The sequence below is a fragment of the Stenotrophomonas sp. CFBP 13724 genome (assembly GCF_014841975.1).
Lineage (GTDB): Bacteria > Pseudomonadota > Gammaproteobacteria > Xanthomonadales > Xanthomonadaceae > Stenotrophomonas > Stenotrophomonas lacuserhaii.
In genome coordinates, this window is sequence record NZ_JACYUW010000003.1 from 284,708 (window position 1) to 371,333 (window position 86,626).

General features: G+C 66.6%; 70 protein-coding genes and 1 pseudogene. 32 read left to right on the forward strand and 39 right to left on the reverse strand.

Annotated features, from left to right (window positions below):
- Nucleotides 1-155: 155 nt before the first annotated feature.
- From IFT63_RS14770 to IFT63_RS14785, 4 genes are all read left to right on the forward strand, one after another.
- Nucleotides 156-1,175 carry a sugar kinase gene (locus tag IFT63_RS14770; RefSeq protein WP_192084900.1) on the forward strand — a complete coding sequence of 340 codons (1,020 nt, stop codon included), beginning with the start codon at nucleotides 156-158 and terminating at the stop codon, nucleotides 1,173-1,175.
- Nucleotides 1,162-1,800, forward strand: coding sequence for a bifunctional 4-hydroxy-2-oxoglutarate aldolase/2-dehydro-3-deoxy-phosphogluconate aldolase (gene eda, locus IFT63_RS14775; RefSeq protein ID WP_192084902.1), 639 nt, complete (start codon nucleotides 1,162-1,164; stop codon nucleotides 1,798-1,800). The genes IFT63_RS14770 and eda overlap by 14 nt, the downstream gene beginning before the upstream one ends.
- Before the next feature lie 187 nt (nucleotides 1,801-1,987).
- On the forward strand, nucleotides 1,988-2,380 hold the full coding sequence (locus tag IFT63_RS14780) for a hypothetical protein (protein WP_192084904.1): 393 nt from the start codon (nucleotides 1,988-1,990) through the stop codon (nucleotides 2,378-2,380).
- A gap of 177 nt (nucleotides 2,381-2,557) precedes the next feature.
- Entirely contained in the window at nucleotides 2,558-5,299 is a 2,742-nt protein-coding gene (locus IFT63_RS14785; protein ID WP_342450502.1) for a TonB-dependent receptor, read from the forward strand.
- A 31-nt stretch (nucleotides 5,300-5,330) separates the two neighbouring features.
- Here the strand turns inward: IFT63_RS14785 and ligD are convergent, their stop codons facing one another.
- From ligD to IFT63_RS14800, 3 genes are all read right to left on the reverse strand, one after another.
- Nucleotides 5,331-7,862 (reverse strand): DNA ligase D, encoded by a 2,532-nt coding sequence (ligD, locus tag IFT63_RS14790; RefSeq protein WP_192084908.1) that lies wholly within the window; start codon nucleotides 7,860-7,862, stop codon nucleotides 5,331-5,333.
- 3 nt (nucleotides 7,863-7,865) lie between these two features.
- On the reverse strand, nucleotides 7,866-8,819 hold the full coding sequence (locus IFT63_RS14795) for a Ku protein (protein ID WP_042612125.1): 954 nt from the start codon (nucleotides 8,817-8,819) through the stop codon (nucleotides 7,866-7,868).
- Between the two features lie 82 nt (nucleotides 8,820-8,901).
- Complete coding sequence (locus tag IFT63_RS14800) at nucleotides 8,902-9,306, reverse strand: hypothetical protein (RefSeq protein ID WP_042612126.1); 405 nt, start codon at nucleotides 9,304-9,306, stop codon at nucleotides 8,902-8,904.
- Between the two features lie 144 nt (nucleotides 9,307-9,450).
- Between IFT63_RS14800 and IFT63_RS14805 the strand changes: the two genes are divergently transcribed.
- Complete coding sequence (locus tag IFT63_RS14805) at nucleotides 9,451-9,807, forward strand: hypothetical protein (RefSeq protein WP_042612127.1); 357 nt, start codon at nucleotides 9,451-9,453, stop codon at nucleotides 9,805-9,807.
- 66 nt (nucleotides 9,808-9,873) lie between these two features.
- Here IFT63_RS14805 and IFT63_RS14810 read toward each other — a convergent pair whose 3' ends face one another.
- Nucleotides 9,874-11,994, reverse strand: coding sequence for a TonB-dependent receptor (locus IFT63_RS14810; RefSeq protein WP_192084911.1), 2,121 nt, complete (start codon nucleotides 11,992-11,994; stop codon nucleotides 9,874-9,876).
- A 162-nt stretch (nucleotides 11,995-12,156) separates the two neighbouring features.
- Here IFT63_RS14810 and IFT63_RS14815 point away from each other — a divergent pair, with 162 nt between their 5' ends.
- The 3 genes from IFT63_RS14815 (at nucleotide 12,157) to IFT63_RS14825 (ending at nucleotide 15,345) form a co-directional block, all read left to right on the forward strand.
- Nucleotides 12,157-13,359, forward strand: coding sequence for an amino acid aminotransferase (locus IFT63_RS14815; RefSeq protein WP_042612128.1), 1,203 nt, complete (start codon nucleotides 12,157-12,159; stop codon nucleotides 13,357-13,359).
- A 136-nt stretch (nucleotides 13,360-13,495) separates the two neighbouring features.
- Nucleotides 13,496-14,512, forward strand: a complete 1,017-nt coding sequence (locus IFT63_RS14820) for a class 1 fructose-bisphosphatase (protein ID WP_042612129.1) — start codon at nucleotides 13,496-13,498, stop codon at nucleotides 14,510-14,512.
- A gap of 125 nt (nucleotides 14,513-14,637) precedes the next feature.
- Nucleotides 14,638-15,345: a 2OG-Fe(II) oxygenase gene (locus tag IFT63_RS14825; RefSeq protein ID WP_042612190.1), complete on the forward strand. Its 708-nt coding sequence runs from the start codon at nucleotides 14,638-14,640 to the stop codon at nucleotides 15,343-15,345.
- 360 nt (nucleotides 15,346-15,705) lie between these two features.
- Here IFT63_RS14825 and IFT63_RS14830 read toward each other — a convergent pair whose 3' ends face one another.
- Nucleotides 15,706-16,008: a hypothetical protein gene (locus tag IFT63_RS14830; protein WP_042612130.1), complete on the reverse strand. Its 303-nt coding sequence runs from the start codon at nucleotides 16,006-16,008 to the stop codon at nucleotides 15,706-15,708.
- Nucleotides 16,009-16,541: 533 nt separating this feature from the next.
- Here IFT63_RS14830 and IFT63_RS14835 point away from each other — a divergent pair.
- Entirely contained in the window at nucleotides 16,542-17,162 is a 621-nt protein-coding gene (locus IFT63_RS14835; RefSeq protein ID WP_249404485.1) for a CPBP family glutamic-type intramembrane protease, read from the forward strand.
- A gap of 64 nt (nucleotides 17,163-17,226) precedes the next feature.
- Here IFT63_RS14835 and IFT63_RS14840 read toward each other — a convergent pair whose 3' ends face one another.
- The 14 genes from IFT63_RS14840 to dnaA form a co-directional block, all read right to left on the reverse strand.
- Entirely contained in the window at nucleotides 17,227-18,339 is a 1,113-nt protein-coding gene (locus IFT63_RS14840; protein WP_042612131.1) for a PA0069 family radical SAM protein, read from the reverse strand.
- A 347-nt stretch (nucleotides 18,340-18,686) separates the two neighbouring features.
- Nucleotides 18,687-19,430: a pyridoxine 5'-phosphate synthase gene (locus tag IFT63_RS14845; RefSeq protein WP_192084915.1), complete on the reverse strand. Its 744-nt coding sequence runs from the start codon at nucleotides 19,428-19,430 to the stop codon at nucleotides 18,687-18,689.
- Between the two features lie 46 nt (nucleotides 19,431-19,476).
- A complete protein-coding gene (gene cls / locus IFT63_RS14850) occupies nucleotides 19,477-20,937 on the reverse strand; it encodes a cardiolipin synthase (protein WP_192084963.1) in 1,461 nt (486 codons plus the stop codon).
- A 107-nt stretch (nucleotides 20,938-21,044) separates the two neighbouring features.
- Nucleotides 21,045-21,458 (reverse strand): biopolymer transporter ExbD, encoded by a 414-nt coding sequence (locus tag IFT63_RS14855; RefSeq protein ID WP_042612134.1) that lies wholly within the window; start codon nucleotides 21,456-21,458, stop codon nucleotides 21,045-21,047.
- Nucleotides 21,459-21,461: 3 nt separating this feature from the next.
- Nucleotides 21,462-21,887 (reverse strand): biopolymer transporter ExbD, encoded by a 426-nt coding sequence (locus IFT63_RS14860; RefSeq protein WP_042612135.1) that lies wholly within the window; start codon nucleotides 21,885-21,887, stop codon nucleotides 21,462-21,464.
- Nucleotides 21,888-21,942: 55 nt separating this feature from the next.
- Complete coding sequence (exbB, locus tag IFT63_RS14865; protein ID WP_042612136.1) at nucleotides 21,943-22,701, reverse strand: TonB-system energizer ExbB; 759 nt, start codon at nucleotides 22,699-22,701, stop codon at nucleotides 21,943-21,945.
- An 87-nt stretch (nucleotides 22,702-22,788) separates the two neighbouring features.
- Nucleotides 22,789-23,346, reverse strand: a complete 558-nt coding sequence (locus IFT63_RS14870) for an energy transducer TonB (RefSeq protein WP_182656635.1) — start codon at nucleotides 23,344-23,346, stop codon at nucleotides 22,789-22,791.
- A 255-nt stretch (nucleotides 23,347-23,601) separates the two neighbouring features.
- Nucleotides 23,602-24,819 (reverse strand): tetratricopeptide repeat protein, encoded by a 1,218-nt coding sequence (locus tag IFT63_RS14875; RefSeq protein WP_192084917.1) that lies wholly within the window; start codon nucleotides 24,817-24,819, stop codon nucleotides 23,602-23,604.
- 133 nt (nucleotides 24,820-24,952) lie between these two features.
- A complete protein-coding gene (locus tag IFT63_RS14880; protein ID WP_101098165.1) occupies nucleotides 24,953-25,759 on the reverse strand; it encodes a M48 family metallopeptidase in 807 nt (268 codons plus the stop codon).
- Nucleotides 25,760-25,865: 106 nt separating this feature from the next.
- Complete coding sequence (locus IFT63_RS14885) at nucleotides 25,866-26,714, reverse strand: CPBP family intramembrane glutamic endopeptidase (protein WP_192084918.1); 849 nt, start codon at nucleotides 26,712-26,714, stop codon at nucleotides 25,866-25,868.
- A gap of 69 nt (nucleotides 26,715-26,783) precedes the next feature.
- Complete coding sequence (gyrB, locus tag IFT63_RS14890; protein ID WP_182656596.1) at nucleotides 26,784-29,243, reverse strand: DNA topoisomerase (ATP-hydrolyzing) subunit B; 2,460 nt, start codon at nucleotides 29,241-29,243, stop codon at nucleotides 26,784-26,786.
- A 109-nt stretch (nucleotides 29,244-29,352) separates the two neighbouring features.
- Complete coding sequence (gene recF / locus IFT63_RS14895) at nucleotides 29,353-30,447, reverse strand: DNA replication/repair protein RecF (RefSeq protein WP_192084919.1); 1,095 nt, start codon at nucleotides 30,445-30,447, stop codon at nucleotides 29,353-29,355.
- A gap of 794 nt (nucleotides 30,448-31,241) precedes the next feature.
- A complete protein-coding gene (gene dnaN / locus IFT63_RS14900) occupies nucleotides 31,242-32,342 on the reverse strand; it encodes a DNA polymerase III subunit beta (RefSeq protein ID WP_192084920.1) in 1,101 nt (366 codons plus the stop codon).
- 275 nt (nucleotides 32,343-32,617) lie between these two features.
- Complete coding sequence (dnaA, locus tag IFT63_RS14905; protein ID WP_192084921.1) at nucleotides 32,618-33,973, reverse strand: chromosomal replication initiator protein DnaA; 1,356 nt, start codon at nucleotides 33,971-33,973, stop codon at nucleotides 32,618-32,620.
- A 254-nt stretch (nucleotides 33,974-34,227) separates the two neighbouring features.
- On the opposite strand from dnaA, the gene rpmH reads away from it, so the two are divergent.
- From rpmH to IFT63_RS14935, 6 genes are all read left to right on the forward strand, one after another.
- The gene (gene rpmH / locus IFT63_RS14910; RefSeq protein ID WP_006404565.1) at nucleotides 34,228-34,368 is read left to right on the forward strand and encodes a 50S ribosomal protein L34; all 141 of its coding nucleotides are present in this window, start codon (nucleotides 34,228-34,230) and stop codon (nucleotides 34,366-34,368) included.
- Nucleotides 34,369-34,373: 5 nt separating this feature from the next.
- Nucleotides 34,374-34,868 carry a ribonuclease P protein component gene (gene rnpA / locus IFT63_RS14915; protein ID WP_192084922.1) on the forward strand — a complete coding sequence of 165 codons (495 nt, stop codon included), beginning with the start codon at nucleotides 34,374-34,376 and terminating at the stop codon, nucleotides 34,866-34,868.
- Entirely contained in the window at nucleotides 34,868-36,565 is a 1,698-nt protein-coding gene (gene yidC, locus IFT63_RS14920; protein ID WP_192084923.1) for a membrane protein insertase YidC, read from the forward strand. Before rnpA ends, yidC begins: the two co-directional genes overlap by 1 nt.
- 75 nt (nucleotides 36,566-36,640) lie before the next feature.
- Nucleotides 36,641-37,993 (forward strand): tRNA uridine-5-carboxymethylaminomethyl(34) synthesis GTPase MnmE, encoded by a 1,353-nt coding sequence (mnmE, locus tag IFT63_RS14925; RefSeq protein WP_192084924.1) that lies wholly within the window; start codon nucleotides 36,641-36,643, stop codon nucleotides 37,991-37,993.
- 185 nt (nucleotides 37,994-38,178) lie between these two features.
- On the forward strand, nucleotides 38,179-39,228 hold the full coding sequence (locus IFT63_RS14930) for a PDDEXK nuclease domain-containing protein (RefSeq protein ID WP_192084925.1): 1,050 nt from the start codon (nucleotides 38,179-38,181) through the stop codon (nucleotides 39,226-39,228).
- 71 nt (nucleotides 39,229-39,299) lie between these two features.
- Complete coding sequence (locus IFT63_RS14935; RefSeq protein ID WP_192084926.1) at nucleotides 39,300-40,391, forward strand: glycerophosphodiester phosphodiesterase; 1,092 nt, start codon at nucleotides 39,300-39,302, stop codon at nucleotides 40,389-40,391.
- 4 nt (nucleotides 40,392-40,395) lie between these two features.
- Here the strand turns inward: IFT63_RS14935 and IFT63_RS14940 are convergent, their stop codons facing one another.
- The 3 genes from IFT63_RS14940 to IFT63_RS14950 form a co-directional block, all read right to left on the reverse strand.
- Nucleotides 40,396-40,578 (reverse strand): hypothetical protein, encoded by a 183-nt coding sequence (locus tag IFT63_RS14940; RefSeq protein WP_042612149.1) that lies wholly within the window; start codon nucleotides 40,576-40,578, stop codon nucleotides 40,396-40,398.
- 264 nt (nucleotides 40,579-40,842) lie between these two features.
- Entirely contained in the window at nucleotides 40,843-41,619 is a 777-nt protein-coding gene (locus IFT63_RS14945; RefSeq protein WP_042612150.1) for a rhomboid family intramembrane serine protease, read from the reverse strand.
- A 136-nt stretch (nucleotides 41,620-41,755) separates the two neighbouring features.
- Nucleotides 41,756-42,712: a TerC family protein gene (locus IFT63_RS14950; RefSeq protein ID WP_042612151.1), complete on the reverse strand. Its 957-nt coding sequence runs from the start codon at nucleotides 42,710-42,712 to the stop codon at nucleotides 41,756-41,758.
- Between the two features lie 373 nt (nucleotides 42,713-43,085).
- On the opposite strand from IFT63_RS14950, the gene IFT63_RS14955 reads away from it, so the two are divergent.
- Both IFT63_RS14955 and IFT63_RS14960 read left to right on the forward strand, forming a co-directional pair.
- Nucleotides 43,086-44,252, forward strand: a complete 1,167-nt coding sequence (locus tag IFT63_RS14955) for a class I SAM-dependent rRNA methyltransferase (protein ID WP_042612152.1) — start codon at nucleotides 43,086-43,088, stop codon at nucleotides 44,250-44,252.
- A gap of 133 nt (nucleotides 44,253-44,385) precedes the next feature.
- A complete protein-coding gene (locus IFT63_RS14960; RefSeq protein ID WP_192084927.1) occupies nucleotides 44,386-45,615 on the forward strand; it encodes a dipeptidase in 1,230 nt (409 codons plus the stop codon).
- Nucleotides 45,616-45,684: 69 nt separating this feature from the next.
- Here IFT63_RS14960 and IFT63_RS14965 read toward each other — a convergent pair whose 3' ends face one another.
- The 3 genes from IFT63_RS14965 to IFT63_RS14975 form a co-directional block, all read right to left on the reverse strand.
- A complete protein-coding gene (locus tag IFT63_RS14965) occupies nucleotides 45,685-47,112 on the reverse strand; it encodes an amino acid permease (protein WP_192084928.1) in 1,428 nt (475 codons plus the stop codon).
- A gap of 137 nt (nucleotides 47,113-47,249) precedes the next feature.
- A complete protein-coding gene (gene leuE / locus IFT63_RS14970; protein ID WP_042612155.1) occupies nucleotides 47,250-47,882 on the reverse strand; it encodes a leucine efflux protein LeuE in 633 nt (210 codons plus the stop codon).
- Nucleotides 47,883-48,056: 174 nt separating this feature from the next.
- The gene (locus IFT63_RS14975; protein WP_192084929.1) at nucleotides 48,057-48,971 is read right to left on the reverse strand and encodes a LysR family transcriptional regulator; all 915 of its coding nucleotides are present in this window, start codon (nucleotides 48,969-48,971) and stop codon (nucleotides 48,057-48,059) included.
- Between the two features lie 98 nt (nucleotides 48,972-49,069).
- Here IFT63_RS14975 and IFT63_RS14980 point away from each other — a divergent pair, with 98 nt between their 5' ends.
- The 4 genes from IFT63_RS14980 (at nucleotide 49,070) to IFT63_RS14995 (ending at nucleotide 52,955) form a co-directional block, all read left to right on the forward strand.
- Nucleotides 49,070-50,077 carry a zinc-binding alcohol dehydrogenase family protein gene (locus tag IFT63_RS14980; RefSeq protein ID WP_192084930.1) on the forward strand — a complete coding sequence of 336 codons (1,008 nt, stop codon included), beginning with the start codon at nucleotides 49,070-49,072 and terminating at the stop codon, nucleotides 50,075-50,077.
- A 271-nt stretch (nucleotides 50,078-50,348) separates the two neighbouring features.
- Entirely contained in the window at nucleotides 50,349-51,911 is a 1,563-nt protein-coding gene (rmuC, locus tag IFT63_RS14985) for a DNA recombination protein RmuC (protein WP_192084931.1), read from the forward strand.
- 54 nt (nucleotides 51,912-51,965) lie between these two features.
- On the forward strand, nucleotides 51,966-52,349 hold the full coding sequence (locus tag IFT63_RS14990; protein ID WP_042612159.1) for a hypothetical protein: 384 nt from the start codon (nucleotides 51,966-51,968) through the stop codon (nucleotides 52,347-52,349).
- Nucleotides 52,350-52,412: 63 nt separating this feature from the next.
- Complete coding sequence (locus IFT63_RS14995; RefSeq protein WP_192084932.1) at nucleotides 52,413-52,955, forward strand: glutathione peroxidase; 543 nt, start codon at nucleotides 52,413-52,415, stop codon at nucleotides 52,953-52,955.
- A 459-nt stretch (nucleotides 52,956-53,414) separates the two neighbouring features.
- Here the strand turns inward: IFT63_RS14995 and IFT63_RS15000 are convergent, their stop codons facing one another.
- The 6 genes from IFT63_RS15000 to IFT63_RS15025 form a co-directional block, all read right to left on the reverse strand.
- On the reverse strand, nucleotides 53,415-54,416 hold the full coding sequence (locus IFT63_RS15000; RefSeq protein ID WP_192084933.1) for a VacJ family lipoprotein: 1,002 nt from the start codon (nucleotides 54,414-54,416) through the stop codon (nucleotides 53,415-53,417).
- Nucleotide 54,417: 1 nt separating this feature from the next.
- On the reverse strand, nucleotides 54,418-54,732 hold the full coding sequence (locus tag IFT63_RS15005; protein ID WP_042612162.1) for an STAS domain-containing protein: 315 nt from the start codon (nucleotides 54,730-54,732) through the stop codon (nucleotides 54,418-54,420).
- Nucleotides 54,722-55,381 carry an ABC transporter substrate-binding protein gene (locus tag IFT63_RS15010; RefSeq protein ID WP_042612163.1) on the reverse strand — a complete coding sequence of 220 codons (660 nt, stop codon included), beginning with the start codon at nucleotides 55,379-55,381 and terminating at the stop codon, nucleotides 54,722-54,724. The genes IFT63_RS15005 and IFT63_RS15010 overlap by 11 nt, the downstream gene beginning before the upstream one ends.
- The gene (gene mlaD, locus IFT63_RS15015; protein ID WP_042612192.1) at nucleotides 55,378-55,911 is read right to left on the reverse strand and encodes an outer membrane lipid asymmetry maintenance protein MlaD; all 534 of its coding nucleotides are present in this window, start codon (nucleotides 55,909-55,911) and stop codon (nucleotides 55,378-55,380) included. Before mlaD ends, IFT63_RS15010 begins: the two co-directional genes overlap by 4 nt.
- Before the next feature lie 99 nt (nucleotides 55,912-56,010).
- Nucleotides 56,011-56,760: an MlaE family lipid ABC transporter permease subunit gene (locus IFT63_RS15020; protein ID WP_042612164.1), complete on the reverse strand. Its 750-nt coding sequence runs from the start codon at nucleotides 56,758-56,760 to the stop codon at nucleotides 56,011-56,013.
- A complete protein-coding gene (locus tag IFT63_RS15025; protein WP_042612193.1) occupies nucleotides 56,760-57,548 on the reverse strand; it encodes an ATP-binding cassette domain-containing protein in 789 nt (262 codons plus the stop codon). Before IFT63_RS15025 ends, IFT63_RS15020 begins: the two co-directional genes overlap by 1 nt.
- 217 nt (nucleotides 57,549-57,765) lie before the next feature.
- On the opposite strand from IFT63_RS15025, the gene recC reads away from it, so the two are divergent.
- From recC to recD, 3 genes are read left to right on the forward strand one after another with little or no spacing between them, the layout of a single operon-like run.
- Nucleotides 57,766-61,113 carry an exodeoxyribonuclease V subunit gamma gene (gene recC / locus IFT63_RS15030; protein ID WP_192084934.1) on the forward strand — a complete coding sequence of 1,116 codons (3,348 nt, stop codon included), beginning with the start codon at nucleotides 57,766-57,768 and terminating at the stop codon, nucleotides 61,111-61,113.
- Nucleotides 61,110-64,760 carry an exodeoxyribonuclease V subunit beta gene (gene recB, locus IFT63_RS15035; RefSeq protein ID WP_192084935.1) on the forward strand — a complete coding sequence of 1,217 codons (3,651 nt, stop codon included), beginning with the start codon at nucleotides 61,110-61,112 and terminating at the stop codon, nucleotides 64,758-64,760. The genes recC and recB overlap by 4 nt, the downstream gene beginning before the upstream one ends.
- Nucleotides 64,757-66,604 carry an exodeoxyribonuclease V subunit alpha gene (gene recD / locus IFT63_RS15040; protein ID WP_192084936.1) on the forward strand — a complete coding sequence of 616 codons (1,848 nt, stop codon included), beginning with the start codon at nucleotides 64,757-64,759 and terminating at the stop codon, nucleotides 66,602-66,604. Before recB ends, recD begins: the two co-directional genes overlap by 4 nt.
- A 47-nt stretch (nucleotides 66,605-66,651) precedes the next feature.
- Here the strand turns inward: recD and IFT63_RS15045 are convergent, their stop codons facing one another.
- The 6 genes from IFT63_RS15045 to IFT63_RS15070 all read right to left on the reverse strand — a co-directional run bounded on the left by IFT63_RS15045 (nucleotide 66,652) and on the right by IFT63_RS15070 (nucleotide 72,548).
- A complete protein-coding gene (locus tag IFT63_RS15045; protein WP_042612168.1) occupies nucleotides 66,652-67,050 on the reverse strand; it encodes a hypothetical protein in 399 nt (132 codons plus the stop codon).
- Nucleotides 67,051-67,380: 330 nt separating this feature from the next.
- Nucleotides 67,381-69,396, reverse strand: a complete 2,016-nt coding sequence (locus IFT63_RS15050; RefSeq protein ID WP_192084937.1) for an FUSC family protein — start codon at nucleotides 69,394-69,396, stop codon at nucleotides 67,381-67,383.
- Between the two features lie 6 nt (nucleotides 69,397-69,402).
- Nucleotides 69,403-70,833, reverse strand: coding sequence for an efflux transporter outer membrane subunit (locus tag IFT63_RS15055; protein ID WP_192084938.1), 1,431 nt, complete (start codon nucleotides 70,831-70,833; stop codon nucleotides 69,403-69,405).
- Between the two features lie 41 nt (nucleotides 70,834-70,874).
- Nucleotides 70,875-71,789 carry an efflux RND transporter periplasmic adaptor subunit gene (locus IFT63_RS15060; protein ID WP_192084939.1) on the reverse strand — a complete coding sequence of 305 codons (915 nt, stop codon included), beginning with the start codon at nucleotides 71,787-71,789 and terminating at the stop codon, nucleotides 70,875-70,877.
- Nucleotides 71,786-71,995 carry a DUF1656 domain-containing protein gene (locus IFT63_RS15065; RefSeq protein WP_191769255.1) on the reverse strand — a complete coding sequence of 70 codons (210 nt, stop codon included), beginning with the start codon at nucleotides 71,993-71,995 and terminating at the stop codon, nucleotides 71,786-71,788. The genes IFT63_RS15060 and IFT63_RS15065 overlap by 4 nt, the downstream gene beginning before the upstream one ends.
- A 97-nt stretch (nucleotides 71,996-72,092) precedes the next feature.
- A complete protein-coding gene (locus tag IFT63_RS15070; protein WP_192084940.1) occupies nucleotides 72,093-72,548 on the reverse strand; it encodes a MarR family transcriptional regulator in 456 nt (151 codons plus the stop codon).
- A gap of 148 nt (nucleotides 72,549-72,696) precedes the next feature.
- On the opposite strand from IFT63_RS15070, the gene folE reads away from it, so the two are divergent.
- The 4 genes and pseudogenes from folE to IFT63_RS15090 all read left to right on the forward strand — a co-directional run bounded on the left by folE (nucleotide 72,697) and on the right by IFT63_RS15090 (nucleotide 78,963).
- Nucleotides 72,697-73,308 carry a GTP cyclohydrolase I FolE gene (gene folE, locus IFT63_RS15075; RefSeq protein WP_042612195.1) on the forward strand — a complete coding sequence of 204 codons (612 nt, stop codon included), beginning with the start codon at nucleotides 72,697-72,699 and terminating at the stop codon, nucleotides 73,306-73,308.
- 94 nt (nucleotides 73,309-73,402) lie between these two features.
- Complete coding sequence (locus tag IFT63_RS15080; RefSeq protein WP_192084941.1) at nucleotides 73,403-74,872, forward strand: DUF3375 domain-containing protein; 1,470 nt, start codon at nucleotides 73,403-73,405, stop codon at nucleotides 74,870-74,872.
- Between the two features lie 97 nt (nucleotides 74,873-74,969).
- Nucleotides 74,970-75,560: pseudogene (locus IFT63_RS15085) on the forward strand (DUF4194 domain-containing protein); the annotation flags it as partial.
- A 16-nt stretch (nucleotides 75,561-75,576) separates the two neighbouring features.
- Complete coding sequence (locus IFT63_RS15090; RefSeq protein ID WP_042612175.1) at nucleotides 75,577-78,963, forward strand: SbcC/MukB-like Walker B domain-containing protein; 3,387 nt, start codon at nucleotides 75,577-75,579, stop codon at nucleotides 78,961-78,963.
- A gap of 167 nt (nucleotides 78,964-79,130) precedes the next feature.
- Here IFT63_RS15090 and IFT63_RS15095 read toward each other — a convergent pair whose 3' ends face one another.
- On the reverse strand, nucleotides 79,131-79,904 hold the full coding sequence (locus IFT63_RS15095; RefSeq protein WP_192084943.1) for a TSUP family transporter: 774 nt from the start codon (nucleotides 79,902-79,904) through the stop codon (nucleotides 79,131-79,133).
- A gap of 90 nt (nucleotides 79,905-79,994) precedes the next feature.
- Between IFT63_RS15095 and IFT63_RS15100 the strand changes: the two genes are divergently transcribed.
- From IFT63_RS15100 to IFT63_RS15115, 4 genes are all read left to right on the forward strand, one after another.
- The gene (locus IFT63_RS15100; protein ID WP_192084944.1) at nucleotides 79,995-80,384 is read left to right on the forward strand and encodes a YchJ family metal-binding protein; all 390 of its coding nucleotides are present in this window, start codon (nucleotides 79,995-79,997) and stop codon (nucleotides 80,382-80,384) included.
- A gap of 111 nt (nucleotides 80,385-80,495) precedes the next feature.
- A complete protein-coding gene (gene egtB / locus IFT63_RS15105; protein WP_249404500.1) occupies nucleotides 80,496-81,725 on the forward strand; it encodes an ergothioneine biosynthesis protein EgtB in 1,230 nt (409 codons plus the stop codon).
- A gap of 13 nt (nucleotides 81,726-81,738) precedes the next feature.
- On the forward strand, nucleotides 81,739-82,719 hold the full coding sequence (egtD, locus tag IFT63_RS15110) for an L-histidine N(alpha)-methyltransferase (RefSeq protein WP_192084946.1): 981 nt from the start codon (nucleotides 81,739-81,741) through the stop codon (nucleotides 82,717-82,719).
- A gap of 44 nt (nucleotides 82,720-82,763) precedes the next feature.
- Nucleotides 82,764-84,938, forward strand: coding sequence for a lytic murein transglycosylase (locus IFT63_RS15115; RefSeq protein WP_192084947.1), 2,175 nt, complete (start codon nucleotides 82,764-82,766; stop codon nucleotides 84,936-84,938).
- Between the two features lie 197 nt (nucleotides 84,939-85,135).
- Here IFT63_RS15115 and IFT63_RS15120 read toward each other — a convergent pair whose 3' ends face one another.
- Entirely contained in the window at nucleotides 85,136-86,323 is a 1,188-nt protein-coding gene (locus IFT63_RS15120) for a benzoate/H(+) symporter BenE family transporter (RefSeq protein ID WP_192084948.1), read from the reverse strand.
- Between the last annotated feature and the right edge of the window lie 303 nt (nucleotides 86,324-86,626).

Consider the following 86,626-nt stretch of genomic DNA (forward strand, 5'->3'; position numbering starts at 1 on the left):
GAGGCTTGCGGGACAATGACTTCGACAGCGGGTGCGGGTAGACGCGGCGGTCCCGAGGGCTAGAATGACACCGATAGCCAAGAGCCACGCGGGGTGCGTGGTTCCCTCCGGCGGGCAGCAACGCGATGCTGCAGTCCGGGCAACGAGGACATCTGATGAGTCGAGTGGTCTGTTTCGGGGAACTGTTGTTGAGGATGGGTGCACCGGGCAACGAGCTGCTGCTGCAGTCGCCGCGCCTGGACGTACACGTAGGTGGCGCCGAGGCCAACGTAGGGGTCTCGCTGGCGCACTTCGGCCATGAAGTGGCGATGGCCAGCACGGTGGCCGACAATCCGCTGGGCGCGCATGCGCTGGGCGAACTGCGCCGCCATGGCGTGGATACCCGTGGGGTGCGCCTGCAGGCGGATGGCCGCATGGGCCTGTACTTCCTCACCACCGGCGCGGTGCAGCGTGCCAGCGAGGTGGTCTATGACCGTGCCGATTCGGCCTTTGCGCTCAGTACCGCCGCCGACTACGACTGGCCGACGCTGCTGCAGGGCGCGGACTGGCTGCACCTGTCCGGGGTCAGCCCGGCACTCGGCGCCGATGTGGCCCAGGCCACGCTGGCGGCCGCACGCGCGGCACGTGCGCAGGGGGTCAAGGTGTCCTTCGATGGCAACTTCCGGCCCAAGCTGTGGCAGCGCTGGGGCGGCGATGCCAAGGCCATCCTGCGCGAGCTGTTCGCCCAGGCCGACATCGTCTTCGCCGATTACCGCGATATCGAAGTGGTGCTCGGCCAGCCCTTCGCGCAGGACGACGTGGTCGCCCGCGTGGAAGCTGCCGCCGCCGCGGCGTTCGCCGCCTTCCCGCAGCTGCAGTGGATGGCCTGCACGCAGCGCCAGGCGCTGAGCGTTGACCACCACGCACTGGGCGCGCTGCTGATCGGCCGCGATGGCACGCGGGCACAGGCACCGGTGCGCCAGCTGCAGGGCATCGTCGACCGCATCGGCGGCGGTGATGCGTTCGCTGCCGGCATCCTGCATGGCATCATGCGCGGCTTCGATGCCGACGCCACCGTGCGCTTCGGCTTGGCCGCCGGTGGCCTCAAGCATTCGATCCCCGGCGATTTCAATCCCGTCAGCGAAGCTGATGTATTGGCCCTGGTGGGCGAGGAGCGTTTTGATGTCAGGCGCTGATCCGCGCGTTCGCGCGGTACTGAAACTTGCACCGGTGATCCCGGTGTTCACCCCCGGTGACGTGGACGATGCGGTGCAGGTCGCCCAGGCCCTGTTCCGCGGTGGCCTGCCGGTGGTGGAAGTCACCCTGCGCACGCCGCGCGCGATGGAAGCGATCAAGGCCATGGCTGAAGCCGTGCCGGATGCGGTGATCGGCGCCGGCACCGTGTTGACCGCCGCGCAGATGCAGGCGGTGAAGGAAGCCGGCGGGCGCTTCGCGGTATCGCCGGGCGCGACCGATCGGCTGTACGCGGCCGCGCGCGACACCGACCTGCCGTTCCTGCCGGGCGTGGCGACCTCGTCCGAACTGATGCACGGGCTGGAGCAGGGCTTGGATACGTTCAAGTTCTTCCCGGCGGTGCAGGCTGGCGGTGCGCCGTTGCTGGCTGCGTGGGCCGGTCCGTTCGCCGATGTGCGCTTCTGCCCCACCGGCGGCATCAGCGTGCAGACCGCGCCGCAGTTCCTGCACCTGCCCAATGTGCTGTGCGTGGGCGGTTCGTGGTTGACCACCGCCGCGCTGCTGCAGAGCCGCGACTGGGCGGCGATCGAAGAACTGGCCCGCCAGGCATCGGTGCTGGCGAGCTGACCTGCCTCGGTAGCGCCGAGCCATGCTCGGCGCGCGCAGCGGGAACAGGGCGAATGCATGACCCTACCCGGTAGTGACGGCCGCTGGCCGTCATGCTTCTGCTTTCCGCTTCGCTCGCCGAGCGTGGCTCGGCGCTACCAGGGCAGCATCCAGAGCAGCCGACTGAAGTCGGCTCTACACTGGCCGCATGGCGATGTTCAAAACCTTCCTGTTTTCCCTGCTTGCGCTGGGCGGTGCGCTGCTTGCGCTGGTGCTGGTCACCACCGTGGCCAGCTGGTTGCCGCCGTTGATCGGTGTGCACCCCGGCGGCGCGGTGCAGCTGGGCTGGGACCTGGCGTTCACCGTGCTCGGCGGCATCGCCGCGGTGGCCTTCGCCAGCTACCACGCGCCATGCTGGCCGCGTTCGCACGGCGTGGCCCTCTGGTTGCTGCTGGCGGTCGCCTCGTTGTGGGCGGCGTGGGACATGGGCAACGAGTTCCCGCGCTGGTTCGTGGTGCTGCTCGTGGTTTCCCTACCGCTGCAGCTCGGCGCCGGCCTGTGGCTGGGCGCACGCCGTTTGCGCACCGCAACAAAGGCTTAACAATTCCCCTCTAGTCTCTATGTCCGCCGGTTACCGGCACGGCCGCGCAGGGGCCTTGTGCGAACCATCGCATGGGCGCGCGGCACGAACTCACAGGGCAATGGGGACCATCCGATGCGCAATACCCTCCGGGAGACGCCGACGCGCGTCCCCCATGCGAAGCTTTTGTCCCGCGCCGTGCGCGCCGTCCTGATCAGTGGCATCGCCACGCTGCCCCTGCAGGCATTGGCAGAGGAAGCTGCGCCCGCCGGCAGTGACGCCGCGATGCAGCAGCTGGATACGGTGGTGGTGACCGGCGGCTACGCAAAGAGCCTGGAGCGCGCGGTTGACCTCAAACGCAGCAACATCGGCTTCTCCGATTCCATCGTCGCCACCGACGTGGCCGACTTCCCGGAACAGAACCTGGCCGAAGCGCTGCAGCGCATGCCGGGCGTGACCATCGAACGCAACAAGGGGCTGGGCAGCAAGGTCAGCGTGCGCGGCCTGCCGTCCGAGTTCACCCACGTCTCGATCAACAACCTCGCTACTGCCTCGGGCAGTGGCGGACGCGATGTGCAGTTCGACATCTTCGCCTCGGACGTGGTGCAGACCGTGACCGTGCAGAAGTCGCCGACCGCGGCCGACGAAGAAGGCGGCATCGCCGGTTCGGTGTACATCGAAACCGCCAAGCCGTTCGACTATGCCGAGCCCAAGTTCAGCGCCTCGGCCGAAGTGGCCAACAATTCGATCAACGGCAAGAACGATCCGAAGATCTCTTTCCTGGCCAGTGATACGTGGGGCGACTGGGGCGGACTGGTGTCGTTCTCCAAGGCCAAGCGCACCAATCGTACCGACTCCAATTCCGGCATCAACTTCCGTCCGATGGGCCGTTTCCTGGAAGCGTCCGGCACCCGCGGTTCGCAGGCGGCCGCGGTGCTGGCGCGCGATGCAGGCATCGTCGTCGGCAACCGCATGGACAAGGACGAGACCAACCGGATCATCTTCCAGGACAAGGTCGGTGATCGCATCTACCTCAACGAGCAGGACCAGTGGGGCGCGACCGCCTCGTTGCAGTTCAAGCCGAGCGAAGCGTTCTCGCTGAGCTTCGATGCGATGCTCGGTGGTTACGACACCCACGAAGACGAATACGATGCGGCGGCCTATTCGGCGTCCAGCCGCAGCACCCTGGACACCATCCACGATTACGACGCCGACACATTGTCGCGCTACGGCATGGTGGTCCTGCGCGATGTGTCCTACACCGCCACCCAGCATGAAATCCTGAGCAAGGAACGCTTCGCCAACACCGACTACCGGCAGTTCAGCACCAAGCTGGACTGGACCGTGGGCGGCTGGGACATCGATGCACTGGTCGGCTACTCCGGCGCGCGCCGTGATTCGGACTACGCCAACCTCAAGCACGTGGCCTACGCACCGTCGCGCACGCGCTGGACCGCCAATGGCGGCGAGACACTGGCCAGCGCGGCGTCCAACGGCTTCGACATGTACAACTCTCCGGAGAAGTACCTGTTCGAAGCCTATGAGACCGAAATCGAGCACGTGAAGGACGACAAGTACGCCGCGCAGCTGGACTTCCGCCGCTCGATGGAACTGGCGTTCTTCCCGGCCCTGACCAGCGTCAAGTTCGGTGCGCGTTACACCGACAAATCCAAGGACCGCGAGTTCGGCAACACCAAGATCCAGGGCCCGACGGCCGGCAGCGCAGCATGGGTGAACACCCGCACGCTGGCCGACAGCAATCCCGGCTGGATCAGCGACATCGTGCCCGGCGGCGGCTACGAGCCGAGCAACCTGGACTGGCAGCAGGTGTCCAACAGCTACGCTCGCAACACGTTCCGCTATGCGGGTTTCACCACCCCGCTGGATAACGGCCAGTTCTACCAGGTCGATGAAAAAACCCTGGCGCTGTATGCCATGACCGACTTCTACTTCGACATCGGCACGGTGCCGGTGTACGCCAACCTGGGCGTGCGTTCGATCGACACGAAGGTCGATTCGGCCGGCTTCCACCCGGTGCAGAACGCCGATGGCAGCAGCGGTTACACGCCCACGCCGATTTCCAGCAGCGGCGACTACAGCGACCTGCTGCCCAGCTTCAACATGACCGCTGAAATCGCCGATGGACTGGTGCTGCGCGCGGCGGCGTCGGAAACGCTGATGCGTCCGTCGCTGACCGACATCGCCTACCGCCGCACCGTCAGCTGGTCCAGCTTCCGCTTCATGGACGGCAACCCGGCGCTGAAGCCGACCACCGCCAGGCAGTGGGAGATCGGCCTGGAGAAGTACCTGGAAAACGGCGGCCTGCTGTCTGCTTCCTACTTCTCCAAGAAGATCGACGGCGTGGTCCGCCAGGAACTGACCGGCATCGTGCCGAACGTGGAGAAGCTCAACGCCAACGGGTCGCTGGATGGCTACTACGACTTCGAGGTCTACCAGCCGGTCAATGCCGATGGGTCCTACAAGGTCACCGGCGTGGAACTGGTCGCGCAGCTGCCGCTGTCGATGCTGCACCCGGCGCTGGAAGGCTGGGGCATCAATGCCAACTACACCCAGCTGGACAACACGCTGACCGGCGCATCGGACCTGGACATCCCCACTCCGCCGGAGGGCCTGGCCGAGAAGGCGTACAACTTCACCCTGTACTACGAGAATGATCGCTTCGACGCGCGCGTGTCCTACAACTACAAGGACAAGTACGTGGAGTACATCCATCTCAACATGTACCCGGTGTACCGCGATGCCTACGGCCAGACCGACGCGTCGATCGGCTTCCGCCTGAACGACACCTGGAAACTGAGCCTGGATGCGATCAACGTGTTCGACGAAGAGACCTCAGGCTTCACGATCGATAAATCGTTCCCGACCCAGTACGAGTTCTCCGGTCGCCGCGTCAGTCTCGGTATCCGCGCCGATTTCTGATCGGCCGTCGGTGGGTGACGACCGTTGGTCGTCACCGCTCCAACGTCGGCAGCACCTGCGCAAGCGTGGTGATCCCTTCCCAGGGGTCACCCTTCAAGCGCTTTGCCCGCGCCAACGCCTTGTCCAGTGGAAACGCATCGGCCGCCGCGACGCGGCCGAGTTCTTCCCAGCGCAGCGGCACCGCCACGCCGGCGCTCTCGCGCGCCCGCAACGACCACGAACACACGCTGGTGGCCCCGCGTGCATTGCGCAGCCAGTCGATGAAGATCACCCCGTTGCGCTTGGCCTTGCTCATGGTGGCCACGTAGCGGTCCGGCGCGTGCTGTGCCAACGCCTGCGCGAAGGACTCGCAGAACGCCTTGGCCTGCTCCCAGTCGGCCTTCGGCTGCAATGGAACCACCACGTGCAGACCCTTCCCACCGGATAACCGCACGAAGCTTTCCAGCCCGGTTTCCTGCAGGCGAGCGCGGATGTCACGGGCCGCCGCCTTGATCTGCGTCCAGTTCACGCCGTCGCCGGGATCCAGGTCGAACACCAGCCGGTCCGGATGCTCGGGATCGGCCACCGTCGCCCCCCAGGGATGCAACTCCAGGGTGTTCATCTGCACCAGCTGCAGCAGCCCTTCCACGTCGTCGATGTAGACGTAATCCTCGGTACCGCTTTTCTGTTCCAGCGGCACTGCACGCACCGCATCGCCCAGGCCCTGGCCGTGGTGTTTCTGGAAGAAGCACGCCTTGCCCACGCCCTGTGGACAACGCAGCAGCGACAGCGGCCGACCGCTGATCTCCGGCAGTATCCATGGCGCCATCGCGCGGTAATAGTCGGCCACGTCGCCTTTGTGGATCTTCTTCTTCGGGTAGACCACGCGCTCGGGGTGGGTGATGTGCACGTGCGATTGGCTCCCTTCCACCGGCGCGGCAGCAGGCTGGGCGCGGTCGGGCTGCAGGTCGGGCGCGGTCTTGTCGGTGCGCAGGCGTTTGAAGCTGGCCTGGCGCAGCAATCCCTCCTTGCCCCAGCCACGGAAGGCGACTTCGGCCACCAGCGTGGGCTTCACCCAGTGCACGCTGGCGGCGCGGAACGGTACGTGTGCCGGCAGCTCGACCGCAGCGCTGGAGGTCGCCATCTTGCCCAGCGAGGCGCTCAACGCGCGCAGCTTCGCATCATCGAAGCCCGTGCCGACGCGGCCCACGTAACGCAGCCCACCCTTGTCCGGCGTAGCCATCAGCAGCGAACCGAAACCTTGCCGTGAGCCCTTGGGCGCGGTGTAGCCGACCACCAGGAACTCATCGGTTTGTTCGTGCTTGATCTTCACCCAGCTGCGCGCGCGGCCGTTCGCGTAGGGCGCATCCACCTGCTTGCTGATGATCCCTTCGAAGCCGGCCTTGCCGCTGGCGGCGAACACCGCCGGGCCATGGTCGAGTACATGGTCGCTGTAGGCGAGCGTGCCCGGCACATCACCGATCAGCGCCTTCAGCAGCGTCTTGCGCTCCAGCAACGGCGCACGGCTGATATCGACCCCGGCCACGCCCGGAAGATCGAACACGACGTAGCGCAAGGGCTGTTTCGCCGTGCCGTCGATCACCCGCTGCAGCGCGCTGAAATCACTGCGCCCCTGGTCATCCAGCACCACCAGTTCGCCGTCCAGCCGCGCATCGTTGACAGGCAGCGCGGCAATGGCCTGGCTCACTTCCGGGAAATCATCGCTCCAGTCCAGGTCGTTGCGCGAACGCAGCGTCACCTTGCCGTCGTGCAGATCGGCCAGCAGGCGGTAGCCATCCCATTTGATCTCATGCAGCCAGCGTTCTCCGTCGGGGGCGTTCTCGCGGTGATCGGTGAGCTGCGGCGCGTATTCGTGCGGATAGGGGGTGTCGCGCGCACCCTGCAGCGCCAGCGCGCGCTTGTGCCAGCGCGCGTCCGCCTTGCGTGCCCGCGGTGCCGCCGCAGGCGTACTTTTCGCGGGCGTTCTTTTCGACGGCGTGCTTTTCGACGGCGCGGCCTTGCGTGATCGGGTGGCGGTGGTCGAGGTCGCAGCCGGGGTCTCCAGCAGGTCGTCGGCCTCTGCATCGGCGGCATGGGCATCGTCGCGCTTGATCAGCAGCCACTGAACTTGGCGCCCTTTCAGATTGGTGCGTACCAGCTTCCAGCCGCCGCGCAGGCGCTCGCCGTGCAGTTCGAAGTCGAGCTTTCCGGCGGCCAGTGCTTCCAGTGGATCGCCATCGATGGCCCACGTGCCATGGTCGTACACATCGACGTGGCCAGCCCCGTAGTGACCCTTCGGGATGTCGCCCTCGAAGGTCGCATAGGACAGCGGGTGGTCTTCCACTTCCACCGCCAGGCGCTTCTCACCGACCCGCAGCGAAGGTCCCTTCGGCACCGCCCAGCTCTTCAACACTCCGTCCATTTCCAAGCGGAAATCGTAATGGCGGCTGCTGGCATGGTGCAGCTGCACGACGAAGATCGGTCGGTGCGCTGACCTGCCGCGCCCGGCTTGGTCATCCGGCTCGGGCGTGCTGCCTTCGGCGGCGCCCAAGCGGCGCTTGCGGCGGTACTGATCCAGGGACATGGCTCAGCCCGCCTTGCGGCGTGGGGCGGCCTTCGACGCAGCCTTCTTGGTCGCCTTGGCCGGTGCCTTCTTCGCCGCTGCCTTGGCCGGTGTCTTGCTGGCCTTCTTGGTCGCCGCTTTCTTCACCGTCTTGCCGGCGGTCTTCTTGGCCGGGGTGCGCTTGTTGGCATCCAGGCTCTTCTGCAACAGCGACATGAAGTCGACCACGTTGGTGCTGGCGTCCTCGCGCGGGGCCGGCTCGTCTTCCACCGTGGTGGTGCCGCCGTCTTCCTTGATGCGCCTGGTCAGCACCCCTTGCAGTCGTTCGCGGAATTCATCGTGGTACTGGGTGGGATCCCACTCGCCGGCCATCGACTCGATCAGCTGTTCGGCCATCGCCGTTTCCTTGCTGCTGATGCGGTAATCGGACAGCTTGCCGTCGGGCAGCTTGAAGTCGGCCGGGTCGACCAGTTCCTGCGGATAACGCAGGATCATCAGCACCAGCGCGTCATCGTTGGGCATCACCGCGCACAGGTATTCGCGGGTGCGCACCACCACCTTGGCGATGCCGACCTTTCCGGTACTGCGCAGTGTCTCGCGGAGCAGCACGTAGCCTTTTTCGGCCTTCTTGCCCGGCACCAGCAGGTACGGTTTCTCGAAATAGCGCGGATCGATCTGCGCAGCGTCGACAAAGCTTTCCACCTCGACGGTCTCATGGCTTTCCGGCGCTGCGGATTTGATGTCGCCCTCTTCCAGCACGACATAGCTGCCCTTGTCGTACTCGAAGGCCTTGACGATATCCTTCCACGGCACCTCCTCGCCGGTATCGGCGTTGACCCGCTCGAACCGGATCGGTTTCTTGTCGCGCGAATCCAGCATGCGGAACTGCAGGTCGGTCCGGCGCTCGCCGGACATCAGCGAGACCGGCACGTTGAGCAGGCCGAAGGAAAGGGTACCGGTCCAGATCGGGCGGGCCATGGGACGCACCGTGCGGGGTCAAGGAAACGCCAGCTTCAGCGCGCGCGCGTGAAACGACCGTGTCCGTTGCCTCAACGGCAAGTCACTGCAGCAGCGGGCGCACGGCCGGGGCAGGCATATGGTCAAGCGCCAGCCAGGCATCTTCGACTACCTCCCGGGCCTTGGGCCAGCGCAGCCGCGACTCGCCGCGCATCAGTTCCCACTGCGCGGCCAGTTCGCCCTCCGTTTCCTCGCCGCCGCCGCGCGGCCAGTTCGCCGCATGGGTGGTCAGCGCGAAGGCGTACGCCGGGCACAGGTCACGCCAGCTGCGGTGGGCCTGCCGGCGCCGGTCGTCGTAATCGTTGAGCATGTACTGCAGGTAATCCTGCGCGACGGCCTGCGGATCTTCGCGCTGCTGGCGGCGGGCGCGGCGCTGGGCAGGGCTGCCGGCCAGCGGGTCGCGCCGGGCGTTGAAGACCGAGGGCGCGGGACGTTCCGGGCGGTTCATGGCGCGGCTCCAGCTTGCAGGGCGGGCGGCCAGATGTAACCACGGCGCCGTTATCCAGTCGTGATCGATGTGTTGATGACGCGGGATTCGCAGTGGCTTTACCTCTGAAGGGCTCTAGTAGGGGCCTCATCGAGGAGAGCCGCCATGAACAGAGACACCTCGCGCGACCCATTGCGCCAAGCCACTGCCCCCGTGCCCGGCGAGCAGCGTGGGAAGCATGACAACATGGACGCTGAAGAGCGCGGCACGGGCGCGCCGTTCGTCGATGCGGATGCCGCGTCCGCCACGGACGACGAGCATTTGCCGGTGCGGCATGTCAGCGACCAGGCTGCACAGGACCGCAAGGACTGCGGTGACCGCCATCGCGGTGGCCAGGAAAGCCCGCTCAAGCGTCGCGAACGCAAGCAGCACGCCAGTGACAACCAGGACGAGGCGCTGGAGGAGACGTTCCCGGCGAGTGATCCGACGTCACCGTTCGTGCCGGCCAAGGCGCCGGATTGAGGGGTGAGGGTCGTGACGACCAACGGTCGTCACCCACCTGGGGCGGCCATCACCCACCGGGGGCAGTCATCGCCAGGACCACTGGACGCCCAGGCTGCCGCGGCGGTCCGGGCCGGGTTCGTAGTAGCGGCCGTTGCCGTCGTTGACGATGACCGAGCCGATATAGGCCTGTTCCAGCAGGTTGTCCACACGGGCGAACACGCGCAGGTCGCCGCCGCGCAGGGTCCAGCGGCGGGCGGCTTCCACGTTCATCACCGCGTAGCCCGGGGCGCGCTCGGTGGCCAGGTCATTGACCACCGTGTCGCTGCTGCCGGTGACTTCAGCCGCCCACAGCCAGTCGCGCGGCTGCCACTCCAGGCGCGCAAAGGCCTGCTGGCGCGGCACGCCGGGCAACCGGCTGCCGGCGGAAACGAGCGTGTCCGGCACCGCGCAGCCGCTGCCGGCGCAGGCCAGGTAGGCACTGCGCACTTCGGCCTGCAGCCAGGTCCAGGCCACCTGCAGGTCCAGGGCCTGTGCCAGCGGCTGGTGCCATGACAGCTCGGCGCCCTGGCGGCGGGTGCGGCCGATGTTGCGGTAGGTACTGCGGCCATTGGTGTTGCTGGCCACGGCCAGTTCGTCGTCGGTATCGGCGCGGAACAGGCTCACCTCCAGCCGGCGACCGTCCTGGGCCTGCCATTTGCTGCCGATTTCCACATTGCGGCTGCGGGCGGCGGACAGGCCCAGCGCCAGCCCGGCCTGGCCATCGGCGCGATAGCCGAGTTCGTTGAAGGTGGGGGTTTCAAAGCCACGGCCGACTGCAGCGTGCAGGCGCCACTGCGGAGTCACTTCGAAGCTGACCCCGGCTACCGGCGTGGTGGCCTGGTAGCGGCGGCTGCCGCTGTCGTCCGGATTGCGGCCGACGATGTAGTGGTCTTCCGAACGGAAGCGGACACTGCTGTGGCGCGCGCCGGCCAGCAACGACCAGCGCGGGCTCCACTGCCACCACGCCTGCACGAACTGGTCCACGTTGGACACCGTATCGCGCTGGTCACGGCGCAGCCGGCCGCGCACGCCCAGTGCGTCGCCGACGAAGTTTTCATGGCCGGTGCGGTGCTGGCGCTGGCGGTCGGCGTTGACGCCGGCGGTGACATCCAGCGCGCGCCCGGCCAGTTCGCCGTTCCAGCCCCAGCGAACATCCAAGCCGCCGAAATCGCCATCCAGTCCGATCACCCCACCGGCATGCAGCGGATTGGCCTGCGGGCCCGGCGGAATGGCCAGGAACTGGGTCACCTCGCGCTGGCCGGCGTAGCCGGTCAGGCGGAAGCGGTGGTCGTCGCGCTGTCCGCTGTAGACCAGCCCGGCCTGCGACTGGCGGACCGATTTACGGGTGTTGTACTGATGCGCCACCGAAGTGGCCTGGCGCGGATCGGCGGCCACTTGGGCGCGGGTCAGGCCGAGCGGATCCTGCGCGTTGGGCGCATCCAGGTAGTTCACCAGCAGCTCCAGCCGGTCTTCGCCCACGGCCGTGCCCAGCCGTGCATTCAGCGATTCTCGGCGTGCCGCGCTGTGGTCGCGCCAGCCATCGGTACGGAAGTGGTTGGCGGCGATGTTGTAGTCCACCGGGCCCTGCACGCCGCGCAGGTGGGCCCCCACGCTCAGCGTATTGTCGGCGCCGGCATTCAGCCGGAGCCGCCACGGATCGCCTTCGCGGCCCTGGGCGGTATGCACCTGCAGCACTCCACCGGAGGAATTGCCATACAGCGCCGAGAACGGCCCACGCAGCACCTCGATGCGCTCGGCACCAAGCAGGCTGGCGTGCGAAAGCTGGCCCTGTCCATCGGGCATGGTGGCCGGTACCCCGTCCACCAGCACGCGCACGCCACGCACGCCGAAGGTGGAGCGCGCACCGAAGCCACGGATGGAGAGCTGGGTGTCCTGCGCCAGGTTCTGGCGATCACGTGCCAGTACGCCCGGAATCCCCCCCAGCGCCTCGGCCAGCTGGGCCTGCGGACCGCTGCGGTCGTCATCGATCCACACTGTGTCCGAGCTGGACGGCAGCGCGAACGGGTCGATGCCGGTCACCCGGGCGGCCTCGACTTCCACCGCAGGCAGGCTGCGCGTGGCCGGGGGTGACTGGGCGAAGGCGAGGCCGGGCAGCAGCAGGGCGCAGGCCATGGACAGACGGCGACGGGCCGGGGGCAGGTTCATCATTCAGGTTCAGCAGCAAGCGTGAACGCGCCATGGTACCGGCCACGGCGTGACGAGGAATGCCGCGCCATCGGCACGCTTTGTTACGATGGCGTGGTCCCCGCCCGGTGGCGGTGGCACTGCTGCGTGCTTTCTTCCTCCCCTTACCGAATGAGTACCGCCGTGTCCTTCTTTGCAAACGTGGAACTGGTCCCCGGTGACCCGATCCTGGGCCTGACCGAGGCGTACAACGCCGACAGCCGTCCGACCAAGGTCAACCTGGGTGTGGGCATCTACTACGACGAAAGCGGCCGCATTCCGCTGCTTCGCGCCGTCAAGCAGATCGAGCAGCAGCTCGCCACCGAAGCCAAACCGCGCGGCTACCTGCCCATCGATGGACTGCCGGCCTACACCCAGGCCACCCGTGAGCTGGTGTTCGGCAAGGATTCGCCGCTGCTGGCCGCAGGCCGCGTCGCCACCACCCAGACCGTGGGCGGCAGCGGTGCGCTGCGCGTCGGCGCCGAGCTGTTGAGGACGCTGCTGCCGCACGCCACCATCGCCATCAGCAACCCGAGCTGGGAAAACCATCGCGCCGTGTTCGGTGCGGCCGGCTTCGACGTGCTGGAATACAGCTACTTCGACGCCCAGACCCACGGCGTGGACTTCCCGGCGATGCTGGCCGACCTGCAGAAGCTGCAGCCGGGCACCGTGGTGCTGCTGCACGCCTGCTGCCACAACCCCACCGGTGCCGACCTGACCGTGGACCAGTGGAAGCAGGTGGCTGAGGTGCTGAAGGAACAGCAGCTGTTCCCGTTCATCGACATGGCCTACCAGGGCTTCGACAAGGGTATCGAGCAGGATGGCGCCGCCGTGCGCATCATCGCCGAGGCCGGGATCGACAGCTTCGTGGTCGCCAATTCGTACTCCAAGTCGTTCTCGCTGTATGGCGAGCGCGTGGGTGCGCTGTCGATCGTCGCCCCCAACGCCACCGAAGCCAAGGCCGTGCAGTCGCAGATCAAGCGGATCATCCGCACGATCTACTCCAGCCCGTCCAACCACGGCGCCGCGCTGGTGGCCGGTGTGTTGAACAGCCCGGAGCTGCGCGCGCTGTGGGAAGCCGAACTGACCGAGATGCGCGAGCGCATCCACGCCCTGCGGCATGGGCTGGTGGACCGCCTGGCCGCCCTGGGCGCGCCGGAATTCGCCTTCATCAACGACCAGGCCGGCATGTTTTCCTACTCCGGCCTGAGCCGGGTGCAGGTGGAAAAGCTGCGCGATGAGTACGGCATCTACGCCGTCGGCACCGGCCGCATCTGCGTGGCCGCGCTGAGCCAGAACAACCTGGACTACGTCGCCCAGGCCGTGGCCAACGTCGCCAAGGCCTGACCCGACAAAAAGGGGACGGGGGGGATTAAGTCGTTATCGGCTCGCACGCGCTGATAACGACTTAATCCCCTCCGTCCCCTTTTTTGCATCCGGGCGGCGACAATAGACGTATCTTTCCGTCGCTCGAGCCCTGTCCATGTCCCGTACGTCGTTGACCCGGTATCTCATCCAGGAACAGCATGCCGGCCGCATCAATGCCGACCTGCGCCAGCTGATCGCCGTGGTCGGGCGTGCCTGCACCAACATCTCCATCGCGGTCAGCAAGGGCGCCCTCGGCGGCGTGCTCGGCGAAGCCGGTACCGGCAACGTGCAGGGTGAAGCGCAGAAGAAGCTGGATGTGATCAGCAACGAGATCCTGCTGGAAGCCAATGCCTGGGGCGGTCACCTCGCCGCCTGCGCGTCCGAGGAAATGGACCATTCGCAGCCGGTGCCGGACATCTATCCGCGCGGTGATTTCCTGTTGCTGTTCGATCCCCTCGATGGCAGCTCCAACATCGACGTGAACGTGTCCGTGGGCACCATTTTCTCCGTGCTGCGCTGCCCGAAAGACGTCGAGTGCCCCAGTGACGAAAGCTTCCTGCAGCCGGGTACGGCGCAGATCGCCGCCGGTTACTGCATCTACGGGCCCAGCACCCAGATGGTGCTGACCGTCGGCCACGGCACCCATGCCTTCACCCTGGACCGCGAAACCGGCGAGTTCGTGCTCACCACCCAGGGCATGCAGATCCCGGCGGCCACCCAGGAGTTCGCCATCAACATGTCCAACCAGCGGCATTGGGAAGCCCCGATGCAGGCCTACGTGGCCGATCTGCTGGAAGGCAAGGAAGGCGCGCGCGGCAAGGATTTCAACATGCGCTGGATCGCCAGCATGGTGGCCGACGTACATCGCATCCTGACCCGCGGTGGCATCTTCATCTACCCGTGGGACAAGAAGGATCCGTCCAAGGCCGGCAAGCTGCGCCTGATGTACGAAGCCAACCCGATGGGCCTGCTGGTGGAGCAGGCTGGCGGCGCCGCCTCGACCGGGCGTGCGCGGATCCTGGACATCCAGCCGGACCAGCTGCACCAGCGCGTGCCGGTGTTCCTCGGTTCGCGCGATGAAGTCGCCGCCGCGGTGCAGTACCACCAGCAGCACGACGCCTCCACAAACTGAGTAGCAGGCGAGCTTGCTCGCCTGGCCGTTGCCTGGCCATCGGGCACGCCAACGCACATGTCCGTGGCGTGACAACCTCCGCGCCAGTGGGCACCATCAAGGGCCCGCTGGCGAAGGATGCAGGCATGCAGACGCAGGACCCGGTCGATTTCATTGAAGTGATCCACAACGCCGTACCTGCCGAAGCATGTGCGGCGATCGTGGCGCGATTGCGCGCAAGTGACCGCCTGCAACCGGGTGCGGTAGGCAGTGGTGTATTCCCTGAACTCAAGCGCAGCAAGGATCTCCGCATCAGCGGGCTGGCCGACTGGGCGGATGTTGAAAACGTCCTGCAGCAGGCCGTTTTCGGCGGGCTTTTGACTTATCTACGCCGTTATCCACAGGCTCTGATCGCGCCGCTGATGTTGCAGATCCAAGACAGCAACGGCCAGCCCAAGCGCCTCACCGCCGAAGATTTCCCCGACATGAGCCCGGCCGCGCTGTCGGATCTTGCACGCACCTGCCTGCGTCCGGGCGCGATCAACCTGCAATGGTACGCAGCAGGCGAGGGCGGTTATCCCTACTGGCATTGCGAGCTGTATCCGAAGGACGAGAAGGCGGAAACCCTGCACCGCCACCTGCTGTGGACGCTGTACCTCAATGATGAATTCGAAGAGGGTGAGACCGAATTTCATTTCCAGCAGCGCAAGGTCACCCCGCGCACCGGCAGCCTGCTGATCGCGCCGACCGCCTTCACCCATACCCATCGCGGCAATCGTCCGCAGGGCGGCGACAAGGTCATTGCCACCAGCTGGATCCTGTTCCAGTCCGCGCAGAAGCTTTACGGCGGCTAAGGTCCCCATTTCCCCGGGCGCTGAACGCACACGTGTCCACCTTTCCCTTGGCCGACATGTGCAGCGACGCCCGGGGAGATGAGGATTCTGGCAGCGAGCATCCTGCTCATGCGGGTGCCTTCCCTGTGGCGGTGCGTCCTCAATTCGATTGATGAAGTCGATATCGATTGGCGTTTCCTCTGCACGACACCTATCTTCCCGGACACGACGCGAGCTGCCTTTCAGAAAACGCTCATCCACGCTGACAGGTCGCACGGTGGGCGGGTGACGACCTGCCTCGGTTGGTGACGACCATTGGTCGTCACGCTCTTGCCGTTCCCTGACAGCCAGACCGCTGCGCTCGCCGAGCGTGGCTCGGCGCTACCCTGCCAGGTCCACGCGCAGCTGCAATCCCAGTGCGCGCAGCGCGCCCATCAACGTGCGCCGGCCGGACAACTGGCGACGCACCACCTCGACAGGCAACCCGCATTCACGCGCGATGGCACGCAGATTTTCCTCACCAGCGAGGTAAGCAATCGCCTCGCCGAGGATCTCTGCATCACCGTGGCTTTCGCCAATGCACGCGTTCAAGTACTCAATCACCGCCTTCGGTGTGCAGGGCCGGTCGAAGTGACCTGCCGCTTCCATTTCCGCATAGGACAACGTAGCGCGACCGGCCTTCATCCGAACGACCTGGTGATCGAGAAGGAGGACGCGTGCATGGGCTGCATGGACATCGAAAGGACCTCGCATGGCATGGGCCACCTGCGCCGAAGCGCGAGGTGGCGGGCGATGCGGGTTGGCGTACCGGACTACCTAAGAGCCAAAACCGGCGGATCGGGATCCCCGCGCACCGCCCGCCGTATGACCGGCAGTACAGTGCATTCTCCGCCGTGCCCGAGGGCTGCAACAGAGGTAATTGCTCTCAAGTGGTAACAGGACGCCAATCCCGGCTGGCACGTTCGGCACCAGCCCGGTCATCGTGCACAGCGGTGTGCACCTGCGTCCATGAGAAAAACTGCGAAGTGCGGTGGGCGTGCAGGTGTCGCCGCTGGCATGACTGTTGGACTGGAAGCACCTTCAGCATCGGCGCGGCCGGCATGATCTCACTGCATCATGTCCAACCAAGCACGGCGTAAGCGCTATGCTTGCCTTGGCCCGAGAGGGCCAAGGCTTCGGTAGTCAGGAACAACGTTGGAACAAGGATGCTCGTCTGCATGTCGTTGCGCTGGAAACCCGCAGAGACGCCTGAGAACTTCATATTCGTCGCGCTCATGTCAACCGTGGCAATTGGGGCCGCGCGTGTTGTTCTGGACGCTTTTGAGGTCTTTGGATCAAAGGCGATGACTGAGGCCCTGGCCTTTGCTGCTTGCATATGGATGTTCCCGCGCGAAGAGCGGGCTCGGTGGTCCGCTAAGCTGGTGATGGCTTTGGTTGCGCTCGGCCTGGTTGGCGGAGCTGCGTGGGTCGCGCTGGTTGCGTATCCAGCACGCAACGAGTCGACGCTGCTCACCTGGGATCAGATCCCTCTAGCGAACTATCTGCTAGGCGTTGTTACGAGCTGCGTTGTCGCGCCACTCTATGAAGAGAAAGTTGTACGGCATCTTCTGCAATCAGGTGCGTCTCATTACCTCGGAAAAATCTTAGGGACGCTTGCGGTATGCGCGCTGTTTGCTGCTGCTCACACCGAGGCAGTCTTCTCGTCGTTCTTGTTCGGGCTCTACGTCACCTTGGGAATCTTCCTCTTCAGGCTTGACACCTATCAGCGAGCCATCATTCACGGCATGGTAAATTTCGTCATCATGCACTGGGTGATTATTTATCCCAACATCCAGTGATGCTCTGGGCAGATCACCGGCAACGCTGGATTTTGTGCCGAGCCTCGCACGAGGTTGACTGCCGCTAGAACAACGACCCCTGCGGCGAATCCGCCTTCGGCGGCGCCGGCCGCTCGAACTTGGTGCAATCCAGCTTCGGCCAGTGGCTGTTCTGCGCATCGAACCCCAGTCGCCTGCGCGCCAGCTTGAAGCGGTTCGACAGCAGGTCCGCATACACGCCCTGGCCGCGCATGCGCGTGCCGAACTGGCTGTCGTAGTCCTTGCCGCCACGCAGCTGGTTGATGGTGCTCATCACGTGCGTGGCGCGGTCCGGGTAATGCGTCTCCAGCCAATCGCGGAACAGCGGCGCCACTTCCAGTGGCAGGCGCAGCAGCACGTAGCCGGCACTGGATGCACCGGCATCGCGCGCGGCTTCCAGCACCGCTTCCAGTTCGGCATCGTTGATCCAAGGAATCACCGGCGCCACCATCACCCCGACCGGGATGCCGGCCTCGTGCAGCCGGCGCATCGCACGCAGCCGTGCATGCGGTGCGGCCGCGCGGGGTTCGAGTTTCGAAGACAGATGCGGGTCGAGCGAGGTCACCGAAAAATGCACGCTCACCAGGTTCTGTTCGGCCAGCGGCGCCAGCAGGTCGATATCGCGCTCGACCAGTGCGTTCTTGGTGATCAACGAGAACGGGTGGCGGGTTTCCAGCATCACTTCGATCAGCTGGCGGGTCAGTTTGAACTTGCGTTCGATCGGCTGGTAGGAATCGGTGTTGATGCCCAGCGCGATCGGCTGCGGCACGTAACTGGGTTTGGAAAGTTCCTTGCGCAGCAGCTGCGCTGCGTTGGTTTTGGCGAACAGCTTGGTCTCGAAATCCAGCCCGGGCGACAGATTCAGATAGGCGTGCGAGGGGCGTGCGAAGCAGTACGAGCAGCCATGTTCGCAGCCGCGATAGGGGTTCACCGATTGGCTGAAGCCGACGTCCGGTGAATTGTTGCGGCTGATGATGCTGCGTGCGGTCTCGGCGCGCACTTCGGTGCGCAGGCGCGGGGCCAGGAACTCTTCGCTTTCTTCGGCTTCCCAGCCATCGTCCACCGCTTCGCTGACCGTGCTTTCGAAGCGGCCGGCGATGTGGGTGGTGCTGCCGCGGCCTTTGATGGCGACGTGGGGGATGGAATCGGGGCGACCCATGGGAATCTTCTGAGGTGAGTGCGATTAGTATTATTGCTAACCACAGGGTATGCAATGCGCTGGAATTCAGGTGGCTGTAGGCGTGGAGGGGGATGGGGGTTTGGCTTGCCCCCATGGTTATCCACAGGACATACGGTCATGCCGGGACAGGGCACAGGACATTGCAAGCCACGATGTGCGCAGCGCAGGGTAGGGGATTGCGGTCTCAGGGGGTGCGACGGCGCGGTAGTGACGGGCGCTGGCCGTCAGCAGTGTCGGGTTCACGGCCAGCGGCCGTCACTACCGGGGGGTCGGATTTCACGGGGCGGATGGTTTCCGCCGACCATGGGTCGGCGCTACCAAGGGAGTTACAGCAGGCTGATGTAGCTGCGGACCGTGGTGTCCAAGCCGTCGTACAGGGCTTCGCTGATCAGGGCGTGGCCGATCGAGACTTCCAGCACGCCGGGTACGCCGGTCAGGAAGGCGCGCAGGTTGGCCTGCGACAGGTCATGGCCGGCGTTGACGCCCAGGCCCACTGCCTGCGCGCGGCGCGCGGCGGTGGCGAACAGTTCCAGCATCGCAGTGGCATCGCCGGCGGCGTGCGCTTGGGCATACGGCCCGGTGTACAGTTCGATGCGGTCGGCACCGACATCGGCCGCGCTTTCCAGCAGTGGGTTTCCGGCGTCCACGAACAGGCTGACCCGGCAGCCCATCGCCTTCAGCGTGGCCACCAGCGGACGCAGGCGCTCGCTGTCGGCGGCGAAGTCGAAGCCATGGTCGGACGTCAGCTGGCCATCGCCATCGGGCACCAGCGTGGCCTGTGCAGGACGGGTGGCCTCGCACAGCGGCAACAGGCCCGGGTAGCCCTCGCGCGGCGGGGCGAACGGGTTGCCTTCGATGTTGAACTCCACGCCGCGCGTGGTGGTCAGCGCGGACAGCGCGTGTACGTCTTCGGTGGTGATGTGGCGGCGGTCAGGACGCGGGTGCACGGTGATGCCATGCGCACCGGCGTCCAGGCAGGCCTGCGCGGCACGCAGTACATCGGGGTCGTGGCCACCACGCGAATTGCGCAGTACGGCGATCTTGTTGACGTTGACGCTGAGGCGGGTCATGACGGCAGGCAGGACGGTGACAGAAGCGCGCAGTGTAGCGCTGCTGTCACAACAGCGGCGAGGCCAGCCGGGCGAAGGCTTCGGGCAGGCGGTGCCGCCACAGGCCGCGGTTGCGTTCGTTGTGGACGCGGGTGGCGCTGTCGAACTCATGGTCCAGGATGCCGGCCAGCTCGGCCACGCGGTCCTTGTCGCGCAGCAGCATGGACAGTTCGAAGTTGAGCCGGAAACTGCGATGGTCGAAGTTCGCCGTGCCGACGATGCAGACCTCGTCGTCGGCGATGAAGGCCTTGGTGTGCAGCATGCGCGGGCCGTATTCGTAGATCTTCACCCCCGCCTGCAGCAGCTCGTCGAAGTAGGAGCGCGCGGCCTGGGTTACGAACCACGAGTCGCTCATCTTCGGCACCAGCAGGCGCACTTCCAGTCCGCCCAATGCGGCCGATGTCAGCGCCATGCGTGCGGCTTCGCCGGGCACGAAGTAGGGCGTCACCAGCCACACGCGGTGCTTGGCTTCGTGGATCGCCGCCACGTGCAGGCGATGGATGGTTTCCCAACCGGAATCCGGGCCAGACACCAGCACCTGCGCATTGATGCTGCCGTCGTCGCGGCTCGGCGTTTCACGTGGCCACAGCCGCGCCTGGTCGAACTGCTGGGCGTCTTGCCCGCTGGCGTACAGCCAGTCTTCCATGAAGACCAGCTGCAGGCTGCGCACCACGTGGCCGCGCAACCGCATGTGCAGGTCGCGGTAGGCATTCGGGTCGCGCTGTTCGTTCTCTTCGTCGGTGATGTTGATGCCGCCGGTGAACGCCAGCAGGCCATCGATGACCACCAGCTTGCGGTGCGTGCGCAGGTTCAACCAGGGCCGCTTGAAGGGCTTGAGGAGCTGCCGTGGATGGAACCACACGGCCTCGCCACCGGCGTCCAGCAGCGGTTTGAGGAAGCGCGCACGGATGTTTCCGGCGCCCACCGCGTCCAGCAGCAGCCGGACCTGCACGCCGCGCTGTGCTGCGGCCACCAGTGCATCGCGCACGGCGGTCCCGGTGTGGTCCGGTTCGAAGATGTAGTACTCCAGATTCACGTGGTCGCGCGCTTCTGCAATCGCCTCCAGCAGGGCGGCATAGGTTGCCGCGCCGTCCACCAGCCATTCCACTTCAGTGGCGCTGCTCGGTGCCAGCCCGGTGGTGGCCTGGCCGATGGCCGCCAGTTCGGTGCAGTCCGCATCGGGTGGGCAGACGCTGCTGTAATGCTCCATGCCGGAACGCGAACGGCCGCGGCGCAGGCGTTGCCGTTTTACTTTCTGCGGGCCCAGCAGGTAGTAAATGAAAAGCCCGATGTACGGCAGCGCCGCCAGCGAAAGTATCCAGCTGAGCGTGGCCACCGGCTCGCGTTTCTGCAGCATGATCCAGCCGGTCAGGCCGATCAGGTACAGCACATAGGCGATCGCCAGGCCCTTGCCGAGGTGGGGAATGGCATCAAGCCAGTGTCGCAGCGCGTCGAAGAAGGCAATCATCGGCGGATGATACGCGAGCATGCGGGGCCGATGGCGCGCATAAAAAAACGCCCCCGTTTCCGAGAGCGTTTTCCAGTCGCGTCATGAGTGCGGACTGCGTGTAGCGTTTACTGCTGTACGAAACCGATCTTCTTCATCTGGGCGTTCTTCGAGGCGGCCAGGATCTTGGCCATCACGTCGTACTCCGAGTCCGGGCTCGCGTCGATCCGCAGTTCCGGCTGGTTCGTCGGGTCACGCTGGACCTCCTGTTCCATCCGCTGCTGCAGTTCGGTCACGGCGACCGGGCTGTTGTTCCAGAACACTTGGTTGCTCGCATCGACGCGCAACTCGACCGGCGGCGGCGGTTCAACCGTCACCGGGGGCGGGTTGAGCACACGCTGCGGCAGATCCACGGCGATCGGGTAGGTCATGATCGGCGCGGTCACGATGAAGATGATCAGCAGGACCAGCATCACGTCCACGAGGGGCGTGACGTTGATATCCGCCATGGGGCCTTTGCCACCACCAGAACTGAATGCCATGGCTTACTGCCCCTTCTCTTTGGTCGCAACGAAGCCGACGTCCAGCATGCCCTGTTCCTGCGCGACCTTGGTCAGCTCGTTGATGACGCGCATCTTGGTCGTGCGGTCACCACGCAGGTTCAACGGCGGCTGCGGGGTCTGCTGGGCCGCGGTGGAAAGGCGGGACTCAAGCGTCCCACGGTCGATTTCCTCATCGTTCCAGAAAATCGAACCGTCTTCCTTCACTGCCAGCGTGATCGGACCCTTACGATCATTGGCATCGTCCGGGTTCTGGATCAGGTTGGCTTCGGGCAGCTCGACCTTGACCTTGTGGGACATCAGAGGCGCCGTGATGATGAAGATGATCAGCAGCACCAGCATCACGTCCACGAGGGGCGTAACGTTGATGTCGGCCATGGGGCCGCCGCTGTTACCACTACTGAAAGCCATAACGGGCTCCGTCTAGATCGGTGTGAACTACCTTCGTGCCGGGTACAGCGCGTCCTTAGCGGACGCGCGAACCGGTAGCGAAGAAGTCGTGCAGGTCGTGCGCGAAGGTATCGAAACGGCTGATGGTCGCGCTGTTGATCTTGCTGAAGAAGTTGAAGGCGAACACGGCCGGGATAGCCACGAACAGGCCGATCGCGGTCATGATCAGCGCTTCACCCACCGGGCCGGCAACGGCGTCGATGGAGGCCGAACCGGTTGCACCGATCTTGATCAGCGCGCCGTAGATGCCCCACACGGTACCCAGCAGACCGACGAACGGAGCGGTTGCACCGACGGTGGCCAGCAGGGTCATGCCCGACTGCAGCTTGTTGCTTTCGCGGGTCACGGCCTGACGCAGGGCGCGATCGACGAACTCCGAACGGCTCAGGGTCTCACCCAGGCCACCGGTTGCGCCGCCTTCGGCACGCTGGTGGTGGGCGGCAGCCTGTGCGGCGTCCAGGGCGATCTTCGAGAAGGGCTCCGAAGCCGGCTGTTCTTCCATCGCACGGATGGCGTCCTGCGCGTTCGGGGTATCCCAGAACAGGCTGGTGACCTTGTCGGCAGCAGCCTTCAGGCGGCTGGCGCGGAAGATGTTGATCACGGTCCAGTACCAGGACATGGCCGACATCACGATCAGGGTGATCAGAACCACCCAGGAGACTGCGAAGTCGCCCGGCTGGCTGGTCATTTCATGGATGAGGTGCTCGAAGCCCATCTGCGACAGGGCGTTGGAGTTGCCCCCGGCAGCAGCGGCGATGAAAATTTCCTGCAGCATGACGCTTACCTTTGTTGTGTGTGGTGTTGAAGGGTGTAGCTAATCATAAGAGCCATCAGCGGGGTGGCCCTGCGGCCACCCGGTGCATCAGCTCAGAGCAAAATTGACCGGTACGCGTACGCGGCCCGCGGCTTTCTTGCCGCCCGACTCGGCTGCGTTGAAGCGCCACTTGCGTGCAGCTTCCATTGCAGCGCGATCCAGGTCGCGGTTACGGCTGGATTTCTCGACCGTGACATTGGTGACGTTGCCTTGGGCATCGACATCGATGATCAGGATCACTTCACCCTGGATACCAGCGCGGAATGCTGCCGGCGGGTAACGCGGGGGATTCATGTTCTTGGACGAGATATCGACGCTGGCCTCGATGGAGGTCGGCGGTGCCGGCGGCGCGGGCGGCGACGGCGGGGTGACGATATCGTTCGGGCGCGGTTCCGGCACGTCGACGATCGGCGCCTGCGGCGGCGGCGGAACCGGCGACGGCTTCGGCGGCGACAGGTTCTTCACCGGCGGCGGCGGCGTCTCATCCGGCGGCGGCGGCGGCGGCGGTGGAGGCGGCGGCGGCGGTGCATCGACGATGGTCACCATCACGTTGCGCTCCTTCTCTGCAGCGGCCTTGGGGGCGACGGCAGGAATGAGGAGCATCATGAAGGCAGCCAGATGCAGTGCGATAACAAACGCGATGCCGAAGATGCGGGGCCAGCTCAGGCCCTTCTCTTCAGTTTCTTCGTAGCGGTGAAAGACTAGTTGTTCCGTCATGCGCCAAGAGCTCGATTGTGGGGCCGGGATACCCGGGGGCGGGATCCCTGATCAGCGGTGCATGACACCGCAGGAACCTCCAAGCTTATACCAATCCTGAGTGCCTGCGCACGCTTCGCGCAGGCATTCAGGCGTTATTCCTACTTACTTCAGGTTGATGATTTTGTCCGCATCCGCGGCGTTCTTCAGGCCACCCTTGGCCTTGGCCTGACGCGCTGCTTCCTTGGCCTGGGGAATCTTGCCCTCACTGTGCAGGACACGTGCCAGATTCAGGTAGGTTTCGCCAGTGGGCGACAGCGGAGCGGCTTTCTGCCACGCCTCGATCGCCTTGTCCACCTGCTGCGGTTCTGAGTAGTAGTAGGACTGTGCCAGTGCCAGGTAAACCTGGTGGTCCGGCTTCAGTATGCCCTTCTCGAGACCTTCGTTGATCACCGAGATTACTTCCTTTTCCTTGTTCTCGGTATTGGCGTAGATCGAATACAACTGCTTGTATTCGCGCTCGTCGGTCAACTGGCCCGAAGCACGCAGCTTGTCCATGACACCGGCGGCCTTGTCCATCTGGTCGGCCTGCATGTACATGTTCGCCAGGTTGAGCTGCGCCTTCTTGTCATTCGGATTCTTGGCGGCGACGGCCTCGGCGGCGCTCACGGCTTCGCCGGTCTGGCCGGCTTCGGCGTAGGCGGCCATCAGCAGCTGGTTCCACTGGTCCTTCGGCTCCGGCGAGGCAGCGATCGCTTCCTTCAGCACCGGAATCGCTTCCTGGTAGCGCTCCAGCTGGTACAGCGCCTGGCCCTTGGAAACCAGTTCCTCGGGCTTCTTCGAACCGCTTTCAGCGAAGTACTTGTCGATCAGGGTCAGGCCCTGGGCCTGCACGGCCTTGTCGTCATCCTGCAGCTGCAGCTGGGCCAGCATCAGCATCGACTGGAAGTGGCCGTTGTTGTCCAGCGCGTTGGCGTCCAGCACCTGCTGCAGGTAACGCTTGGAAGCGGCGACGTCGTCCTGCTGGTAGGCCGCCTGCGAAGCGAGCTGGGCGGCGAGCGCCTTGTCGTATTCGTTGGCGGCGCTGTTACCCAGGATCGCAGTGGCCTCGGTCAGCGTTTCCGGGAACTTCTGCTCGTTGTAGCTGTCTACCAGCTTCTGCAGTTGCTTGCCGAGCTTGGGCGAGGACTTCATGCCCGGCTCTTTACGGGTCGCGTTGGGGAACAGCACTTCGGCCGCAGCGGCCTTGCTGCTGCCACGACGCTCGCGCTGTTCCGTACGGTCGGCCGAACGCGTCTGCGCGGTGGCCTCGGCGATCACGGCACCGCTGACAGTGGTCGCAATCAGCATGGTCAGCAGGGCTTGCTTGGGGTTACGGAGCATATCTTTCACCTCGATCAGACCGCGTAGCGGCAGCAATGACGGACGTCAGAAAAATCTGAGCCGCCAAACGTATCAGAATTATGCGACCTGAGAAATCGTTTCCTGTGCTGCATCACAGCAAATTAACGGATATTCAGCTACAGCGTGGTTTGCGTCCCGCCGCCTGCGCTTGTTGGAACACGCCTTGCAGGCCGGGTGCATCGCGCTGCAGTTCACGGATCCGATTGGCCGGATCCGGATGGGTAGACAACCATTGCGGGCTGCGGCCACCACTGGCGGCCATCATGTTCTGCCACAGGTTCACCGCTTGGGCGGGATCAAATCCGGCCTCGGCCATCAGTTTCTGGCCGACCACGTCAGCTTCGCTTTCCTGGGTACGCGAACCGGGTAGCAGGAACAGCGTCTGTGCGCCCATGCCGCCGAATTGGTTCACCGCGCTGGCCGCCGTTTCACCATAGGCCGCGCCTGCAAGCGCGCCGACCACCGAAAGACCCGTCTGTGCGCCCATCTGGCGAGTGATGCGCTCTTCATGGTGGCGCGCGATGACGTGACCGATTTCATGGCCGATGACGGCCGCCAGCTGGTCCTGGTTCTTGGCCACGGTGAAGATGCCCGAGTTCACCCCGACCTTGCCGCCAGGCAATGCGAAGGCGTTGGGTTCGCTGTCGGCGAACACCGCCGTCTCCCAGCGCACGCCCCGGTACTGCGAGGGCAGTTGTGCGACCAATGCATTGACCACGCATTGCACGTAGGCGATCTGCCTGGCGTCGGTGCTGATTTTTTCCTTCTGCTTGGTTTCAGCAAAGGCTTGCGCGCCCAACTGGTCCAGCTGGGCCTGCGAAACCCCGCCGACGACCTGGCGGCGCCCGGTGGGCGAGGTGGTCGTGGCGCACGCACTCAGCAACGCAGTAATCGTAAAAGCCAGCAGCAGTCGTTTCATGGATCGGATCCCCGTGTTCATACAGGGAGTGTCCACTCAAACGGCTTAAGTTTTCGTCAATCCAGTCAGCGCATGTCACGCATGCGCTGCGGATTGCGGCACGTTTTCAGGTCGCGCCGAAGACCATCAACAACGTCATCGCAACCGCGTTGTTCAACGCATGCGCCCCGATCGGTGCCCAGAGCGTGCCGGTGCGCTGGTACAGCCAGCAGAATGCGGCGCCCATGCCGCCGTAGATCAGCCAGAGTTGGGCGATTTCAGCCGGCCCGTTGCCGCTGGTTCCGGGAATCTCATGGACCAGTGCGAATGCAAGGCTGCTCAACAGCACGCCGAGCCACGGCTTTCCGGCCTGCCATAGACGCCCGAACAACACGCGGCGGAACAACAATTCCTCGTACGCGGGCGCCAGCACCACGGCGAACAACGCCAGGAACACCGGGAATTGCGCTGCAGCGCTGCTCATCAACTCAAGGTTGGTGGGGACCGGCTCGATACCGGCCCGCTTGGCCAGAAAGCCGATGCCGTTGCTGCCGATGATGACCAGTGCCGCCACCCATAGTGTCCAACCCCAGGTGGACGGTCGGCCCAGAGCGCGCTTGGAGGTTTCACGTTCGGCAGGCGTGGCACGACGACGCCAGAAGTACAGGATCAGCGCTGCGCCGCCGGTGGCGAACAAGGCCATCAGGATCTGTGCCAGCGCGCCGGGTTGGCCGAGCTGGGTGGCGATCGAATCCGGACTCGGCGCTGGCGCACCGTTGGCGGCCAGTTCCGCACCGACCCGCATGCCCTGCACCGCGCCCCACAGCAGTCCAGCAAGCAGGCTCAGGCCGAACAGGATGAGCGCCGCCAGTCCCAGGTCGATCAGGAAACCGGCCACCGGTGAGCCGGCGGCACGCGGTTGGGGCGCGGAGGCGCCGGGAAGCGGTGGCGGTGGTACCGGGGTGACTGTCGACATGCGCATCCTGCAGCAGAAGGAGAAACGCCGGCGCCACGTTGATCCGGGCGCCGGCAACCTTCGATTGTGTCAGATATCCAGATTGGCGACTTTCAGCGCGTTGTCTTCAATGAAGTCACGACGCGGTTCAACCACGTCACCCATCAGGGTGCTGAAGATCTGGTCCGCAGCAACCGCATCTTCGATGCGTACCTGCAGCAGGCGACGGGTATCCGGGTTGACCGTGGTGTCCCACAGCTGCTCGGGATTCATTTCGCCCAGACCCTTGAAGCGCTGGATCTGGCGGCCGCGCTTGGCTTCCTCGAGCAACCACGCCTGTGCCTGGGCAAAGCTGGTCACTTCGATCGATTTGGCACCGCGATTGATGGTGGCGCCTTCGCGGACCAGGCCATGCAGCAGGTTGGCCGCCTGGTAAAGCGCGCGCAGTTCGCCGCCGTCGAACGCGGCAAGCGGCAGCACCTGGATGTGCTCTTCGCCCATGTGGCGACGGGTCACCAGCACGGCTGCCGGACGCTGGTCGTTCGGTTCCTGCAGTTCCAGGCTGAAGCGCGCCGAACCCAGGCTGCCCTGGTTGAGGCGGGCAGCCAGTGCATCCAGGCCTTCACCGGCCGGTGCGTTGCGCAGGTGCTCCAGGTCCATCGGAATGAAATCGACGAGCGATTCCAGCAGCTGGCGATCGTAGCGGTGCGCGTTGCGCGAAATCGCTTCGAGTGCGCCGGCATAGCTCAGCAGCAGTTTTTCCAGATGGACGCCGTCGATCGGCGGTTCGCCGGCAGCCGGCACCAGCGCGGCATTTTCCACCGCGCTGCTGGCCAGGTAACTGTCCAGTGCCGGGTCGTCTTTCAGGTACAGCTCGGTCTTGCCCTGCTTGATCTTGTACAGCGGCGGCAAGCCGATATAGACATAGCCGCGTTCGATCAACTCAGGCATCTGACGATAGAAGAACGTCAACAACAGCGTACGGATGTGCGCGCCGTCGACGTCGGCGTCGGTCATGATGATGATCTTGTGGTAACGCAGCTTGTCCGGGTTGTACTCGTCCCGGCCGATACCCGTGCCCAGCGCAGTGATCAGCGTGCCGACCTGGTCGGAGGCCAGCATGCGGTCGAAGCGCGCGCGTTCCACGTTGAGGATCTTGCCGCGCAGCGGCAGCACGGCCTGGTTCTTGCGGTTGCGACCCTGCTTGGCCGAGCCACCTGCCGAGTCACCCTCGACGATGAACAGTTCGGACAGTGCCGGATCCTTTTCCTGGCAGTCGGCGAGTTTGCCCGGCAGGCCGGCGATGTCCAGAGCGCCCTTGCGGCGGGTCAGGTCGCGGGCCTTGCGGGCGGCTTCGCGCGCACGCGCGGCGTCGACGATCTTGCCGGCGATGGCCTTGGCTTCGTTCGGGTTTTCCTGCAGGAACGCTTCCAGACGCTGGCCGAATGCGTTTTCCACGGCCGGACGGACATCCGAGCTGACCAGCTTTTCCTTGGTCTGGCTGGAGAAGCTGGGATCGGGCACCTTGACCGACAGCACCGCGATCATGCCTTCGCGCATGTCATCGCCGGTCAGGTTGATCTTGGCCTGCTTGGCGATGCCGTTCTGTTCGATGTAGTTGTTGAGCACGCGCGTCAGCGCGCCGCGGAAGCCGGCCAGATGGGTGCCGCCATCCTTCTGCGGAATGTTGTTGGTGAAGCAGTACATCGTTTCCTGGTAGGAATCGGTCCACTGCAGCGCCACTTCCACGGTGATGCCGCTGTGTTCGCCCACGACCGAGATCACGTGCGGATGCAGGGGGGTCTTCAGCTGGGCAAGATGCTCCACGAAGCTGGCGATCCCGCCTTCGTAGTGGAAATCGTCGCGACGACCTTCTCCGCGCTGGTCGATCAGCACGATCTTGACGCCGGAGTTGAGGAACGAGAGCTCGCGCAGGCGACGGGCCAGGATGTCGTAGTGGAACTCGACGTTGTCGTGGAATGCCTTGGTCGACGGCCAGAATCGCAGCGTGGTACCGCGCTTGGTGCTGGCTTCAACCTGCTGAAGCGGCATCACGGCGGCGCCGTCGGCATATTCCTGGTGGTAATGGAAACCACCCTGGTAGATATCCAGGGTCAGCTTCTGCGACAGCGCGTTGACCACGCTGACACCCACGCCGTGCAGGCCGCCGGACACTTTGTAGCTGTTGTCGTCGAACTTGCCGCCGGCGTGCAGGACCGTCATCACGACCTCGGCTGCCGAGACTTCGCGATCCAGCTTCCTGCTCATCTGCTCATGCTTGCCGGTCGGGATACCACGCCCGTTATCCGACACGCCGACCGAGCCGTCTGCATGGATCGTCACCGAAACGTGGTCGGCATGGCCCGCGAGCGCCTCATCGATCGAGTTGTCGACGACTTCGAACACCATGTGGTGCAGGCCGGTGCCGTCGTGGACATCGCCGATGTACATGCCGGGGCGCTTGCGGACGGCCTCCAGGCCTTCCAGCGCCGTAATGCTGTTGGCGTCGTAGGTGCCGCTGTTTGCAGGGGTGTTCTGTTCGTCAGTCATTGCGCTCGCCGTAGGCTCCGCAGGTCGGGCGCCAACGAATGGCGCGCCGAGAAAGAGGGGGTGTTCCAACCTGAATTATACCAGCCGGGCAGGTGTACCCCGGGGACCACTATGGCACACCCGTGACAAGGCCATGTTCCACGTGGAACCGCGCGATATCGGTGCGGTCCAGCAGCGGCACGGGGGTCTCGGTGGCGGTGATGAATATCTGCGCCGGACCTGCCAGCAGGCGATCCAGGACCCGGCCTTGGTGGTTGCGATCCAGCTCCGACCCCAGATCATCCAGCGCTATGACTGGCCAATGCCCGCGCTCCACCGCATAGTCTTCGGCCTGCGCCAACAGGCAGGTGAGGGCGGTAAGCTTCGCTTGCCCCCGAGACAGCGCATCTCGTCCGGGGATACTCCCGAAACCGACGCTCCAGTCCGCACGGTGCGGGCCAACCGAGGTATAGCCGGCCTGTCGGTCACGTTCGCGCGCGAGCAGCAGCGCATCGGCCAGCGAAACCTCGTGCCGACGCCACCCGGGGCTGAGCGTCATCGACTGCACGTCCAGCTGGGGGGCGAGCGCGGCGGCAAGTTCCACGGCCCGCACCTGTAGCCGCTCCAGATAATGGAGACGGCGGCTGGTCAACGGTTCGCCGGCCTCGGCGAGCTCGTGGTCCCAAGTGTCCAGCATCCGCGGCGAGCCGCCTTGCTTGAGCAGCGCATTGCGCTGCTTCAGGGCCCGCGAATAGCGTCGCCACAGAGAAAGGAAGTCCGGTTCCACGTGGAACAAGCCCCAATCCAGGAATCGGCGACGGGGTTCGCCGCCGCCGCTGACCAAGGCGTGGCTGCCGGGTTCAAAGGTCACCACCGCCAAGGCCGCGCACAGATTTCCCAGCTGCGCGACGTCTTCACCGTCCAGACGGCCTTTCCAGTCCTGCCCGGAATGACGAAGACCGGCACGGCGGCGTATTTCGCTGCCCTCGGCGTTCGATTCGTCCCATTCCACGAAGATTTCCAGCGAGTCCTGTCCCTGGCGGATCAAACCGTCGCGAACCCTGCCGCGGAAGCTGCGCCCGTAGGCCATCAGGTGCAGTGCTTCCAGGACGCTGGTCTTTCCGGCGCCGTTCTCGCCGGTCAGCAGGTTGATGCCAGGCTGCGGCAACAGTTCTGCCGCGTCGAATCGACGGACCTGGTGGAGGGAAAGACGGCGGATCTGCATGGAGGGACGCGGCCGGAACCGACGGTGCGGGAAGTTGAGCGATCTGCCAGCTTACTGCATCGGTCAAGTGCTCCCCTCAGGCGGCGGCGTGAAGCCACGGCGCGCCCTGTGGGGGGCCGGCATCGGCTGCGTTCTACGGGTCTGAGCCCGCGACGCCCACCAGATATCAAAAAATCCAAGGCCGTCCCCCGAGACGGTTCCACGTGGCGGGGCTGAAATCCTTGAATTCTGCCGGACCCCAGCCCACGGCCCGTCTCAGATTTCAAAGAATCAACACCATCCCCTAAGCCGGTCGGGAAAACCTCTGGATGACTTATACACAACCACTGGGCAATCTGTGGATAAAAAACGCACTTCAAGTCGGCCTGAATTCTATCCACAGGTATTCCCCCAGCCCGACCCCCTATTTGAGGGGGGGTTTCGAGGCCAATAAACCCTTTTAAATCAATTACATAACCTAGTTATACATGAAATCTGGCCCTACCATCACCACCATGCTTTAGATTTATACCCAGATTTAAAAGCTTGGCAGACCCTCCGAAGAGGCCCGGGAGGGGTGTGGATAGCCGTCTACAGTGCAGGGCAACGCAAGCGGCGGCGACGGCCCAGATTCATTGAACATCCCGGATCTTGCCGGCGGCCGATCGGCGTTCAATGACAGCTGCCTCGAACCTGACGGCAGCTATTGAACGTCTAATCCCAGCAACCCGTTCCAACGACGATGCTCCACGTGGAACAACAAAAAAAAACGCCCGAACCAGTCGGGCGTTTCCTGTTCCACGTGGAACCGAGCGTCAGAGACGCAGCGGCATCACCACGTGACGCGACTTTTCGCTGCTCGCTTCACGCACCAGCGCAGAGGAGTTCGAATCGCGCAGCTGCACGATGACGTACTCATCGCGCAGTGCCGAAAGCGCATCCAGCACGTAGTTCACGTTGAAGCCGATAGCGAGGTCGCTGACGGTGGTCTCGGCCTCGATCTCTTCCTGGGCTTCTTCCTGTTCCGGGTTGTGCGCGCTGATCTTCAGGTTGCCCGGCGAGACTTCCACGCGGATGCCGCGGTACTTCTCGTTGGACAGGATCGCGGCACGCTGCAGCGAGGCACGCAGGGCTTCACGATCCACCTTGACCTCACGGTCGGCACCGATCGGAATCACGGCCTCGTAGTCCGGGAAACGACCGTCGATCAGCTTCGAGGTGAAGGTCACATCATCGCGCTTGACCCGCACGTGGCTGCGGCCGACTTCCAACTCGATCTCGCGATCTCCGCTTTCCAGCAGACGCTGCAGCTCGGTGACGCCCTTGCGCGGCACGATGATCTGGCGCTTGGAACCGCTGGGCTTGGCCAGATCGGTTTCGCACAGCGCCAGGCGGTGTCCGTCAGTGGCAACGGTGCGCAGCGTATCGCCGCGCAGGTCGAACAGCAGGCCGTTGAGGTAGTAGCGCACGTCCTGCTGGGCCATCGCGAACGCGGTGCGCTCGATCAGTTCCTTCAGGGTGGCTTCGCCGATCGCAACGCGCTCGGTGGCTTCCACTTCGTCCACCGACGGGAAATCGTTGGCGGGCAGGGTTGCCAGGGTGAAACGGCTGCGCCCGGCCTGCACGGTGATCTTGTCACCGGTCTGCGAGACGGTGATCCGGCTGCCATCGGGCAGGGCGCGGATGATCTCGAAGAGCTTGCGGGCGGGAATGGTGGTTTCGCCGTTCTCGGCGTCTTCAACTGCGATCCGCGACACCATTTCCACTTCCAGGTCGGTACCGGTCAGCGAAAGCTGCCCGTCGTGCACCTGTACGAGGAAGTTGGCCAGAACCGGCAAGGTCTGGCGGCGTTCGACCACATTGACGACTTGCGCCAACGGCTTGAGAAAGGCTTCGCGCTGCAGTGTGAAACGCATGTGGTTCCGTGCCCCTATGCTTTAAAAAATATGGGATAAATCAAAAGCTTGGTGGTGATGGTAGAGCCAGAATTCAGGGAAAACACACTCAAGTATTTGAATGCAAAGGGTTTTAATGCCTCGAAACCCTATGGAGTACCGCCCTTCAACAGGGGGGGAAAGCTGTGGATGGAATTCCCTGGATCTGGAACGCCTTTTTTATCCACAACATGCCCCGTGCATGCCCCCGGATTCTGCACCGTTTTGTGCGATGACGCCTCAACGGCGTACGTGCATTATTCGCTCAGCTTGCGAATGAGCTTGTCCCAGTCTTCCCGCAGCTTGCCGTCGGTTTCCATCAACGTCCGGATCTGGCGGCAGCCGTGCAGCACCGTGGTGTGGTCCCGCCCTGCGAAGGCGTCGCCGATCTCGGGCAGGCTGTGCTCGGTCAGTTCCTTGGTCAGGGCCATCGCGACCTGGCGCGGGCGGGCCAGCGACCGGGTCCGACGCTTGGACAGCAGATCCTTGATCTGCAGGCCGTAATAGTCGGCAACGGTTTTCTGGATGTTGGGAATGCTGATGGCCTGCTGCTGGGCCCGAAGCAGATCGCGCAGAGTTTCCTGGGCGAACTCCGTGGTGATCGCACGGCCAGTGAAATTGGCCCGCGCGGTCAGGGTATTCAGCGCGCCCTCGAGGTCGCGCACGTTGGAGCGCATCTTCTTGGCAATCAGGAACGCCACATCGTCGGGAATCTCAGCGCCACGTTCACGTGCCTTGGCCAGCACGATGGCAGCGCGGGTCTCGAAGTCCGGTGGCTCGATGGCCACCGACAGGCCCCAGGCAAGTCGCGACTTCAGGCGCGCTTCCAGGCCTTCGACTTCGCGCGGATACCGATCACAGGTCAGGATGATCTGCTGCTTGCCGTCGAACAGCGCATTGAAAGTGTGGAAAAACTCTTCCTGGGTGCGGTCCTTGCCGGCGAAGAACTGGATGTCATCGATCAACAGCGCGTCCACCTGCTGGAACTGGCGCTTGAACTGATCCATGGTCTTTTCCTGCAGGGCCCGGATCATCGCGCTGAAGAACTGTTCCGAACGCAGGTAGAGCACCTTGGCGTGCGGGTTGGCTTCGCGCATCGCGTTGCCGGCCGCGAACATCAGGTGGGTCTTGCCCAGCCCGGTGCCGCCGTACAGCAGCAGCGGATTGTGCGCCCGGTCACCCGGACGCTGCGCGGCCTGGAACGCCGCCGCCAGGCCCAGCTGGTTGCTGCGCCCTTCGACGAAGTTGGCGAAGGTGTAGTGCGAATCCATGTTGCCGGCGAACGGCACCACCGGCGCACTGGCTGCCGGCGACAGCGCCGGCGAGGCACCCCCGCTGAACAGGCCCGGATTCGACGCGATCTGCGTCTCCATGGGGCGCGGACGTGAGCCGATTTCAAGAAAAACGTCGCCAAAACCAGCGAAGTGGGTCAGCAGTTCGCGGATCCTCGGCAGGTACAGCGAGCGCACCTGGTCGACAATGAAGGCATTGGGGGCGAAGAGGATCAAGGCGTCAGCGCGCAGATCAGCCTGCAGCGGCTTCAGCCAGGTGTGAACGTCTTCAGGCGGGAACTCCGCTTCAAGGCGTTCCAGACAACGGGACCAGGCATCCATCGGCAATAATCATCTTGGGCCGGTGGTCAGGCGCTTGAAAGCACCGTCCCGACAGGCCGGAAAGGGGGAAAAGGATGACTCAGACTACCATCGCCGGGCGGCCTCTGGAATGGTTGTCCCACAGTTATTCACAAAATCATCCACAGCTATTGCACAGCCCCATGAAATCGCGTAGTCACAAGGACTTGACGCGAGGGGGTATGTACCTCTAGAATTTCCGGTTCTTTCCGTCCATTTCATACGAGAGGCCCAACATGGCCACCAAGCGCACTTTCCAGCCCAGCAACCTCAAGCGTAAGCGCGACCACGGTTTCCGTGCCCGTATGAAGACCGCTGACGGCCGCAAGATCCTGTCGCGTCGCCGCGCCAAGGGCCGCAAAGTCCTGAGCGCCTGATTGCCATGCCGCTCTCCGCGGCAAACGCAATCCTTCCGATAGTGAGTACTGCTGACCCGCGCAAGCGATTCCCTCGCTCTGCGCGGGTTCGCACGCGTGCCGAATATTCTACGGTCTTCAACGGCGCCCGCCGGGTGTCCGAACCGCTGATGACCCTTCACTGGCTGCCAGAAGACCGGCCGGCCAGGATGGGTCTGGCCGTTTCACGCAAGGTGGATCCGCACGCCGTAGGGCGTAACCGGATCAAGCGCGTCCTGCGCGACGCCTTGCGACATTGCCGCGCTGACCTGCTGCCGGGCGACATTGTCGTCGTGGCACGTAGTGCTGCGCGTGCTGCCAGCAACGATGAGATCCGCCAGGCCTTCCTGCGCCTGTTGCGACGCCTTGGAGCATTGCCCGCCCCGGTCGTGGACGGCACAATGCCGCCTTCCGACGGCGTCGCATCGCCTTCTTCGAACGAGCCGGCACCACGCCCCGGCACCGCAGAGCCTGTCCGCTGATGAACCAGACCCGTATTTTCCTTGTTTTTGCCTGGCTGATGGTGGCCGTGCTGTTGTGGATGGAGTGGGGCCGCGAAAAGGCCGCACCGCCGGTCACGCAGACCACCACCGCCGTGGCTGCTGCCACACAGGCCGTCCCTGGCGCCACGCCCGGCGGCGTGCCCGGTGCACAGGTGCCCGGGGCCACTGCCGCGGCGACCACCGCCCAGGCGGCCGCCACCCCGGCCACCCAGCGCGTGACCGTCACCACCGACGTGCTGCGCCTGGTGCTTGATGGCGGCCGTGTGCTGGACGCCGAGCTGCTGCAGTTCCCGCAGACCAAGGCCGACAACAGCCCGCCGGTGCGCCTGCTGACCGAAGACACCGCGCATCCGTACAGCGCGATCAGTGGCTGGGCCAGCGAAGACAAGAGCGTGCCGGTCCCGGGCGCCGATGGCTTCAAGCTGGTCGGTGACCAGCGTGAGTTCGTGCTGGCCGATGGCCAGAAGGAACTGCAGATCCCGTTCGTCTGGAACGGTCCGAACGGTGTAGTGATTGATCGCACCCTGACCTTGTCGCGCAACGAGTACGCGATCAAGGTCAAGGACGTGGTCCGCAACCAGGGCACGGCGCCGTGGAACGGCTTCGTCTACCGCACGCTGGACCGCAGCCCGACCATCCTGTCGCGCAGCATGACCAACCCGGATTCCTTCAGCTTCAACGGCGCCACCTGGTTCAGCACCGAAGGCGGCTACGAGCGTCGTGCCTTCGCTGATTACATGGACGACGGTGCGCTGAACAAGAACATCACCGGCGGCTGGCTGGCGATGCTGCAGCACCACTTCTTCACCGCGTGGATCCCACAGTCCGACCAGGTGGCGCACTACGTGCTGTCGCAGAACAACGGCCGTGACCAGATCGAAGCGCGTGGCCCGGCCTTCAACGTCGCGCCCGGCCAGCAGGTCAGCAGCGAAGCCCGCCTGTGGGTGGGTCCGAAGCTGGTCAACCTGATCGCCAAGGAAGACGTGAAGGGCCTGGACCGCGTGGTCGACTACAGCCGCTTCTCGCTGATGGCGGTGATCGGCCAGGGTCTGTTCTGGGTGTTGAACCAAGTGCACAAGCTGGTCAACAACTGGGGCTGGGCGATCGTCGGCCTGGTGGTGCTGCTGAAGATGGTGCTGTATCCGCTGTCGGCGGTGCAGTACAAGAGCGGGGCGAAGATGCGCCGCTTCCAGCCGCGCATCGCGCAGCTGAAGGAACGCTATGGCGATGACCGCCAGAAGTTCCAGACCGCGATGATGGAGCTGTACAAGAAGGAAAAGATCAATCCGATGGGCGGCTGCCTGCCGATCCTCATCCAGATGCCGATCTTCTTCGCCCTGTACTGGGTGCTGGTGGAGTCGGTCGAACTGCGCCAGGCGCCGTGGCTGGGCTGGATCCAGGACCTGACCGCACGCGATCCGTACTTCATCCTGCCGGTGATCAACGTGGCGGTGATGTGGGCCACGCAGAAGCTGACCCCGGCTCCGGGCATGGACCCGATGCAGCAGAAGATGATGCAGATGATGCCGATCGTGTTCGGCGTCATGATGGCCTTCATGCCGTCCGGCCTGGTCCTGTACTGGGTGGTCAACGGCGGCCTGGGCCTGCTGCAGCAGTGGTGGATGACCAAGCGCCATGGCGGCGATCCGGTCCCGGCCATCGCCACCAAGAAGTAAGCCACACAGGAACCCGCCGCAAGGCGGGTTTCCTGCTTCTGGCCGTCTGCAGACCAACGCCGCACAATGATCGTCATGGATACCACCGCTACCGACACCATCGTTGCCATCGCCACTGCCGCCGGCGCCGGCGGCGTGGGCATGCTGCGCCTTTCCGGACCGCGTGCGGCGACCATCGCCCACCTGCTGGGCGCGCCGGTGCTGCGCCCACGCCACGCGCATTACGCGCGCCTGCGCGATGCCGACAACGAGGTGATCGACGACGGCATCGTGCTGTGGTTCCCGGCGCCGAACAGTTTCACCGGCGAAGAAGTGGTGGAACTGCAGGGCCACGGCAGCCCGGTGGTGTTGCAGCAGCTGGTGGCGCGCTGCATCGCGCTCGGCGCGCGCCAGGCGCGGCCGGGTGAGTTCAGCGAGCGCGCATTCCTCAATGGAAAACTGGATCTGGCCCAGGCCGAGGCAATCGCCGACCTGATCGCGGCCGGTGACCATCGCGCCGCACGCGCCGCGCGCCGTTCATTGGACGGGGTGTTCTCGCGCCGCGTGGACGAGGTGGCCGAACAACTGGTCAGGTTGCGCATCCACGTCGAGGCCGCCATCGATTTCGCCGACGAACCGTTGGATACGCTGGGCGGTGATCAGGTGCGGCGTGGCCTGCTGCAGGCACGTGAAACCTTGGCGCTGCTGCGCCGCGATGCCGAACGCGGGCGCCGCCTGCGCGATGGCCTGCATGCGGTGTTGATCGGCCCGCCGAATGCCGGCAAGAGTTCGCTGCTCAACGCGCTGGCCGGCAGCGAGCGGGCGATCGTCACCGACATCGCCGGCACCACCCGCGACACCCTGCGCGAGACCATCCGGCTGGACGGCCTGGAGCTGACCCTGGTGGATACCGCCGGCCTGCGTGATGGCGGTGATGCGATTGAACGCGAAGGCATGCGTCGTGCGCGGGTGGAGATCGAGCGCACGGATCTTGCGCTGATCGTGCTGGACGCGCGCGATCCCGCCGCCGGTGAAGCGGCGATCGGCGCATCGGTGCTGGAGGTGCCGCACAAGGTCTACATCCACAACAAATCCGACCTGCTGCCGGCCGGCACGGGGCCGGGCAGCGATGACCCCGACCGGGTGTTCGTGTCCGCCGCCACCGGTGCAGGCCTGGACGACCTGCATGCGCGCCTGCGCTCGATCGCCAGCGCCGGTGCCGGCGAACAGGTGGACGGCGAGTTCTCCGCGCGCACCCGCCATGTCGATGCCATCGAGCGCGCGCAGGAACATGCACTGCACGCCGATGGCGAGCTGGCACACGAGCACCTGGAACTGGCCGCCGAAGAGCTGCGGCTGGCGCACGAGGCGCTGGGCGAGATCACCGGCGCGATGAGCGCCGATGACCTGCTCGGCCGGATCTTCTCCAGCTTCTGCATCGGCAAGTAGCGCTGCGGCCGTCTGGTAGCGCCGACTTCAGTCGGCTGCCTTGCAATCGCACAGCGCGACTCGACGATAAGCGGACGACAGGAATTCGTCCGCAATCTTCAGTAACAACAATGATCAGTTGAAGATAAACGCATGGCCCGGCCCTTCGTCGCGGCACACGCTGGTGTGACTGCCGGAAGACTGCCATGACCCAACACCCCATCGCGCTGATCACGCCGCCGGAAGGCTATGCGGATTGGCTGGACGAGCTGAAACGCCGCATCAATTCTGCCCAACAACGCGCCGCGCTGGCCGTCAATCGTGAGCTCGTCCTGCTCTACTGGGAGATGGGACGGGACATCCTCATCCGCCAGTCCGGGCAGGGATGGGGGAGCAAGGTCATCGATCGCCTGGCCCATGATCTCAGGCTGGCCTTCCCCCACGCCAAGGGCTTCTCGCCGCGAAACCTGAAGTACATGCGTGCCTTCGCCGACGCCTGGCCGGACCCGGCATTTGTGCAACAGTTCGTTGCACAATTACCTTGGGGCCACCAACTCATGCTGCTGGAAAAGCTGGCGACTGCCCCACAACGCATCTGGTACGCGAACCAGGCCATACAGCACAACTGGTCGCGGAGCGTGCTGGCGCTGAACATCGAAGGACAACTGCTCGAGCGCACTGGCAACGCCGTCACCAACTTCGAGCTGCGCCTTCCCAAGGCACATTCAGACCTCGCCCGCGAAACACTCAAAGACCCCTATCGATTCGACTTTCTTGCGGTAGGACGCGAGGCCAGCGAGCGCGAGTTGGAAGACGGCCTGGTCCGGCACGCGACTGATTTTCTGCTGGAGCTCGGTGCCGGTTTCGCATTCGTAGGCAGGCAGGTGCTCATCGAAGTGGCGGGGGAAGAGTTCTTCATCGATCTACTGTTCTACCACCTGCACCTTCGCTGCTATGTCGTCGTAGAGCTGAAGGCGGGCAAGTTCAAACCCGAGCATCTGGGGCAACTGGGTTTCTATCTGACGGCCGTGAACCAGCAGAAGAAGCGGGCCGATGACAATCCGACCCTCGGACTGCTGTTGTGCAAGGAGCGCAACAAAGTCGTGGCGGAGTACGCCTTGAGTGAGAACGTGCAACCGATGGGGGTTGCCGAGTACAAGGTGCTGGGACCGCTGCCCGAACCGCTGCAGACAAGCCTGCCCAGCATCGAACAGCTCGAGAAAGAGCTTGCAGACGGCCCGACCCTGGCCGGGTGACCGAGCTACCTCCCCCTGTCATATTGCAGACGCATACTCGCCGCATTCGTCATCCACCAAGGGGATAGTCCGTGAAGTCGTGGGGTTGTGCATTGCTGTTGTCGCTGGCCGTGGCACCATCGTTGGCCATGAGCGCCGAATCTTCATCAGCTGCACCGGGCGAGGCCTCGGTCTATGCCCACCGCGGGGCCAGTGCGCTGCTGCCCGAACACACCCTGGCGGCCTATGCACAGGCCATCACCGACGGCGCCGACTACATCGAGCCGGACCTGGTGATGACCAAGGACGGGCAGCTGGTGGCCCGCCACGAGAACGAGATCAGCGGAACCACCGATGTGGCATCGCGCGAGGAGTTCGCCGATCGCCGCACCACCAGGACCATTGACGGTGAAAAGGTCGAGGGCTGGTTCACCGAAGATTTCACCCTGGCCGAACTGAAGACGCTCTACGCGCGCGAGCGCCTGCCGCAGCAGCGCAGCACCGCCTTCGACGGGCAGTTCCGCATTGCCAGCTTCGATGAAATTCTGGCCTTCCTGGTGCAGCAGGCCGGCCGTGCCAACCGGGGCATCGGGCTGGTGCCGGAGATCAAGCATCCCAGCTACTTCCAGTCCATCGGCCTGCCGATGGAAGACAAGGTGCTGGCCGCGCTGCAGGCCAATCCGTATACCAAGGTGGGCCCGGTGACGCTGCAGTCGTTCGAGACCGCCAACCTGCGCTACCTGCGCGGCAAGATCGGCCGCGGCAGCAACATCCGCCTGCTGCAGCTGACCTGGAAGGGTGACGCCAAGCCGGCCGATGTGGCCAGGGCGGGCGGTGCGCTGACCTATGCGCAGATGCTGACGCCTGCCGGGCTCAAGGAGATTGCGACCTACGCTGACGGCATCGGGCCGGAGCTGCGTTCGATCATCCCGCTGGACGCCCATGGCGCCCTGGGTGCGCCGACCACGCTGGTGCGCGATGCGCATGCGGCGGGATTGATGGTGGTTCCCTACACCTTCCGCCCGGAGAATCTTTTCATCGCCGCCAACCTGCGCAGCGGTGACGCCAACGCCCGCAACCCCGAAGGCTCCATCGCCGAAATGCGCGCCTACCTCGACACCGGTATCGATGCGTTCTTCACCGATGATCCGGCGCTGGGGCGCAAGGCCGTCGACGGCCGCTGAGCGGCTACTTGCCGGCAGACAGGCTGGAGCCGCGGCCGCGGCGCAATGGACAGCGGCCGGGGTCACCGCAGCGGCAGCAGCGACCGGCCGCGGGATCGCGCGAAGCGATATGAAAAACCAGCACGCCCACGACCAGCAGCAGGCCGCCGATCACCAGATACAGCACCATGTCGTTGAGCTGCTCCATTCAAGGCGCACTCGGGGGTGGGAAGGCTCCCATGCGTTTTTTCCTCGCAGCTGGCCACGTGCATGCAGCGCGATGGCGGACGGTGCGGGTTGGCGTGCCGGCGCTCCAGGTCAACAGAAACGGGACGCCAAACCCGGCGGGGCCTGTGGGCTCCAGCCGGTACATCTTGGGCAAGGCGGCCGAGCCGCGTCTATGACGGAAATTTGAAAGCGGAGCAGCGTGACGACCAACGGTCGTCACCCAACAACGGCAGGCACCAGGCGATCAGCGCGGTGCGTCATCCTGGCCTGGACGTCGGAACGGCAGCACCACGTAGTCGTGCCCTTCGCGTGGCTGCCACAGCACCGGCACCTGGCGCGGCGAGGGCGGCTCCAGCTCGTCGTCGGGCAGGGCTTCGATGGAATCCTCTTCGTCTTCCCAGCTGTAGCGCGGGCGGGCGGCCATCGGGTCGCTGTGGCGGAACAGCAGCGCGGCGATGATGCCGGCGAATGCGCCGCCCATGTGCGACTGCCAGGACACCCCCGGGGTATGCGGCAGCACGGTCATCAACATGCCGCCGTAGAACAGCATGCCGATCAGCCCGGTGGCGATGGCGGCACGGTCACGGCGCAGCAGGCCCAGGCTGGCCAGCAGGAACATCAGGCCGTGGGTGACGCCACTGGCGCCGAGGTGACGGCTGCCCGGGTCGCCCAGCAGCCAGGCGCCGATGCCTGAGCCGATCCACAGCAGCGGCAGCGCGCGCAGCGTTGCCTTCGGATAGACGCTGCCGGCGAGCGTGCCGAGGATCAGCAGGGCCACGCTGTTGGCGGCGATGTGTTCCACCGACCCATGCAGCAGCGGTGCGCCGAGCAGGCCCAGCAGCCCGGCCATTTCCAACGGCGCCACGGCCCACGGCCGCCAGTCGAAGTAGTCCTGCAGCGCGAACGCGGCCACCAGCAGCACTACGGCACCGAGGCTCAGGTTGAAGGCACGCAGGATGCGCAGGCGATCGGTAGGCGGGGCCGGGTTGCCGCCGGCGGGCACGGGTGCGTTGGCGTTCATATCCAAGCAATGGCGGTGGCCGGGGCGAAACCAACCCCGGTGGGGTGGGAAAATGAAACGGGCCGGCGGGACAATCCCGGTCGGCCCGTCGTTGCAGCGCGCGCTGCCGGCCCCGCAGGACCGGTAACGCGATCGATCAGGCCTTGTCGTGCTTCGGCGGGATCTTCAGGCTCAGCACCACGGTGATGGCGATGATCAGCGCGACCACGCCCAGCGAGATCGGGGTCGGGATCTTGAACAGGTCGATGATCATCATCTTGATGCCAATGAAGCCCAGCACCAGCGCCAGACCGTACGGCAGCAGGTGGAAGCGATCGGCCATGCCGGCCAGCAGGAAGAACATCGCCCGCAGGCCCAGCACCGCGAACACGTTCGAGGTCAGCACGATGAACGGATCGGTGGTGATGGCGAAGATGGCCGGGATGCTGTCCACCGCGAAGATCACGTCGGTCACCGCGATCAGGATCAGCACCGCGAACAGCGGGGTGTACCAGCGCTTGCCATCACGCATGACGCTCATCGCATTACCGGCGTAGTCCGGCAGCAGGCGCAGGTGCTTGCGCATCCAGCGCAGCGCCGGGTTGGTCTCCAGGTCCGGCTCCTGACCGGCGGAGAACCACATCTTCCAGCCGGTGAACAGCAGGAAGGCACCGAACACATAGAGCAGCCAATGGAACTTGGTGATCAGCACGCTGCCGGCGAAGATCATGATCGTTCGCAGCACGATTGCGCCCAGGATGCCGATGATCAGCACCTTCTGGCGCTGTTCCTCGGGCACCGCGAAGTAGCCCATGATCATCAGGAAGACGAAGATGTTGTCGACGGCCAGGGCCTTTTCGACCAGATAGCCGGTCAGGAATTCCAGGCCGACCTTGTTGGCCACCACCTGGCCGGCGGTCTCGTTCAGGTAGTACCAGAGGCCACCGTTGAAGGCCAGGGCAAGCAGCACCCAGCCGATCGACCACCACAGGGCCTCCTTGAAGGTGACCTTGTGCGGGCCGCCGTGGCGCATCAATACCAGGTCGACCAGCAGCGCGATGATCACCACCGCGCCGAAGCCGAGCCATAACCACAAATTACCGATCGTCTGCATGGGTTTGTCCGTTGGGAAAAAGAAAAAAGCCTCAAGCCGGACGGCGAGGATCTGCAACGGAGGATCGGGAGGGGGATCCAGGGACAGAGCTTCGCCGGTACGGCGAAGGTCTCGCTCGCAGCCCCGATGTGGTGGGACTGCCGTTGCACCGGAGCCTGCGGGCTCGAATTGACGGCGACAACGTTGGGAGCTACTCCCCTTCTGGCGCCGATTCTGCGGGCATCCCGGCGCCGCGTCAATGACCGGGTAGTGACGGACGCTGGCCGTCAATCGCGCGATTCCCGCTTGACGGCCAGCGGCCGTCACTACCGGGGCCAGCGGCCCCATTACCGCGGACTGCGGCCCGCCCTACCGCAGCGCTTACAATAGGCCGATGAATACCTCTGCCCCCTCAGTCCGTCTCAAGAATGCCTGGCGTTCCAGCCACCCGTGGATCTTCCAGAAACTGGTCGAAAAACCCGCCGTCCGGCCCAAGCCCGGCACCATCGTGGATGTCTTCGGTGTGGAAGGGGACTTCATCGGGCGTGGCTTCTACAACGGGCATTCGCGCATTGCCGTGCGCATCCTGGAAACCGACGAGCGCGTGCCGGTCGACGCCGGCTGGTTCTCGCGCAAGATCGCCCAGGCGGTGGAACTGCGCCGTGACGTGCTGAAGCTGGATGCGGTCAGCGATGCGTGGCGCGTGGTGCACAGCGAAGGCGACGGCCTGTCCGGGCTGGTGGTGGACCGCTATGGCGACCTGGTGGTGGTGGAATTCTTCGCCGCCGGCATGTTCCGCCACCGCGAATGGATCTACGAGGCCCTGAGCGAACAGTTCCCGGGCTGCCGCTTCCACAGCTTCGCCGACGAACACGTGCAGAAGCAGGAAAGCTTCGATTTCCATGGCAACACCACCACCGAAGCTTCGGTGATCACCGAGTACGGCGTGAAGTTCCGCGCCGACCCGGCCGGCGCGCACAAGACCGGCTTCTTCGCCGACCAGCGCGACAACCGCGAGTGGCTGAGCCAGCAGGTCGAAGGCAAGACCGTGCTCGACCTGTGCTGCAACACCGGTGGCTTCGCAGTGTATGCCGCCGCGCGCGGTGCCAGTGAAGTAGTGGGCATCGACATTGACGAGGACGTCATCCAGATCGCCAAGGGCAACGCCAAGCTCAACAACGTGCGCCCGAAGTTCGTGCAGTCCGATATCTTCCCGTGGCTGCGCGATGCGGCCAACCGCGGCGAGCAGTACGACGTGGTGATCCTGGACCCGGCCAAGATGACCCGCGATCGCGACCAGGTGATCAGCGCGCTGAAGAAGTACCTGGACATGAACAAACTGGCCCTCGGCGTGGTCAAGCCGGGTGGCCTGTTCGCCACGTTCTCGTGCACCGGCCTGGTGGCCGAAGACCAGTTCCTGGACATGCTGCGGCGTGCGGCGTTCTACTCCGGCCGCACCATCCAGATCCTCAAGGTATCCGGTGCCGGCCCCGACCATCCGTTCATGGCCCACGTGCAGGAATCGCGCTATCTCAAGGCCGTGTTCTGCCGCGTGCTGTAACCGCAACCCCGGTGGGTGACGACCAAACCCGGTGGTGACGACCGTTGGTCGTCACCGCTTCCGCACCCGCGCACCTACCCAGCCCAGCGCGTCAGCGCTATCGTCAGGTCTCCCCGTCCCCGGTGAGACCTGCATGATCCTGCCTCGCCTGCCGCTGATGCTCGCCTTGGCGCTCAGCACGCCGCTGTCCGTCCATGCCATTGATTTCAGCGCCGCCGAACTGCAGCGCGCCAAGTCCCTGCAGCAGCGCCTGCTGACTCTGGACAGCCATCTGGATACGCCGGCCAACTTCGCCCGCGATGGCTTCGACATCGACAACCGCCACGACCACAACGCGCTGTCCCAGGTGGATTACCCGCGCATGGTGGAAGGGGCGCTGGACGGTGGTTTCTGGGCGATCTACACCGGCCAGGGTGACCGCAGTGCCGCCGCCCATCTGCGCGACCGCGATGCCGGCCTGCAGCGGTTGCTCGATATCCGCACCATGCTGGCCGCCAACGGCGACCGCTTCGCGCTGGCGCTGACCCCGGCCGATGCCGTGCGGATCAAGGCCGACGGCAAGCGCGTGGTGTTCATCAGCATGGAAAACGCCAGTCCGCTGGTGGCCGACCCCAGCCTGCTGGGCTTCTACCACCAGGCCGGGCTGCGCATGCTGAGCACCGTGCACTTCGCCAACAACGAGTTCGCCGATTCGGCCACCAACCCGAAGGGGCCGGAGTGGAACGGACTGAGCCCGGCCGGCCGTGCGTTGGTCAACGAGGCGGTGAAACGGGGCATCGTCATCGACCAGTCGCATGCCTCCGATGCAGTGTTCGACCAGCTCATCGCGATGATGCCGGTACCGTTCGTGCTGTCGCACAGTTCAGCCAAGGCGATCCACGACCACCCGCGAAATCTCGACGATGCGCGCCTGCGCCAGCTGGCCAAGGCCGGCGGGGTGATCCAGGTGAACGCCTATGGCGGCTATCTGGTGGATCCCGGCAAGAGCCCCGAGCGCAAGGACGCCGAAGACGCGCTGAGCAAGCGGCTGGGCGGCTGGGAAGGCATGAGCATCGCGCAGGGCGAGGAACTGCAGCGCGGGGAAGAGGCGCTGGACCGGCAGTACCCGGTGCGCCACGCCAGCCTGGATGACTTCTTCGCGCACATGGGCCACATCCTCGACGTGGTGGGCCCCGAACACGTTGGCATCGGCCTGGACTGGGATGGCGGTGGCGGGCTGACCGACCTGCGCGATGTCAGCCAGCTGCCCAAGATCACCGCCTGGCTGCTGCGCCGCGGTTACGACGAAAAGCAGATCGCCGGCATCTGGGGCGGCAACCTGCTGCGGGTGATGCAGCAGGCGCAGGACCACCCCCGCCCTTGACCACACGGTAGTGACGGCCGCTGGCCGTCACCCCGCATCGCCTGCTTGACGGCCGTCGGCCGTCGGTATTTACCTGCCCAACAGCGCCTTCCGTCGGCTGTACAGGAAGTACACCGCCAGGCCGATCACGTTCCAGATCAGGAAGTACAGCTGGGTGCTCTGCGGCAGGCTGAAGAACAGATAGACACAGCCCAGCGCTGCGGCCGGACCCACTACATAGGCCAGCGGTGTACGGAACCTGCGCTCGCGGTTCGGTTCCCGCCGACGCAGTACCACCAGGCAGATGCCGACGGCCGTGAAGGCCGCCAGCGTGCCGGCATTGGCCAGCGCGGCGATTTCATCCAGCCGTGCCACGCCGGCCAGTGCGGAGACCAGCAGCGCACTGAACAGCGTAGTGGCCACCGGCGTGCCGGTGCGCTTGCTGACGTTGGACAGGCTGCGCGGCAGCAGGCCGTCGCGGCCCATGACGAAGAACACGCGGCTCTGGCCGAACATGAAAGCCAGCAGCACGGTCGGCAACGCCACGATGGCCACCACGCCGATGAGCAGCGCGGCGGTCGGGTGACCCAGCTGGCGCATGATCAGCGCCAGCGGCTCGGCACTGCTGCCGAACACGGCGTAACTCATCGCACCGATGGCAGCCAGCGCCACCAGCATATAGATGATGGTGCAGCCGACCATCGAACCGATGATGCCGATCGACAGATCGCGGCCCGGATTCTTGGTCTCTTCGGCCGCCGTGGCGATGGCATCGAACCCATAGAAGGCGAAGAAGATGATCGCGGCTGCGGCCATGACGCCGCGCTCCAGCCCATCCGGGCCCAGCGATTTGGCGAAGCCATACGGCATGAACGGCTGCAGGTTGGCCGTGTCGAAGGCAGGCAGGGCAACGGCAACGAACACCGCCAGGGCGATGATCTTCAACACCACCAGCACGGCATTGAGGGTGGCACTTTCCTTGGTGCCCAGCATCAGGCCTCCGGCCACCACCCAGGTGATCAGCACGGCGGGCAGGTTGAACATGCCGCCCTCCACGTGCGGGCCGGCCGACAGCGCCAGGGGCAGGCGGATGTCGATGCCCATCTGCGTGTGCACCCATTCCAGGAAGCCGACGAAGTAGCCGGACCAACCGACCGCCACCGTGCTGACCACCAGTGAGTATTCCAGGATCAGGCTCCAACCTACGACCCAGGCGAAGATCTCACCCAGTGCCGCGTAGCTGTAGGTATAGGCGCTGCCCGAGGCCGGCATCATGGTGGCCAGTTCGGCATAGGCCAATGCCGCGCAGGCACAGACAGCACCGGCGATGGCGAATGAGATCAGCACGGCCGGGCCGGCCAGGTTGGCGCCGACACCGATCAGCGTGTAGATGCCGGTGCCCACGATGGCACCGATGCCCAGCGCGATCAGGTGCGGCCAACTGAGCGTGCGGACCAACTGCCTTCCGGCCTCATGGACGGTGACGGTATCCAGGGATTTGCGCCGGAGCAAAGACATTCGGACCTCGTGGTGACTGGGAACGACAAGTGCCCGAGTGTGACCGAATGCGGCGCAGCATTACCACTGATGGACGCTCATTGACAAACCGCTTGGCGCTTCATCCGACAACGGATGCCGGAATCGGCACAATGTTCTCAGCCGTTCAAACCGAGCCGGATACCGAACCCCAGCAGGAACACCCCGGCTACGCGCCGCAGCACATCACTGACGCGCGGATGCTGGATCAACCGACGGCGGGCCAGGTTGCCCGCCCCGATCAGCAGCGAGCAGTACGCCACGCTGACCACGAAGATGATCCCGGCCAGCGCGGCGAAGGTGGCCACGCCCTGGTGCTGGCGCGGGTCGATGAACAGCGGCAGGAAGGCCATGTAGAACAGGATGGCTTTGGGGTTGAGCAGGCTGACCAGGATCGCTTGGCGGAAGTAGTGACCCGGCGCCAGCCGCACGCTGCCCGGCAGGTCGCTGCCGTCGGCCTTCGGCGTGCGCAGCAGGCTGATGCCCACCCACACCAGGTACGCAGCGCCCAGGTACTGCACGACGTGGAACACGGTGGGGTTGGCCTTCAGCAGCGCGGCCACGCCGGCCAGCGCCAGCCACATCAGGATCTGGTCGCCCACCAGCAGGCCGGCCAGCGCCGTATAGCCGCCGCGTACGCCCCCACGGCCGGTGGCGGTGAGCAGGGTGAAGGTGCCTGGGCCCGGCAGGGCCAGGAACACCAGCACGGCGACCAGGAAGGTCCACAGATCCTGGATGCCCATCCACGGCATGGCGGCTCACTCGTTCAACGCAGGGGGCTTCATTGTAGTGACGGCCAGCGGCCGTCACTACCGCGGCAACGGGTTCGGTAGCGCCGAGCCATGCTCGGCGAGCGCAGCGGCAGCGCGGTGACGACCAACGGTCGTCACCCCCCAATGCGGAGAGCTGATGGCCAGCGGCCGTCACTACCGGGCGGTGGGCAACCCTTCCAGCAACGGCGTCAGTCGCTCACCCAGAAACCCATGCAGCTGCCGCACCGCCGGCGAAAACTGCTTGCGGTGCGGGCAGACCAGGTTCAACGGCAGGCTCTCGCCCTGGCCGTCCAGCAATACCTGCAGGCGTCCTGCACGCACGTCATCGCCGACATCCAGCCACGATTTGTAGGCGATGCCTTCCCCGGCCACCGCCCAGCGCCGCACCACGTCGGCGTCGTCGCACAGCAGCGCGCCACGCACCGCCACCACGCTGCGGCGGCCGTCCTGTTCGAAACTCCAGCGGTCGTGGGTGCGCCCGCCCAGCTGGTACAGCAGGCAGGCGTGGTCCTTCAGCGCATCCAGGCTGCCCGGTGCCGGGTGCGCCTGCAGGTAGGCGGGAGACGCCACCAGCACGCGGCGGTTGTCCGCCAGCAGCGGCAGGGCGACATAGCTGGCGTTGTCGAAGCGACCCAGCCGGAAAGCGATATCCACCGGATCGCGGAATACATCGGCCACCTGGTCGGACAGCTGCAGATGCAGCTGCAGCCGCGGATGCGCGCGACGGAACGCGGTCAGCCAGGGCAGCAGCACATTGCGGCCCAGGTCCGATGGCGCCGCCACCTGCAGGGTGCCGGCCAGTTCGGCGGCTTCGCCCTGTACTCGCGCCTGGCCCTCGCGCAGCGCTGCCAGGCCTTCCTGCGCATACGGCAGGTACTGCGCGCCCTCCGCCGTCAGGCGCAGGCTGCGCGTGGTGCGCACGAACAGCCGCAGGTCGAGCTCGCGCTCCAGCCGCGCGATCGCTGCGGCCACCTGCCCGGGCAGTAGATCGACCTCGCGCGCTGCACGGCTGAAACTGCCCAGCGCCGCAGTGCGCACGAACAGATGCAGGTCGTCGAACCGGACCATTTTCACCACAAAAGAGAAAGTGATGCCTGATTCTGCGCCTTTCCAGCGTCACCTGCAGCGTCCATCCTGAGCGCATCCCCCCCCTGCGGAGTCAACCCATGCGCGCTGTTGCCTATACCCACGCCGGCCTGTCGCCGGACGACGCCAAATCGCTGGTCGATATCGATCTGGACATCCCCACCCCGGGCCCACGCGACCTGCGCGTGGCGGTCAAGGCAGTGGCGGTGAATCCGGTCGACGCCAAGGTGCGCCGCAATGCCGCCACCGAAAGCCCACGCGTGCTCGGCTTCGACGCAGTCGGCGTTGTGGATGCCGTTGGCGGTGATGTCACCCTGTTCCAGACCGGTGACGAGGTCTACTACGCCGGCGCCATCGACCGTGCCGGCAGCAATGCCGAATACCAGCTGGTGGACGAGCGCATCGTCGGCCGCAAGCCGTCCAGCCTGGACGATGCCAGCGCTGCGGCGCTTCCGCTGACCGCGATCACCGCATGGGAACTGCTGTTCGACCGCCTGCGCATCGCCGAGGGCACCGGCGAAGGGCGGACCCTGCTGGTGATCGGCGCGGCCGGTGGCGTCGGCTCGATCCTGGTGCAGCTGGCACGCCAGCTGACCAAGCTGACCGTAATCGGCACCGCCTCGCGCCCGGAAACCCAGGACTGGGTGTACGCGCTGGGCGCGCACCATGTCATCGACCACAGCCAGCCGCTGTCCGAAGGCCTGGCGCGGCTTGGCATCGCGCACGTCGAACACGTGGCCAGCCTGACCCATACCGACCAGCATTACGCGCAGATCATCGAAGTGCTCGCACCGCAGGGCCAGCTCGGCCTGATCGACGACCCCGGCCAGCTGGACGTGATGGCGCTGAAGCGCAAATGCGCCTCGCTGCACTGGGAGTTCATGTTCGCCCGCCCGCTGCACCAGACCGCCGACATGCAGCAGCAGCACGCCCTGCTCAACCGCGTCGCCGGCCTGATCGACGCCGGCGTACTGCGCACCACGCTGGGCGAAAACCTGGGCCGCATCAACGCCGCCAACCTGCGCCGCGCGCACGCACTGATCGAAAGCCAGAAAGCCAAGGGCAAGATCGTGCTGGAAGGCTGGTAAGCCCGTCGCCGCCCCTCTCTCTTTTCTTCAAACGCGGCTGGGACCGCGCAAGCAACTGTCAGCGGGTCGGGCGGGAGGGGTTTGCAGGACGCTGAGCCGCATGGATGCGGCGACGCAGCCTACACGGACGTACTTGCGGCGTGTCCTGCAAACCCCTCCCGCCCAACCCGATCGCGACATCCCGCTTGAGCGCTGCCAGCCGCGAGGGGGTCCAACCCGCTCGATCACCCCCGGCGCAGCGCATGAGACGGCACCCGCCTAAACTAGGCGCATGGAAACCCAGACGCTTGCTCTACTGGCCGTGCTGTTGCTGGCCGTCATCCTTGTCCTGCTGGTGGTGGTGCTGCGCCGCTCCGGCGGCGGCACCGACACCCACGAACTGGACGCCCTGCGCCAGGCCCTGGCCGAAGAACGCGACCGCAGCCTGGCCGCGCAGGTCGACGCCGGCCAGCTGCGTGGACGCCTGCAGTCGCTGCAGGACGACATCGAAGGCGAACGCCGGCGTGGCCTGGAAGCGCAGCAGGCACTCAGCGCGGCACAGGGACGCATCGAACGCGACGCCGCGCTGGCCAGCGAGCGCGACACCCGCCTGGTCGAGCGTGGCAACGCCCTGCAGCAGCTGCAGGCACAGCTGCAGGAAGCGCAGCAGCAGCTGCACGCCCAGCGCGAGACCTACCAGCAGCTGCATGGCGAACACACCCGCCTGCAGGCCAACCTGCAGCACTCCCAGCAGGCCAGCGACGAACTGCGCGCCTACCTGGACAGCGCCAAGGAAAAGCTGAGCGGCGCCTTCGCCGAACTGGCTGGCAAGGTCTTCGAAGAACGCGGCCAGCAGTTCGAGAAGAACGTGCGCCATGCCACCGGGCAGTCGCGGCAGGACATCGAGAACCTGCTGAAACCCTTCACCGAGCGCCTGCAGGAATTCCGCGGCCGGGTCGACGTGTTGTACGCCGAAGAAGCCCGCGAACGCGCCAGCCTGCTCGGCGCGGTGGGCGAACTGAAGACGCTCAACCAGGACATGGCCTCGCAGGCGGCGGCACTGACCAATGCCTTGAAGGGCAATGCGAAGGTGCGCGGCGACTGGGGCGAACTGATGCTGGAAACCGTGCTGCGTGGCTCCGGGCTGGAAGAAGGCGTGCACTACAAGCGCCAGCAGCACGTGGTGGATGACGAAGGCGAGCGACTGCGCCCGGACGTGGTGGTGAACTTCCCGGACCAGCGCAGCATCGTGGTCGACAGCAAGGTCAACCTGGTGGCATGGCAGGAAGCGATGAACGCGGTGACCCCCGAAGCCAGTGGCGAGGCCCTGCTGCGGCATGCCACCGCACTGCGCGCGCACGTGCGCGACCTCGGCGTGCGCAACTATCCCAAGGCGATGGGCGAAGAACAGACGCTGGATGTGACCATCGCCTTCGTGCCGATTGAAGGGGCGTTGTCGGCGGCGCTGTCGGCCGATCCTTCGCTGCAGACCTATGCCTTCGACAACAAGGTGGTGTTTGCTTCGCCCAACACACTGATGGCGCTGCTGCGCGTGGCCGAACGGCTGTGGACGCGCGACAAGGTGCAGAAGCAGGCGCTGCAGATCAGCGACGCCGGGGGACTGGTGCTGGACGCGCTGATGGCGTTCCTGACCGATTTCAACAACGTCGGCAAGAAGCTCGAAGACGCCACCGCCGCCTTCTCCAATGCCCGCAACCGCCTGCAGGATTCACGCCATTCGGCGATCAGCCGCGCGCGACGATTGGCCGAGCTGGGCAGCAAGGCCAAGAAGGCATTGCCGCCTGAACTGCAGCCTGACACCGTGCAGCAACTGGTGGCGCCTGACGGGGAGTAGACACATCGCTTCGGTATCCTCGGCGTCTCATTCGCACCCTGATGGATACCGCCGATGCGCCTTTCCCTGCTGGCCAGCCTGTTGCTGGTGACCTCCCTCGCCGGTTGTGCTTTCGGTGGCAGCCGTCCGGGTGCCCCCACGACGGCCGCCGACACGGTGCCGGCCGTGGCTGCGCTGGACGCTGCCGCGTGCACCGCGAAGGGCGGTGAGCTGCGTCCGCTGGGTCGCCTGCAGCGCGTGCAGTGCGTGGTGCCGTATGCCGATGCCGGCAAGACCTGCAATGCCAAGGCCGACTGCAGTGGCCAGTGCCTGGCGATCGGTGAAGTGGTTGCCGGTTCGCCGGCCTCCGGTGTGTGCCAGCGCGATGCCAGCGAAAACTTCGGCTGCCGCCAGCGCATCGATGGCGGCGTTGCCCAGGGCACGATCTGCGTGGATTGAGCGCGCGCTGCCGCGCGTCCCCTGCGTGATGCCTCCCTTTCAATCTCTAACCACGAGTCCGCCGTGACCCAGTCGATCCAGGATATTCCCGTCACCACCATCGAGGGCCAGCCGGCCTCGCTGGCCGATTACCGTGGCAAGGTGCTGCTGGTGGTCAACGTCGCCTCCAAGTGCGGCCTGACCCCGCAGTACGAAGGCCTGCAGACGCTGTACGTGGAAAAGCAGGCACATGGCCTTGAAGTCCTCGGTTTCCCGGCCAACAACTTCCTCGGCCAGGAGCCGGGCAGCGAAGCGGACATCCAGCAGTTCTGCCAGCTGACCTATGACGTCAGTTTCCCGATGTTCGGCAAGATCAGCGTGGCCGGCGATGACGTGCATCCGTTGTACCAGCAGCTGATCGCCGCCCAACCGCAGGCGATCGGCGAAGGTCCGATGCGCGAACGCCTGGCGGCCAAGGACCTGGCGCAGCCCGCACCGGGGATCCTGTGGAATTTCGAGAAGTTCCTGATCGGCCGCGACGGCCAGGTCATCGCCCGTTTCGCCCCGGACGTAACCGCGGACGACGCCCGCGTACGCGAAGCCGTGGACGCCGCACTGGCGGCCTGAGTCCGCGAACGGCCAAGCCCCTCGTGGTGGGTCGCACTACAGCCGGGTCACTGGGTTGGGCCGGGCAGGAGGGGCTGGTGGGGGACGGCAAATACCGCATCCATGCGGGCCTCGTGTCGCGCCATCCCTGGCGCTCCACGCCCCCACCAACCCCTCCCGCCCGGCCCTGACAGTCCGCGCGCGCGTCCCGCCACGTAAAGAAAAAGAAAAGCGGTAGCGCCGACCCATGGTCGGCGGAATCCATCAGGCACCGCGATGAAGAGCCGCCGACCATGGGGCGGCGCTACCGATGGCCCCCGTGGCCCCTCTGGTGGAGGGAGCCCCTGAGTCAGGGGCGGCCGCGAAGCGGCGGGGTGTGGATGGTGGTGAGACGGGGCCCACGGTTTGCGCAGCAAAGCGTGGGAGCGACAGCGCGAATGCGATGGCGTGAACCCGCTTGGCCGTGCGCTGCAACGACCGTCAGTTGCCCCACTGCGGCATCGGCATCGCATCCACCGGAATCGGCGAGTCCAGGTCGTCCTTGCCACGCGCATGCTTGCCGCGCAGGTCGTTCTCGATCTGGTAGTTGCGGCGCTGCAGCCACGCATCACGCACCAGGGCGTATTCGTCCACGGCGCTGGAACGGATGTCATCGGCGGCCAGCAGCTGCGAACGCGCGTCCACCAGCTGCAGGCCCTGCAGGCCGATGCGCACCTTGTCTTCTTCGATCTGGCGGATCGGCGACAGCGGAATGTCGCCGGCCAGGCCGAACACATCACGCACGGTACGCGGCCCGAAGAACGGCAGTTCCACATAGCGCGACGGACGCCAGCCCCACGCACCGAGCGTCTGGCCGAAGTCTTCCTTGCGGTTGGCAATCATCGCCTTGCTGGCCGGATCGAACAGCCCGCCGATGCCCAGCGTGCTGTTCATCAGGAAGCGGCCCATGGTGTCCCAGGCATCGTCCGGACGGCCCTGCAGGAACTGGTTGACGATGGTCACCGGCGAGCGGATGTTGCTGAAGAAATTGCTCACACCGGTGCGTGCGAAGCGCGGCACCACGTTGGTGTAGGCGATCGCCAGCGGACGCGCGACGGCGTTGTCCACCACCACGTTGAAGCGATGCACGCGGCGGTTGAGCGGTTCCCACGGATCGTAGGCGGCTGCGGATCCGCCGCTGACCCCATCGCTGCCGTACAGCGCGGCGAAGTCGTCTTCGGATGCATCGGGCGTGCCATCACCATCGGCATCCACGGTGGGCGGCGCCGCGGCGGCGGGCGTTGGCGACCCTGCAACCGGCGTGGCGTCGGCGCTGGCGGACGCATCGTCGACGACCGGGGCGGGAGCTGCATCGGCGACCGGCGCTTCGGTTGCAGGGACCACGGTGCCGGCGCTGGGGGCGCTGTCACGGGCCGGTTTGGCAGCACACGCGCTGAGCGTTGCGACCAGGACGAACAGGGGGAGTATGCGTACGACGTTCATGTCAGCTCGCGGCAGAAGGGGCATTGAAATCAAGGTCTGCAGACAGCCGGTAGGCGGCCTCCAGTTCGGTCAGGCCGGCTGGCGAGCCGTTGATGGCCAGCGTCCGTCCCTGCTGCCGCGCTCGCGCGGCGAGTTCGGCCAGCAAGGCCACGCCGGCGCTGTCCACGCGCGGCACGTCGGTCAGGTCCAGCGCCTGCGCGCCGTTACCCAGCGACTGCAGCTGCGGCCACAGCGCGATCACCGCGCTGCGGTCCAGCACGCCGGACAGGTGCAGGGTGCCCTGGTCCAGCCGGGCCTGGGCGGTGTTACTTGCCATTGCCCGGGGTTCCGGCCTGCATGCTGCCGCTGCGCAGCTCGGTGGCGACCTGCTTGATGCCCTTCTGGCGCAGTGGGGCGTCGAACTGGTTGCGGAAGGTCTGCACGTAGGAGATGCCTTCGATGTTGACGTCGAAGATCTTCCACTGGCCACCGGTGTTGCGCATCAGGTACTCGACCGGGGTCGGTTGGTCGCCCGAGCGCACCAGTTCGGTGGCCACGCGCACGCCGCGGTTGCCCGGCAACGGGCTCTCGCCCTTCAGGCGGAAGCTCGGCCGGCCCTGGATGTTCAGCAGGGCCGAACCGTAACGCTGCATCAGGTTGTCCGCCATCGCATCGGCGAACAGCTTGATGTCCGCATCGGAGGCACCGCGCGAATGCGCGCCCAGTACCAGGCGTGCCGCGTAATCGCGGTCGAAGGTGCGGTTGAGCTCGCTGTTGATGAAGTTGCGCAGAGCGGTCGGGTCCTTGCTGAACTCGGCCTTGCGCTGCTGCAGGGTGGTCATGATGCGGGTACTGGCATCGATCACGGTCTTGCCGGCCTGGCCCTGGGTGGCGGCGGCAGCGGCAGGCGCCTGCGCCGATGCGATCAGCGGGGTGGCAGCCAGCAGGGCCGAAGCGAGCAGGAGCGGGAGCAGTTTCATTTTCATGGTTGGGTTTCCGTAGCGGGCGCGGGCGCGCCGTCGTGGGATTCATTGGACGGGGCTGCGTCGCCACCGGCGCCGCCACCACTGAACATGTATTTGCCGACCAGCTGGATCAGGTCTACCGCTGGCTGGGTGAACACGATTTCATCACCGGCCTTCAGCACGTCCGGATCGCCGCCCGGTTGCAGGCCGATATAGCTCTCGCCGAGCAAACCGCTGGTGAATATGCCTGCGGAGGTGTCGGCGGGCAGATCCTTGAACTTGCCGTCCATCTTGATGGTGACGATGGAATCGAACTTGACCGGATCCAGGTCGATGGCTGCTACCTGGCCGACGTTGACCCCGCCGATCTTCACCGGTGCCTGCTTGCGCAACTGGCCGATCTGCGAGAAACGGGCCTTCAGCTCGTAGCCGCCACCGCCCAGGCCCCAGCGCTGGTTGGTCGAAGCGACCGCCAGTACCAACAGCGAGGCCAGTGCCAGCAGCAGGAAGGCGCCGACGGAGAATTCCAGTCTGGGACCGCGGATGGCCATGTTCATTTCACCATTTTTGACAGGTGCCCCGGCATATCCAGGGCGGGAGGTTCAGGTCGTTCCCGCGCTGGCAAGCGCCGGAACCAGGAAGGAATACAGTTACTGGAACAGCATGGCCGACAGCACGAAGTTGAACATCAGCACCAGCAGCGAAGCATTGACCACCGCGCGGGTGGTGGCGACGGAAGTGCCTTCGATGGTGGGCTCGGCGTGGAAGCCGACGTACGAAGCCACCAGCGCCGCAGTGCCGCCGAAGATGGCCGATTTCAGCATCGCCACGCCGAAGTCGTTCCAGAAGTCCACGCTGTTGCGCAGCGCCGACCAGAACACGCCGTTGTCCAGTCCCAGCAGGTGTACCGCTTCGAAGTAACTGGCCGAGATCGCCAGCGAGCAGAACACCCCGGTGAGCAGAGGTACAGTCAGCACCGCCGCCCAGAAACGCGGGGCCACGGCCTTGGCGATCGGGTCGATGGCCATCAGCTCCAGCGCCTTGATCTGGTCGGTGGCGCGCATCAGGCCCAGTTCGGCGGCGATCGAGCTGCCAGCGCGGCCGATGAACAACAGCGCGGTCAGCACCGGCGCCAGCTCGCGGTACAGCGACAGGCCCAGCAGCGTGGACAGCGCATCGGCAGCGCCGAAGGTGGTCAGCGTGCGATAGCCCTGCAGGGTCAGCACCAGGCCGACGAAGGCCCCGCCGACGGCGATGATCGGCAGCGAGCGAGCGCCGATCTTGTAGATCTCGCGGGTCAGTTCGGCCAGGAAATCGGCGGTCGGCAGCGAGCCGCGCAGCACGGTCAGCGAAAACAGACCGGCGCGGCCCAGTGAGCGGGTGGCGGCAACGAAGGGCATCAGGCAGTCCTCGCGCGGGGCGCGGCGTCGAACGGGATCGGGCCATCCGGGCGGCCGTGCAGGAACTGCTGCAGCAGCGGATCCTGGCTGGCTTCCAGCGCGGCCGGGCTGCCCTGGAACACCACGCCACCGTTGGCGATGGCGATCACCTGGTCGCAGATCGGCAGGGTCTCGTGCACGTGGTGGCTGACGATGATGCTGGTCAGGCCCAGGCTGTGGTTGAGGCGCTGGATCAGGCTCATGATGACCCCCGAGGCGATCGGGTCCAGCCCGGTCAGCGGCTCGTCATAGATCATCAGCGGCGGGTCCAGCGCCAGCGCGCGGGCCAGCGCAACGCGCCGTGCCATGCCGCCGGACAGTTCGCGCGGCCAGGCATCGCCGGCCGAAAGCAGGCCCACCGCATGCAGCTTCATCTGCACCAGGCGCTCGCGCACGGCGACCGGCAGCCGGGTATGCGCGCGCAGCGGCAGCGCCACGTTCTCACCTACGGTGAGGTCGGTCAGCAGCCCGTTGCCCTGCAGCAGCACACCGACGCTCTTGCGCATTTCCAGCAGGTCGCGGTTGCCGGTCGGGATCGGCTTGCCGAACAGGGTGACGTCGCCCTGTACCGGACGCAGCTCCCCGGTCAGCGCGGCCAGCAGGGTCGACTTGCCACTGCCGGACGGACCGAGCACGGCGGTGATGCTGCCCTGCGGCACCTGCAGCGACACATCGCGCAGGATCGTGCGTCCGCCGCGCTCGATGCGGACGTTGGTCAACTGCACCAGAGGAGTCGTGGAAGCCTGCATGGGCACCATTTAACAATTTTCCAACGTTGAAGGATCAGGGCGTGGCGCTGAACATAAGCGTACTGGACCGTCCAGTATTGTCGCATGCGTCGTTGCGGCACGGGCGCAGCCGCGCCGGGACAGTCGAGCGGCGCGGCGGAACAATCAACGTGAAGCAATAGGCGGGCCGGATGCGTCCAGCATTCATTTAGCACGCCGCTGCGGCAAACTGTACGCAATGAGCGACCCCTCCAGCGATTTCCGCCTTTACCATTCCAACTCGCTGGACGTGCTTGCCGCGTTGCTGGCGCGGCACGTGCGTGCGCCGTTGCCTGGACAGCCGCTGCTGGACCCGGAAGTGGTGCTGATCCCGCAGGTGGCGATGCGGCGCTGGTTGCAGTCCACCCTGGCGGCCGAATACGGCGTGGCCGCCAACCTGGAGTTCCTGACCCCGGGTGAGTTCGTGGCACGCGCGTTGAACGCCAACGTTCCCGGCGAGGCCGAGGACCTGGACGCGGCGGCCCTGCATTGGCGCCTGTATGCCGCGCTCGGTGACGACTTGCTGATGGCGCAGCCGCCGATGCGCGCGCTGCACAGCTACCTGTCCGGCGGCGATCCGCTCAAGCCCTGGGCGCTGGCCGGCGAGCTGGCCAGCGTGTTCGAAAAATACCAGGCCTGGCGCCGCGACTGGCTGCTGCGCTGGGACGCCGGTGCCGATCCGCAGGATCCACAGGCGATCCTGTGGCGTGCCATCGCCCAGCGACGTGGCTACCGCGCGCGCCGGATCCAGGCCTACCTGGAGCAGTTCGAAGGCGCCGGCAAGCCGTTGCCGCAGGGCCTGCCGCTGCGCCTGTCCGCGTTCGCCACGCTGAACATCTCGCCCGACGTGCTGCGGGTGATGGCCACCCAGGCGCGCGTAGGCGAGCTGCATTTCTACCTGCCCACGCCGGTGCAGGCCTACTGGGGCGACCTGCAGACGCTGGGCGAAAAGCTGCGCAGCGGCGCGCCGGATCCGTTCGGCGAGGCCGCCGGCGAGAACCGCCTGCTGGAAGCCTGGGGCGCGGCCGGGCGCGATTTCATGGCGGTGCTGGGCAGCTACGAAGTGGTGCATCCGTCCGGCGAGATCGGCGCCTACGACGATCCCGAGGACGACCTACGCCCGCCGATGGACCAGGGCGGCCTGTCCGACAGCCTGCTGCACCGGCTGCAGCGCGACCTCTTCCACCGCCGCGGCCTGCCTTCGGGCCCGCTGTTGCCCGCGTTGCGGCTGGACGATCCCAGCCTGCAGGTACACGCCTGCCATACCCGCCTGCGCGAACTGCAGGTGCTGCATGACCAGCTGCGGGGCCTGCTGCAGGATCCGCGCTTCGACCCGCCGCTGCAGGCACGCGACATCGCCGTGCTCGCACCGGACATCGATCCGTACGTGCCCTACCTGGAGGCGGTGTTCGGCGGTCGCAGCGGCGGCGAAGACCACATTCCCTATGCGCTGGCCGACACCAGCCCGCTGGCCGGCGAGCCGCTGGCCGATGTCTTCGTGCACCTGCTGGGACTGCCGGTGTCGCGCTTCGGCTTGAACGAAGTGCTGGACCTGCTGGCCAGTGCGCCGCTGGCCGAAGCGGCCGGACTGGATGCCGCCGCCTTTGATCGCCTGCATGACTTGCTGCAGGCGGCGGGCGTGCGCTGGGGGCTCAGCGCCGACCACCGTCGCCAGCATCTGGCGCCGGCCGACGATGCCTTTACCTGGCAGTTCGCGCTGGACCGCCTGCTGCTCGGCCACGCCAGCGGCAGCGATGGCGACATCGCCGGCGTGGCCCCGTGGCCGGAACTGGAAGGCAGTGCGCTGGAGGCATTGGACCGGCTGCTGCGCCTGCTGCGCGTGTTGGCCGTGTACCAGCAGCGGCTGGGTGAAACGCTGTCACCGGCGCAGTGGCGGCAGCGCCTGCTGGGCCTGCTCGACGCGCTGCTGCCGACCCCGCCGTCCTCGCCGAACAGCCAGCGTGCGCTGGAACGCCTGCGTCGGCTGATCAACCAGTTCGTCGAAGACGCGGACAAGGCCGGATTCGACGGCCGCGTGCCGGCCGAGGTGATCCGCTCGCATTTCGCCGGTGCCCTGGCCGAGGCCGATACGCGCGCGCCGCTGCTGACCGGTGGCATCAGCTTCGGCCGCATGGTGCCGATGCGCCTGCTGCCGTTCCGGGTGATCTGCGTGCTGGGCCTCAACGATGGCGACTTCCCGCGACGCGACCCGGCGGCTGGACTGAACCAGCTCACCGCTGAACTGGACAGCGCGCGCCGCCGCCCAGGCGACCGTTCGCTGCGCGAGGATGATCGCTTCCTGTTCCTGCAGCTGTTCGCCGCCGCGCAGGATGCGTTCTACCTGAGCTACCTCGGCGCGGACCCACGCGATGGCAGCGTGCGCGAGCCCTCGGTGCTGGTCAGTGAACTGATCGAGGCGGCGATGCAGTACCACGCCGAACCGCGCGAGGCCGCCAAGCAGTTCGTGGTGCGGCATGCCTTGCAGCCGTTCTCGCCGGCCGCGTTCGGCGGCGGCGATCCGCGCCGTTTCAGCTATCGCCGCCAATGGCATCCCGCCGCGGCCACCGTCGGCGGCGCCCGTGGCCAGCTGCCGGCCTGGATCAGCACGCCGCTGCCCGCGCCGGTGGCGACCACCGACCCGGTGGAGTCGCGGCTGTCGCTGGATGAACTGCGGCGCTTCCTGATCGATCCCGCCGGCCAGTTCCTGTCGCTGTCGCTGGGCCTGCGCCTGCCCGGCGACCTGCAGGAAACCGACGACGTAGAGCCGCTGGTGCTGTCCGAACGCAGTCCCGAAGCGCGCAGCGTGCAGCTGGCGGTGGTGCGGGCCACGCTGCAGGAGGACGACACACCGTTGTATCCGCGATTGCGCGCGCGTGCGCTGTTGCCGTCCGGTGCCCTGGGCGAGCGCGGTTTTGATGCGCTGCAGGCGCAATCACGCCCGTACGCGATGGCACTGCGCGAGTGGCTGGAGAATGCACCGCTGGAAAGCCGCCGCTACGAGGTCGACATCGACGGTGTGCGCCTGCACGGCCGGGTCGCTGACCGCCACCCTGCGGGCCTGGTGCGCCTGCGCACCGGCAGCCTGAACGGCAATGCGGCGATCCGCCATGGGCTGGACTGGCTGCTGGCCAACGCTGCCGGCGATGCACTGCCGCTGGTGCAGTTCCACGATGAAGGCGAGAACGGCGTGGGCCCGCACCTGCTGCCCGCGTTGCCGCCCGTCCAGGCCCGGGATGCACTGCGCAGCCTGCTGCAGCTGCGCGCGCGCGGCCTGCGTGAGCCGCTGCCGTTCGGCCCGTACACCGGCTGGACCCTGCATACCACGCCTGTGGAAAAGCAGTTCAGCGAAGCCGCCAAGCGCTGGCACGGCTCGGACCGCAGCTGGGGCGAAGCGCAGGGCGAGGCGATCCAGCTTGCACTGCGCGGGCAGGATCCGTTCAAGGACGAGGCCAGCTTCGCCGACCTGCTGCATATCAGCCGCGTAGTGTTCAGCGCGGTGCGCGAAGGCCGCGCGCTGCGCGATGAAGGCGGCGAGGGCGGCGCATGAACAACGACCTGGACACCCTGCACGATGATCCGTACCTGGCGCTGCCGCTGCACGGGGTGCAGCTGATCGAAGCCAGCGCCGGCACCGGCAAGACGTTTACCCTGGCCACGCTGTTCACCCGGCTGGTGGTGGAACAGGGCCTGCGCATCGGCCAGGTGCTGGCGGTGACCTTCACCGATGCGGCCACCCAGGAGCTGCGCAAGCGCATCCGGGAACGGCTGGCGCTGGCCGCGCAGCTGGTGGATCGCGCCCCGGCCGACGACGATACCCCGGACGTGCTGCTGACCCGCTGGGTGCTGCAGCGGCACCTGGACGCCGGCACTGAAAGCGCCGCGGCGCTGCAGCGCCGCCTGCAGGTCGCCGCCGACGAGATCGATCTCGCCGCGATCTTCACCATCCACGGCTTCTGCACCCGCGTGCTGCGCGAACATGCGCTGGAAAGCGGGCATACCTTCGATCCCCCGGAGCTGCTGGCCAGCGACCGTGCGCTGCTGGAAGAGCTGGCCGCCGACCTGTGGCGCGTGCATGCCAGTGACGCGACCGCGATCGATGCGCTGACCTGGTTGTGGAAGACCCCCGAGGCGCTGGCCGGTGACCTGTCTGATCTGTTGAAGCCGCTGCCGCTGCTGCCTCCGGCGGCCGTGCTCGGTGAGGATCCGACGCTGCGGCTGCAACAGGCGGCCGATGCGCTGGGCCAAGCGATCGGCGATCACGGTGATGCCTTCTTCGCAGCGCTGTGCGAAGCGGTGGATGCCAAGTGGCTCAATGGCGCCTCCTACAAGCTGACCTGGCTGCAGCCGCTGTGTTCGCAGCTGCGCGACTGGGCACTGCACGACGGGCCGGCCGCCGTGCTCGACAGTGAGCGCCTGGCTGCGCTGCTGCCTGCGTCGCTGGAAGGCAAGACCAACAAGGCGCATGCCGGCCGCACGCCGGCGTCGCCGTTGCAGCCTGCGCTGCAGGACTACCTGCAGGCCCGTCAGGCGCGGCTGGACTGGCTGCGCGGCCGCGCGATCAACTTCCTGCACGGCCTGCGTGCGCAGGCGCGTCAGCGGCTGGATGCGCTCAAGCGCATGCGCCGCGTGCAGACCTATGACGACCTGATCGACGGGGTGGCCAACGCGCTCGCCGGCCCGCACCGCGACACCCTGGTGCGGCAGCTGCGCAGCCAGTACCGCATCGCGCTGGTGGACGAATTCCAGGACACCGATGATCGCCAATGGGGCATCTTCCATACCGTGTTCGGCGACAGCGAAGAAACGCGCGAGGCCGGGCTGGCGCCCGCGTTGTTCCTGATCGGGGACCCCAAGCAGGCGATCTACGGGTTCCGCGGCGGTGACATCCATACCTATCTCAAGGCCAAGCGCGGGGCGCAGGTCGCGCCGGCGCTGGACCGCAATTTCCGGTCGCGGCCGAGCGTGCTGCGTGCGTTGCAGTCGCTGTACGACAACGCCGGGCCCACCGCTTTCCTGGACGAGGGCATCCCGTTCGAACCGGTGGCTGCCGGTGGCGTGCGCGGCGACGCGGACTACCTGCGCGATGGCCAGCCGGCGCCGGGCCTGACCCTGCGCGTGCTGCGCAACGAAGGCGGGCGCCCGTTCAACGCCGATCCCTCACGCGAGGTGGCCTGCGCCGCCTGCGTGGCCGACATCCACCAGGTGCTGGTGGACGCACGTGCCGGACGCGCCGAACTGCGCGGTCGCCCGGTACAGCCGGGCGACATCGCGGTGCTGGTGCGTTCGCACCGCGAAGCCACGCTGGTGCAGCGGGGGCTGGCCGCGGCCGGTATTCCCGCCGTCGCCGCGGGCAAGCAGAGCCTGTTTGCCACCACCGAAGCGCAGGACCTGCGCGCGCTGCTGATGGCCCTGCTGCAACCGGCCGATGAAGGGCGTCTGCGCGCGGCGCTGGCGACGGTGCTGCTGGGCCAGGACGCAGCGGCGATCGCCGGCATGGAACGCGACGGCGACGTGCAGCGCGGCTACCAGGCGCAGCTGTTGCAGTGGCGCGAACGCTGGACCCGCGGCGGACCGTTCGCGGTGATCGCCGATGCCTGCGCCGGCCAGGCCGAACGCCTGCTGGCGCTGCTGGACGGCGAACGCCGTTTGACCAATTACCTGCAGCTGGGCGAGCTGCTGCAGGAGGCTTCGGCCCAGGCGCTGGGCATGCACGGCCTGCTGGACTGGCTGCAGGGCCAGATGGCGCATGCCGACCAGAACGACGAACAGCAGCTGCTGCGGCTGGAATCGGACGCGCGCCGGGTGCAGATCATCACCCTGCACAAGAGCAAGGGCCTGGAATACCCGCTGGTCTACCTGCCGTTCGTCGGCATCGACGGCGGCGCGCCGAACACCGCCAGCAACTGCACCGTGCACGCGCAGGATCGCCGCGAACTGCACTGGAAGCTGGACAAGGACGCGGCCTGGGACGCGGCCACCTCACTGCGCGACCAGGAGCAGCGCGCCGAGGATGCGCGCCTGCTGTACGTGGGGCTGACCCGTGCCGAGCATGCGCTGTGGATCGCCATCGGCGACCTGGCCGGACTGGCTAAGACCCGGCTGGCGCCGATGCTGGGCGACCTGTCGGCGTTGGCGGCGCATGCCGATATCCTGGTCGATGAGCGCGCGCCGGCAACCCGGCCGACGCAGCTGGCGATGGAAGACGAAGGCGAGCTGCCGCCGGTGCGTTTGATCGAACGGCGGGTGCCGCACGACTGGTGGGTGTACAGCTTCACCCAGCTGGCCAACGCCGATGCCGGGCAGGAGATCGATGCGGCCGCCACTGAAGTGCCCGCGCCCGCCGCCGACGAACCGGCCGGTGCCGAACTTCCCCTGGAACCGGCGCTGCCGGCCGGCAGTGAGCCGGACACCATCGCGGTGGATCCGCGCTTCATGGGCAGCCGCTTCGGCAACGTGCTGCACGATGCGCTGGAGAACACGGACTTCGCCGCCTGGGGCGGCTGGCAGCCAGGCCAGCAGGCGCCGGAAGGCCAGTCCGCGGTGCTGCGCAAGGCGCTGCGCGAGGAAGGCTACGCCGATGCCGACCTGGACGACGGTGTCGAGGTACTGGTGCCGCTGGTCGGCCACACCCTGACCGTGCCCTTGCCCGAGGGCGGTGCCCTGCACGACCTGCCCGCGGCCCAGCGCCGCGCGGAAATCGAGTTCCACTTCGCCATGCAGCCCACCGCCGTGCCCGCCCTGCTGCAGCTGCTGCACCGCTTCGGCATCGTGCCGGCGCGCCGTGGTTTCGGCCTGCGCCGCCAGCTGGAAGGGCTGATGACCGGCAAGATCGACCTGACCTACGTGCGCGAGGGCCGCTGGTACGTGCTCGATTACAAATCCAACCGTTTGCCGGGCTATACGCCGGAGCTGCTGCGCGCAGCCATGCGCCACAGCGAATACGACCTGCAGGCATTGATCTACACCGTCGCCCTGCATCGCTGGCTGCGTTTCCGGCTGGGCAGCCGCTACGACTACGCGCGCGACATGGGCGGCATCCGCTACCTGTTCTGCCGCGGGCTGGGCATGGACGGCGAGGGCGTGCATGCAGCGCGTTTCGAGCCCGCACTGGTGGATGCGCTGGATGCCCTGTTCGCCGGCGGTGACGCCGCCCAGGCGGCGCTGGTCGCCCGCGTGGTGGGAGGCGTGGCATGAGCCTGCTGGTCGAACTGAAAGCCGCCGGCCAACTGCGCACGCTGGACCACGCGCTGGCGCTCAGCCTCGGGCGGCTGCGGCCGGAGACCCCGCCTTCGATCCTGGTCGCCGCCGCGCTGGCCTCGCTGGCAGTGTCGCAGGGGCACGCAGGCTTCGATCCGGGGCAGCCGCAGCGACTGGTGGAAGGCAGCTTTGCCTGGCCGAGCGCTGGCCAGTGGCTGCAGGAACTGCACGACTCGCCGTGGGTGGCACGCCCGGAGCAGGCCGATGCGATCAGCGTCGATGCGCCGCTGGTGCTGGAAAACGGCCTGGTCTATCTGCGCCGCTACCGCGAATACGAACGGCAGCTGGCTGAAGGGCTGCAGCGCATCGGCCGGCATCCATTGCCGACGGTGGCGCTGGAGGCGATCGCGCCGCTGTTCGCGCAGTTGTTCCCGCAGGCGGCCGGCCGTGTCGACCACCAGGCGCGCGCGGCGGCGGTGAGCCTGCGCCACCCGCTGGCGCTGGTGACCGGCGGACCGGGTACCGGCAAGACCACCACCATCGCGCGGCTGTTGCTGTTGCTGGTCGCGCACGCCGTGCAGGCGGGCCAACCGGCGCCGCGCGTGGCGCTGGCCGCACCGACCGGGCGCGCCGCCGAACGGATGGCTGAAAGCCTGCGCCTGGCGGTGCAGCGACTGCAGGCCGAAGGCCTGGCGCCGGAGCTGTGCGCCACGCTGCCCAGCAGTGGCACCACCCTGCACCGGCTGCTCGGCGTGATCCCGGATTCCCCGCGCTTCCGCCACCATGCCGACAATCCGTTGCCGTTCGACGTGGTGGTGGTCGACGAAGCGTCGATGATCGACCTGCCGATGATGGCCAAGCTGGTGGAGGCCATCGGCAGCGGGACGCGATTGATCCTGCTCGGCGATCCGGACCAGTTGCCGTCGGTGGAGGCGGGCGATGTGCTCAGCGCCATCCTGCGTGCCAGCGGCGATGGCGAGGGCACGCGCAACGACGATGCACGCGCGCTGCAGCCGCTGATGGCCGCGGCCACGCTGCGGCCGGAGGCGCCGCCGACCCCGTTCGCCGGTCGCCGGGTGCAGTTGCAGCGCGGCTACCGGCAGAGCGATGCGCTGGACCTTGCCCCCTTGGCCACGGCGGTGCGCGCCGGTGACAGTGCTGCGGCACTGACGCTGCTGCGGCAGGGAACGCTGGCCGGGGTCAGCTTCCACGAAGGCCTGCTGGATCCGCTGCAGGAGCAGCGCGAACACCTGCTGGCGCAGTGGCGCGCGCTCACCGACAGCGGTGATCCGGCGATCGCGCTGGCGCAGGCCGGCCGGCTGCGGGTGCTGACCGCGCTGCGCGAAGGACCGCAGGGTGCGCGCGGGCTCAACCACCGCATCGAAACCCTGTTGGCCGGTGCCAACGCCGGCTACTTCCACGGCCGGCTGTTGCTGGTGACCGAGAACAGCTACCGCCACCGCCTGTTCAACGGCGACGTGGGCATCTGCCTGCGCGATGCCGGCGGCGGCATGGCCGCCTGGTTCCCGGGCGATGACATGGCGCATCCGCGTGCGTTCCATCCGGCGGCCTTGCCGGCGCACGAAAGCGCGTTCGCGATGACCGTGCACAAGGCGCAGGGTTCGGAATTCGACGAAGTGTGGCTGCAGCTGCCACGGCATGACAGCCGGGTGCTGTCGCGCGAGCTGGTGTACACCGGGCTGACCCGGGCGCGTACGCGGCTGCACCTGGCGGGGCCTGCGGAGGTGCTGGAGAAGGCCCTGCAGCGCCACGCCAGCCGGTTGTCCGGGCTGGCATGGCGGCTGGGCGCACAGGCGGTGCAGGGCGAACTGCCGCTGTAACGCCTTCATGCACGCCGAGCATCGCCCGGCGCTGCCTCAGGCATCGCTTATTCCAGGACCAGCACGGTGCCATCCGGGTACACGATGGCGGCTTCATCGCTGCTGGCATCGAAGAAGCCCAGGCCGTGCTGGAAGGCCAGCACCTGCACCATCTCATGCGCACGCTCGGCCACCTCATCGGCGAACGAACCGTAGATGACATGGGCCGCGATGCTGTAGTCGGTCACTTCGTCGCGGTCGTCTTCATCATCGGACAGCGGGCCGTTCATCGGCGGGAAGTGTTCGGCGATCTCGGCGAACCAGGCCTGCAGGGCCGGCGCGGCGACCTTCGGATCGTCATGGTCGTGATCCTCGTTCCAGTCGGTCTGCTTCTCGTACCAGGCAATGAAGGCGGTCGCTTCGCGCGGCGCCACGCTGGCATCGAAGACCATCATGTCGTAGCTCATCGGGATGTTCCTGTTGAAAGTGCGCAGCAAGCGCGGACGCGCAGGGTAGCGCGCCGCTGCTTGCGGCGGGGTGACTGGCCGGGCGGGGGTGGACACCGCGCGGCCAACGGGCCGGACATTGGACGGGGAAACGGGCCGGATAATGGGCCGGGGATCGGGCGGGACATCGGGCGGGAGAACGTGCCGGAAATGGGCCGGACATTGGACGGGGAAACTGGCGCAGGAACGGTAGCGCCGAGCCATGCTCGGCGAGCGCAGCGGCGCGCTTCCGGCAGGGCGACATGCAACGGATGCATTCCGCCGAGCATGGCTCGGCGCTACCGCCAGCCGTCAACGGTCAACGCTGTCGGCTGCCGCGTCCGGGAACATCCCGAAGCGCAGGCCCACCAGGCCCATCAGCGCTTCGTCGCGGGCCTTGCTGGCGGCCACCCCACCGACCCGCGACAGCGAGGCGTCCAGCCTTTCGCGCAGCGCCGGGTTACCGGGCAGCGGACGCCGCGCGGCCACCTGGCGGCGGTAGTGCGCGGCGATCTCGGCCAGGATCCGCTCTACCGCCTCGCGGCTGCGCTCGGGCAGTTCCAGCCGGGCACGCCGCAGCTGCAGGATGTTCAGCCCCACCCGGGCTTCGGTCAGCATGTCCACCGAGGCGATGTCGCTGCCTTCCGGGGTCGCCGCCAGCCGCGGCGCCAGCAGTCCCAGCAGGTCCAGCATGCGCGCGGCGAAGCGCTTGCGATCCTGCTGGCCGCGCCCTTCGGCCGCTTCGGCCAGCGTGCTCCAGCCCTGTCGTACCAGCCGCCGCGCGGTCCATTCAGCGCCCACCGATCGGAACAGGCGGGTCATCACCACGGCAAAACCAATCCCGATGAACATCGCCACCGCCGAATTGACGAAGCTCTGGATGTTGGCGCTGTAGGTGTTCTGCACGCTCAGCAGCGCTACCAGGTTCACCGTCAGCGGCAGCGCGAACAGCATCGTCTTCGGGTGGTGCAGCAGCACGCCCAGCGGCAGGAACACCACCGCCAGCAGCAGCACCAGCAGGCCGAAATCGTGCACGGCCGGGAAGATCCCGAACAGGTAGATGCCGGCGACCACGCTGGCCACCACCGCCCACAGCAGGAAGGACATCATGCTGGGCGCGGGATCATCCTGCGCGGCGAAGAACGCCGCCGCCACCGCCGCCATCATCGCGCCGTTGCCGCCGCCTTCCCAGCCCAGCCCGATCCACAGCACGCAGTAGCTCATCAGGGCGATGCCTGCACTGAGCGCGGAAAACAGCGCCATGCCGTAATCCACGTGGCGGCTTTCGGACACGCTCGGGGTGTTGATGCGGTAGTGGCCGGCGTGCTGCGGCGCGCTGCCCTGCTCGATGGCGTGGTGCAGCGCGCGGCAGTCCGCCCACAGGTCCACCAGTTCTTCCAGCCGCAGCAGCAGGGAGGCCAGCTGCAGGTGCTGCAGGTCACCGTCCACCTGTGGCTTCAATGCGCTGATGCGGGTGCGCAGCTGGTCATGCGTGGGGCTGTCGGTGGCGGCGTCCAGCCAGTGGCGGATGTCCTCCACCAGGGGTTCCAGGCCTGCGGGCAGGCCGTCGCCGTGGCGGCGCAGCACGCCCAGCCGGTCGGCGATGGAGGACAGCACCGGCAGCAGCAACAGCATGCGTTCGCGCAGCTGCTGCATCGACACCGCCGCGCCGGCATGGCGCGGATCGTCGCGGCGCAGGAACTCGATCAGCGCCTCGAACTGCACCAGGTCGGCCGCCAGGCGGTTGCGCGGTGCATGCGCGCGACCACCCTCCAGGATCTGCCGGCACCATTGCGCCGCATCGCCCATCCAGTTGCCGATGCGGCCGGTCAGCATCGGCCGCACCGATGCCGGGAACACCAGCGCGGCGAACAGCACCGCCACCACCGTGCCGAGGATGATCTCCTCGCTGCGGGCGACCACGGTATCGAAGATCAGTTCCGGCGAGGTCACCGCCGGGAAGCCGATGAAGGCGGTGGTATAGCCGGCCAGCAGGAACGCATAGCCCCGCGGGCCGCGGTTGAGCAGCGCCAGGAACAGGCAGCCGGCCAGCCACAGCGACATCGCCGCGCTGAGCAGCAGCGGCGTTTCCACCAGGTGCGGCAGCATCAGCAGGGTGGCCGCACCGGCCAGCAGGGTGCCGAGGATGCGGTACACGCCCTTGGCCCGGGTCGGGCCCAGCAGCGGCTGGCTGACGATGTAGACCGTGGCCATCGCCCAGTAGGGCCGCGACAGATTGCCGGCCAGGCCGATGTACAGCGCGGTGATCGAGGCCAGGTAGGTCTTGATCGAGAACATCCAGCCTTGCCGGTCCAGCAGCACGTGCATCGCCGTCTACCTCGCCGCCGTGGGAACGGCAGCGGCAGCGGCGGGAGCGTCCCAGCCACCGCCCAGCGCCAGGAACAGATGGATCTGGTCGCGCGACACCTGCGCCTGGGCATCGGCCAGGGTGGCATCGGCGGTGGCCAGGCTGCGGTCGGCATCCAGGCTGGACAGGTACGGCGTGCGGCCGCCCTGGTACAGGCGGCGGTTCTGTTCGGCGGCCAGCGTGGCCTGCTGCTGGGCCACCTGCAGCGACTGCAGGCGGCGCAGGTCCTGTGCATACCGGTCCAGCGCGGTCTGGGTCTCGCGCAGCGCCTGCAGCACGGTCTGGTCGAACTCGGCCAGCGCGGCGTCGGCGCCGGCTTCGGTGGCGCGGATGCGCGAGCGCGTGCCCGACGAAGGCAGCGTCCACGAGATCAGCGGACCGAACGACCACTGCTGGGTCAGCGGCTCACCAAAGTCGGCCAGCAGGCCGGCCGCCCCGACCGAGGCCCCCAGCCGGATATCCGGATACAGCTCGGCGGTGGCCACGCCGATGCGCGCAGTGGCTGCGGCCAGCCTGCGCTCGGCCTGGCGCACGTCCGGGCGACGCGACAGCAGCGCGCGGCCATCGCCGATCGGCAGCGGGTGCTGCAATGTCGGCGCGTGGCTGCAGTCCACGACGCCGGCCGGCAGCTGGCCGGGGGTCTGCCCCAGCAGCGCGGCGAGCGAATAGGCAGCGGCCTGGCGCTTGGCCTGCAGCGGTGGCAGCGCCGCTTCCAGCATCGCCACCTGGGCATTGGCGCGGGCCAGCTCCGGCGCGGTGCCGCGACCGGCGGCGATCAACCGCTGGGTGACCTGGCGGCCACGCTGCTGCAGCTGCAGCGAATGGGTGGCAACGTGCAGTTCGTGGTTGGCGTGGCAGATTTCCAGGTAGTTGTCGGCCACCTCGGCGACCACGGTGATGCGCGCGATATCGCGCGCTGCGGCCACCGACTGCTCATCGGCATGCGCAGCTTCCGCACCGCGCTTGAGCTTGCCGAACAGGTCGAACTGGTAACTCACCGCGAACCTGCCGTCGGCCAGGTTGATCGGCGGCAGTTCGTGTTCCAGCAGGAACGATTCGGCCGAAAGCTGCGCACGGCTGACGCCGGCGTCGGCCTCGTAGTCGAAGCCACCGGCATCCAGGGCCTGTTCGTACAGGGCTGCGGCGCGGCGCAGATGCGCATCGGCCGCCTTCAGTTCCAGGTTGTCGCGCAGCGCCTGTTCGACCAGGCCATCCAGCACCGGATCCTGGTACAGCGACCACCATCGGGCGGGCAGTTCGGCACTGGCCGCGACCTGCGCGTTGCCGGTGTCGATGAAGGCACTGTTGGCGGCCGGGCGCTTGAACGCGGAATCTTCCGGCAGCGCGTAATCCGGGCCGACGGTACGGCAGGCGGCCAGGCCGGCCAGGGTGATCATCAGTGCCAGCCTCGGCAGCCGGTGCAGGGGCGCGCGCAGGTTCACAGGCCCGCCCGTACCGGCGCGACACCGGCCTTGTGTGCGGCCGTCCCGTGGAGGTCCACGGTCACCGTGGCGGTGCGGCCGGAGATCAGCCGTACGCCGGCGGGTACCTCGTCGATGCGGATGCGCACCGGGATCCGCTGCGCCAGCCGGACCCAGTCGAAGGCCGGGGTGACGTTGGGCAGCAGGCTGCTGCCATCGGTGCGGTAGCGGTCTTCGATGCCGGCGGCGATGCTTTCCACGTGGCCGTGCAGCGCCACATCCTCGCCCATCAGGCGGATATCCACCGGCTGGCCGGGGGCCACGCCGCGCAGGCGGGTCTCCTCGAAGTAGCCATCCACGCGGAACGAGGTGGTATCCAGCAGGGCCAGCACGGGCTTGCCGGCGGTCACGTAGTCGCCCACGCGCACGGTGCGGTCATTGATCTGGCCATCGGCCGGGGCACGCACTTCGGTGCGCGCCAGGTTCAGTTCGGCCAGGTCGACCGCCGCCTGCGCGGTGGCCTGGGCCGCCTGCGCGGCCTGCAGTCTGGCCCGGCGCACTTCGGCATCCTCGCCGGCCACCAGGTCCTGCAGGCTGCGGTCACGGGCGATCTCGCGGCGCAGCTGGGCTACCGTGGCCTGCCGTTCGGCCAGCGACGCACGTGCCAGCTCCAGCGCGATCCGGTAGCGCGCGCGGTCCACCACGAACAGCAGCGCGCCTTTCTCCACCGCCTGGTTGTCGCCCACGTCCACCGCTTCGACCAGCCCGGAAACATCGGGCGCGACCTGCACCACGTCGGCGCCGATGTGCGCATCGCGGGTCCAGGGTTCGTCCATGTAATGGACCCACAGCTGGCGCAGCACCAGCAGGGCCACGATCACCGCCAGCACGGTCAGCACCGGTGGCAGGGCTTTGTCGATGATCTTTTTCACGATTGCATCCAACGCAGGAGGTGGAACAACCCACCGAGCACGATGCCGTACAGGGCCAGGTTGAAGAGGGCGGGGTGCCAGACCAGCCGATAGGCGCCACTGCGTTGCAACAGCATGCGCAGGCCGCTGTTGAGCACGTAGGCGAGCAGCATCAGCCCAAGAAGGGTTGGGACGAATACTCCATGGAGACTGAATTCACCGGGCATCGGCAGGGATCTGGCTCAAGACGGGGGAGGGAACGGCAACCGCAACGGGCGAACGCCACCGACGTCTGCACGCCAGCGGCATCCCCGGGAAAACAACTTACGTAATGCGATCGACGGCGGCGGACAGCAGCTGCCACACCTTCAGCACCGCGCGCAGCTCGTCCATGGACAGCTCGCCGAACACCTCCTGGCGCAGCCCGATCAGCTTCTGTTCGAGCTCGCTGACCAGCGCCTGGCCTTCCTCGGTCAGCCACAGCAGGTTGGCGCGGCGGTCGCTGGCATCGCATTCGCGGCGCACCAGCCCACTGGCCGACAGCTTGTCCAGCAGGCGCACCAGCGACGGGCCTTCCAGCCCCAGCTGCTGGGCCAGGGTGACCTGGCGGATGCCGCCGCCGGAGCGGCCGATCATCAGCAGCGGCATGGTGCAGGCAGTGGAAATGCCATGGCTGCCCAGCGTGGTGTCGGCCAGGCGCTGCCATTGCCGGCCTGACTGGAGCAGGCCGGAACTGAGCTGCATCTGCAGCCGGGTACGTTCGTCGAGTGAGGTGTTCATGGCAGATAGATAGGATACTACTAATTTCATTCCTATCAATACCCCCATTCCACCTCTCGCCGGGCGCGTGAATGCCGTGGCGCCGGGCAGGGGACGATCCCCCCCTTGGTCGGCTACCATGCTCGACCCCTCCGGGATGCAGTTCGCAATGAGCAACGACAACAATTCCAAGGCGCCGCAGGGCGATGTTTCCCAGACGCAGGCCGAAGAGGCCGTGCGCACCCTGCTGCGCTGGGCCGGTGAAGACCCGAGCCGTGAAGGCCTGCTGGATACCCCGCGCCGGGTCGCCGAGGCCTATGGCGACTGGTTCAGCGGCTACCGCGACGACCCGCGCGCCTACATGGAGCGCACCTTCGAAGAGGTCGCCGGCTATGACGAGCTGATCGTGCTGCGCGACATCGAGTACGAAAGCCACTGCGAACACCACATGGCGCCGATCATCGGCCGCGTGCACGTCGGCTACCTGCCGGCTGGCAAGGTGGTGGGCATCAGCAAGCTGGCCCGCGTGGTGGAAGCCTATGCGCGCCGCTTCCAGGTGCAGGAAAAGATGACCGCGCAGATCGCCCAGTGCATCCAGGACGTGCTGCAGCCGATCGGCGTGGGCGTGGTGGTCGAAGGTGCCCACGAATGCATGACCACCCGCGGCATCCACAAGCGCGGCGTCAGCATGGTCACCTCGAAGATGCTCGGCAGCTTCCGCGAAGATGCCCGCACCCGCGCCGAATTCCTGCGTTTCATCGAAGTCGGCGGCAAGCGCTGATCGTGCGGTCTGACCGGTGCCGGCCCGCGTGGCCGGTGCCGTTCCAGCCGCGCGCCCGGCCGCCGCTGCACGCCTATCCGGATTCCCTCGCTGCATGAAGCATCGCGAACGCATCACCCGTTACCGCCACCTGCGCGAACAACCGCAATGGAAGCTGCTCGCCGCCGACCATGCGCCGGAGATCATCGGCCTGTTGCAGGGCCTGCTGATGGACGGCGAACGCACGCTGGCCGCGCCCGTGCTGCACGAGCGCCTGCAGCGCGCGCTGGACCAGCTCAACGGCGAAGAGCTGTCACGTGAGCTGCCGCGCACCGCGCAGGCCTACGTGGCGCATTGGCTGGCCCAGGGTTGGCTGGAACGACGCCTGCCCGAAGGTGCCGACCAGGAACAGTACGAACTGTCCACCCAGGCGCTGCAGGCGATCCGCTTCGCCGACAGCCTGGAACAGAGCCGGGTCGCCGCCACCGAGAGCCGCCTGGCGCTGGTGATCAACCAGTTGTCCCAGCTGGCGGCGCAGACCGAAGCCGATCCGGATGCGCGGCTGTCCGCGCTGCGCGACGAACGTGACCGCATCGATGCGGAAATCGCCCGCGTCGGCGAGGGCCGCGTGGCCGCGCTGGATGGCAAGCGCGCGCTGGAACGTGCCCGCCAGATCATCGGCCTGGCCGACGAACTCACCGAAGATTTCCGCCGCGTGCGCGATGACTTCGAACGCCTGAACCGCGAGTTCCGCGAACGCATCATCGACGATGAAGGCGAGCGCGGCGACGTGCTGTCCAAGCTGTTCGAAGGCGTGGACGTTATCGGAGAGAGCGATGCCGGCCGCAGTTTCCAGGCCTTCTGGCGCCTGCTCAACGATGCCGAACAGAGTGCACAGCTGGACGCCGCGCTGGAATCGGTGCTGGCGCGTGGCTTCGCACGGCGCCTGGACCGCAACGAGCGCGCGTTCCTGCGCGGCTTCACCGGCACCATGCTGGAACGCGGCGGCCAGGTGCACGATGTGCTGCAGCACTTCGCGCGCAGCCTGCGCGGTTTCGTGCAGAGCCGCGGCTACCTGGAACAGCGCCGCCTCAACCAGCTGCTGAAGCAGGCCCAGGGCGAAGCACTGGCCCTGCGTGACGACTTCCCGGCCCAGCGTTCGATCGGCCGCGACCTGCAGCTGACCACCAGCCGCCTGCGTTCGTGGTCCCAGTGGAAACTGCACGATCCACGCAGCGCGCAGGTGGATGGCAGCGTGCAGCGCAACGATGCCGCCGCGATCAGCCTGGAAAGCGTGGGCGACCTGGTGGCATCGTCCGAAATCGACTTCCGTACCCTGCGCCGCGACCTGCATGACCTGCTTGGCATGCAGCCGAAGCTGAGCATTTCCCAGGCCCTGTCGCAGCGCGAAGCGCCGCAGGGGCTGGGCAGCGTGATCGGTTACCTGTCGCTGGGCACGCGCTTCGGCACCGTGGTGGAGGGCGAGCAGGAGCTGGCCCACTGGCGCGGTGGCGATGGCCAATGGCGGCGCGCCCGCATCCCGCTGGTTTGGTTCACCCAGGAGAAACGCCATGAGCTGGAATGAAGATCCGATCGAATCCTCCCGCCTGGGCGAGGGCGAGGATGCCATCGACGCCGAGCCGGTAGTGGTCACCCCGTTGCCCCGCCGCAACAACGACGTGCTGTACCTGGGCGATACCGGCCGGCTGCCGCAGGACGCGCGCCGCGCGCTGTGCCAGCTGCTGATCGGGCCGAGCATCGACCAGCAGCGCCACGCCAAGCTGTGGCCGGCGCTGCTGCGCAACGAAGCCGCCATCCGCACCTCCCTGTCCGACCTGTTCCTGGAACTGGTGCTGGACCGCGAGAGTGGTGTTGCCTTCACCCGCCAGGCCGATACCGAAGATCTGGATTCGCCGGTGCTGCTGCGCACCTCGCCGCTGACCTTCATCGACTCGGTCCTGCTGCTGTACCTTCGCCAGCAACTGGGCGAGGCCGATGCGCGCGGCAACCGCGCGGTGGTCGCCGATGCCGAGATGGCCGAAGCCCTGGCGGTGTACGAAAAGAACCTGTCCACTGATCGCGCCGGCTTCAACCGCCGCGTGGCCAGTGCCGTGCAGAAGATGAAGGACAACCACATCCTGACCCGCCTGGCGGGTCAGGAAGATCGCCACGAAGTCTCTCCCGCATTGAAGCTGCTGTTCTCTGCCGAAGACGTCTCCGCGCTGTCGGCGGTGTACCGCCAGCTGCGCGAAACCCCGGCTGCCGAAGCCTGATCCCAGCGAGCACGCCATGGCCATTTCCAAGCACACTCCCGCCCTGTTCACCGAAGGCCTGCCCGACCCGCGCACGCAGCAGTTCCGCATGCGCCGCCTGCAGGTGCACAACTGGGGCACCTTCAACGGCCTGACCGAAGTGCCGATCGCCGAGCGCGGCTTCCTGTTCGTGGGCCGCTCCGGCTCGGGCAAGTCGACCCTGCTTGATGCGATGTCCGCGCTGCTGGTGCCGCCGGCCATCGTCGACTTCAACGCCGCCGCGCGCGAAGCCGAGCGCAGTGGCCGCGACCGCAACCTGGTGTCCTACGTGCGTGGCGCCTGGGCCGACCAGCAGGACCGCGGCACCGGCGAGATCGCCACCCAGTACCTGCGCAAGGGGGCCACCTGGACCGCGCTGGTGCTGGAATACCGCGCCGGCGATGGCCGGGTGGTCAGCCTGGTACGGCTGTTCTGGATCGCCGGCAACGGCGCCACCGCTGGCGATGTGCGCAAGCACTACCTGGTGGCCGAGCGCCCGTTCGACATCGCCAAGGATCTCGGCGGCTTCGACCTGGACCTGCGCAAGCTGAAGCAGAAGCTGGCCGACGTGCACCACTTCGACAGCTTCGCCGGCTACGCCGAGCGCTTCCGCCACCTGCTCGGCATCGACAACGAAATGGCGCTGCGCCTGCTGCACAAGACCCAGTCGGCCAAGAACCTGGGCGACCTGAATGTCTTCCTGCGCGACTTCATGCTGGATACGCCGAAGACCTTCGATGCCGCCGAGCGGCTGGTCAACGACTTCGCCGAACTGGATGGCGCGCACCAGGCCGTGGTCACCGCACGTCGCCAGGTGGAAACGCTGCTGCCGGCGCGCGAGCATTACAGCGAACTGAAGCAGATCAAGCGCCGTCGCAGCGACGATGAAGTGCTGAAGCTGGGCATCGACAGTTTCCGCGAATCGCGCCGCCAGCAGTTGATCGATGCGCGCCTGCGTGAACTCGACACCCGCGACCGTGGCCTGCTGGGCGAGGAATCCCAGCGCCGCGCCGCCCTCGACAACCATACCGCCAAGCTGGGCGAGCTGGAGCTGCAGCGGCGCCAGCAGGGCGGTGAGCGGATCGAGGAACTGGAACGCGAACAGGGCCGTGCCGAAGCCGAGCGCGACCGTCGCCAGGCCAAGCAGGCCCAGGCCCGCGATGCCGCCGGACAGCTGCAACAGGCGCTTCCCGAGGATGCACATGGCTTCGCCGCGCTGGTGGAGCAGGCGTCGACCGAGCTGCTGGACCGCAAGCGCGCCTCCTCGGCGCTGGATGATGCGATCAGCGAACGGCTGGGTGGCCGGCGCGATGACGAGCGCCGCTTCGGCGACGTGCGTGCCGAGCTGGATGCCATGCAGCGCAATACCTCCAGCATCCCCGCGCCACTGCAGAAACTGCGTGCACGGCTGGTGGAGGAAACCGGCCTGCCCGAGGCGGCGCTGCCATTCGTCGGCGAGCTGATCCAGGTACGCGAGGATGACCTGCCGTGGCAGGGTGCGATCGAGCGCGTGCTGTTCGGGTTCGCGCAGTCGCTGCTGGTCGACGACAAGCATTACAACGAGGTCGCCGATTGGGTGAACCGCACCCACCTCGGCATGCGTTTCACCTATTACCGCGTGCGTCGCAACGACGAGGCGTTCGCGCGTGACCCGTCGCCGCGTTCGCTGCTGCACAAGCTGGAACTGCGCGACCACGTGTTCGAAGGCTGGCTGCGGCGCGAGCTGGGCAAGCGCTTCGACTACGAGTGCGTGGACGCGCGCCAGCTGCGCAACGTCGACCGTGGTATCACCCGCGAAGGCCAGGTCAAGCATCCGGGCGACCGCTTCGAGAAGGATGACCGCAGCGCGGTGACCGACCGCCGCCGCTGGCTGTTGGGCTTCAACAACCGCGACAAGCTGGCCGTGTACGAAAAGGAAGCGCAGGAGCTGGCAAAGCGGATCGCCGGCTGCGACGAAGACGTCGCGCGCCTGCGTGCGCAGCGCGATCTCGACAATGAGCGCCGCCTGGCCTGCCACCAGTTGGCCGGCATCCGCTGGGACGAGATCGACGTCGCCACCCCGCAGCAGCGCCTGGTCGACATCGAAGCAACCCTGCGCGGCCTGCGCGAAGGCAACGCGGACCTGGAAAAGCTGGCCCGGCAGATCGACGCCGCGCGTTCGGACATCGAGCAGGCGCGACGCACCTACGAAGATACCCGGGTCGAGCGCGGCCAGCTGGTGAAGGAGCGTGATCGCCTGGACCGTGCCCGCCAGCAGAGCCGCGCACTGGTGCTGCCGACCCTGGGCGCCACCCAGGAAGCGGGCCTGCAGGAACGCCTGGAAGCGCTCGGTGCGCTCAGCCTGGAAACGCTGGAGGCGCACATGCGCCAGGTCAGCAACGCGCTGAACGAATCACTGTCGTCCTCGCAGCAGGACGTCAACCGGGTCGAGAACCAGCTGCTGGGCTGCTTCCGCCGCTTCGTGCAGGGTTGGCCGGAAGAGTCCGGCGACTTCACCGTGTCCGTGGCATCGGCCGATGATTTCCTGGCCCGCCTGGAACGGCTGGAACGCGACGGCCTGCCACAGCATGAAGAGCGCTTCTTCGACCTGCTGCAGAACCAGAGCAAGAACAACCTGCTGGCCCTGCAGCGGCACAGCGCCGAGGCGCGCAAGTCGATCGGCCAGCGCCTGGACGAGGTCAATGCCAGCCTGGAACAGGTGCCGTTCAACCGCGGCACCCTGCTGACCATCGAGCTCAGCGACCGCCGCCTGCCGGAAGTGCTGGAGTTCCACCAGCACCTGCGCGACGTGCTGTCCCAGCAGCAGACCGAACAGCGTGAACTGGCCGAAGCCCAGTTCGCCGTGCTGCGCCAGCTGGTCACCCGGCTGGGCTCGGCCGAAGGCGAAGACAAGCGCTGGCGTGAGCTGGTGCTGGACGTGCGCATGCACGTGGAGTTCATCGGCGTGGAACTGGATGCCGCCACCCGCCAGCAGGTCGAGATCTACCGCAGTGGCGCCGGCAAGTCCGGTGGCCAGCGGCAGAAGCTCGCCACCACCTGTCTGGCGGCAGCGCTGCGTTACCAGCTGGGTGGTGCCGATGGCCAGCTGCCGAGCTATGCCGCGGTGGTGCTGGACGAAGCCTTCGACAAGGCCGACAACGAGTTCACCGCGTTGGCGATGAACATCTTCGACAACTTCGGTTTCCAGATGGTGGTCGCCACCCCGCTGAAATCGGTGATGACGCTGGAGCCGTTCATCGGCGGCGCCTGCTTCGTGGAAATCAGCGGCCGCCATGATTCCGGCGTGCTGCTGATTGAATACGATGAAGAAGGAAAGCGCCTGAAACTACCCGAACGCAGCCGCCAGCAGGCCAACGAACCCGAACCCGAACAAGCCGACGCGTGATCGCCGGGAGCGGCCCCCGCTCTCCCCCGGATGCGCACGCGCGGTACCGGGGTGCGGGGCGGGCGGGAGCCCTGGTAGCGCCGAGCCATGCTCGGCGGCCTTTGCCTGGCGACCTCTTGGTGCCCGCCGAGCATGGCTCGGCGCTACCTTAGCCGTCACGCGAAGCATCAAGCGAACGTATCCCAGCCCATCCGCGCGATCAGCACCACCACCAGGCCCACGAACAACTTGCGGATGAACGGCGTGCCGCCGCGCAGGGCCAGCCGCGTGCCCACCACCGAACCGACGATGTTGGCCACCGCCATCGGTATGGCGAACAGCAGCAGCACATTGCCGGTCGGCATGAAGAACGACAGCGCAGCGAAGTTGGTCGACAGGTTGACCACCTTCGACGCCGCCGAGGCCCGCAGGAAATCCAGCCCGAAGAAACGCACGAACAGGAAGATCAGGAAGCTGCCGGTGCCCGGCCCGAAGAAGCCGTCGTAGAAGCCGATCGCCGCACCGATCGCCAGCGCGATCACCAGCTCGCGGCGGCCCACCTCGCGCGGGCGGTGCAGCGCGCCGAAATCCTTCTTCCACAGCGTGTAGCCCAGCATCGCCACCAGCAGCACCAGCACCAGTGGGCGCACCGCATCCTTGGGCAGCAGGCTGACCGCCGTCGCGCCCAGGAACGAAAAGACGAAGGCCGTGGCCGCCGCGAACAGCACCGGTCGCCACGGGAAGCGCACGTTGCGCGCATAGCGCCAGGCCGCCGCCCCGGTCCCGAAGGCCGAACTGAACTTGTTGGTGCCGAACAGCAGGGCAGGGGAGTGCTGCGGCAGCACCGTGAACAGGCCCGGCAGCTGCACCAGCCCGCCGCCGCCGACCGCCGCATCGACCAGGCCGGCAATGAAGGCGATGGCCACCAGCCACCAGAGTTCGGGGGGAATCATGTCCAGCACGGTTCAGGCCTGCAGTGGGGGCCGACAGGATACGCCCACGCCGCGGTGGCCCGCCGGTCCGCGGCGCGCCGGCCGTGCAAAAATAGCGGCATGAGCCAGACCGTCCCCGCTACCTGCCCCTGCGACCTCGGCAAGCCCTATGCCGAGTGCTGCGGCCGCTGCCATGCCGGCGAACCGGCGGCCGATGCCGCGCAACTGATGCGCTCGCGCTACAGCGCCTACGTGCTGCAGCGTGCCGATTACCTGCTCTCCAGCTGGCACCCCGACACCCGTCCGGCGGAACTGTCCCTGGACGATGCCCCCGGCCAGCGCACCCAGTGGCTCGGCCTGACCGTGCATGAGCACCAGCAGGATGGCGACCGCGCGCAGGTGCGCTTCACCGCGCGCTACCGCATCGGCGGCGGCAGTGCGGTCAAGATGACCGAGCACAGCCGCTTCCAGCGCATCGACGGGAACTGGTTCTACCTGGACGCGCTGTAGCAGCCCGGCCGGGGGCGTCGATGACGTGGTCCTCACCGCGGCTGACCCAAGCTTCCTGTCGTGAACAGCCTGCTCGCCACCGCCCCCGTGAACCCTTCCCGCCACGCCGTCCTGGCCGACTTCTACGTCCACGTGCGCCAACGCAGCGTGGCGCTTGCTGCTCCGCTCAGTGCTGAAGACGCGATGGTGCAGAGCATGGCCGACGCCAGCCCCGCCAAGTGGCACCTTGCGCACACCACGTGGTTCTTCGAACGCTTCGTGCTGGGTGCGCAGGCGGGCTACCAGCCGCTGCAACCCGACTGGCATTTCCTGTTCAACAGCTACTACGAAACCATCGGCCCGGCACACGCGCGGCCGCAGCGTGGCCTGCTGTCCCGGCCCAGCCTGGAACAGGTGTATGACTACCGCGAACGTATCGACGGACAGGTGCTGCGCCTGTTGCAGGACCGCGCGCTGAGCGATGAAACGCTGGACCACCTGCAACTGGGCCTGCAGCACGAACAACAGCACCAGGAACTGCTGCTGACCGACATCAAGCACGCGCTGTGGAGCAACCCGCTGCAGCCGGCCTACCGCGATGACCTGGCCATCGTGGCCGGCGCCGCCACGCCGCTGCACTGGATCGACAGCCCGGAGCGCATCGCATGGATCGGCGCCCACGCCTGGCCCGCCGATGCCGATTTCGCCTACGACAATGAATCCCCGCGCCACCGCGTGCTGGTGCCTGCCCACGCGCTCGCCAACCGGCCGGCGAGCAACGCCGAGTTCGCCGCGTTCATCGCCGATGGCGGCTACCAGCAGGTGCAGCTGTGGATGAGCGAGGGCTGGTCGTTGAACCAGGCCCAGCAGTGGCGCCATCCGCTGTACTGGGATGACGCGCTGGAGCGGGAATACACCCTTGGCGGCTGGCGTGCGCTGGATCCGCACGCGCCGGTCTGCCATATCAGTTATTACGAAGCCGACGCCTACGCCCGCTGGGCCGGTGCACGCCTGCCCACCGAATTCGAGTGGGAAGCGGCCGCCAGCCAGCACGCCCCCGACGGCCATTTCGTCGACGACGATCGCCTGCACCCGTCCGCGCCACGCGGGGCCGACGGCCTGCAGCAGCTGCACGGCGATGTATGGGAATGGACCAGCAGTGCCTACGGCCCGTATCCCGGCTTCAGCACTTTCCCGGGCAGTCTCGGCGAATACAACGGCAAGTTCATGTGTGGCCAGTGGATCCTGCGCGGCGGCAGCTGCGCCACGCCGCGCGGCCACGTGCGTGCCAGCTACCGCAATTTCTTCGACCCCTCCGCACGCTGGCAGTTCTCCGGCGTGCGCCTGGCAAAGGCACTTTGATGAGTATCGTCCGATGAGTACCGTACACGCGGCGCGGCAGGCGCTGACCGACCTGACCCCCAGCCGCGAACGGGTGCTGTCCGACGCCATCGCCGGCCTGTCCGCCACGCCGCCACGCCTGCCCTCCAAGTATTTCTACGACGCCGCCGGTTCGGCGCTGTTCGAACAGATCACCCGCACCCCCGAGTACTACCCGACCCGCACCGAGCTGGCCCTGCTGGAACAGTCGCTGCCCGAGATCGCCCAGCGCGTCGGATCGCGCGTGCACGTGGTCGAACTGGGCAGCGGCAGCGGGCGCAAGACCGCGCTGCTGCTGGAGGCGCTCGATGCGCCGGTGGCCTATACCCCGATCGAGATCTCGCGCGCCGCCCTGCTGTCGAGCATCGACCACCTGGCACCGGCCCATCCGGACATCGAGATGCTGCCGGTCTGTGCCGATTTCACCCAGCCGGTAGACCTGCCCGAGCCCGAAGAAGAAGCCGCGCGGCGCCTGCTGTTCTTCCCCGGTTCGACCCTGGGCAACTTCGAGCACGATGAAGCGGTGGTCCTGCTGCGCGCCATGCGCCAGACCATGGGCGAAGACGGACTGGCGCTGATCGGCGTGGACCTGCACAAGGACACCGCGACGCTGGAAGCGGCCTACAACGATGCGGCCGGAGTCACAGCCGCGTTCACCCTCAACCTGCTGAAGCGGCTCAACCAGCAGGTCGGCAGCGATTTCGACCTGCAGGCCTTCCACCACCGTGCGCGCTACAGCGTGCCGCGGCTGCGCATCGAAACCCAGCTGGTCAGTGACCGCGACCAGGAGGTGACCCTTGATGGCCACCGGTTCCGGTTCGCCGCAGGCGACGCCATCCAGGTGGAATACAGCCACAAGTACACTGATGAAAGCCTGCAGCAGCTGCTTGATGCGGCCGGGCTGGAAGTGATCGGACGCTGGGACACCGTCGCGCCACAACCGGCCTTCGGCCTGCGCCTGCTGCGTCGCCGCTGATTCATCACTGCCGTTATGATGCAGGGGCCATGGCGGCACGGAGGATGACCATGACCACCCGCTCGCTGATCCTGCTGGCCACCATGATGGCCAGCCCGCTGGCGTCCGCGCAGCAGGTCGATCCTGCGTTCGCGTCCTGCCTGTCGACCCTGCAGACCAGTGCGGCGAAGCAGGGGATTCCGGCCGAGCGCTTCACTGCGCTGATGGCCGGTGTGCAGCCGGATCCTTCCGTGCTGGACCTGCTGGATGCCCAGCCCGAGTTCACCACGCCGATCTGGGATTACCTGGCCGCGCTGGTCGACGAACAGCGGGTGGACGACGGCCGCGCCATGCTGGCCCAGCATCGCGCACTGCTGCAGCAGGTGTCGGCCGAGTACGGCGTGGACCCGGCCACCATCGTGGCGGTGTGGGGCGTGGAAAGTGATTACGGCCGCGTGTTCGGCAAGCGCCCGTTGCTGCAGTCGTTGTCCACGCTGTCCTGCGCGGGCCGGCGCCAGTCGTTCTTCCGCGGTGAACTGCTGTCACTGCTCAAGCTGATCGATCGGGGCGACCTGCGCGGCGAGGGCCTGGTGGGCTCCTGGGCCGGTGCCTTCGGGCATACCCAGTTCATGCCAAGTACCTATGCGCGTATCGCGGTGGACGGTGATGGCGATGGCCGCCGCGACCTGGTGGACAGCATCCCGGACGCGCTGGCCTCCACGGCGAATTATCTCAAGCGTGCCGGCTGGCGCAGCGGGGAGGCGTGGGGCATGGAAGTCCGCGTACCCGCTGGCTTCAACGTCGCGCAGGCCGGACGCACCCAGCGCCGGTCGCTACCGGCGTGGAAAGCGCTGGGCGTGACCACCCTGCAGGGCGACGCCATCACAGCCCCCGGGCTGCCCGCTGATGCCCGCGCGGCGCTGCTGCTGCCGGCCGGAAACACCGGACCGGCGCTGCTGGTGTTCCGCAACTACGACGCGATCTACAGTTACAACGCGGCAGAGAGCTACGCGCTGGCCATCGCCACGCTGGCTGACCGGCTGCGTGGCGGGGCCGGCCTGGCAACCGCCTGGCCCACCGATGACCCGGGCCTGGGGCGCCGCGAACGCCGCCAGCTGCAGGCGCTGCTGGCCGCGCGCGGGCATGACATCGGCCAGGTCGACGGCATGATCGGCACCGCCAGCCGCCGCGCCATCCAGGCCGAGCAGCAACGCCTGGGATGGACGCCGCTGGATGGACGCGCCGGCCGCCGCATCCTGCAGGCATTGCAGGCCGAGCCAGCCACTGTCGCCGCGCCGGCCGCCAGCCGCTTCATCCTTCCTTCCAACTACAACACGCTGGTGCAGTCGCCAGCGGTGCGGAGTGCATCCAAGGTGCAACAGATCCAAGGTGTGACCAGTGGCCGGTACCAGGGGCTCGATGCGTGGCTCATCCAGACCCCACAGGGCAGCGCGGCGATCAGTGTTTTTGGTGGCCAGCTGCTGTCCTTCGTGCCCAACGGCGGCCAGGACGTGATGTGGCTGTCGCCCCGGCGCGCTGAACTGCCGACGCCGATCCGTGGTGGCAGCCCGGTGTGCTGGCCGTACTTCGGCCGCCAGGGTCAGTCCAATGACGTGCCCGCGCATGGTTTCGTGCGGACCCTGCCGTGGGAGTTGAAGCAGGCGCGCGCGCTGGCCGACGGCAGCATCGAGCTCACCCTGGCACCACCGGTGCTGGAAAGCCTGTCACTGCGCCTGCAGATGGTGGTGACCGTCGGCGCGACCCTGACCCAGCGGCTGATCACCGACAACACCGGCACCGTGCCGGCGACGATCAGCCAGGCGCTGCACAACTACTTCCGCGTCGGTGATGCCGGCCGCGTGGACGTGGAGGGCGTAGACGGCCTGGACTATCTGGACAAGTACGAGAACTACGCCCAGGCGCGCCGCCAGCAGGGGCCGTGGAACCTGCGCGATGCGCGCGATCCCGGCCGCAGCGACCGCATCTATACGCAGGCCGGGGGCCGCTACGTACTGCACGATCCGGTGTTGAAGCGACGCATCATCCTGGAAACCCAGGGCAGCCGTTCGCTGGTGGCCTGGAACCCGGGGGCCGAAGCGGCCGCCAGGATGGCCGACGTCGGTGATGGCTGGCGCGACTACGTCTGCCTGGAAGCGGCCAACGCAGGCCCGGACGTGGTGACGATCCCGGCCGGCGGCCGCCACGTGCTGCAGCAGACCCTGTCGGTGCAGCCGCTGTAACAAACCAGCGCGTTCGATCCGCGGCGCCGTCATGCCCGGTAGCGCCGAAGGCAGCGGCAGGAGCCGCTGCCAACGTCGTTTGCGACGGCCCGCAGGGTGCCGGTCACGACGACCGGCATAGCCGTGCTCGGCGGGATCTGTCCGGCACCACTATGCTCGGCCCCGGGGCCGCCGATCCTGGCCCGGCGCAACCTGGCCTACGCCACCGCCCGCGGGCGCAGCACCAGCAAGGTCACCGCGCCGGCCATCAGTCCCCAGAATGCCGAGCCGATCCCCCACAGCGACATACCCGACGCGGTAACCAGGAAGGTCACCAACGCGGCCTCGCGGTCGCGCTCCACCGCCAGTGCGGTTGCCAGGCTGTTGCCGATGGTGCCGAACAACGCAATACCGGCCACGCAGGCAATCAGTTCCTTCGGGAAGGCAGCGAACAGCGCGGCCACCGTGGCCCCGAACACACCGACCACGATATAAAAGGCACCCGCCGCCATGGCAGCGGTGTAGCGTCGGGCCGGATCCTCGTGTGCCTCGCGGCCCATGCAGATCGCCGCCGTTATCGCGGCCAGGTTCAATGCGAAAGCACCGAACGGCGCCAGCACTGCGTTGACCACGCCGATCCAGCCGATCAGCGGCGACACCGGTGCCTGGTAACCCGAAGCACGGATCACCGCGACCCCGGGAATGTTCTGCGAGGCCATCGTCACCACGAACAGGGGCAGCGCAACGCTGGCAACCGCCGCCCAGCTCAGCCGTGGCGTGGTCCACACCGGCAGCGCGAGCTGCAGTTCAATGCCCTGCAGGTGCAGCTGTCCGCTGCCGAGCGCCACCGCGATGCCCACCAGCAGGGTGGCAATCACCGCGTAGCGTGGCAGCAGGCGCCGCGCCAGCAGCCAGCTGCCGAACATCGCCAGCGCCATCAGCAGCTGTGTCTGCATGGAGACGAAGACCTCCAGGCCGAAGCGCAGCAGCACGCCCGCCAGCATGCCGGCGGCCAGTGCCATCGGGACGCGCTGCATCAGTCTGGCGAACACCCCCGAGAACCCCAGCACCGCGCCGAGCACGGCAGCCAGCAGGAACGCGCCAATCGCCTCAGGCAAGCTGACGCCGCCGGCACCGACTACCAGCATCGCGGCACCGGGGGTGGACCATGCAGTGACGACCGGGATCCGGTAACGCAGCGACAGACCGATGCAGGTCACGCCCATGCCCAGTCCCAACGCCCACATCCAGGAGGCGATCTCCTGTTGGCCCGCACCGACGGCCTGGGCAGCCTGGAACACGATCACCGCCGAACTGGCGAACCCCACCAGTACGGTAATGAAGCCGGCGACCACGGCGGGCAGGGAGAGGTCGCGCCACCATGCGCGCGTGGGGACTGCTTCCATTGTCGTGTTGATCCAGAGGGATAGCGTGCATTGATACCTGCTGCGCTGCCGTGTGCGCAACGCGTGCACGGCAGCGCAGCGCCGAAGCCGATCCCCTGCAGCGATGCGCGCGCGGCGCATGTAGAAGCATGTGCAGCACACGCGTTGTCATCAAATTGAAAAAAGGTGTTGACGAATCCTGCAGGATCTCTACAATTCGCTCCCTCGCTGCAACGCAACGATTTCTTCGGAAACCAGAGCGGAAACAGCACGCCACCACCGACGAACGATTCAATCGAACGAAGGTGTTGACGGACTGAAAAA

Excerpts from the sequence above, each read along its gene's own strand:
- IFT63_RS14770 (WP_192084900.1), top strand. The coding sequence starts at position 156 with ATGAGTCGAGTGGTCTGTTTCGGGGAACTGTTGTTGAGGATGGGTGCA.
- eda (WP_192084902.1), top strand. The coding sequence starts at position 1,162 with ATGTCAGGCGCTGATCCGCGCGTTCGCGCGGTACTGAAACTTGCACCG.
- IFT63_RS14780 (WP_192084904.1), top strand. The coding sequence starts at position 1,988 with ATGGCGATGTTCAAAACCTTCCTGTTTTCCCTGCTTGCGCTGGGCGGT.
- ligD (WP_192084908.1), bottom strand. The coding sequence starts at position 7,862 with ATGTCCCTGGATCAGTACCGCCGCAAGCGCCGCTTGGGCGCCGCCGAA.
- IFT63_RS14795 (WP_042612125.1), bottom strand. The coding sequence starts at position 8,819 with ATGGCCCGCCCGATCTGGACCGGTACCCTTTCCTTCGGCCTGCTCAAC.
- IFT63_RS14800 (WP_042612126.1), bottom strand. The coding sequence starts at position 9,306 with ATGAACCGCCCGGAACGTCCCGCGCCCTCGGTCTTCAACGCCCGGCGC.
- IFT63_RS14805 (WP_042612127.1), top strand. The coding sequence starts at position 9,451 with ATGAACAGAGACACCTCGCGCGACCCATTGCGCCAAGCCACTGCCCCC.
- IFT63_RS14810 (WP_192084911.1), bottom strand. The coding sequence starts at position 11,994 with ATGAACCTGCCCCCGGCCCGTCGCCGTCTGTCCATGGCCTGCGCCCTG.
- IFT63_RS14820 (WP_042612129.1), top strand. The coding sequence starts at position 13,496 with ATGTCCCGTACGTCGTTGACCCGGTATCTCATCCAGGAACAGCATGCC.
- IFT63_RS14825 (WP_042612190.1), top strand. The coding sequence starts at position 14,638 with ATGCAGACGCAGGACCCGGTCGATTTCATTGAAGTGATCCACAACGCC.
- IFT63_RS14830 (WP_042612130.1), bottom strand. The coding sequence starts at position 16,008 with ATGAAGGCCGGTCGCGCTACGTTGTCCTATGCGGAAATGGAAGCGGCA.
- IFT63_RS14835 (WP_249404485.1), top strand. The coding sequence starts at position 16,542 with ATGTCGTTGCGCTGGAAACCCGCAGAGACGCCTGAGAACTTCATATTC.
- IFT63_RS14840 (WP_042612131.1), bottom strand. The coding sequence starts at position 18,339 with ATGGGTCGCCCCGATTCCATCCCCCACGTCGCCATCAAAGGCCGCGGC.
- IFT63_RS14845 (WP_192084915.1), bottom strand. The coding sequence starts at position 19,430 with ATGACCCGCCTCAGCGTCAACGTCAACAAGATCGCCGTACTGCGCAAT.
- cls (WP_192084963.1), bottom strand. The coding sequence starts at position 20,937 with ATGATTGCCTTCTTCGACGCGCTGCGACACTGGCTTGATGCCATTCCC.
- IFT63_RS14855 (WP_042612134.1), bottom strand. The coding sequence starts at position 21,458 with ATGGCATTCAGTTCTGGTGGTGGCAAAGGCCCCATGGCGGATATCAAC.
- IFT63_RS14860 (WP_042612135.1), bottom strand. The coding sequence starts at position 21,887 with ATGGCTTTCAGTAGTGGTAACAGCGGCGGCCCCATGGCCGACATCAAC.
- exbB (WP_042612136.1), bottom strand. The coding sequence starts at position 22,701 with ATGCTGCAGGAAATTTTCATCGCCGCTGCTGCCGGGGGCAACTCCAAC.
- IFT63_RS14870 (WP_182656635.1), bottom strand. The coding sequence starts at position 23,346 with ATGATGCTCCTCATTCCTGCCGTCGCCCCCAAGGCCGCTGCAGAGAAG.
- IFT63_RS14875 (WP_192084917.1), bottom strand. The coding sequence starts at position 24,819 with ATGCTCCGTAACCCCAAGCAAGCCCTGCTGACCATGCTGATTGCGACC.
- IFT63_RS14880 (WP_101098165.1), bottom strand. The coding sequence starts at position 25,759 with ATGAAACGACTGCTGCTGGCTTTTACGATTACTGCGTTGCTGAGTGCG.
- IFT63_RS14885 (WP_192084918.1), bottom strand. The coding sequence starts at position 26,714 with ATGTCGACAGTCACCCCGGTACCACCGCCACCGCTTCCCGGCGCCTCC.
- gyrB (WP_182656596.1), bottom strand. The coding sequence starts at position 29,243 with ATGACTGACGAACAGAACACCCCTGCAAACAGCGGCACCTACGACGCC.
- recF (WP_192084919.1), bottom strand. The coding sequence starts at position 30,447 with ATGCAGATCCGCCGTCTTTCCCTCCACCAGGTCCGTCGATTCGACGCG.
- dnaN (WP_192084920.1), bottom strand. The coding sequence starts at position 32,342 with ATGCGTTTCACACTGCAGCGCGAAGCCTTTCTCAAGCCGTTGGCGCAA.
- dnaA (WP_192084921.1), bottom strand. The coding sequence starts at position 33,973 with ATGGATGCCTGGTCCCGTTGTCTGGAACGCCTTGAAGCGGAGTTCCCG.
- rpmH (WP_006404565.1), top strand. The coding sequence starts at position 34,228 with ATGGCCACCAAGCGCACTTTCCAGCCCAGCAACCTCAAGCGTAAGCGC.
- rnpA (WP_192084922.1), top strand. The coding sequence starts at position 34,374 with ATGCCGCTCTCCGCGGCAAACGCAATCCTTCCGATAGTGAGTACTGCT.
- yidC (WP_192084923.1), top strand. The coding sequence starts at position 34,868 with ATGAACCAGACCCGTATTTTCCTTGTTTTTGCCTGGCTGATGGTGGCC.
- mnmE (WP_192084924.1), top strand. The coding sequence starts at position 36,641 with ATGGATACCACCGCTACCGACACCATCGTTGCCATCGCCACTGCCGCC.
- IFT63_RS14930 (WP_192084925.1), top strand. The coding sequence starts at position 38,179 with ATGACCCAACACCCCATCGCGCTGATCACGCCGCCGGAAGGCTATGCG.
- IFT63_RS14940 (WP_042612149.1), bottom strand. The coding sequence starts at position 40,578 with ATGGAGCAGCTCAACGACATGGTGCTGTATCTGGTGATCGGCGGCCTG.
- IFT63_RS14945 (WP_042612150.1), bottom strand. The coding sequence starts at position 41,619 with ATGAACGCCAACGCACCCGTGCCCGCCGGCGGCAACCCGGCCCCGCCT.
- IFT63_RS14950 (WP_042612151.1), bottom strand. The coding sequence starts at position 42,712 with ATGCAGACGATCGGTAATTTGTGGTTATGGCTCGGCTTCGGCGCGGTG.
- IFT63_RS14955 (WP_042612152.1), top strand. The coding sequence starts at position 43,086 with ATGAATACCTCTGCCCCCTCAGTCCGTCTCAAGAATGCCTGGCGTTCC.
- IFT63_RS14960 (WP_192084927.1), top strand. The coding sequence starts at position 44,386 with ATGATCCTGCCTCGCCTGCCGCTGATGCTCGCCTTGGCGCTCAGCACG.
- IFT63_RS14965 (WP_192084928.1), bottom strand. The coding sequence starts at position 47,112 with ATGTCTTTGCTCCGGCGCAAATCCCTGGATACCGTCACCGTCCATGAG.
- leuE (WP_042612155.1), bottom strand. The coding sequence starts at position 47,882 with ATGCCGTGGATGGGCATCCAGGATCTGTGGACCTTCCTGGTCGCCGTG.
- IFT63_RS14975 (WP_192084929.1), bottom strand. The coding sequence starts at position 48,971 with ATGGTCCGGTTCGACGACCTGCATCTGTTCGTGCGCACTGCGGCGCTG.
- IFT63_RS14980 (WP_192084930.1), top strand. The coding sequence starts at position 49,070 with ATGCGCGCTGTTGCCTATACCCACGCCGGCCTGTCGCCGGACGACGCC.
- rmuC (WP_192084931.1), top strand. The coding sequence starts at position 50,349 with ATGGAAACCCAGACGCTTGCTCTACTGGCCGTGCTGTTGCTGGCCGTC.
- IFT63_RS14990 (WP_042612159.1), top strand. The coding sequence starts at position 51,966 with ATGCGCCTTTCCCTGCTGGCCAGCCTGTTGCTGGTGACCTCCCTCGCC.
- IFT63_RS15000 (WP_192084933.1), bottom strand. The coding sequence starts at position 54,416 with ATGAACGTCGTACGCATACTCCCCCTGTTCGTCCTGGTCGCAACGCTC.
- IFT63_RS15005 (WP_042612162.1), bottom strand. The coding sequence starts at position 54,732 with ATGGCAAGTAACACCGCCCAGGCCCGGCTGGACCAGGGCACCCTGCAC.
- IFT63_RS15010 (WP_042612163.1), bottom strand. The coding sequence starts at position 55,381 with ATGAAAATGAAACTGCTCCCGCTCCTGCTCGCTTCGGCCCTGCTGGCT.
- mlaD (WP_042612192.1), bottom strand. The coding sequence starts at position 55,911 with ATGGCCATCCGCGGTCCCAGACTGGAATTCTCCGTCGGCGCCTTCCTG.
- IFT63_RS15020 (WP_042612164.1), bottom strand. The coding sequence starts at position 56,760 with ATGCCCTTCGTTGCCGCCACCCGCTCACTGGGCCGCGCCGGTCTGTTT.
- IFT63_RS15025 (WP_042612193.1), bottom strand. The coding sequence starts at position 57,548 with ATGCAGGCTTCCACGACTCCTCTGGTGCAGTTGACCAACGTCCGCATC.
- recC (WP_192084934.1), top strand. The coding sequence starts at position 57,766 with ATGAGCGACCCCTCCAGCGATTTCCGCCTTTACCATTCCAACTCGCTG.
- recB (WP_192084935.1), top strand. The coding sequence starts at position 61,110 with ATGAACAACGACCTGGACACCCTGCACGATGATCCGTACCTGGCGCTG.
- recD (WP_192084936.1), top strand. The coding sequence starts at position 64,757 with ATGAGCCTGCTGGTCGAACTGAAAGCCGCCGGCCAACTGCGCACGCTG.
- IFT63_RS15045 (WP_042612168.1), bottom strand. The coding sequence starts at position 67,050 with ATGAGCTACGACATGATGGTCTTCGATGCCAGCGTGGCGCCGCGCGAA.
- IFT63_RS15050 (WP_192084937.1), bottom strand. The coding sequence starts at position 69,396 with ATGCACGTGCTGCTGGACCGGCAAGGCTGGATGTTCTCGATCAAGACC.
- IFT63_RS15055 (WP_192084938.1), bottom strand. The coding sequence starts at position 70,833 with ATGATCACCCTGGCCGGCCTGGCCGCCTGCCGTACCGTCGGCCCGGAT.
- IFT63_RS15065 (WP_191769255.1), bottom strand. The coding sequence starts at position 71,995 with ATGCCCGGTGAATTCAGTCTCCATGGAGTATTCGTCCCAACCCTTCTT.
- IFT63_RS15070 (WP_192084940.1), bottom strand. The coding sequence starts at position 72,548 with ATGAACACCTCACTCGACGAACGTACCCGGCTGCAGATGCAGCTCAGT.
- folE (WP_042612195.1), top strand. The coding sequence starts at position 72,697 with ATGAGCAACGACAACAATTCCAAGGCGCCGCAGGGCGATGTTTCCCAG.
- IFT63_RS15080 (WP_192084941.1), top strand. The coding sequence starts at position 73,403 with ATGAAGCATCGCGAACGCATCACCCGTTACCGCCACCTGCGCGAACAA.
- IFT63_RS15090 (WP_042612175.1), top strand. The coding sequence starts at position 75,577 with ATGGCCATTTCCAAGCACACTCCCGCCCTGTTCACCGAAGGCCTGCCC.
- IFT63_RS15100 (WP_192084944.1), top strand. The coding sequence starts at position 79,995 with ATGAGCCAGACCGTCCCCGCTACCTGCCCCTGCGACCTCGGCAAGCCC.
- egtD (WP_192084946.1), top strand. The coding sequence starts at position 81,739 with ATGAGTACCGTACACGCGGCGCGGCAGGCGCTGACCGACCTGACCCCC.
- IFT63_RS15115 (WP_192084947.1), top strand. The coding sequence starts at position 82,764 with ATGACCATGACCACCCGCTCGCTGATCCTGCTGGCCACCATGATGGCC.
- IFT63_RS15120 (WP_192084948.1), bottom strand. The coding sequence starts at position 86,323 with ATGGAAGCAGTCCCCACGCGCGCATGGTGGCGCGACCTCTCCCTGCCC.